Raw genomic sequence first — 115343 nt, 5'->3', positions numbered from 1 at the left:
ATATTGTGAAGTATTTCACATAAACTTGTGAAACGTTTCACATTCACTTGATGACTTTATTATAATCCACTCTTTTTAAAAATACAATACCATTTGTGAAGTTTTTCACAAAATAGTCTTAAAAGATGTGTGAACCCTCATGACAGCAGCTCACACCTACAGACTTTTTTATTTTTCTTCTTCTATAAATTCAATGACCACACCATCTACATGCTTGCGATTCATTAATTTCTTCTTTTTCCGCACATCTTTTGCATCAAAAACCTGATCCATGTCATATTGTTCGGGATATAATTCTTCTGCCTTGATAAAAGGTTTCACTCGTTTATGATTGATTGTCACTTTTTCTCCTTTTACAACCAGCGTCAGTTCTCCCATTGCATTCATTGTTTTTTCAACTATTCCCTTTGTTTGAAGGTGTTGAATCCAAACAGAGTCTCCTATTTGATAGGATTGAATTTGTTGTTTTTCTTTATGTGCAACCTTTTCATCTAATCTTTCTCTTTCTTTTGTAGCAGGAATTATCGTTAAATCTTCAATAGATTGGCGGCTGGATATTTCCTTTGCTCTTTGGATAATACCCATTGGCATTCCTAATTTTTGAGCAATTGAGAACGCTTGACTGTCCCCCCTTTTCCAATAATTAATTGATATAAAGGTTGCAGGGTTCCAATGTCAAACCCCATAGATCCGTTTTGGAAACCAGCTGCCTTTTCAGCAAAATCTTTTATTTCACTATAATGTGTTGTTGCAACAAGCATCGCCCCTGAATGATAAAGTGCTTCAAGGATTGAAATCGCTAATCCCATCCCTTCTCTCGGATCTGTCCCTGAACCAATTTCATCAAGAATCACAAGTGTGTCTTTTCGTGACTTATTTAATATCTCAATGACATTGGTAATATGTGATGAAAATGTGCTTAAGGAATGCTCAATGCTTTGCTGATCACCAATGTCTACATATATATCTTTTACGATACAAAAGTTGCTGTTAGGATCTGCTGGAATATGCAATCCTGATTGAACCATCATAGCAAGTATTCCTATCGTTTTAATCGTGACAGTTTTACCACCTGTATTAGGCCCTGTTATAACTAGGGCCATGTATTCTTTCCCTAATGTCACTGACAGCGGAACAGCGTTTACTCCAAGTAATGGGTGTCTGGCACTCAGAATGTTAAATCCTTCACCTGGCAGAATGTTTACCTCATGTCCGTTCATATGTTTACTCAGCTTTGCCTTGGCAAAAATGAAGTCATACGACACCATTCCTTCAATATTAACAAGCAATTCCTGTTTATAAGCAGCTGTCATATCTGTTAATTGTCCTATAATCTTTTGAATTTCTACTTCTTCTTCTACCTTTAAATACGCAAGCTCGTCTTGTAACTTATTTAAATCATGAGGTTCCATAAAAACGGTTTGCCCACTTGAGGATTGATCAACAATCACTCCTGAAAATTTTCGTTTATATTCACTTTTAACTGGTACAACATAACGTCCATTACGAATACTGATCACTTGCTCCTGAAGGAAAGAAGAAGAACCCTTCATGATTTGTGCAAGTTTAGTTTTAATTTTTTCCTCAATAGCTACAAGTTTGCTTCTAATTTTCGTTAATGCTCTGCTTGCATAATCATCGACTTGATTATTTCGAATGCACCTTGTTATTTCTTCTGCAAGATCGGTTAGTTCATAAAGAGAGTATGCATAAGAACTAACTGTTGGGGCGTGATATTCCTGTTTCATCATAAACCGCTTTATTTTCTTCACACTATCTAGGAAATCTCCTAAAAACTCAAATTGTTCAGGAGTAGGCAAGTAGCCTTTATCAACTAGTGTAACAATTTGTTCTACTCCATGTAACGAATGAACAGGGATACTTGAAGATTTCTCAATGATTTTACATGCCTCAGTTGTTTCGTTTAGCCATCTTTTGATTTTTCTTTCCTCATCAATTGGCAAAAGCTCTAAAGCTCTTTGTTTTGCCGCTTCACTCATAGCGTAATCACTTAGTAATGCTAATACTTTATCAAATTCTAGACTTTCAATTGTTTTCTTGTTCAATGGTTGAACCTCCAATGGTGTAATTTATGAAGTTATAATAAAAGACTGGTTTCCATACTTTGTTGTTTTTAAGCTGTATTAAAAGTGAAAACTAGTTCGTTTCATTGCGCTCCAGTCACTTCATGCGCCGGGGAGGAAGCCGAGCCTCCTCAGCTTCGCTTGCGGGGTCCAGACCTTTCCTCTTCGCCCACAGGGGTCGAGTGTCTTCCGCTCCTTTCCACTACAAGGCTTAAATACTATTTAAAAACAACAATTTTCACGAAAACAGCCAATAAAAAAGGTGATGAACAATGGTTGTTCATCACCTTTTTTGATCACGATTGCATAGGCTTGAAGTGTGCACAAATAGACAAATCTCCCTCTAAAAAGAGTTATCTGTTTCATTGTGAAAATACAAAAAATCCGTACTTAAACAAGCACGGATTTTTTCACGGGCACTATGCAAGAAGATCGCAAATTGTGTACGATAACCGTTTTTGTTCTTAACCGTCCACATGTACATGCGTAAATAAACCTTCGATAAGGAAAAGTTTTTTTGCATATTCATGTAGATGAAGTATTTACTTCGTTAGTTAAGAACAGAAACCCTCACAAAACACATCTCCTAAACTGTAATTACCTTTAAAATACCAGAGACTGGAATACAATGTCAAGATGGAAATGAATTGTTAAAGCCCATTTCGAACATCCATTACACTCTTCCCGCCAAGAAATGCATGACCTGTCTTCACATTTAAAACAGTATCAAATCCCGACTTTTGGTAAACCTTCTCCACTTGTTCATTAATTGGCAATACCCATAAGCGTTCAACTTCCTTTTTCAGCATATCGTTTTGGATATAATGAATAAGGTGACCTATTAACCCTTTCCCTCTAAATTTCTTAATTGTTGCTACACTTTCTAACCTTGCATCTCGTTCATAAAAAAATATACATGCAGTAGAGCAAGGAATTCCATTATATTTTAATAAATAATGGATATAACAATCTTGCGAAAATTCTTCTATAAAGGCCTGTTCACGTATTGAACCACCAAGCTCAGGAATTTGACACTCTATATGAATGGCATCCTGCATATTTTCAGGCGTTACCTTTTCAATCGTAATATGCGAATTGTGTTTTATGACTATTTCCCGTCTCCATAATTGAACAGGACTATCAAATTCTTCAAATCCAAAACCTTTATTCTTTAACATTTCAATAAACTCAGCTTGTCCTTCGTAGTTTGAAAGATAAAAACGCGGAATAAGATTTTTCTCTTGATAAAATGTAATCACTTCATTTATGATCTCTTCAAAATGACCATTGTATGTAGAGATGTGTGCATGATTTGCATCATAGTAATTTGGTTGATTTTCATTATAAAAAGAAATCCCCAACTTCTTTCTACTTTTGTAGCAAAGGATGAAACATAGGCAATATCTAAAGCATCAATATAGTTCTCAATCATGATCGTTTTCCCCGCGTTCATATAAAGTGAAGTGCGACTTCCATCAGTGAGGTTTTTCTTCGACCCACACTGATGGTTAGCGAATCTTATCGGATCTTTACAGGCAGTTATCCCCCAAATATAATATTTTCATTGTCTCTCTCAAACCTTTAGTGGAAGTTTTACTGCCCGTTAAGATGGGTTATTTTAATTTCTATCTCATCATACAGGGTTCCAGCCTTGGAATCTACTGAAATATAAGACTTATTTTGTGATAGTTCCTCTTTTGAATCTTTCTATTTTTTCACTTACACATTGTATAGTGATTAATCAATGAACCAAACATTGTATCAACTCCGCCTTACAACATAGCACATAACACACTATTTTCCACACAATCGGAAAGAGTATTAAAAATAGTTTTACCAGGATGGGATAAAGTATGGCGTCCTAAAAGCACAAGCAAATGAAAAACATAAGTTAAAAGGGCCATCCAATGGAAAGTCCCTTTTTTGTATTTACAAGCATGTCTCTCTCTTCAGCTGCTTATACATAAAGTACGACCAAATTTATAGGAGAGTGAAAGAATGCGAACTTTTATACCTTGTTTTTCTTTTTTGTTCTTTTTATTCGTTTTAATGGGTTGTGCCGGCTCTGGAGGTCTTAAAAACACTGTAGAAGCAAAAGAGGATTTTTTAAAGGCGGACGCCATTTATATTGGATTAATAGATTCGCATTCGATAGAAGTCATCATTGACCAAACACCAACGGCACTACAAATATCTGAAGAACAATACAAAACATTGGAATCAATCCCGACAAACACATCCGTTACCATCTCATACACGTTTCAAAAAAACACCTCACAGAACATTTTAGAGGACATTGAAATATCGGAAGAACAAAAGCGCAAGCGTCTTGATTAACCTCTGGCAAATAAGCCACAAATGAATGTAAGACGTTCTTTGTCTTCAATTCATTTGTGACCAGACCCTAAAGGGGCTAGGCGCTGGAGGTGGATGTCGGGCACTTATCCACAGTTCAAAGAGTTTTATAGTTTCCTCCAATAAATAAGAGGGCCCGTTTCCATACTCTAAAGAAACGGCCCTCTTTTCACTTTACCTCTTTGTTTTCAATTGTTTGTCCAGATAAAAGGTTCCAAATGGAATAAATGCTAAAAACACCGCCCATATCGCCCAAAGAAAGGAATAACGTCGCCTAAGAAAGACAAAGGCAACCATTATCACGTAAGCAACAAAAAGAAATCCATGCATTGCACCAGTCAAGGTAACAGCTGAAGGAAAATCCAAAAAATACTTTAATGGCATCGCAATCAGTAATAAAACTAAATATGAAATCCCTTCTAAGTTTCCTGTGAATCGTAGTATTCCAACCGATGTTTTGAACATCTTCTCACTCCATTTACAATATCAATACATCTATTATACTAGCTGTTCCTCTCCGTTGAAAACGATTTCTATCAACATCATGTTACTTTTTGGATAAGTGAATGAATTATTTTCCATACTATAAACGGAGGTGTGTTCTCTATGGAATTTTTACATAAATATGGCGTTGAACGTCAAAAAGATGGAGTCATTCTTACTCTATATGTATCTGATTTTGATACTGAATTTGCCAACGAATTAGGAACAGAAATAACATCTACTCATCAAGATTCTGTCTGTGAATATGCTGCTAAGAGATTTCCACATTTAAAGATTAAAGCGGTACAAATTGTATCCGGAGGTATTTCCATGGGAATATGCAAATCAAAAAAGGGGCGATAAAACGCCCCTTTCATAACAAATTAATACCAGCCATATCCAGAACCATAACCATAACCAGTTCCATAACCACCTGAGAAAGCACCTGCTCCTACAATAATTAATAGGATAAATAATACGACTATTAGAGCAAAGCCGCTACCGTACCCTGCACCACCGCAATTTTCACTCATTACTTTCACCTCCAAGATCAACTACCTTATTACTGTATGTAAACCTTGAGAAAGTGATATAGGCCATTTATTTAATACATGGTTTATTCCTTTATTTTAAATTTATTTATTGTCTTCTCTAATTCAATAATTGTTTGTGAAAGAGAAGAAGCCAAGTCACCAAGCTCTTCAGCTGCTGCTGCTTGCTCCTCTGTTGTCGCCGTTACTTCCTGAGTAGTAGCTGAAGACACTTCTGCGACATCCACCATCTCATTAATTGCATGTTCGACTTTTTCTTTATTTAGATTAATTTTACCAATTGAGGCTTCAATATAATCGATTTCATGAATAATTGAGTTTGTTCCTTCTAAGATATTTTCAAATGCTTGTTGAGTGTCGTGAATAGAGGATGATTGGTCTTTAAAAAGTGCGATCGTTGTTTTAACAAGCTCAACTGATTTTTTTGTTTGTGATAAGATGCTGGCAATGACCGTCTCAATTCTCAGTGATGAGCTCTTCGTTTGGTCAGCAAGCTTGCGTATTTCTTTTGCTACGACAGCAAAGCCTCTGCCTGCAGCTCCTGCTCTTGCTGCTTCAATGCTTGCATTTAGTGATAACAAATTCGTTTCTTCACTAACACCTTTTATTATATTTACGATATCTTTTATTTGCTCAATTTCTACATTTAATTGGTCCATTGTTGAATCAACTTGACCAATGTTTGTTCCCATCTCTTTGTTCTTTTCGGTTAATTCCTTGATTGTCTCGATGGATTGACTACTTAACTTTTTCGATGTCTCCGTTATAGTTGATACCTTGACCATATTACCTGCTACTTCATTAATTTCACTTGACAGCTCCTTCATTTCACGGTTCGTTCTTTCAGAATAATCAACCTGACTAACAGCACCTTTTGCCACCTCATCGATAGCGCTTGCAATTTGATCTGTTGCACTAGCGGATTCAGCCGATATTCTCTTAAGATCATTAGCGCTGTTCACGGCATATGTAGAAGCCTTCTTATTTTCACGAATCATCAAGGTCATATTATCGATCATATGATTAAAGCTGTTTCCCAGCTGCCCTACTTCATTCTTATAAAGATAATTAGCTCTGTGGGTCAAATCCCCTTTTTCTGCTTCTTTCATAATGGCGACAATTTTATTAATGGGTTTCGTCATACTTCTCGCCAAGAACATACTTACAACCACTGACAGCAAAACAAAGCCCAGAATAATTAAATAAACGAGGTAAATAACGTTTTGAATTTCCTTCATTAAATAGGACTTTGAGGTTGAAACAGCCACCTTCCATCCATTATCAGTTTCTTTTTCAGAAACAAGGTTATCTGCTGTATTTTTATGGTCTTCAAACTTTGACCCGACTAATTCTGATTTATTACTAGAAATGATGACTCCATCTTCATTGTAGATCGAAATTTCTCTTGCTGTATTGTCTTGTCCATTTTCATAAACTTCTTGAAAAACCTCTCCGTTAGCTACAAGAATAATGGTACCAATTCGGTCAAATTTCCGGAACAAATAGATATTTTCATAATTGTTTTCAATACCTGCCTTCCATGTGGTTACACTTTTTGTCTCTTCTACTTCCTTTGCATAAGGAGAAGAATTGAAATTCTCTAAGGAAAAATCCTCCAGATTCTGTTCCCCATATACAGTATCTTCCCTATTCACAAAAAACATCGCTTTTGCATTTTTATTTGAAAAGGTAATGCTAGAGAAGAATTCTGAAGCTGTTCGCTCCTTTGTTATCTTTTCAAATTCTGATAACCCCTCATTGGTTCGTAATGTATCCATCAGTTCCATATTTGAAAAAGGTACTAACGATAGATTATCAAGTTCTCTTAATGCATTGTTTACATTTTTTGTTACTTGAATATTAATATCTTCATTCATTGTTGATACTTTATTTTCAATTGTATTCTTTGACACAAAGTACACAACATTACCAATGATAATACTAGGAATAAGCGTAAATAATAGCAAAAAAGAATAATTTTTGACTTAAGCGTCATTGCTTCAATAAATCTTGGTACTTTTACCTTTACCTTTCTCCTTTTCTTTTGAGATTCCACAGTATTTGGAACTCTTTTTTTCCGTTCTTTCAAACGATTCTTCATGTCCCATCCCCCTCTTTAAAATAACAATAAGTTGTGTTCTTTATCTATCCCTACTTAGTTGTTTTATTTCTATAATGTATTCGCTTTCAATTATACTATATTTTCGACCAAATTCTTCATAATATTTTAATATTTTCAAAGAAACTAGGAAATTTCTCACTTATTTTCTTCATAAAATTACCAATGCTATTAGTTCATTAATCCTATGAATTTCATTAAACAATAATCGACTTTTGTCGATATTAATAGAAATATGATAGATACATGTTATTTTTGGAGGGATCTCTCGTTGTTAAATCATTTACGGTGGAAAAACACAAAGATTGGTGGTAAATATTTCTATGTCTTTCTCGTTGTGACCATTACATTTTTAGTTTCCGTTATTATTACGTATAGTTTACTCATGCAAACAAATCAGACAATTAAACACTCATTAGTAAAAAATGAAGTGGCGCTTTATAGTGCAGACTTAGTTTCCTTATATCATGAAAAGTATAATCAAATTCCTGAATACCTTTTATTGGCTGAAGATGAAAAACTTCTCGAGTATTTAGAAGATAGTCGTAAATTTATCGAAATTGCCAAAAATTTAAAAAGACAATTGGAAAACAAAGAACAAATCGAGATTTTCGATAGAATTATTGAAAACAACCATAAACTAGATGAGTATTTCTTCAGCACAATCGTTCCAAATGTTCAACAAATTAATACAGAAGAGTTCAAAAAATTACAAGAAGAAGCCAGTGGATTAAAGTTGGAAACAAGTCAATTAAGTGAAAAACTAAAATCAATGGCTACAGATTCAAATCGAGCAGCGTTATCAGAAGCACAAAATAATATTGGACAAACGATCAATCTACTTATTATTTCTGTGGTTGTTGCCCTTATTGTCTCAACGGTTCTTCTTGTTATAATCAGCAGAAGGATTTCCGCGAATTTAAACAAGCTTGTGTTAACAAGTGAGGAAATCGCAAATGGAAATCTTAATTTCGAAACTCTAAAAAGCAATGGAAATGATGAGATAGGACAATTATCAAAATCTATTAATCATATGGGAACTCGTTTACGAGAAATGATTGTTGAAGTTTCACATATTGCAACAGATGTTGACCAGCAAAGTTCTGCATTTGCAGTATCTGCATCAGAACTAAAACAAGGAAGCTCACAGGTCGCCAATACGATTGAAGAATTATCTTCAGGTGTGAATAGCCAGGCTGATGAAGTATCAGATATCTCTGAACATATCAAGGAATTTAGTCAAAAATTAATTGATGCAAATCAGGACGGTCAAAAATTAGTTCAATTTTCCGATGAAGTCCTTGCTGTATCTATAAATGGTGACAACCAAATGAAAAATTCTTTGGAACAGATGGACATGATCTATAAGATTGTTGAACTCTCTGTAGAAAAAGTGAAAATTCTTGAAACAAAAACACAATCAATTACTGAGCTTGTCACTGTTATTAAATCGATCGCAGAACAAACAAATCTCCTTGCATTAAATGCCTCCATAGAAGCGGCAAGAGCCGGGGAAAGCGGGAAAGGCTTTGCGGTTGTGGCATCAGAAGTAAAAAAACTTGCGAATGAAGTGACAGCTTCCATTGAAAACATTACAAATATTGTAACAAGCATCAAAGTGGAAACAAGCTCCATGTCACATGAGCTAAATAATGGCTTCCAAAAAGTAAATGAAGGAACAAAGCAGATCCAATTATCCGGTCAGTATTTTTCTGATATTAAAGATAAGGTAACAGATATGACAAACCGGGTAAAAAATATCTCAACTGCCTTCCAATATTTTGAACAAACAAGCCAGGAAATTAATCAATCAGTTGAGCAAATTGCTGCTATTTCAGAAGAATCAGCCGCTGGCTCTGAAGAAATTTCTGCTGCAGTATATGAGCAAACACAATCGATTGATTCCATTTCAACAAGTGCAAATACTCTTTCTCAAATGGTTGAGCGCATGAACGGAATGATCGGAAAATTTAAAGTGTAAGACATAAAGTTGGAGGGAAAAACTTGTGACTGTATTTTACAAAAAAGCGATGATAGGTTTATTGCTTTCTATAGTAGCTCTTGTTGGCACTGCTTGTTCCACGACAGAAACGAGCAGCAAACAAGCATCAGTAAAATTAATTCAAAATGAATCTGTTCCATACATTGGTTTTTTATTAGATACACTTGAAGAAGAAAGATGGTACAAAGACAAGCAACTGTTTGAAGATCATGTAAAATCGCTAGGCGGACAAGTCAAAACGTTAGCTGCAAACGGCTCTGATGCTGTTCAGCTCGTGCAAGCACAATTATTAATTGAAGAAGGTGTGGATGTCCTTGTTGTTGTTCCACATAATGCTGAAGAAGGAGCAAAGATTGTTGAATTAGCTCATAAACATAAGGTCAAAGTCATCTCCTATGACCGCCTTATCACAAAAAGTGATCTAGATTACTATATTTCATTTGATAACAAAAAGGTCGGTGTCCTGCAGGCAACTGAAATTGTTAAACACACACCTAAAGGAAACTTTGTTTATATTGGTGGAGCAGAAACGGATCATAATGCGGTACTATTTAGAGAAGGTGCATTAAGTGTTCTTCAACCACTGATTGACAAAGGTGACATTACCTTATTGGCAGATCAATATACAGAAGAATGGAATCCTAAGAACGCCGAAAATAATATGAAAGCCATTTTAACAAAGGCGAATAACAAAGTCGATGCAGTCGTTGCAGCCAATGATGGTACTGCAGGTGGAGTGATTAATGCCCTGTCTAACATTGGATTAGCTGGTAAAGTTCCTGTTTCCGGTCAAGACGCCGAGCTTAATGGTGTGAAAAGACTTGTCGCAGGAACCCAAACCATGACTGTCTATAAACCGATTCCTGTAATTGCCACACAAGCAGCAGAAATGGCTTACAAGGTAGCAAAAGACAAAACAATTACCACAGATACAACGATTAATAATCAAAAAACTGATGTACCTGCCATCCTTCTCGAACCTATGCCTGTCACAAAGGAAACGATTAAATCAACAATTGTGAAGGATGGGTATTTAACAGAGGAAGAAATTTATAGGAAATAACATTTAATCATGGGGAAACACACCTTGTCATTTCCATAAAAAGATGAACTCTAAACCATTTCAGAGTTCATCTTTTTTGTTTACCTATTAAGTCTGTTCTTTTAATTTTTTCATTTCTTCAACCCATTTATCTACTTTTTCTTTTATCTCATTTACTTTCGAATCAATTTCCTTCTTATTTCGTTCTTGTAACTCATCTTTAAGACGAGTTAATTCCTCTTCTCGAACAGCTGCTAATTCTTCGATTTTAGTTAATGTTTCCTCTGTTAAAATCCCTTGTTCTTCCCAAATCTTTAACCCTTCTTGAAATCGTTGACTTTCTCTTGCCATTGAGGCAGTCCATCCATTTGTTAAATCCGTGATCCTCTCAGTTTCGCGAAAAATCTCCCATCCATCTGGAACATAATTAACTGGAGCCCAAGTTAGCTCTAGCATGGAAGGGAGCCATTCATACTCGATGGTGGCTAATAACTCTTCTTCACCATTCGCCGCAAAATATTCTCCCTCTCCAGCATTCGCTACAGCTTTTAACTGGTTTTCCGCTTCTTTATCAACCTGAAATCCTATTATATTAACAGAAACATTGTCTTCACCTTTATCCATAACTAATTGCTCGGCTGCTTTAGTAGGATTTCCATCACATGTTTCCACACCATCGCTGACAATATAAATAGTGATTTGACCATTATGATCCTTACTGAATTCACTCGTCTTTTCAATTGCTGTTGCTAAAGGGGTCCACCCTTTAGCTTCAACCGTAGAAAGAGAGTGATTAAAACGCTCGGCATCAAAAACTCCCATCTTATAGACTTCTTCTATTTTCGAACATGACTCTCCCTTACCACTATCAGACTCATCACCTCGATGACCAAATGCTACAAGTGAAACCTGACTTGTATCACCTATAGCTTTTGCAAAGCTTTCAACAGCCTCTTTTGCAATATCCATGCGCAGCTTTCCTTCTGAGTCCAGTAACATACTTGAACTAGCATCAAGTAAAATATAAGAATAGTTTTCCTTTTTAGCACTTTCATTTTTCGAAACCTGTTCAGGACGAGGAAGTAGCGGCTCATTAAATCCCGGAGTAAACGAATCTAAGTCCCGGACAATTTCATCATAGCTCGGGCTCCCTGTATAAAACACTAATGCTTTCATAAGCTTTTCCGGATCGTCCGTATCCTCCGCTACTGGCTCCAATACTTCTTTCATGTTATTTATGTATTGAGGGTCAAGTTCTTCGAGTCCCCATAGGACTCGCTCTGTATCTTCTTCATATGTAATATCCTTAGTTAATTCTCCTGCTTGAAAGTTCATTAAAGACTCTACTGTTACAGAAGTGGAAAGCTCATTTATACCTGATAGCTCCTCTTTGTTCTTTTCTTCCTGGTTTGCTACGGATTTTTCGTCTTTCTTCTCATTTGATGATACTGCTAATTTTTCACCTTCATTCGTACAACCTGTACAAATAAGTAGAATGAAGAGAAAAGAGGCAAGCCAATATTTATTCATCATATTCATCACCCTTATTTTGTCTATTTATCATTGTTTTTCCATTCCTTTTACTCCCATACATATTACGGAAAGATAGAATAAAAGTTTCATCTTTTCCTTCTCTTATTATAATACCAAGGGTTATATGGTTTACGATAACTGATTCCTGTTAAATATATAAGAAACAAATAGGAAAGGACTTCAAAATATGTTAAATAATCATAGCCTAAAAGGGAAAGTAGCAGTTATCACTGGTGGCGGTTCCGGGTTAGGGCGTGCAACAGCCTTTCGCTTAGTAAGTGAAGGAGCAAAAGTATGTCTGTTAGATATTAACATTGAGCATGCAAATAACGTGAAGAAACAAATTGAACATGCTGGTGGCAAAGCCATTGCTAAGAAGTGTGATATCAACTCATCACAGGAAATATTAGAAGGAATAGAAGCTGCAATGGATGAGTGGAAAAGGATAGATATTTTATTTGCTAATGCCGGTATTGCTGGAGAAATGGCTCCGATTGAAACGATGAAAGAGGAAGATTGGGAGCGTACCATAAATACTAATTTAACAGGAACTTTTTTAACAGTTAAATATGCAATTCCTTTTATGAAAGATAACGGAGGCAGTATTATTATTACAAGCTCTGTTAGTGGTAACCGCATTTTCTCACAAACCGGTTTTACAGCTTATAGTACATCAAAAGCCGGCCAGATTGCATTTATGAAAATGGCTGCATTAGAACTTGCCCGATATAAAGTCCGTGTTAATGCAATTTGTCCTGGTGCCATTGAAACAAATATTCAAGAGTCAATTCATCAATCTTCTGACCTAAAAAAGATTGAAATCCCTATCGTTTTTCCTGAGGGAGACCAACCTCTCGATCATAAACCGGGGAAATCGGAACAGGTAGCTGATTTAGTTACATTTTTAGCTTCTGACTTATCTTCACATATAACTGGAACAGAAATCTTTGTTGATGGTGCGGAATCATTATTAAGATAAACAGAGGCTGCTTATATTGTCTCGCATTTTTTCAAAATTAATAGACGCCGAGTATACATCTACCCGGCGTTCTATTCTTAAATTATCTCTCTATCAACAGCCAGTGTCTTCTCTTGTTCTTCTGCTAATTTACGTTGCTTTTTTGACTTTCTAAAGTATAACAATTCATACACAACAGGAATCACAACAAGCGTTAATAATGTCGCAACACTTAACCCGCCAATGACAACAACTGCTAAGCTTGCAGAAACTAAGTTTCCTGCCTCCGCTTCTTTAAATAACAGAGGAAGCATAGCTGAGATGGTTGCAACAGCTGTCATAATGATTGGCCTCATTCGTATAGTTGCCGCTTCAACAATGGCATCACGTATGATCATGGTTTCTTCATTTTGTTTTACTCGATCTAATAACACAATGGCATTGGTCACGACAATTCCAATAAGCATAAGTGCTCCCAATAATGAGGTAATATCAACTGTTATTCCACTAATGATAATCCCAAGAATCGCTCCAATTGCAGCAAGTGGCAGTGAAAATAGAATAGCAATCGGTGCACGAATCGTTTTAAACGTAATGACCATGATGAGAAAGACAATCCCGATAGATGCTAACATCGTCATAAACAAATCATTAAAATCACTCGCTTGATCTGCACTTGCACCACCAACAAATACTTCAACATCGTCTGGCAAATCAATCCCCTCTAGGTCTTCACTTCCAAAAATTTCACTATTTATTTCTGTTGAAATGATTGATAGTTTTTCAGGATCAACATCCGCCGTCACTCTTACATATTGTTTTCCATCTTTATGGAATGAACTTGTTGGTTCTTCAGTCTCTGTTAACTCTGCTACCTTTGAAATAGGTGTCATTCCTGCCTGTGTCATAATTGGAACCTCTGAAAGGTCCTTTTTCGTTTCTGCTGAGTAAACAGGCTCCAGCATCACCATTGTTTGCTGGTCATTTACCTCTATTGAACCCAGTGGAGTTTGATTCAACATAACAGCTGCTTGTTGGGCAATTTGATCAGCTTTTGCCATACTTGGATCAACGACAAATGAATAAACTGTTTTTGTTTCTTCTTGGTTTGTTGTGACCTCTTCAACTCCGTCAATTTCCTTGACCCTTTGTTGGATATTCTCAGAAACAGCAACAAGGTCATTTAGACGATCACCCATTATATCAATTGTAATTGACGTACTTCCTCCACCCATCATGGAAGCTTCTGTTGCCTCTAAGGCAGCATCCTTATATTCATCTTTTTGATCAAGGACTTTTTCAATAAATTCGCTCATATCTGCATCTTCTTTTAAGATCGCCATAATCTGAGTTTCTGTTGGATTTCCAACTGCACCATATTTCGCTGCATCAGCAGAATTTCCAAGCTGAAGATACATATTTTCCAATTCTTTTTGTTCCAGTATATAGTTTTCAAGCTTAACAGACTCTTCTTTTACTTTTTCAATAGGTGTATCATTCGGATATGCCAATGATACAAAAACATAGTCAGCTTGAGTTTTATTCACAGAACCTTTAGGAAGAACAAAATATGCTCCTATTGATCCTGCCAAAAGGATGATCGCTGTTATAAAGACGACCCATTTATGATTTAAGGACCAAGTCAAAAATGCCGAAAAACGTACTGATGGCTTATGCTCTTTTATTTTGGCGTTTTTAAGTAATCCGGCACTCATAACAGGGACAATTGTTAACGCCACAATTAAAGATGCTAACAATGAGTACGTAATCGTTAATGCAAATGGTAAGAGAAAATCCTGCAGACCGCCATTAAGTAACCCCATTGGTAAGAAAACGGCAACTGTCGTTAATGTCGACGAAGTAATGGCAGAGCCTACTTCTTTTGTTGCCTCAATGACCATGTTAACTGAAAATTTCTCTGTTTGTGCTCTTCTAAAGATATTTTCAATGACAACAATACTATCATCAACAAGTCGGCCAACTGCCACAGCCACTCCACCAAGTGTTAAAATATTTAATGTCACACCGGATTGAGCTAATAAAAATAGAGTAAAGCCTAATGACAATGGAATGGAGACAATTGTAATCAATGTCGAACGTAAATTTCTTAAAAACAACATAATGACAATTGTTGCAAACAAAGCACCAAGTAATACTTCTTTGATCATACTGTGAACGGAAGATTCGACCATATCGGCAGATGCTAAAATGACGGTTGTTTCTAAATCATCGTAGTTCTCGTTTATTTCTTTTGATACTTTTTCCACTTCTTTACTAATCGTTACTGCATTTGATTGACTGTCCTTTGTGACAACAAATGTAAGAGCATCAGCACCATTTACTTTAGTTAAATTGCCTTCCTGCTTTTCCATTGAGATGGATGCTACTTCATGCAACGGCACATTTGGAGCCACTTCTGTATCTTCAAGATCTTCTATCGTTTTTACATTACCAATAACTTTTATGTTAGCCGATTTACCATCAACTGTCGTTTCCGAAACAGCCGCAGCGGTATTTTGTCCCTGAAGCATTGTCATAATATGTTCAATTGAAACATTTTTTTCAGCCATCTTTTTTTCATTAAGTTTGACAGAAACAAAAGAAGGAATAATACCGTTTGTTTGAATTTCTGCTACACCTTTAATATCTTGAAATTGCGGCAAAATTTCATCCTGTGCATACTGAACAGTTTCCGGACTGATTCCTTTATCAAAAGTAAGAGCGATATAAGAAACGGGAATCATTGAGGTATTTAACTGTACGATGTTTGGCTTCATAACATATTCCGGAAGTGTTACATTTGAGAGGGCCTCTTCAATCTCCCGTTTTGCTTCTTTCTTATCCACACTAGATTCAAGGTGAATATCAACAGAGGAGTATCCATCACCTGTAGTCGAAAACACATTTAGCTTTCCATTCATACTCTCAACTGCTTCTTCAATCGGGGTTGTCACCTGCTTTTCCATCGTGCTCGCATCAACCCCTGTCCCCATCGTCACAACCGAAATAAACGGCTGGTCTGCAGAGGGTAAAAACTCCATTGGAAGTCGGAAATAACTAAGAACCCCCATTACAAGAATAATCGCAGACATTAAGAAAACGGCTGCTTTGTTTTTAAATGACCATTTTGTAAACCATGACATTTGCTAATTTCTCCTTTCAAATCCATTTATTTTTAATAAAACATTGGGCTCCTTTCTTACCAGAGTCAAAAGAAGTATGATCAGTTCATTACTACAGACCTTATTTTAATAACAAAATGTGGAAACGATAATTGCCTTGAGGTGTAAAATCATCTAAGGCTTGAGACGTATATTCGCTTGGAAGATGGTGAAATACAGCAAATCTGTGGTGGGATGCGTTAAATATAGGAGTGGATATGTCATTATGTAAATGCGTTGTATCTTTTTGGCGTTATTGCACCATTTTAAGTGGAGGTTGCGTCAATTATCGATGTAAAAATGACAAAAAAAACAGACTCATTGTCTGCTTTCATTTCAATATTCATCGTTTTCGACGAATTAAAAAACCATTATCGATTGACGTAAAACCAATTTTCGGGTAATATTCCATCGCTTCCTGTGATGCAAGTAATAAGAGGGATACTTCTTCACCTATCTCTTCTTGAAGCAATCGAACAAGTTCTTTACCGATTCCTTGTTTTTGATGTTCGTTATCGATGGCTAAGTCTGATAAATAACAGCAATAGTTAAAATCAGTGATTGCACGGGCTACCCCTATGACTTTCCCGCCAAGTCTTGCAGTAATGGTAATATCTGCATGATCAAGCATACGCTGTAATCGAGGTAAATCATCTACTGGTCTTTTGATTCCTGATGCTTTAAACACTTGAGATAATTCTAATGCACTGATTTGATCATGGATTTTATATGTATATTCCATTTTTGGCCGTCTCCTCTTTCTACTTTTTCCCAGTATAAAGGAATAAACCCGATTTCTACAAGACATAAAAATCGGGCTTCACAAAAACTTATTTGTTTTCTAAGACTTTAATAAACTCTCTCATGTAATCAGGTAAATCTGGTGGGCGTCGACTTGAGACAAGATGTCCATCAACTACAACTGCTTCATCTAACCAGGTTGCACCCGCATTTTCCATATCGTCGCGGATTCCCGGTGTGCTCGTTACTTTTTTCCCTTGTAAAATCTTCGCTGATATTAACACCCAGCCTGCATGACAGATTTGTCCGATTGGCTTCTTCTGTTCCTCCATATGCTGTGTAATATCAATCACTTCCTTAAAGCGGCGAAGCTTGTCCGGAGCCCAGCCACCTGGGACTAACAATGCGTCATAGTGATCAGGATTGACTTGTTTAAAATCCATATCTGATGTTGCGGGTACACCATATTTACCTTTATAGGTGAAATTAGCATCTTCACCAGCAAGGTGAACAGTGGCTCCTTCCTCACGCAAGCGATGAATGGGATACCACAGCTCCAAATCTTCAAAATCTTCATGGACAAAGCTTAAGATCTTTTTACCAGATAATCTCATATCTTTCCCTCCTTATACTTGACGATAACGTAATTTTCAAGTGTAGACAACTATGATCCCATATCTGCTAAAATATTTGCCGTCTGTTGATCTGTGATCAATACATTTGCATACTTGCCTTTAAGTGCACCATATATAGCCTCTACCTTTTTTGGACCACCGGCAACTAATATCGATTTTTCCTTTTTGGCCAGTTCATTCAGCTCAATTCCAATCGTACGGTTATTTAAGCTCTCCACACAAATCTCCCCATTTTTATCAAAAAAGCGAGAACAAATTTCACCAGCTGCTTTGGATTGAATTAGATGCTGATCTTCTCTGGACAAATACTCAGCCTGTAATAATACTGAATCAACAACAGGTGTTCCTACACTAAAGATGGCAATATTCGCTTTTTTACCAAGGTCAAGGATTTTATGAATATGACGATCTGCTTCAATCGCTTGTTTTACAACAATATGATCTACGATAGCTGGCAGCGGTAACAAAAACGTTTGTGTGTGGAAGGCCTCACCAAATAAATGAATAATTTCAGATGCATAGGTTTTTGTTTCTGAATGACTTACACCGCCGTTTAGTTGAACGATGGTTGTATGACTTAATGGTCTTTGCTTTAATCTCATTGCTACTTCATAAACTGTCGTACCCCAGGATGTCGCAATGACATCATAATCCTTAACAATTTTATGAAGATAGTTTGCGGCTACTTCGCCAAGCTGTTGTTTGATATAACGATTATCATACTCTGATAAAGATACAACAACAACTTCCTTTAGTCCAAATTTTTCTTTTATACGCTCAGTTAATAATTCGTCTGCTTCTGTTGGATTATTGATTTTAATTTCAACAATTCCCAAGTCCTTTGCTTGTTTGAGCAATCTGGAAACAGTTGGTCTTGAAACATCCAATTTTTTCGCAATTTCCTGCTGACTATAATCTAATTGATAATAAAGTCTGGCCGCTTCAACAATTTTATTAAGTTTATCTTTTTCCATTTACAGCACCTAATTATCTTTTTTATAGGCTATTTCTTCAAACTTTGTTGCTTTGTAATAAGTGTTGAGAAGGTTAATTGGTGCTTCAGGATGCTCATCTTAAGTGGGGCGGGTGGTGAGTCTCCTCAATGCATAGCGCCTGCGGGGTCTCACCTGTCCGCTACTCCCTTGTCTTGTTCCAGCGCCTAGCCCTTCTTCGAGGTCATAAGCCAATTTAGAATTGAAGACAAAGAACGTCTTCTATTCTAAATCGTCTTATTTGCCCTAGGCTGATCAAGGCACTTCCACATTTCTTACAGGAGTCTCGCACCTTCCGCTCCAATTAACCAAATCAGTTTTTCATAACAGAACTTATAAAAAACAACAATCTTAAAGAAAAGAGCCTTTTCCTATGACAAACGAGAGGCTGACATTATATGTACGTCAGCCTCTGTTGTTTGCATCTATTATTCAGCGATTAATTTTTTCACACGAGCTACTACGTTTTCAACAGTGAAGCCATATTCAGCTAGAATACGATTTGCCGGAGCAGATGCACCGAATGTATTGATAGCTAGAATATCACCTTCATCTCCTGAATAACGATCCCAACCTAGTGGAGATCCCATTTCAATTGCAAGACGCTTTTTCACTTCTTTTGGAAGAACTGAGCGTTTGTATTCAACAGATTGCTTTTCAAAGCGATCCCATGCAGGCATACTTACAACTGCTGCTTCAATGCCTTCTTGAGCTAAAACTTGTTGTGCTTCTACAGCTAAACCTACTTCAGAACCTGATGCTAATAAAAGAACGTCTGCAGTTTCTTTTCCAGCTGGAGAGACAACATAAGCACCTTTTTGAACACCTTCATATGCAGTGTCTTTTGTTCCTTTGATTGTTGGTAAGTCTTGACGAGTTAACACTAATGCAGTTGGAGTTGATTTAGACTCGATTGCTGTTTTCCATGCTGCTGCAGTTTCATTACCGTCTGCTGGACGAACCACTGAAAGATTTGGCATTGCACGTAATGATGCAAGTTGTTCTACCGGCTCATGTGTTGGACCATCTTCACCAACAGCAATACTATCATGTGTGAATACATATGTTACCGGTAAATTCATAAGAGCTGCCAGACGGATTGCAGGGCGTAAGTAGTCAGAGAATACGAAGAATGTACCACCGAATACATGTAATCCGCCGTGAAGTGCCATACCGTTTAATGCTGCACCCATTGCAAATTCTCGTACACCAAACCAGATGTTACGGCCGCTGTAATCTTCACTTGTGAAGTCACCACTACCGCTAATGGTTGTTTTGTTAGAACCGGCTAAATCTGCTGAACCTCCAAAGAATGATGGAAGATTTTTCGCAATACCATTTAATACCGCTCCTGAAGAAGCACGTGATGCAAGGCTTGATCCCTCTTCGTAAACTGGAATATCTTTATCCCAACCTTCAGGAAGTTCACCATTGATCGCAACTTTAAATTGGTTTGCTAACTCCGGATACTCTTTTTCATATCCAGCTACTAATTCGTTCCACTCATTTTCTTTTGCACTTCCAGCTTCTTTCACTGTTTTGTTAAAGTGATCATATACTTCATCTGGTACATGGAAATCTTGTTCAAATGTCCAAGCATACGCTTCTTTTGTTAACTTAATTTCATCCGCACCCAGTGGAGAACCGTGTGAAGCTGATTTACCAGATTTGTTTGGTGAACCAAAACCAATTGTTGTTTTTACTTCAATTAGTGTAGGACGGTTTAAATCTTGCTTCGCTTGTTCAATCGCACTTGAAATTTCGTTCAAATCATTTCCGTCCTCAACACGGATGACTTGCCAGCCCTGTGCTGTGAAACGTTGTTCAACATTTTCAGAGAATGAACGATCAAGATCACCATCTAAAGAAATATCGTTTGAATCATACAGAACAACTAAACGTCCAAGTTTTAAATGTGCTGCTAATGACGCTGCCTCAGAAGAAATACCTTCCATTAGGTCTCCATCACCACAGATTGCATATGTGTAGTGATCAACTACATTGTATGATGGTTTGTTGTAAGTTTCAGCTAAATGACGCTCAGCCATAGCCATCCCTACTGCCATCGCAATTCCTTGTCCAAGTGGACCAGTTGTTGCATCAACACCTGGTGTATGTCCGAACTCAGGGTGACCTGGAGTTTTGCTTCCCCATTGTCTAAATGATTTTAAATCATCCATTGATACACCATAACCTGTAAGGTGAAGAAGGCTATATAAAAGCATAGAACCATGTCCAGCTGATAATACAAAACGATCTCTATTAAACCATTCAGGATTAGAAGGATTAACATTCATGAATTTTGTCCATAACGTATACGCCATAGGTGCTGCACCCATCGGCATACCTGGGTGACCTGAGTTTGCCTTTTCAATTGCATCAATTGATAATGTACGGATCGTTTCAATCGATAATTTTTCAACATTTGTTAATTCGCTCATTATATTCCCTCCGAATGTAATATTTCTTTTAATACTGCTTTTTTATCTTTTATGATTAATTGACCTGATGGCTGATCTGATGTAGACCATTCAACAATTGCTTTTTTCAATTGATTAGCGAGAAGTCGATCTAATGCAGTCGGATATGGACCACTGCATTGTGATTCATCGATCACAACGACTTTCCAATCAAGGTCAAATTCTCCAAAGTGTTCTTCTAATGCTACAGGATCAACATCTTGATCCATCATGAAAAAGGTGTATCCTTCATTGTTCAGTTCTTTTTGTTTAATATGTTGTCTTAAATGAGCAATGAGTGTTGAATCAACTCGCTCCACTACTTCAGCTTCAACTGCCAGTGCTGTGTCATGTACTAATTTCGAATTCTCTGCACCGGGAATTTGCACGTTAAAAACCCGTACCTTTCCATAAGATAAGGAACTAGCCGTATCTCTTACTCTTTCAATATTTTCTACAATTGAATTTAGTGCAGTATCAAAACCCAATGTAAGTTCTGAATCGTCAATGTTATTAAAGATACTAACAGGTACTTGCAGTAATTTCCCTGAATAACCGGTTACATTGACTTTCGTATCCCCTAATAAAATAACCTGATCAAGCTCTGTTAATTCACTAGCAAGTACGGATATTTGATCGTTCCATATAGTAAGTGGAAAAGCATTCAATACATGGGAAGTTACACCAAACGAACGATATGTATTCTCATTAAGCTCCTTACGATTTAACTGTTTTGTTGTATCGTCCCATTCAATCCCAATAACATTGTAACTTTGACTGGAAAGTTCTTCTACTAGGGTACGAACGATCTGTGCTGTACCTGCTGAAGCACAACCAAAATGAACTACACCTATTTTCATTATCGTAACCCCTTTATACGAAATTTCGTTCATTATTAAATGAACATTTGTTACGTTGTTTAGTATAACATGAAGTACTTATAAAGATAAATAGGCAAAAACTGAAATTTCGAGAAATTTCTTATTTCTATAAACCTAAAAAAGAAACCGATCTCAATAACGATTAAGGTCGGTTCATTCAGCTTTTTCAGGCAATCTAATCACAAAAGAGGTTTGATGCTGATCTGATTCGCAAAAAATGGTTCCATGATGTTTTTCTATAATTGATTTACAAACATATAATCCAATTCCCGTACCAAAGCTCTTGGTTGTGTAAAAAGGTTCAAAAATCGTTTCCCTTATTTCTTCGGGGATTTGAGGGCCATTATTTGTTATCTTAAAGGAGATAGTATGTTCAGTTTTTTCACAGGTAATCCATAGATTACGCTCCATAGAGTTTTTTTGTTTCAAAGCATCAATGGAATTTAAAATGATATTAACCAACACTTGTTTTATTTCATCCTTTGCTGCGATAATCTTGCAATTAGGATCAATAGAGGTTGATACATTTACATCTCCATCTACTATACTTGGGTATAAAAAAGAAATAATATCAGAAAAGAGGCTGTCTACTTGAATCTCTTTGTGCGTTTTTTCTCCGGAATCTAACCTGGAAGCATGTAAGAATTGAGTAATTCTAAACTTTAACTGATCCAACTCATGTTCAATCGTATCCATATATTTTAAATCGGGATGCTCATTTTTTAGCAACTTCATAAATCCCATCACAGATGTTAATGGATTTCTAAATTCATGGACAAAACTTGAAGACATTTGACCTAGTAGTGATAATCGATCTTTATGTGACTGATTCACAAAAAGCATTTTTTCATTTATCTCAATATCTTTTAACTCTGTATATCTTGTAACAGCATGAAAACAATATCTGTCGAAATGATCGTTTATTCTGTCAATGATTGGCTGAAGTTCCTGTATAGAAACACCTGACTTGTTGACATATTTAATAAGTGTGCTTCTTCCGATATTCATATTGAAAACAAACTCTCCGATATTGCTTTTACTTAGTACGCGTTCCTTTGCTACTCTATAAGCAAGCTCTTTCAGTTCATCATCATTTATTGTCTGCAGCAAAGATTTTTTGACCAATTGATACATTTCGTATCCATTATGCCCTACCCGATCTTTGAAGATATCATTTTCATTTACAATAACATTTTCTAGCCACATTCCTAAAAACTCACTCTGAACTTTCTCCAAAAACTTAATTACCTTCTCTTCAACCGAACAACCTGATCCAGATATCGAGTTCACTTTTTCACCACTTTCATTGTGTGAATGCCTTAATGATAATTAGACAAAAACTGATAAATATCCTTCTTTTTTATCACTTTATTCAAATTTCTATAAAATATGTTACATTTTGAAAAATAAACTCAGTAATTTGTATAAACTGTCATCACAATGATTTCTATCAGGTTAGGAAACTTGCTTTATTGCCAGGAACCTTATGGGAAGAGCCTTATTTTAATAATACCCAGAATAAAAACTTCTGAACATAAAAAAGACCGCCTTAAGTGACAGTCTTTTTCTTTCGTAACTAAATTTCTATTTTGTTTCACGATGTAACGTATATCGTTTTAATCGCGGGCAATATTTTTTCAATTCAATTCGATCTGGATTGTTTCGTTTATTTTTTGTTGTAATATAATTACGGTCTCCTGTTTCTGTGCATGCTAATGTAATATTTACTCTCATTATTTTCCCTCCTAATTTTAGTTTGTTACGTCAAATGCTGGAAGTGGATCATTAAACTGAGACCAGTTTTGCTGCATTTCAGCATCTGTTAATAAACATAGATTAAGACTTGTTTCAATTTCATCACGGTTCATATCAATTCCAATCATCACTAATTCCGTTATGCGATCACCATATCGTTTATCCCATTTTTCAAGCAACTCTGGTTCCTCTTTCAAAATGACCTCTTGTTCTTCCTCTGGATATGTTGCAATCCATTCACCTGCACCTTGAATTGTGATAGATGGACCTGCCTGAGAGAGAAGACCTGTTATCTCGTTTCTTGATGCGAGCCAAAAAAATCCTTTTGCCCTCACAACGTCAACTGGCCAGTTTTCTAACCAGTTCATAAATCTTTCTGGATGAAATGGACGCTTTTGTTTGTAAACAAATGACGAAATCCCATATTCTTCTGTTTCAGGTATATGTTCATTAACAAGCTCCTGAATCCATCCAGCCGCTTGACTTGCCTCTTCAAAATCAAATAACTCTGTATCTAAAATTTCAGCCAATGAAACCTTCGAAAAACTAGTTTCAATAATCTTGGCGTTAGGATTTAACTTATGGATCACTCCACTTAATTCCTTAGCATCCTCTTCATTTACCAAATCTGTTTTATTCAATAGTAGAATGTTAGCGAATTCGATTTGATCTATAAGTAAATCAACAACTTCTCTCGTATCAGACAGATCTGTCGCTTCTTTTCGATCAAGTAATGTTTCCCCTGAAGCAAAATCATGCCAAAACCTGTTTGCATCAACCACAGTAATCATCGCATCAAGAACACAACTATCAGTTAAATTAATTCCGAGCTCCTCATCTATATATGAAAAAGTTTGCGCCACAGGTATCGGCTCAGAAATACCGGTAGATTCAATAACTAAATAATCAATATCCCCTTGTTCCACAAGCTTTTTCACTTCAACATTAAGATCCTCTCGGAGTGTACAACAAATACATCCATTCTGAAGCTGCACTAGCTTTTCATTTGTCCTCGTAAAGCCTCCTTGTTTAATAAGTGAGGCATCAATATTGACTTCACTCATATCATTGACTATTACAGCAATTCTCCTATTTTCTTTGTTCATTAGAATATGATTTAATAATGTTGTTTTGCCCGCACCTAAATATCCACTCAACACTGTTACAGGAACTTTTCTTTTGACCATTCATCTTCTCCTTCTATAAACCAGCATCATTACGATTTATATTTTATAATTCCGGAATGAAATTAACTCCCATTAGCACAAAACGTAATTATTACGATTTATATTTTATTATATGGGCTGTTGAATTGCAAGCTTCTTTTTCATCATTTTTAATCAAAAAACATGTTTAGATATATTATAATCGGGAATTTATTTAGTACATAAGTTTTTTCAAAGCAAAAAGCTGACAACTATGTGCCAGCTTTAAAAGTATTACATGCTTACGCGTACTACACGTCCGTTAAATTTTTGAGCCCAATAACCGCTGGACATATCAGCTATAGCTACACCAGTTGAGCTTTGTGATCCGATAAATTTACCTCCACCTACATAGATGCCAACATGTCCATCAGTTTTGTAAGTGTTAAAGAATACTAAGTCTCCAGGTTGCATATTGCTTGTAGAAACCTGTTTACCTGCATATTTAAGTGAGTCAGTGCTTGCGCCTACGTTTACTCCTATTGTAGAGAATGCCCAATGCACAAATCCAGAACAATCAAAGCGACCATTTGCTACATCATAGGAATTTCTTCCGCCACCAAAGACATAAACTGAGTTTCCGATATACTTATACCCAGCACGAATTAAATCATTCACTGTTCCATTCGGATTTACAGGTGTTGATTCAACAGTTGTCGTTTTAGAAGAAGTTCCCTTTGCTAATTTTACTGAACTAGATGAATCACTAGAAGAATCATTTGATGAACTATTATCAACAGAATCATTTGATGAATTTGCTGAAGCTTGAGCCATTGCAGCTGCGGCAGCTTCTTGAGCAGCTAAATTAGCTTCTTTTTGTTTAAGGCTATTGACTGCAGCTAGTTTCGCTGTTTCTTCATCTTTTAGTTGTCCTATTAACGTATCATTTTCCTTTTTTTGAGAAAGTATTTGTTCCTGCATACCCTCTAACTCTGATTTCATGCCTTCTAAATCCGAAAGCGCTTCAACTTTTGAAACTTTCTTTTCATTTAATTCTTGTTCGTCAGCTTCTTGTTGTTGAATCATTGTACGGTCAGCTTCTACAATCTTACCAACTGCAACAGCACGATTGACGAAATCACTAAAACTGTTAGAACCTAGTAACACATCTATATACTCTACATTACCACCACTATGTTGGTAAGAAATTGCACGTTGTTTTAAAATATCTGTTCTCTCTTTAATTGCTTGTTCCAGCTTTGAAATCTCTGATTCCATTGTTGTAATTTCAGCTTGAGCTGTTTCTATTTTTGATTCAGTTTCTTCAATTTTCTTTGTGTTGTCATTAATTGCTGATTCAACACGTTCACTTTGCTTTTTTAATTCAGCCAACTCTTGTTGTATTTTCTCAACGTCTTGAGTTGCATCTTTTATATTTTCCTGAATTTCTGTACGTTCTGCCGTTTCAGCGTTAGCCGAAGGAATAGCAAATGAACTTCCTAATCCGATCATGACTGCTAAATTCATGATAACTAGTTTCTTTTTCGACATTCTCTTCCCTACTTTCGTTTCTCTCGTACAATCAGTATTTTTTCCTATGTATCTATTAAAAACATTACTTTATACTCAGATTTGCCACAATTAGTAGTATATCATCAAAAAATGACAAAACAATGTATATAATATTACAATTATATTTCAAATATAACAAAAGACCTTTTTATTCTACCAAAATGACACATGTTTCACTGTACCATAGATAGAGTTTCATCACCAGTATCAATCTAATAATAGAATTATTTGAGCCGCTTTCCTACTATTTTTCAGATTGATTGTCTTTTATAAGGTAGGTCCGATTCTTTGTATTACCTGTATATGGATAATGCAGTTTCTGTAAAACTCTTTTCGCAGTTGAACTGGATTTTATGTGCAGAAATGATCGAACTTCCCGATTACTTATACGCTCAGAAAAAAGAAGCATATAATCAGTCAGAGCATCAGTATGTGCGTTTTTGGATTTTTGGCCACATTTTTGGCATGTCCAATAGCCAAACGTTTTCGTCAAGGGAATGGTTTTACAAAATGGACAATGAACACCTGTTAATATCTCAGACTTTACTAGCTGATAGTGTTCTAAAATTAAACCATCATTCTCAACATGAGATTCCGCAATTTTGGCTGAAAGTCTATTTATATTTTGTTTCTTCAGCTTCATCGCTTTATATTTATTCTCGAGGGATGCAAATTTACTTGGAATAGTTGCAGCTTGGAGTATTTGTGGATTAGAAGATTTTAAAAATGTAGAAGGGTTACTGAGGACAATTAATCCTATACAGGGCAGATGGGGTATTTCTTGTTCTTTTAACCAATTACTAAAATGATCTTGCTGCCGCCTAACTTGTATCAATGGACTAAGAAATCCTTCCTCTTTTCCATCCAAAGTACGAATCATCTGATCAGTTTCCTCATTTATAAAAATTGATCCAGCTATATTCTTTACTTCTAAAATACAAGCAAATGAAGGAGTTAAAATTAGAGTATCCATTTGAAAAAAGTGCTTGCGATCAAGAAGTCTAACATTATGGAAAATAAGATACTCTTCTTTTAAGTAACTGAGAAAATAGTCAATAGATTTTTCCCCCTTGTACCCTGCAAGATTTTTTTGATAGTCTCGTTCGATTTTTGGATACAGTATATGGGATTTTGGAAGTCTCCGCAACAACGCTTCTTGTTTTCGGAGGTATAATGGCTTTAGCCGTTCTTTCATAATCAAAAACAATCATCTCCTTATTTTTTATTTGGGTTAATATTCGTTATCTTAATAGGTGATTCCTCTAATTATAATTTATATTCCCATATATAATCTAAACTTTTACTAGATTACTAAAAATCATGCAATAATTCAGCCACTCTCTGACATAATTCAACCACTTTCCCTCTTTTTTCAACCACTTCACTTTTCTCACTCCCCAATTTAGTCACCTTTCCTATTTAATCGCCCAATTCCATTATACTTTCAACCACTCTCCAACATAATTCAACCGCTTTTCCTCTTTTTTCAACCACATCACTCTTTCCACTCCCCAATTTTAGTCACCTTTCCCATTTATTCGACCACTTCTATGAATCTTTCAGCCACTCTCTGACATAATTCAACCACTTTTCCTCTTTTTTCAACCACATCACTTTTCTCACTCCCCAATTTAGTCACCTTTCCCATTTATTCGACCACTTCTATGAATCTTTCAACCACTCTCTGACATAATTCAACCACTTTTCCTCTTTTTTCAACCACATCACTTTTCTCACTCCCCAATTCAGTCACCTTTCCCATTTATTCGACCACTTCTATGAATCTTTCAGCCACTCTCTGACATAATTCAACCACTTTTCCTCTTTTTTCAACCACTTCACTCTTTCCACTCCCCAATTTTAGTCACCTTTCCTATTTATTCGTCCAATTCCATGATACTTTCAACCACTCTCTGACATAATTCAACCACTTTTCCTCTTTTTTCAACCACTTCACTCTTTCCACTCCCCAATTTCAGTCACCTTTCCCATTTATTCGACCACTTCTATGATTATTCCAACCACACCACTTTTCTCCTCACACAATCGAGTCAACTAGCCAATTCAACCAGCCCCTACCAAAAAACCTCCCACAAATGTGGGAGGTCATCAGTCAATTCGGCCCTATTACTTCAACTGCTCTTCTACTGCTTTTAGCCATGTTGTGGCCATCAGCATGTTGCCTGCAGAATTCATATGGACACCGTCTGTTGTTAAGTTGTAGCCGTTGTTTTGTTCTAGGTACTTTACAAATGCTTGATGGGTTGGGACGAGTGTTGTTTCGAATTGTTTTGACATATCATTTACAACTTTAACGTACATTTTTAAGATTTCATTTCCTTTAGATTGTAATTGTTCCTCAATTACAGTTGGTTCCATCAAAATAATGTGCGCATTTGTCTGTTCTTTCACTTGGGTTAATAGGTCTTTGTAAAGGTGTTCAAATTTCTCTATGTCTACTTGTTCCATTTCAGGGCGATCAAGTTGTCTCCACACATCATTGATTCCAATTGATATGGAGAGATAATCAGGGTTCTGTTCAATGACATCTTGTTGCCATCTTGAAGCAAGGTCTGTAATACGGTTGCCGCCGATCCCTTTATTTGTTATATCAAATCCTTGCTCTGGATAAGTTGTTAGTAAGTAATCGTGGATGATTCTCACGTAACTTATGCCGATTTGTTCCGGATCCTCGCGTTTTCCCCATTCTGTAATACTGTCACCAATAAATAGTATTTTCTTTTGTTTCATCTTTTCTCCTCCATCTACCCTTTTGTATGTAAGACAGTGCTTTTTTATAAAATCCACATATAGCTTTCGAGAAAGATTATTCATTTTCCTCTAATTCTTTTCATCCTTTATTAAAGATGGACGTCAAACGGTTTGGTTCCCTTTACTTCTCCGTTCACGATAATAGACAATACATGCCTACCAGGATAATGCTTCCTGGTTGTTAAGTCTTTAAAGGAGTGCTTTTTTTCATATTGCTTTTTTTCTCCCGGTTTTAGCGTTACTTCCGATAGCTGAAATTGTTTTGTTGATGGTTTTCCATTTGCTTTTATAAAATCGATTGAATACTCCACTCTTACTTTGCGTAATTCCGTGTCGGTTGAAGCTAGCTGAAATGAAAAGGAAATTGCATCTCCAATTTTCACATTTTTTGTCACATCTAAATCTGAAATTTTCATTGTATGTAATGGACCTATTCCAAACAATTCAAGAGCTTCTAAGTTCCCCTTTTTAAGCAGAGTTCGCAAGCCTTTTTTCAAAATCCAATTTGTTAATTCATTTTCTCCGTTCCATCTTTTTGCTAGTGAGAGAACGATATCCGGATGATCTCTCGAAATATCATTTATATTATTTGCTACACTTTTCCTTACATATAAAGAGGGATCTTCCTTTAAATTTTCTAAAATCGGTAAAATAGGTGAAGGATCATTTTTTAAGGCTTTTAATACCATACCCCATGGAAGCCTAGGACGGGAGCCTTCACTTGCAAGTCTTCTAATATGCTCATTTGAATGGCTGCTCCAGACAATAAATTGCTGAATCATTTTCTCTTGGTCTTTTACCACAAAGGGCCGGACTGCAAACTCGGATGTTGAATACTGGGTGAAGTATTCAAGGGCCGATATTGACACATTCCAATCGTTTAAACCGTATACCTCAATGTAATCGGGAAAAATAATTCCTGCCAAGCTGCCTTCAAAATGAGGTGCTACCTTTTTTAATACGTTAACCACTTCTGGAAATTCCAGGTTAATCGTTGCATGAAAACATTCAGAAATTCGCCGGACTCTTTCCTTTAAAGTAAGGTTGTCCCATTCACCCGTGAAAATATATGAAAGAAATATTTCTTCATCAAACGATGGATAAGCGTTCTTTAATTCCTTTGAAAGCTGATTCATAAAATCTTGATTAAAGATGTTGCGAAGTTCCTCAGCCATTTTTTCTCCCCTTAATTTAGTATTTATTGTCAACATTATAGCATTTTATATCTTAACTAAAAAAACAGCTGACGTAAGTATATACACTCAACAAGCCACCTGTTTTTTACAATACAATACTTATTTAATTAATCACACCGTCATGAGAATAAGGATGAAAGTCCTTTCCTGCAGCTTGGACTATCATTAGTCAATCATCAAACCTATTTCTAGTTTTTTACCACCTTGGAATGTCATCACAATTTCAATTGCTTCTTTAAAACCCGAGAGTGACATATTTCCTTCCATGATTGTTGGTGCTGTAATATCAATTGCCATTCCTTTTGAAAAGACATTTGTACACAGTCCACCTGAAATCATATTGCCAAGCTCACCAGCAAATGACTTTAACATATCCCCTTCAAGTGCCATGCCAAACATTAATTCACCTACAGAACTGAAAAAATCAACATCAGATTTATAGAGAACCTTACCATTTATTGAGCCTGTTATCCCAACCAGGACACCGAATTGGCATGTTAACTCAGAACGTAGCTCAGGCGCTGTTATATTTTCATGTGGGATCGGAAGAATCTGTTTTATGGACTCTATCGTTGACCCATGTAGATCTTCTAATGTGTTTGATACAGTCGTACTCATATAAACACCCCCTGCTCTATTAGAATATGTCACAGAATGACTGTTTCAACTCTGTTTCCACCCTTACTTATCTACCAATAGTATAACTAAGACTTTTTTCTTATTATATAGTAAATATTTCCTCATCTCATCAAAATTTAGACATATATTACTATTCTATAATCTTCATACTATTTATATCGACAAACTTCTTTCATTTGTTTAGAAAAAATGCTAGATTGTCAGGATGACAATCTAGCATTTTTGTTGGTCCTAATTTAATTTTTTTCAATCCACCTATATATATCCTCATATACAACTGCGCGATTTACTTCATTTAACATTTCATGTCGACCATTTTCATAAAATTTATATTCAATTTGGTTAATTCCATGTTTCCTTAACTGATTAATCAGCTTATTTACACCCTTGGTATAATTTCCAACAGGATCCATATCCCCGCTAAAAAGATAGAATGGTAGATTTCTGTCTATTTTTGATACTTCCTCATCTCTATGAATCATATCAAGTCCATAATATAAGTCTTGAAAAAATCCTGTTGTTCCTACTTTTCCGCAATACGGATCCTTTATATACGTTGATACTTGTTCCGAATCCCGTGTTAGCCACTCATAACCTGTATTGGCATTCGTAAATTTTTTATTATAGCTTCCGATTGTTAATTTTTGCAGAAATGGACTTTCAGCACGATTCCCCCATTTTTTGACCTGAGATTCAGCTAATTTTTTCGCAACTTTTAAGATAAAACCCGGATTCCCTCCAGTTCCTGATAAAATTACTCCAGATATATCCACATGAAAACGCTGTAGAAAACGTCGGGCTAAAAAGGAGCCCATACTGTGTCCCATGAGGAAGACGGGTAATTCCGGATATTGATTTTTTATGAAATTATACACTTCTTTCATATCGTCAACTGTTCTTTCAAAGCCGTTGCTATCGGCAAAAAAACCATATTCACCGCACTTTTCACCGGTCTGTCCATGACCTCGATGATCATGTCCTATTACGATAATTCCCTTGGCATTGAGGAACATTGCAAATGGTTCATAACGTTTTATATGTTCTGCCATTCCATGAGCAACCTGTACGACTGCCCTTGGCTTCACCGACTTCTCTTCCCATTGACAAACATATACTTGATGTTCATCAGACATAGATAACCAATTTTCGTTTTTCATACCCTTCCCCCTGTCTTTTATTCCGCTTACTACCACTTAAGTTAGAATTCCATTTTACTTTTCAAAATTCCAGAGTTCTTTTTTAGATGTTGTAATGGCATCAGCCCCAGCTTCCAACGCTTTTTCAACTTCTTCAACTGTACGAATTAACCCGCCTGCGAGTATTTTAGTTTGTGTACGTTCTTTTACTTCTTTGATCATCCAAGGCATCGCACCTGGTAATACTTCAATATAATCCGGTTTTGTTTTTTCCACTAAACGGTAGCTTCGTTCTAATGCATGAGAATCAATTAAAAACATCCTTTGGATTGCAATAACACCTTTTTGCTTTGCTTTTAAAATAACATTCGATTTTGTAGAAATAAGTCCATAAGGTCGATATTCCTGACAAAGATACTCTGCCGCAAAATCATCGCTTTTCAATCCATGGATTAAGTCAACATGATAGATGACTTTTTTATGATGTTGCTCAGCTAATTTATGTAGATTGGCCAATTGAGAAATATGTGTTTCCAAAAAAACACCAATCTCATAGTCGCTAACCAGGAACCGTTCGAATTGTTTAATAGATGAAAAAGCCGGTAAAATCTTTTGCATGTGTACTCCTCACTTTATCTTTATGTTGCCATTATTTATTTTTTCATCATAAAGCTTCCTTTTAAAAATGTCACCCTTTTACCAAAATCCTGAATATACTTTATTTTAAACACTTGGATAATTCACCCTAATTTGTTAACAATACGTGTTAGCACCCTTTTCTTGCTAGGAGGTTTAGATTGAAAACACGTGTTCCTAAACCATTGTCAAAATTAATAAAAGAAAAAAACAAAACAAAAACTTTGCTGAAAAATTATCTGCCATTCAAGAGATAAATAGCAGATCACAAGAGCAAAAGAAGATCGAACAAATCTCTTCCAACCTTCAATGGAACTTATCCTATATTAAAGAGGTAATAGGAAACAGCTCAGATATCGTTATTAGAGACTTCAAGGCCGGTCAAAGTGGATTAATTGATCTCGGGCTTATTTACACGGATGGGTTAGCTGACAAATCATTTGTACAAGACTTTGTTTTAGATACTCTTATGGTTCAAATTAGGAATGCAGATGTTGATCATACTGATATTCACACAGACTTGTTCGAATTCATTAAGACACAAACTCTGCCGATTGGGGAAATAAAGGAGATTGTTCAATTCGAAACTCTTTTTTTCACTTTTTGTCTGGTGATACTATTTTATTAATGGACGGATTCCCTAAATGCTTAGCGATTGGATCCAGGGGCTGGGCTGATCGCGGAGTGCAGGAACCTTCTTCACAAACAGTTGTTAGAGGACCAAAGGATGGTTTTTCTGAAACATTAAGAACGAATACGGCCTTAATAAGACGTCGCATTAAAGATCCAAACCTTTGGCTTGAGACGAAACAACTTGGCAAAAAAACGAAAACAGATGTTGCCATTATGTATCTAAAAGGTGTTGCTAACGAAAAGATGGTAAAAGAAGTTCATACCCGCTTAGATAAGATTAAAATAGATGCCATTCTTGAAAGTGGATATGTAGAAGAACTGATACAAGATAGTACATTTACTCCCTTTCCAACTATCTTTAATACAGAACGTCCAGATACAGTGGCGGCAGCCATATTAGAAGGAAGAGTTGCTATTCTTGTTGATGGAACTCCATTCGTTTTAGTCGTTCCTGCTCTGTTAATCAATTTTTTTCAAGCAAGTGAAGATTATTATCAGAGAGCCGACATCGCAACACTTATTCGGTTACTTCGATATCTGGCATTTTTTCTTGCATTACTTACACCTTCAGCTTATATTGCGGTGACTACCTTCCATCAGGAAATGCTGCCCACTCCATTACTAATCAGTCTTGCAGCACAGAGAGATGGCGTTCCATTTCCTGCGATTGTAGAGGCCATTTTTATGGAGATAACATTTGAAATATTACGAGAAGCCGGAGTTCGAATGCCTCGAGCTGTTGGGTCAGCGATCTCCATTGTCGGAGCGCTTGTAATTGGACAGGCAGCTGTTGAAGCTGGGATTGTCACCGCCACAATGGTTATTGTTGTTTCCTTAACAGCGATTAGCAGCTTTGTTTCTCCAACATTTAATATGGGTATTGCAGTGCGGATCCTACGATTTGGGTTTATGATTCTTGCTGGAACGTTCGGTTTATTTGGCATTATTTTAGGCTTAATTGCCATGGTCCTTCATCTTAGCAGTTTGAGATCTTTTGGGATTCCTTATTTATCACCAAATGCTCCATTTATTTTACAGGACCAAAAGGATAATTTTTTTCGACTTCCGCATTGGGCTTTATTTGCACGCCCACGTTTAATAAGTCAAAAGGATACAGATCGAGAGGATACACCTTCTCCAAAACCACCTACTACTAGTTAAGGAGTTTACCTTATGTACAAGAAGTTACTTATTATTATTTGTATGCTTCTTCTCACTACCGGTTGCTGGAGTAAAAAAGATTTAAACGAACTTGCCATCGTGACAGCGATTGGTATCGATAAAACAAAAGATGGATATTCTGTTTCGATACAAGTATTAAATCCGTCAGAGCTTGCCGGAAATACAAGCTCTGGTCGTACTGAAGTGGTGAGGTTTGTAAAATCTGGAGAAACCGTATTTGAAGCATTACGAAAGCTATCAACTGACACTCCAAGAAGTATTTATTTAGCACATCTTCGTGAAGTAGTCTTTGGGGAAGAACTGGCTAGAGAAGGAATAGGGAAAGCACTTGATTTTATTTCAAGAGATCATGAAATGAGAACTGACTTTTATATTACGGTCGCAAAAGGATCTACTGCCGCTGACATCTTAAATATTCAAACCGCAATTGAAAAAGTCCCGGCGAATAAACTTTTTAATGCACTTGAAAACTCTGAGAGTGTTTGGGCAGCAGCAAAAACAGTTAAATTAGATGAATTAATTAACAGTATTGTAAGCAAGGGAAAAGAACCTGTACTAACTGGTATCTATCATTATGGAGACGCCGAAGTTGGCGGCAGTATCGAAAACGTTCACAATGTCTCACCCGATACAGGGTTAAGAATTGATTATCTTGCTGTTTTTAAGAAAGACAAACTGATCGGTTGGTTGAATATGAATGAGAGCAAAGGTTTTAACTATATTACCGACAATATTAAAAATACAGTCGTAACCATTGAACAAGAAGATGGCAAAATCACCATTGAAACTTTACGTTCTAAAACTAAAGTAAAGGGAAAAATGGAAAAAGGGAAGCCGGTTATCGATATTTCCGTTACACCTGAAGGAAATATCGCTGATGTTGAAAGCAGTATTGATTTATCAAAACCTGAAAATATCGACAAATTAGAAAAGGGATATAGTGACAATATTAAAGAGAAAGTACAAACCTCTATTCAAAAGGTTCAAGAGGATTTTCAAAGTGATATTTTTGGTTTTGGAGAAGTCATTCATCGGGCAGATCCAAAAGCCTGGAAAGGACTAAAAGATAACTGGGATGAACATTTCACAAATTTAAACGTAAATGTTCATGTCAAAGCAGACATAAGAAGATTAGGGACAATTACAGACTCATTCCAAAAAGAAACAAAGGAGTAAACATGCATGTGGCCAATTGTTGGAATTCTCCTTATAGGTTTACTCGTTTGGATTATTGAGATTAAGACATTATTAAAAAGTAAAAGCTACCGGGAGATAATCATCTATAGTTTCTTACTGATTAGCGGACTATCATTTGCTGTTCTATTAGCACTTAATATAAGAATTCCGACTCCGCTTGGTTTCCTAAACCGTATATACAGTCCTATTATTTCATCTATAGAACGTTTTTTGTCATAGAGAGGTAGTTGATATGTAAACATGCTTGAAAAAGGGAAAATTAATACAGGTGAATTTGAAATTATTGTGATTATTTTTACTCTAGGTAGCTCCATACTAGTAGGGCCATCTTTACTCGCCTCTTATGCAAAACAAGATGCCTGGATTGCCTCTCTTCTCTCTTTAATGATTGGAATATGTTTTATTTTTTTATATAACAAGCTGACATCCTTTTATCCTGAAATGACCTTTATAGAAATGACGAAAAACATTTTAGGAAGTTGGATAGGAGGTTTAGTTTCCTTTCTTTTCATTATTTATTTTTTTATACTTTCCGCTGGTTTACTTAGAGAGATTGGGGATTTCTTAACAACTCAAATTCTCGTCGAAACACCTATTCAGACGATCTTGATTTCTTTCATCCTCATCAGTATGGCAGGAGTTAAATTAGGAATTGAGGTTATCAGCCGTACAGCCATCATTTTCTTCCCTTGGATGATTTTGATGCTTGCACTACTATTTTTATTTCTTATCCCTGAAGTAGAGATTTCAAATATCCGACCTATTTACGGAGAAGGATCTAAAGCCATAGTAAGAGCTACATACAGCAGTTTGGGACTCCCTTATTTAGAATTGTTTATTTTTTTAATGATTACCCCATATGTAACAAACAAACAGGGCTTGAAGAAATCCTTTTACAAAGGAACGATTATCGGGGGAGTTGTTTTATCGATCCTAATCATATTCAGTATCATAGTACTAGGAGCAGATTTTACTGCAAGGCATGCATACCCTTCCTATATATTAGGGAAAAAAATAAGCCTTGGAACGGTAATTGAAAGATTAGAAGTCATAGTTGCTATCATCTGGTTTTTTTCTATGTATTTTAAGCTTACGATTTGTTATTACGGAATCACTCTTGGCCTTGCACAACTATTCAAATTAAAGAGCTATAAAATTCTGGTTTTTCCATTAGCCTTTTTACTAGTCACCTTTTCTCTCATCCTATACCCGGATATCGTTAATTTTCAAGATTTCCTTGCACACACATGGACACCGTATTCCTTAACGATTTGTTTATTAATTCCATGCATGATTCTGTTTGCAGCTAAGGTTAAACAAATCAAAACGAACAAAGAAAGCGGATGGTAAGACAATATGGAGAATGCAAAGATATCTGCCATACAGTTGGTTACGATCATGTATATTTTTGTTGTAGGTACAACCGTTATTTTCCCATTAGCTGCCGATGCTGAACAAGCTGCCTGGATTTCAATTTTACTTGGTATGCTTTTAGGTTTTCCCTTGCTTTTGATTTATCACTATTTATATAAACTGTATCCTAACCTTGTCTTAACAGAGTACACAAAAAAGATCCTGGGTAAATACTTAGGTACCGCAGTCGGCATTTTCTATGTTTTGTTTTTTTGTACGGGGCTGCCCGTGATGTTCGAGATGCAATGGAACTGGCACCTCTTTTTTTGCACGGAACACCTATATCGGTCATCGGGATTATGTTTTTACTCCCAGTACTCTATGGGTTATTCTTAGGCATAGAAGTCCTGCTAAGAACAAGTGAAATATTTATCGTGTATCTTGTCCTAACAGGGATTTTAATGATTATCTTCATTTTTTTTCTGATATCTTTCAATATGAAAATTTATTACCAGTATTAGAGCCTGGTTGGAAGAAGATTATCGGTACAACATTGAAAGAGGCTTGGATTGCACCGTTTGGGGAAGTCGTTTGTTTTACAATGATTTTTGCCTATCTCAATAAACCAAAACTTCAATTAAAAGCTTCTTTTATGGGAGTGATATTAGGAGGGATGTCTTTAACATTTTTTCATTTTTTAACGATCGGGGTATTAGGTGCTGATAGTAGAAGTACTTCCATCTCTCCTTTACTGAAAATGGTTCAAAAAATTGAGGTAGCTGAGATAATTCAGAGACTTGATGCACTTTTTATGATTTGGCTGCTAGTTAATGATTTTTTTAAAGTCGCTATTTTTATGTATGCAGCAGTAATAGGTGGCGCAACATTATTTAATATATCTAAGAATGTGTTAATTTTACCTTTTGGAGCCATAGTATTTTTCACTTCCTATTATTTTACAGAAAACTACATTTCACATATGGCTCAAGGTGATTTTATGCTTGCCTATATTTATCCCATTTTCACCTTTGCTATTCCCCTTCTATTGTGTGTTGTGGCTTTTACTAAGAAAAAGTTTAAAAAGTGATGTCGGTTTCGAATTTCGTCTAATAGTAAATATAATTTAAAAATCGTAAATACAAACTGTTAATCGGTAAATATAATCCCAAAAAAGCAAATAAAATCAGAAAATCGAAAATAAATATTAAGTGTCCAAAAAAAGAACATGAAAAAGGAGGCTTACTTTCACCTTTTTCATGTTCTTATGAAATGGAATGGTGCTTTTCTTTTACAAGCTTATATTCACTTTCCAGTTCAGGTAAAGATAATTCATATAATTGGCGATTATCTGATGATTTAAAGCAGTTTAACTTTAACAGCTGTTGAATGATAAAGTCCTTCTGAAAGACAATGCCTTGTTTCATGTTTTTACTCATTTCTTTCACATCCTATGAAAACCTACATTAGTTGATTTTCCGTCATACTATTTAAATGTTTGTCTAACATAATTTTTAACTCATTGGACTTTTTCAAGCCATTTGTCGCTTCTAAGAATATATCCTCATCACCAAGCGCCAGAGACTGATCAACCTGAAATTTCAAGTGATTAATATGTAACTCCAAATCCATTAACGAATAAATATACCCTTTAATGAAATATTTTTCTAAGTCGTCTAATGCCATATAAATATACTTTTCAGAATTCAGGATAACCATGTTATACCATCCCTGATCATATACATATGTGCGTTCATTTGTTACTTCCAGTAATTCTCCACGCTTAATTGTAAGCATATCTTCGTGCTCCCCATCTGGACAAAAACACTCGACAAAATGTTGGAACTGTTGATTCACGATAAAATAGTGATGCATAGTCGAAACTCCTTTCTTAATGGACATTTTGACCTTTAAATTTTCCTTTGCATTGCTTTGTTAAAGGACATTCAAAGCATCCTTGATTGTTTTCATTAATAAGTTGCTTTATATACTCTAAATATTGAACTCCCTTTGGAATGGATAAAGGGCAGTTATTCTTCCATCTAATAAAGAAACAATCTCAATCTTTTCAGGTAGTATCCCCAAAGTCTCGTAAGAGAAAACCGAAACGAGTTGACTATATCTTTCCATCAACTGCTGATCTGCCTCTAAAAGAAATTTTTTTACTGAAAAAGATGTAACTGACCATTCTGCTAATTCGATTGTAATGGAGGCCTTATGTTTAGTTTTTCATATAAGAAAAGCGGCGGTTGCTTACTTTTCATTGAGAGAAACTGGAGCAAATGATCGGTTATTTTGGCTAAAACCATATAATACTCTTCCCCGGACTGAAAAAAATCAAACCTGACTTGGTGCCAATACTTATTTATTAACTTTTATGCAGATAGCTTTGTCTGATCGTCTAAACGAAGCTCATAATATCTATGGACAATTGAATTGATGACTGCTTGTATATTCTGTCTCCACATTCGCTCTTTTTCATGAAGGAGCTGAAAATAGTAAACTTGGTACGGACATTTTATAAAAGACTCTAAATGATCTTGCATCACATGTTTCTCTACTAAAAGTTTGTTTTCATTCATCATTTAGAGAACACTTCCCCCATCTGATGATAATGATTATCATTATCTTTTATAATTCTAATTGAAAAGTGTTCTCAATGTCAAGGATTCATCTCATGAAATATTTTAGAAAAACTTGACTTGTCGCCAAAGAACAAAAGCGCAAACGCCTGGACCTCGGGCAAATAAGAGCAAATGAATAGAAGACGCGTTTTTTGTCTTCCATTCATTTGTGGCTAGACCCTAGAGGGGCTAGCCGCTGGAGCTGGATGTCGAAGCGCTTATCCACAGTTTAAGAATTTTATATTTCCTAAACGATAAAAAAGGATCAGTTCCCATAACTGATCCTTTCGTTACTTCATCAATTTTTTCATCATCTTTAAACTATTTTTTGCATTTGGATACCTGAAACTAAAATCAAAACGATTAGTTTGTTTGAGTACACTTTTATAATGGGAAAACGTTTGAAAGCTCGCCTCGCCATGATATGTTCCCATTCCACTTTCACCAACACCTCCAAAAGGCAGGTATGGCGTGGCAATATGCATAAGTGTATCGTTAATACACCCTCCACCAAATGATGTAGATTCAGTGACTTGTTTTGCTACCTCATCATTCGTTGTAAAAACGTATAAAGCTAACGGCTTAGGACGGCTATTAATAAAATTAACTGCTTCTTGTATGTTATCGTACTCCAAGATGGGCAGTATGGGTCCAAAGATCTCATCTGTCATTAGAGGGGATGTAAGCTCTTTTGGTTTGATCAGTGTTGGATTTATCTTTAGTTGGCTTTCATCTGATTGGCCGCCGAACAGGATCGTTCCATCTGATAAGTAACTCTTTAACCGATGAAAATGACGGTCATTCACAATTTTTGTAAACTCTTCATTTTGAATTGCATTTTCACCATAAAAATCAATAATCACCTTTTTTAATTCTTCGATCAATGGCTCTTTAATTTTTTTATCGAGTAAGAGATAATCCGGTGCAATACAGGTTTGACCGGCATTAATTAGCTTTCCAAATACAATTCTCTTTGCAGCAAGCTCCAAGTTGGCTGATTGGTCTACAATGCAAGGGCTCTTCCCGCCAAGCTCTAACGTAACTGGTATTAATCTTTCGGCAGCAGCCTTCATCACAATTTTCCCCACAGGGACACTTCCAGTAAAAAAGATATAATCAAATGGTTGATCTAATAAAATACTTGTTGTCTCGACTCCACCTTCCATCACAGTCACATAGGCAGGGTCAAACGCTTCTTGAATTAACCTTACCAGTATTGAAGATGTATGTGGAGTTAATTCGGAAGGCTTTAGAATGGCTGTATTTCCCGCTGCAATAGCTCCAATAAGTGGGGCCAGTTGTAGCTGAAACGGATAGTTCCATGGTGCAATGATGAGCGTGACACCATAGGGCTCAGCTACTCTAATACCTTTTGATCCTATATGTGTCTTCGCTGTTTTTACTTTTTCAGGCTTCATCCATTTACCTAAATGCTTTAATGTAAATTTTATCTCCTCTAGCAAAAAGCCAATTTCAGTCATATATGCTTCTGTTTCAGATTTATTTAAATCAAGTTTAAGCGCCTGACAAATTTCTTTTTCATATTTCCGAACCTGATCAGCAAGGGTTTGAAGCATTCCTTTTCTGTAGTCCTTTGACTTTGTTTGACCCTTATGAAAAAAGTTTTTTTGAAGTTGAACAACTGTTGATACAGATTCAACAGTCTGTTCGCTCAATTGAACCATGACAATTCCTCCTAAAAGAGCTTATCACCTGTTAATATAGACCTCATAAGATGAAGATGTCAAAGTTTATCATTCCTTCTTACCTACATCGACTCTATTTTCTTTTTTGATAGAGGCGAATGTTGATATCCCCATGTCAGTGATAAGAACATTCCAATTATTCCTGCTGCGCCTGCGGTCAAAAACACGGGAAGAAATGTTCCTTCCTCAGAAAATAATCCTGAGATAAATGGCCCTAGAAAAATACCGATTGCATACACTGCTTGAAACAACCCCATCGCAGTGGCGCGTTTTCTATTCGGAATGGTTTGAATCGCCATTCCCATTAACAATGGTATGGTCATCCCTTGGGCAAAGCCATTAACTGCCTGGGTAAGATAAAGAACTTCCAGGTTATTTATAAACGGAATCATAACTGAAAACACACATGAACCACAAAATCCTACAACCAATATTTTCCACTTTCGGAAGTTTCCAGCTAAATATCTTCCAGTTATAATTGGCGCAATTGCATGAGGAACCATAAAGCTAAACACTAAATAAATAAGGCTATCTTTTGAGGCACCTATCTTTAGCGCATAATCTGGTGTAAATCCAAACATCGTAATAAATAGGACAGCATGAGCAAGTGCTGATAAGATTGCTGCTTTTAAGACAGTAGGCTCTCTTAGGACTTCATTTAGTTCACTCATTTTAATCTTCTTAGTCTCTGTTTTCTTCTTTGATTCTTTTATTCGAAGCGCTAACAAGATCCCAAGTATTCCAACAAATCCGCCTATCCAAAATGGAGATTTCCATCCCCATTGAGTCACGAGGTAGCCACTCAAACCCATGCTAATAAGTTGAGAAGCAACCGTAATAAACTGTACATTCCCCATAGCTCTTGTTGTGTCGTCTTGCTTAAAATAGCTCGCATATAGAACAGTAAATGCAACCCACATTGATGCTGTAATACCGGAAATAAACCTTGAAACCAAAGCAAACTCTATACTCTCTGTTAAAGCAAAACCGAGACAGCTAATCACTCCTGTCACTAGACCAGCTATTACAAACGGCTTCCGAATTTGCAGGCGATCTGAGACAACTCCAACGGGAAGTCGTAATAAAATTTGCATAATACCATAGCTTCCGACGATAAATCCAACGAACGTGTATGTACCACCTAAATAATCCAAATAAGAGACAAATACCGGTACATAAATATAAAGTGAAAACCAATAAATAAAGGTAATTAGAATAAACAATATATGATCATAGATTGAGAGCTTTTGAACTTCGATAGTACCAGTCAAAATAAACCTCCTTAAGTAGTTTTCTTTGTATCTTTATTAATCTTATCGGCTTTCATACATCTTTAAAATACTAAAAATAAAAAAAGAGAAGAAAATCAACATTATGTTAATCTCCATCTCTTTATAATATGCTTAGAAGTACAATACCCAAATCACGACGACCAGCACAATACGATAGATCGCAAATGGCATTAGTTTAATTTTATTAATCAATTTTAAGAAAAACCGGATGGATATTAACGCAAAAACAAACGCACTAATAAATCCTGCGATAAAAAACGGCATGGCATCAAGTGTGAAGTATTGCCAGTTTTTAAGAAGAGATAGAAAGCTTGCTCCCGCCATAATCGGTACAGCCATAATAAATGTAAAATCAGCTGCTGCACGGTGGCTCATTCCCAATAACACACCACCTGAAATCGTCGAGCCAGAGCGTGAAAACCCCGGCCATAATGAAAGACACTGAATAAGTCCCACTGATAATGCCTGCTTGTACGTAATTTGGTCAACAGTATCAATCTTCGGTACTTTTGGACCGAAAAGGTCAGCAGCAATCATTAAGAGCGCACCCACAACTAACCCGATTAACACGGTCTCAATGGAGAATAAATACTCATCGATATAATCTTCAAACAAAACGCCTAAAACACCTGCCGGAATTAACCCGACAATAACTTGTGACAGCTTTAGTCGATTCTGAGTAGTCCTTTTTTGTACTTTTTTGCTAAATCTGCTTAATCCCAGCATTTGAATAAATCTGTCTTTAAATACAACGACAACTGCTAGTATAGACCCTAGTTGAATAACAATTTTAAATGTATTTGCAACATATTTTGTTAAAAATTCTTCTGATTGTAACCACATATCATCAACAATAATCATATGACCTGTTGAAGAAACTGGTGCAAATTCTGTTAATCCTTCTACCAAGCCTAATATAACAGCTTTTAAGATTGTTATAAAATCCATCTTTATAAGCTCCTATCATTCTTTAATCGGTAAACCCACAAATGTAAGTATACCGTCAAAGCAGCTGAGATGGAACTTAATTTTTCCTTAAGATTATTCTTTTACAAATTCCTTTGTACTTCTTACTGTGTCAATCGGGCGAACCATTTTTTCAATTTGTACACGTTTTGGTTCCAGAAAAGGTGGCAATGAGAGTTTTTCACCTAATGTTTCATAAGGCTCATCCCCCATAAATCCCGGACCATCTGTTGCAAATTCAAATAAAATATGAGGGGCAACCCTAGCATATAATGATTCAAAGAAATGTCTGTTTACATATCCTGATGTGTGGAATCCTATGTTTTCCATTCTGGAAATCCACTCTTCTAACACATTTCGATCCTCTACACGGAAGGCTACGTGGTGAACTGTACCAAAGCCTTGAATTCCCTGTGGAAGCATGACATTATGCTCCACTATAACCTGCGCTCCATTTCCACCTTCACCTACTTCGAATAAATGGAATGATCCTTCCTGGGCAATTTCCTTAAACAAAAGAGCTTTTTCTAATACTTCTTTTAGTTGATCAAAATTGGAAATTCTGATAAAGATTGGCCCCAAGCCTGTAATAGCGTATTCTAATGGAATAGGTCCTTTCTGCCAAGGTGTACCTGAAGCAACTCCCTTATTACGCTCATCAGATATTAACTGGTAGTGTTGGTCATCAAAATCAACAAAAGACAGTGTTTTCTTGCTAAATTGTTCTTTAATTCCTGTGTGCTTAACTCCTAAACGGTCAAATCGTTTAACCCAATAATCCAGTGAAGCATCTGTTGGAACCCGGAAAGATGTTTTTGAAATTTCGTTCGTTCCATGAACCCCTTTCGGAATACCAGGAAAATCGAAGAATGTCATATCCGTTCCTGCGCTGCCTACATCATCGGCAAAAAATAAATGGTAAGTCTGAATATCATCCTGATTAACTGTTTTCTTCACTAAGCGCATCCCTAGTACATACGTGAAAAATTCATAATTTTTTTCTGCACTACTGGTAATAGCTGTTACATGGTGTATTCCTTTTAAATGGTTCATTTTCATTCCTCCGTTATGATGATTATACTGTTTATTATGATTTTTTTACGTTCATAAATACACTTAATTAAAATATCTCGATTTAAAGATAATATATCATGAAATTACCTTCATGGCAAGTCATTGAACTAAGGTAAAGTTATCCCTTGGATAAAATAAAAAACCAAGGATTTCTCCTTGGCTTTAGTTATCAATCATGAAAATTTGTACCATCTGTTGTTGCTTTAATAATACCTGCGCGGATTACGAAGTCACCAAAGTGCTCGTTTTCTTTACGTTCTTTTGCGTAGCGTGGAAGAATTGTACCAAGCTCTTTCAAAATTTCTTCTTCTCCGATATTTTCACGGTACATTTTGCTTAGACGTGTTCCGTCATGTGCTGCACCTAAGTACATATTGTATTTACCAGGGGCTTTACCGATAAATCCGATTTCGCCTAACGCATGGCGTGCACATCCGTTTGGACAGCCTGTCATACGGATCGTTATCTCTTTATCATTAAGACCGTTTTGATCAACAATTTCATCGATTTTATCGATAAGTGTTGGTAGATAACGTTCTGCTTCTGCCATTGCCAAACCACATGTTGGTAACGCCACACATGCAAGTGCGCTGCGGCGTAATGCAGAGTAATGCTTACCATCGGTTAGACCATATTTTTCAATAATCTCATCGATTTTCTTCTTTTTCTGTGTTGATACATTTCCGATGATTAGGTTTTGGTTCGCTGTTAAACGGAAATCGCCCTTGTGAATTTTCGCGATTTCTCTTATTCCAGTCATCAGTTTGTAGTTTTCATAGTCTGTTACGCGGCCACCTTCAATGAATAATGTGAAATTCCATTTTCCTTTCACACCTTTTACCCAACCATAGCGATCACCGTTATGGTCAAAGTTGAATGGTTTTGCTTCATCAAGACTCCAGCCAAGACGATTATGAAGTTCCTCTACAACATTTTCCAATCCTAATCGATCAACGGTATATTTGAAGCGGGCATTTTTACGAGATGAACGATTTCCGTAATCACGTTGAATGGTGATCACTTTTTCTGCAACATCATAGATTTGCTCCGGTTTACAGAAGCCGATTACTTTTGCAAGCTGTGGATATGTCGCTTTATCACCATGTGACATCCCCATTCCGCCACCAATCGCTACGTTAAAACCAACAAGCTTGTCGTTTTCAACAATTGCGATTAAGCCTAAGTCTTGAGAAAATACATCGACATCGTTTGACGGTGGTACAGCAATCCCGATTTTAAACTTACGTGGTAAATAAAGCGGGCCATACATTGGCTCAACTTCTTCAATATCAGGTGTACCTGCTACTCTTTCTTCATCAAGCCATATTTCATGGTAAGCTCTTGTACGAGGAAGTAAATCATCACTTAGCTTTTTAGACCATTGGTACACTTCTTCATGAACAGTTGACTGATAAGGGTTTGCGACGCACATTACATTACGGTTAACATCCCCACAAGCAGCAATCGTATCCATTAAGGATGCATGAATGCCTTGAATTGTTGGCTTCATATTCCATTTTAGAATACCATGCATTTGGAATGTCATACGAGTTGTAAGCTTGAGTGTTCCATTTCCGTATTTATTTGCAAGATCATCCATTACAAGCCATTGATCAGGTGTTGCTACACCACCAGGTAATCGGACACGAAGCATGAATTGATAAGCCGGCTCTAATTTTTGCTTCTGACGTTCATTACGAAGATCACGATCATCCTGCAAATAGCTTCCGTGGTGCTTCATTAGGCGGTTATCATCATCAGAGATACCGGCGCTTAGTCGCTCAAGCATGGATTCTTTTAGCGTACCGCGCAAGTAGTCACTTTCTTCTTTAATACGTTCAACATCACTTGGAGCGCCTTCTGGTGCTTTTAATATTTGGTTCGCCATGTTCTTTTAAAATCTCCTTTCAATCAAAGATCAATATACATCACGCTGATAGCGTTTCGTTTGCTGCATGTCGGCAAGGTAGCTTTCCGCTTTTTCACGGCTTAGCCCGCCTTCTTTTTCAATAATATCGATAAGGGTCTGATGCACATCATGTGCCATATGCTTTTCATCACCACAGATGTAAACAACCGCACCTTGTTCAAGCCATTCGAATAGTTCCTTGCTGTGCTCCTTCATACGATGTTGCACATAAACTTTTTCTTCTGTATCACGGGAGAACGCAACATCCATTTTCGTTAGGACGCCATCTTTTAACCATTTTTGCCATTCTGTCTGGTAAAGGAAATCTGTCACAAAATGCTGATCTCCAAAGAACATCCATGACTTTCCTTCCGCACCGACCTCTTCACGCTCCTGCATAAAGGAACGGAAAGGTGCCACACCTGTACCAGGTCCTACCATGATAATCGGTGTGTCCGGATTTTCCGGAAGCTTAAAGTTTTGGTTATGTTGAATATAGACCGGTAATGTATCACCAGGCTGCAGGCGTTCTGCAGTTAAAATGGATGCCACACCATTTCGTTTACGGCCATGAGTTTCATAACGAACTGCACCAATTGTTAAATGAACTTCTTCCGGGTTTGCTGCTAGACTGCTAGAAATAGAGTACAAACGGGAAGGCATTTTACGTAAAATCGCAACAAAATCCTGTGCCGAAACATTCCAAGGTCCAAAATCACGAAGTAAATCTATTAAATCACGTCCGTCGATATACGTTTTTAATTCATTGATTTTTTCCGGAGCAACAAGAGTTTTTAATTCTTCATTTGAAGAAAGCTGTGCTGCTTTTTCAATTAAAGGCTTTGTCAGAACAGTAATTTCGAGTTTTTTGCTTAATGCTTCCTTCAGCGTTATCTCTTCTTTATTAACAGTAACTGCTTGATTTCCATCCCATTTTGTTGTTTCTAACACTAGCTCAACAAGCGCAGGATCATTCTCCGGATACACACCAAGGCTGTCACCAGGCTCATAAGTTAGTCCGGAACCTTCAAGAGATAACTCTACATGACGTGTTTCTTTATTAGAACCACGCCCATTTAAATTAAGGTTTTCAAGAACTTCTGCTTTAAAGGGATTTGTACGGGAATACGCTGATTCAACAGCAGGTGCTACAGCAACAGCAGATGCTGATTCAACACTTGCAGACTGCACTTCACTTAATCCTGCATACACTCCTTCAATCCATTCTGCAGCAGGCTCATCAAAATCAAGATCACAGTCAATACGCGGGTATAAACGAGTGCCTCCAAGATCTTCTAAACGTTGATCAAATTCTTTTCCTGTTTGACAGAAAAACTCATATGAGCTATCACCAAGTGATAACACCGAGAAGCGAAGATCATCGAGCTTTGGAGCACGTTTTCCATGTAGGAACTCATGGAATGATAACGCATTATCCGGTGGATCTCCCTCTCCATGTGTACTGACCACAATAAGAAGATTCTCTACCTTTTTTAAATTATTCGGTTTGAAATCACTCATTGATGATACAGTCACTTTATAACCGCGCTCTTCGAGTGTCTTTCCTGACTTTTCAGCAAGACTCTGGGCATTACCTGTTTGTGAACCATAAAGAATTGTAACATCTTTTGATACCGGCTTTACATTAGCTTGAGCAACTGCTCCTGCTACCGGTGCCTCGGGAGCAGCCGGAACACTAGCAGAACCAGACTGAGTAGCAGCTAAATATCCGCTCAACCAGACTTTTTGCGAATCTGTCAAAGTTGGCAGAAGACGATTAAGGAGCTCAGCTTGCTCCTGATTAAACGGGCTGTTCATTACCTGAAGTTGCAACAAAATCCACCTCACAAAGAAATATACTTATACAAATTATTACATAATTCCTAGTTTCCATCATTTTTTGCTCACATACAAGTAAAAAATATAATTCATTTTAACACAACTCATTATTCCTATCAATAAAGTTGGAATTAATTGTGTAAAGAATTAAAAAGTTTTTGTCAAATTTAAAATTCCCTTATTTTGGTAAGATCATATTTCCGTCCTTTATTCTCTCCTACATAAGGTATATTCATTGATTTTAGTAATCTTTTTGCCGTGTCCGCAGATTGGAGATTCAAAAATTCCCGCAATTGACTATTAGTTATTGTTGAATTGAATAGCATTCTATATTCATTTATTGCTTGTAGATGAGCATGTTTACTTTTCATTTTGCAAACTGGACAACCCCAGTAACCGTGATACCTTTCCATGCCAATATATTTGCATGAAGAGCATATCACTCCTTTTTGAATATCATTTTTTGTTAATTGAAACTTCTCAAAAATGCTTTGATCTAGTTCAAGATGGTGTTTTAAGAGGGACCGTGATACTTTTTTCAATTCTTTCGGATTAAGTGTTATTGATGATTTTGACTTTTCAAGCTGAAGTAGCTTTTCAGGGAGTTCTTCCTTACGTATAACTTGTTGACTAATATGAAGGATTTTTTTTGAAGTACGGATAATTGATTGAGGATTGCTGACCACAACATAAGAGGTAATGGGCATTTGCTTGATACGGTGCTTTTCTAGCCATCTCTTTAACTGCTGTTCCTGTCTTCTTAACTGTGTTAAAGGATAAGAATAAGCACGCTCTTTTCCATTGTGGGTGGTTTGAATAAGTTGCTTAAAATCATGATCAAAATAAAGCGTACCTGAAATATTTTTAACCTCAAGGATAATAAAATGGCTTTTTGTTAGGAGCAGTGTATCAATTTGAAAGAAGGACGAATTGTCTTTCAGGCGCAAATCGTGAAAAATCAGGTAATTTTTTTCATCCAAAAAGCTTAAAGGATAATCTAATGAAGTTTCTCCCCTATATCCAGCCTCTCTTTTTTTAAGTTCTTCTTTTATCTTCGGGATTTCAGGATGATGAGGAGAAATTCTGTCTAATAATGCATGCAATTTAAGGATCATAAGAGGTTTCCTGCGTTCTTTGACAATCATAGCATCACTCCAATGGATGTTTTCACCTAATTAAGTTCTCTATTTTTATAAATATCCCTTTCTCTGGTTCGAATTTAATTTAAATAATTCTTAATCAGCGATTTCAGAGATATATCGGCGATCTGAAATTTATATCAGCGAAATTGAACATATATCGGCGAAAAGCCGAATATATCAGCGGCAAACAACCACCGCCAATTAAAAAGCCCTCTAATAGCAGCCAGGCTATTAGAGGACTCCAATTCATCCTTCTATGTCCCGTTTTCGATACCCGATAAATCCGATGATCATAAGAGCAACTGAGATACAAGTTAGTAAAGTAATAGAAACATAGTTTATTTCCTCTACAGGAACCTGCGGAACATGACCGAATGGTGAGAGATTTCCCATCCATTCCGGAAATTGAAGAAGTTCACCTAAATAAACAACGAAGAAGGAATAGCCTAAATACAACCATGCAAATCCGGAGAATCGGGGAATCACACCAATTACGAATACACCCAAACCTGTCATCATCCATATTGCTGGCAAATAAACGATCGCTGCTTTACATAATAAACTAAAAGAAATAGGATCTTGCATAACACTTGCCGCTGCGGCCCATAATCCAATTGTCGCAAAACATAACATGACAAATCCTAATACAATGGAAAGAAATAAGTAACTCCCTAGCAGTTTATACCGGGATACCGCGCTAGTTAATAAATGTTCAGCCCGATTTTGTTTTTCTTCCCCCTTTAATTTAAAGAGAACCATTAAAGCAGGTACTGTGCTAATCATCGAAATTACAGACATTAGCATGGAAACAAATTGTTCTGTCAACGATAAGCCTTCAACAGGTGTTAACATTTGACTCACCATCTCATTACCTGAAAAAAATGATTCTAAATCTCCAAATACTGAGCCATAAGAAACACCTAAAATCAACATTCCGATCGCCCATGTCATAATAGATGTCCGTTGAATTCTAAATGCTAGACCAAACGAACTTTGCAATAATCGTGATGCATGCTTTCGACCTGGCCTAGATGAAATAAATCCTGCGCCCACATCACGAATCGTATTTAAATAATATGCTAAGATCATAAGAATAATAGAAAACAAGATCGTTAGCCCGATTGGCCACCAATAATTGTTTACATATACTTCGGTTTTCAATCCCCAACCTAACGGTGAAAACCAAGAGATTGTTTCATTGCTCACATCACCGATTGCACGAATTAAATAAGATATACCTAATACCGTAAAGGACAGACCGATTGTTCCTCTAGCATTTGATGATACTTGTGCAAAAAACGCTGTAACAGCACTGAAGAAAATACCTATTGTCCCGAGAACTACTCCATATAATAGTGAGCCTTCAAGATCCATACTACCGATCCGCAAACTATATAATCCAACTCCAATGATAATTGCTAGTAAACTATTCATTACGATTAATACAATCATTGTTGCACTTAATGATGAAAGGCGCCCAACAGGCAGGGAGCGAATTAATTCTAATCGTCCTTCTTCTTCATCTGCCCGTGTATGTCTTGTCACAAGTAAAATGCTCATGATAGCGACAACTATTGCGGTAAATAGTAACATTTGATGAGCCATCATCGGTCCTTCTGTATAATGATCCAGCCCATACCCCGGTCCTACCATTGCGGTCATGGCCGGATTTTTCATCGTTTCTGCTATTGCCTGTCTTTCTTCATCTGATTTATAAAGACCTGTGAAGGCTGTTGCTGTGATAATTGTGATGAAAGAAAGTGCGATAAGCCAGATTGGAAAACGAATGCGGTCCCTTCTTATTAGGAAGCGGGTCATTGTTCCAGTTTCACTATAAAGCTGTTTCCACATGAAGATCTACCTCCCGCTCTCAAGTTTCATCATAATGACGCATAAACAAGTCTTCTAATGTTGGCGGAGTGCTTTCTAATTTATCGAGACCAAACCGGGAAATATAACGGATTACCTCATCAAGATCCTTTCCATCTACTTGAAAAGAAAATTCCCGATCATTTCCGGCTAGTTCATGAATGCCCTGAATTGTTTCAAGCCCTAAAATAGGCTGCTTTGTTTGAATAACTAAATTTGTTCTTGTAAGGTGACGAAGCTCATCTAATGTTCCAGTTTCGATAATCTCTCCTCGCCTAATGATCCCTACACGATCACAAAGTCTCTCCACCTCTGATAATATATGACTTGAAAGAAGCACACTTTTTCCATCTCTCTTTGCTTCTAATACACATTCTTGAAACACCTTTTCCATTAAAGGATCAAGACCAGATGTAGGTTCATCTAATATAAAGAGATCAGCATCAGTTGAAAAGGCAGCAATTAATGCTACTTTTTGACGGTTTCCTTTAGAATAGGTACGACACTTCTTCGTAGGATCTAAATTAAACCGCTGGATCAATTCATCTCTGCGATTTTTATCCACCGATACACCTCGTAAGCTCATGAACAGATCAATCACCTCACCACCCGTTAAGTTTGGCCAAAGATTTACATCACCAGGCACATAGGATAAATGCTTATGGATTTCAACCGCATCCTTCCACGCGTCCTTTCCAAAGATCTTCACTTCTCCGCCAGATGCTTTTAAAATCCCTAAAAAGATCCGTATTGTAGTCGATTTCCCTGCTCCATTTGGGCCAATAAACCCATATATTTCCCCTTGATTTACTTCAAAATCCACATGATTTAAGGCTGTAAATTTTCCGAATTTCTTTGATACATTAACTGCTTTAAGGATCGACATGATTCTCCCCCTTTTATAAGTTTTGAAATATTTTAACTTATATATTTCATAATATACAAATACTTAGTTGTTTTCAAGATATTTTGAACTCATTCATTTGTGATATTTCATATTTTTGATTAAACTAAGAATGAGGTGAATTAATTTGGACGGGTTTCAACGACGAAAAGAACAAAAGAAACAAAACATTTTAGAAGCAGCATTGCAATTATTTATGGACTTTGGGGTTCAAAAAGTAGCCATTTCAGATATTGCGAAAAAGGCAAATGTTTCGCAAGTAACGATATACAATTATTTTGAAAGCAAGCACAATCTTGTAAACGAAGTCTTTCTCTACTATGTCAATAAAGCAACCAATCAATTTGAACAGGTTATTCATAGCGACATACCATTCCCAGAAAAAATTAAAACCCTTATTTTTAACAAGAAAGAAGTTGCTAGTTCAATTAATGAGGAGTTTTATGAGTATTTAATGAAGGAATTCTCCACTGAAGGAAATTATATAGAGAAAATATATGCAGAAAAGGCTGTACCTTATCTTCAACTTTTACTTAAAGAAGGAAAAGAACAAGGATTTATTGATAAGAAGTTATCGGAAGAGGCTATGTTATTTTATATATACATGCTTAAGGACTATATACAGCGCAAAGATATTTATCAAAAAATCCTCCCCCTTACTGAGGATATTACAAATATTTTTTTCTATGGCATTATGGGAAAAGAGCGGGAATGATGGTTATTACAAAAAAATAGACGCCTGACTTAAATCCACGCGTCTAAAAATACGTATACACCTTATGTCAATTGCTTGCTACCTTCATTTCTATACGAAGTATCTGCAATTTTCTCAACCTGTAATTGACCATTTCCATAGCTTACAACTGAAACACTACAGTTTTCATGTACTTGGAATTCCTTGCTTTTTGTTACTTGGATGATGTAATTCCCGATCGTGACTCCGTGTGAAAAAATAAGAATATTTCCACCCTCTGATGCATGTTTTTCGACGATCTCTTTTACAGCTTCTTCCGTTCTAGTAAAAAGCTGTGCATAAGTTTCTCCTTCAGGGGCACATGCATTTACATCAAGACTAAATAATTTTTCAAGTGCATCACCATATAAGCTCGGAATTTCATCCTCAAGCAACGCTTCCAAAACACCAAAATTCATTTCCTTGAGTCTCTTGTCTATAATTAATGGTATGCTCCTTTCACCAATCGCATACTTTGCTGTGTCCTGAACACGTTGGCTATCACTTGAGTAAGCGGCAATAAACGGAATATCCTCTAATCCCTTACCAACAGATTTTGCCTGTGAAATCCCTTTTTCAGTTAGTGGTGAATCACAGAAACCCTGCATACGTCTTTCAACATTATATTGAGTTTCTCCATGGCGAACAAAATAAAGTGTTACTTTGTTTTCTCTAGTCACAATGAACACGTCCTTTTCTATATGTCTAATTGGCATTTTAGCATAACTTCAAAAATATTCTAACTAAAGCTTTCCAACTAAAAGCAAATTGATCGTATTAAAAAACAGCCTTCTGTCATAGCAAGGCTGTCTTAAAGACATCACATAGGGTGTTCTACTTTGACCCGTTTAATAAATATTGCAATAACTAGGCCAACAATCCCCATAATGATCGCAAATACAAATGCATCTTGAACACCTGCTGTGAAAGCTAGAAGCGGATTTAGCGGATTTGCTTTATCTTCCACTGTACTCATAAATCCTTCTGCTCCTGATGATAAAATCGAAATCGCAACAGCTGTTCCAATTGCACCAGCAACTTGTTGTAATGTGTTCATAATGGCTGTTCCGTCTGGGTATAATTCACGTGGTAATTGATTCAAACCATTTGTCTGCGCAGGCATCATGACCATTGAGACCCCAACCATTGTGATAATGTGAAGGGTGATAATGAAAGCCGAACTAGTCTCAATTGTAATTGTAGAGAAGCCAAACATCGCTCCAGTTACAACGACAATTCCAATTGTCACCAGCCACTTCGGACCAAATTTATCAAATAGTCCTCCCATTACCGGCGAAAGAATTCCATTGATAATTCCCCCTGGTAAAAGGAGAAGACCTGCAGCAAATGTACTTAAAGATAAAGATGTTTGCAAGTAGAGCGGCAGTAAAATCATAGAGGATAGAATAACCATCATACATACAACAACCAAAAGTAGTCCAATCGTAAACATCGGATATTTAAAAGCTCTTAAATTAAGAACCGGTTGCTCCATCTTTAATTGTCTTAGTGTGAAAAACAGTAAGGATACTGCTCCAATAATCATGGAGGCAATCACAGTTGCACTTCCCCAACCGCCACCTTCTCCTGCACTACTAAATCCAAATACGATTCCACCAAATCCAAGTGTAGATAACACGATTGAAAGGATATCAATTTTAGGTTTTGTTGGATTCGTTACATTTTGCATAAAGATCCATCCAAATATTAGGGCACCAATCAATAATGGTAAAGAAATCCAGAAAATCCAATGCCATGATAAGCTTTTAAGGATTAGTCCTGAAATTGTCGGTCCAACCGCAGGTGCAAACATGATAACAAGACCAATGATTCCCATAATTCTTCCACGTTTATGTGGTGGTACAATCATAAGAATCGTGTTAAACATCAATGGAAGCAGCAAAGCTGTTCCAATTGCCTGCACTACACGTGCGATCATTAGCACACTAAAGCTTGGGGCAATTGCAGCAATAAATGTCCCAATAATCGATGCTACAAGAGCTGTAATAAATAATTGTCTAGTTGTAAACCACTGCATAATCAACCCTGATACAGGAACTAAAATTCCAAGTGTAAGTAAATACCCAGTCGTTAACCACTGTGCAGTTGTTTCATGAATCCCGAAATTTTCAATTAAGTTTGTTAACGCCATATTAAGAGCTGTTTCACTAAACAAGCCGATAAATCCGGCAACAACAAATGAGATGATAATCGGTACAACACGCAAATCGCTTGCTGCCACATCCCCTGTTTTTACTTGTGTATTACCCATTTCCATTCTGTTTCCTCCTACATACATCTCTCTCTTTTAATTTTTTAACAGCCACGATACCTGCTTTGCAATCACTCGTAAAGGATCACCATTTTGATATGTGCTTGACATAATACATGCCCCTTCTATCATTGCCGCGATCGTTATCCCTAATTCTTCAGTTCTCTCTTTATCACATCCATACTTTTCGAGAATGTCAGCATATAATGATTGCCAATCCTTAAAAACCATTTCACACGCATGTCGAAGCTTCTCATGTGTTGAGGCTGTTTCTGAAGCAATTAATCCTATTGATAAGCCCTCTACACATTCTTTCTTATCAAAGACAGTAGCTATGTTATTTATATAAGATTGAAACGCTTCTGATGCAGAATTTCCACCATTTAAATCCTTCTCCGCTCCCCCCAACACAAGCTTTCTCATCTCAGAAATTGCTTCTAGCGCAATTTCTTCCTTTCCATTTGGAAAATGATAATAAATAGAACCTTTTGGAGCACCGCTTTCCTCAATAATTTGATTCAGCCCTGTTCCGTTATAACCTTGCCGTTGAAATAAGCGTGTTGCGCTTTGCAAAATTATGTCCTTTGTGTCCTGCTTTTTCTTCATCTGATGCTCACCTCAAAATTATAACAACCGGTCTAGAAAATAATATAGGAATTTAAGAAATTAGTCAATTGATATGATGACCTTTATCGAATAAAAAAATAAAAAACAAACATAGAATTTTTTTGAAAATGAAGATAAAGAAAAGGACAGGAATTCTCATCCTGTCCTCTTACCTTTCCAAATCATCTTTAATTGTCCTTAATTGTTTATTACTCTTTTTTAATCCAAACCGATACTTTTCTCCTTTTTCTATTTGTGTAACCTGTGAATCATGTACGGTAATTTGGACAGTTCCATACTCAATGTTCTCTAATAAACTAACAATCTTATCAATTATTTCTTGATCGACCTTACTATTCGAAGACAACTAAATCCTCTCCCTTCATTAAACTTACTCGTAGAAGCATGTCTTCCAAAGCCCTATTTCGTCCATGTATTTTTGAAGTGTCATATCGTTTATTTTCTTAATACCAAGTATACCTATATGATTTAATTACTTTATATCATATTATGTATCTCATACTAAAGCAATCACTTTTTTGCGAAATAATTCCACTTTTTTTAGAAACTATATTGAATGAAAAGACCAAACAGATTACTCATTACAAACCTGTTTGGTCTTATTTATTATTGCCTTAACGCTTCATCCACAAATTTATTTTCAATTACTTTTGATGTATCCAATTCCCGATCAATCCCACCAACTGAATAGAGGAAATCTGCCTTGCTCCTGATGTGCTTTAGCAAATTCTTCTGTTGTTGGAGACAAGATTGGCTCAGACTTTTCTAAGACCGTCCGAATAATTTCTACGTCAACCTTCTGCGCCTCTGCTATTTCCTTGGAAACTCCATCAATATCCTCAAGAAAATGCTGTAGAACTTCGTCATATGTTTTAAGGAATAACACGGTTAAATCTGGATGCTTCTCTGTAAACTCTGTTCTGGCAATTAAAAAGCTTGGAGCATTAATATTCAAATCTTGTCCCGTCACTAATTCTTTTGCATCTGTTTGAAATACAGCGGTAGTAGCATATGGCTCCCAAATTGACCAAGCGTCAATTGAACCGTTATCTAAAGCTGGTCTTGCTTCATCTGGTTGAAGTTGAATGATCTCAATATCACTATCCTTTAATCCTGCACGATCTATAGCCATATATAAGAAATTATATGCACTACTCCCTTTTGCTACAGCAATTTTCTTCCCCTTTAAATCTGTTAACTCCTTAATCGTGCTTCCTTTAGGTACAATGATCGAATTACCTTTCTTTCCATCGCTAGAAACAGCAATCGCCTTAAAATCAACATTTCCTGACTGCCCTGCAATAACTGGCGTACCTCCCACAGCCCCAAAATCCAACCTACCTGATGCAAGGGCCTCAAAATGTGGTGGACCACTCGCAAACTCATTCCAAGTTACTTTAACCCCTACTTTTTCAAATGCTTTTTCAAAATATTGTTTCTCCCTTGCATAAGGCAGGATTCCTGTCTTTCCCTGAACACCAATGTTAACGACAACATCCTGGCTTTCCTTAGCACTGAGCTACAGGTTCAGATGGTGTTTCTTTACTTGTTGTATTGCCACAAGCACTTAAAACGAGAATTATTGCTATTAATGTTAAGCCTATCATTGTTTTCATTTTCCTAATCATAGATATGACCCCTCTCCTATTTTACCTATATACTTAGTCGGATTTAAAACAACAAAAATACTCCACTTATCCCTGAAAATTATCCTGCCATTTTAAAAGCTTGCGTTCAAAAATCCGAACAAATGAATCTGATACTTTACCAAATACAGCAAAAATAATAATTCCCACAAAAACAATGGATGTTTGAGAAAACTGTCTGGCATCCATAATGAGATAGCCGATACCTTGACTTGATCCCATTAATTCCGCTGCTACTAAAGCCAACCAGGAAACACCTAATGATAACCTCAAGCCTAATAATATATTCGGTAATGCTGCAGGTAAAATTAACAAAGTAATTTGCTTCCATCTACTAAACTCCAATACTTTTGCTACCGAAAACAGTTTAGAATCTACACCACGTATTCCCAGAAACGTGTTCACATATAAAGGAAAAAATGCTCCTTTTGCAATGAGTAAGATCTTTGAAACCTCTCCAAATCCAAACCATAATATAAACAAAGGGATAACAGCCAAGGTTGGAATTGTTCTAAGCATTTGTAGAGTTGGATCAACCGTTTGTTCAATACTTTGATTAAACCCAACCGCTAATCCCAGCAATACTCCTAATGTCCCACCTAACAAAAAGCCTCCGATTGCCCTCCACAAGCTTATTTGAAAATGTGTAATAAGATCCCCTGTCATAACAAGATCCAGAAATGTCATAAATATGAAGGTTGGTCTTGGAAGTAATGTATCAGAAATAAGTCCGAATATCCCTGTTAACTCCCAAAGAACGATTATCGTTAGTGGTAAGATAAATCCCTTCAAGATGACACTTGCTTTTCCTAACTCTTTTTTCCTTTTTACTCTTTTATCATGCACTGTTTGTATTTTCCCCAAAGAAACTGTGGAATGATTTGCCACTTCCTATCCCCCCTTAAATACCTGCACTGTTTACTAACTCAAGCTCTTCCACCTTTTCAAATTCTCCTAATACAAGTTGACGGAACTCTTGGAAAACTCTTGATGACTTCCTCCTTGGAAATGGAAGATCGATTGAGATGACATTTTGTATAGTACCTGGTCTTGCACTCATAATGACAACTTTGTTCCCTAAATATATAGCTTCATCTATGTCATGTGTAACAAAGATCATTGATGTCTTTTCCTCCTTCCATATTTCCAGCAAAGCTTCCTGCATATGTGAACGAGTGAAAGCATCTAATGCACCAAATGGTTCATCTAATAGGAGCACCTTCGGCTTCCTAAGTAAAGCTCTTGCGATGGCAACACGCTGTGCCATTCCTCCCGACAGTTCTTTTGGATATGCTTTTTCAAATCCTTCTAACCTAACAAGCTCCATTAACTTCTTAACATTCTCTTTTACTTCCATCTTTTTTAATGGTAAATTTCCTGCAATATTCTTCTCCACCGTAAGCCATGGAAACAATCTCGGTTCCTGGAAAATAAATCCCTGGTTAATCCCAGCCCCTGTAATCTTATCCCCATCCAGCTTTATTTCACCTGAATACTCGGTATCTAAACCTGCAATAGCTTTAAGTAAGGTGCTCTTTCCGCATCCACTTGGTCCTATTACAGTGATGAATTCACCTTGTTTTACATGTAAGGTAATGTCTTTTAGAACGATCAATTCCTCTTTTCCTTTTTCAAAGGATTTAGTAAGCTGAGTTATTTCCAATAATGACATTTTTATCTACCTCCTGTTTATACATTTATTTGATTAAAATGATTTGAAGGTCTTTGTAACCCAAGATGATCTCGTAAAGTTAGACCCGTGTACTCTTCTCTAAAAAGCCCGCGGTTCTGTAATTCCGGAATAACTAAGTCAACAAAGTCATCTAAGCCTCCGGGTAAGTATGGTGGCATAATGTTAAATCCATCTGCAGCACCATGTTCAAACCACTCCTGCAGCTGATCAGCAATTTGGATAGGGGTTCCTTTTATTTCTCTATGTCCTCGCGCTCCTGCTACCCGCTGGTAAAGTTGACGTATTGTTAGGTTTTCTCTATCACCCAAATCTTTTACAAGCTGAAATCTTGTTTTAGCTCCATTGATATCTTTAATATCCGGTAAATCCGGAAGAGGCTCATCTACAGGGTAATTTGATAAATCATAGCTTATCAGCGCTGACAATAATCCTACGCCCACTTTTTGAGGTATCAATTCAACAAGATGCTGTTTCTTTTCATTTGCTTCCTTCTCGGTTCTTCCAATGACCGGAAAAACACCTGGCATGATTTTTAGCGATTCTGCTGACCTTCCATACTTTTTGAGTCTCCCCTTTACATCCCGATAAAAATTCTGAGCTTCACCTAACGTTTGCCAGGCAGTAAAAATGACCTCAGCTGTCTTTGCAGCCAATTCTTTTCCTGATTCCGATGATCCTGCTTGGATAATAACTGGATGACCTTGCACTGGTCTTGAAATGTTCAACGGTCCCTTTACAGAAAACCATTTCCCCTTATGATTCAATTGATGTACTTGAGCAGGATCAGCAAATCTTGCAGACTCTCTGTCTATTAACAATGCATTATCTTCCCAGCTATCCCACAGCTTCTTCACTACCTCTACAAACTCTTCTGCCCGTTCATACCTTACACTATGCTCAAGATGATGATCTTTACTAAAATTTAATGCTTCTGCTTCACTTGAGGATGTCACAACATTCCAAGCTGCTCGACCTCGACTTAGATGATCTATCGTTGCAAATTTTCTTGCTAAATGAAATGGTTCATTATAGGTAGTGGAAGCTGTTGCAGTTAGTCCTATATGGTTTGTCACAACAGATAAAGCAGAAAGTAACGTTAAAGGATCAGGACGAACATTGACCGATTGCTCAATACCAACACCATCCCGATCATGAACAGCATATCCATCAGCAAAAAAAATCATATCAAATTTCCCACGTTCTGCTGTTTGAGCCAGTTTCCGATATAGGTCAAAAGATAAAACATCATCTGTTTGACTCTCAGGATGTCTCCAAGCTGCAACATGATGACCCGGTATCATAAAAAATGCTCCTAAATTCATTTGACGTTTTTGAAGTGTCATTATAATCATCTCCCTTTTTTACAGAAAAGAGCAGCCTTCTTATCTGTTGAAAGGCTGCTCCAGTTTTCTGGTCACATAGTATTTATTTTTATATTGATTATCCAAACGACTCTATTTTGTTTCCTTCATATATTCATGTTCAATTTCTGATAGAGTCAATTCATAGAGGTGATGTTCTTCCTTCTTATATATTCCTAACGCTATTAACTGTACTATTAGTTTTTCTTTTCTCATATCTACTGCCTCTCGAAGCTTTGTCATTCAACTAAACCTCCTTACATTTTTAAAAAGACGTAGATTTAGATAAGCCTAAGAAACGCTTCAATACCTTGATTTAATCTTTGCTGAGCGTCTTCATTGATTATAAATTTATTCTCCCCTGTTCGTTCTATGTGCTGATCGATAGTATATACACCATTCGATATAGTAGTTGCCCCCAAGACTGAAAGAACTGGATTTAATGCATACTGTATAGTTAGCAAATGTCCAAATGACCCACCTAAAATTAGTGGCAGAATTACCTTATCTTTCAAACCCTTTTGTGGTAAAAGGTCAAGATATGTTTTCAATATCCCTGAATAAGATGCTTTGTATACCGGGCTTAATATAATTACACCTGTAGATTTTTTTATCACCTCATTTGCTTTGATAATGGCCCCACTATCAAAATTAGCTTTAATTAAATCTTCTGATGGTAGATGATGCACATTAATTGTTTCAAAATAGATTCCTTTTTCCTTTAACACACTTGTTACATAATCTAAAATACCGTTTAAACGTGAATATTCATTTGGTGCCCCAACAATTATAGAAACGTTTGTCATGTCAATTTCTCCTTACCTTTTTTATTGATATGGACGAGTTTGCCTTCGGGTTTCCGATCAGCAAAAAGGCCCCCGTCTAAGTGAAATATTCCTTAGTTTCGAGAGCCTCTAGTTTTCTAGTCAGCTAATGATTTTTCTTCTGCTTTATTCAAATTTTTGTATGCTCCTAGTTTAGAGATCGTATGGGAAATAGCGACTATCCAAATTAGGGCAATTCCAATATAAATATATGGATAGATAACATCATTCTCTATCCACGTGTGTACAATTGTTCTGGCATTCACTAAGATGATGAATCCACCAACAAGCACTCCCATCAACTGTGCAGGAACTTTTTGAACTAACCATGCTGCTATTGGAGCTGCAATAATTCCGCCTATCATTAATGCTCCAACCCACAACCAATTTACCTCTTCCCACCCCAATGAAATGAGAAACCCTATAGTAGCAGAAACCGCAATAGCAAACTCACTCGTATCAACCGTACCTACTACTTTTCGCGCACTCATTCCTTTTCGAGATAACAACACTGGTGTAGCGATAGGTCCCCAGCCACCGCCTCCTGTCGCATCAGCAAAGCCGGCAATTAATCCTAAAGGAATTGATTGCTTACGAGTCAATTCAATGCCTTTCTTCTCCTCGGATGTACGAAATTTAAATAAAAATCTTGTAAGAACATAGATACCTAAAAGTAATAAAAAGAGCGATATATAGGGTTTGACTAAATCTCCAGGTAGATTACTAAGGAATGTAGCACCTAAAAAAGCACCTATTGATCCTGGAATAATTAAACGAAAAACCGCTTGTTTATCCACATTCCCAAATTTTATATGTGATGCTCCAGATGCAGCAGTTGTGACTACCTCTGCCAAGTGAACAGATGCTGAGGCAACTGCAGGTGCTATTCCAAAGGTTAGTAAAAGTGTAGTGGATGTCACACCATACGCCATGCCTAATGCTCCATCTATTAATTGCGCAAGTAGACCGATAAAAGCAAAAATAAGTAACTTTTTCATTATAAACTTCCTTTCCTTTTTAAAATAAAAAAGGCATAACCCTCTATAAGAATATGGGTTATGCCTTCGGTCGTCCGATCGGCTTTTTATTTTATTTTTGATTAATCTGATTATAATCCCTACAATTCCTACCTGTCAACTGGTATTTAACAAAAAATTACTCTGTATTATGACCCTTTCATCGCTTCTGTTTGAACTCTTTGTAAAAACTCTTTTACTACATCATCATTACCTTTTTGACTGCTTAATTTCATCATAGCTCTTCCAATGAAGTTCACACCTTTATTATGTCCTGCATATATAAATTTAGTTGTTTCTTCATCTATTTTTAAAAGATTGAAAGTTAAAGATATTTCGAATGCTTTGCCTAGCAAAAACCGTATCTGTTTCTTCTTCTTGTCTTCTCTATCTTCATAAGCTAATGTTTCAACAATATACGTTTCAACTCTTTTTCCTTCACGGTATTTTTGCTGGTGCTTCGCACCTACTTCATGTTCCTTTTTTTCAATTAGTGTATGCTCTTCTACTTTGGGCATGATTTTTTTAATATTTTTATCTAAAAACAAACTCCATACATGTTCTATATTTTTATTGATAACGATTTTTTCTTTCCATTGAATCATTTACTTTCCTCCTCACCTGATAACAAAAACTCATCGATCGCTTTCATTTGGAGTTGCAGCTCTTCTATTTCGAGCATAATTTTTTTTCGTTTTTGGCGTAGTAATAAATCCAGATTTTGAAACGATTCATCTTCCATGACTGAGATCATTTCTTGAATCGTAAAGCCTAAGCTTCGTAATTTTACTAACAGTATAGCAAGGAAATAACTACCATCGTCATAGTATCGATAGTTATTTTTCGGGTCTATGTATGCTGGTTCAATCAATTTTACTTCTGCGTAATACCTGAGAGTTTCTTTGCTTAAACCAGTGAGCTTAGCAAATTCACTTATTTTATACATCTTGTCCTCCCAAAACGATCATAAACTATGTAGTGCACGACAGGGTCAATATTTTTTTAGATACAAAAAGCCACCTTTTTAAGGTGACTTCATTCTATATCTGTCCATATTAACTTATTATCATTTGTTCTTCATCTTCCCGTTCAACTATTTCTATCGCAACTTGTTTTGCTGACTTTAATCTGTAGGGATCTTTTATAAAGTCACTGCCTTCCCAGAAAGGTGTATTCATACCGCCCATGTATACAGCAGATACCTTTATGGAGGTATGTTCAAGTTCTTTTATCAGACTTTCAGTAAAACCTCTCACTGCAAATTTGCTTGCTACATAAGCAGTTTCTCTAACTTTCCCGCGCAAACCTGCCGTAGAGATGATATTCATAATCTTTCCTGATTGATGTTCCAAAAATATAGGTAGAACTTCTTTTGTCATGAAAATCGTTCCTTTTATATTTGTATCGATCATCTGACTTATTTCTTCTACAGAAAGATCCTGCAGGTTTCCAAAATAACCGATTCCTGCATTATTAATAAGCATATCTATCTTCTCTATTCTTACAAGGTGTTCTATCAACTTTTTAACTGCTTGTCCATCGCTAATATCACACATAGCGACGAGAGAAGAACCTTTCGTCATTTTAATCAATTCTTTTACTTTATTTAAAGATTCCTTTGTTCTTCCAACTAAAATGATTCGGTCTCCTCTTTTTGCATATGCAAGTGCGAGTTCTTTTCCCAGTCCGGTTCCAGCACCTGTAATTAAAATTGTTTTCATTTGTTCTCCTCTTCACTTTAAATAGAAACTACTTAAATAAAGATGCCAGCAATTGCTGCACTTAATAAGGAAGCTAACATCCCTGCTGCAACTGCACGAAGACCGAGTTTTGCAATATCAGGACGACGACTTGGAGCAAGTCCGCCTAACCCGCCTAAAAGAATGGCCATTGAACTTAAATTGGCAAAACCACAAAGGGCAAAGCTGACAACCATAACTGTTTTAGGTGTTAGTTGTTCGATCTGTGGTGCAAAAGAAGAGTAGGCAACAAATTCATTTAACACTAACTTTTGGCCGATAAAGCTTCCTGCCGTCACAGCTTCAGACCATGGAACACCGATCGCAAATGCTATAGGTGAGAATACAAACCCTAAAATTGATTCAAGTGATAGAGCATCATACCCAAAGATACCACCGATTCCACCTAATATTCCGTTGATTAATGCAATTAAAGCAATAAATGCAATTAACATTGCACCTACATTTAATGCAAGTGTTAATCCATCTCCAGCACCACGCGCAGCGGCGTCTATAACATTTACAGCTTCTTTATCTTTTTCCATTTCCAATGATTTTGCCGTTTCCGGTTGTTCTGTTTCTGGAATCATTAGTTTAGCCAGGACCAATCCTGCCGGAGCTGCCATAAAACTAGCTGCTAATAAATATTCGAGTGGAACTCCCAATAAAGCGTAACCGACAAGCACAGAACCAGCTACTGAAGCCAATCCGCCAGTCATAACTGCAAATAGCTCTGATTTTGTCATTTTATCTAAAAATGGACGAATCACAAGAGGTGCCTCAGTTTGTCCTACAAAAATATTTGCAGCTGCAGACATAGACTCAGCTTTACTCGTTCCTAACAGCTTTGATAATCCTCCACCAATTATTTTAATAAACCACTGCATGATTCCTAAATAATATAAAACTGAGATTAAAGAAGAAAAGAAGATAATAATACTCAAAACTTGAAACGCAAAGATAAATCCTAATGAGGATTCCGCATTTGCTAAGGGACCAAATACAAACGTAAGTCCTTCACTTGCATAATTGATAATATCTTGAACCCTCATCGTTAACCACTCTAAAGCCGTTCTCCCTGCTTCCCATTTTAAAACAATGAATGCGAATAAAATCTGTATCGCTAAACCTCCAAAAATCGTACGATAATTGATTGCCTTCTTTTGGCTTGATAGTAGAAATGCAATTCCTAAAACAACAACAATCCCAAAAATTCCCCATAATAAATTCATGTTTATCACCTCAAAAATTTGTAACTTTTTATATTGTTTGCAGAAACATATGAAATAATAAAAAAATTTTCTATTATCATTAATGACTTGTTGGACGTCGAACAACTATATGTAATTGAAAGCCCTTTCATTAAGTCCCACATACACATTATAAAGGTATGATGTCTAACAACTCAAGTGTTTTCCTACAAAAAGATGATTTTTTTGGTACAGAGGGACAGGTTCCCTGTCCCAAATAATGAAAAAGAACGAGGTTTCACCCTCGTCCCTACTTGACTGCTCCATCAGAAATTCCTTTAATAATATATTTCTGCAGAAACATATATACAACTATTATTGGAATAATACCGATAACTAATGCAGCTAAAGCCAAATGCCATTGTTTCGAATATTCTCCAAAGAAGTAGAACATTTTTAACGGAATTGTATATAATCCTTCCTTATTTATTACAAGTGATGGAAGCAAATAGTCATTCCAGAACCAAATTGCATTTAACACAATAACTGTGACAGTCGTTGGTTTTAACATTGGCAAAATAATATACCGGTAAACCTGGAATCGATTACACCCATCAATAATAGCTGCTTCATCTAGCGCTTTCGGTATACCCCTTAAAGCACCAAAGTATAAGAAAACAGCTAAGCTTGACCCTAACCCTAAATACATGATCATCAATCCTGCTCGATTTAACATATCGAATGAGCCAAAAATCGAAACTAACGGAATCATGATTGATTGGAATGGAATTAGCATACATATTGCAAAGATAAAATAAATGATTGAGCTTGTTTTTCCCTGTCTACGTGACAGGGCATAAGCAGCCATTGAGGTACATATGCAAATAAGAAAAATACTTACCACTGTAATGATGACTGAGTTTATAAAGCTTTGAATAAAATCTAAAGCAGTAAAGGCTTCAGGGTAGTTGGCCAAGGTCCCCTCTGAAGGAAAAGAAAGGGTATTAACAAAAATCTCAGCTTTTGTCTTAAACGAATTGACTATCACTAGATAGAACGGGTAAAACCAAATGATTGAAAGTAATAGTCCAAGCAAAATAAATCCGTACGTTTTTGCTTTATTTTGTGCAATCATAAGTCAGTCTCCCTCTTTCTAGTCATGTATAGTTGGATCACTGAAATTGCCGTTATAATAAGCAGGAAAATAATCGCTTTTGCTTGTGCATACCCCATTTCTTGAACCTTAAATGCAGTATCATATATATTCATCGTGGCCATCTGAGTGGAGCTGAATGGTCCTCCTGCTGTTAACGCCATATTTTGATCATATACTTTAAATGCGTTAGATAGTGATAGAAATAAACTAACCGTAAATGCCGGGGCTAGTAATGGGAATTTAATTCTCCAAAAACGTTGCCATACATTAGCACCATCAATTGTAGACGCTTCAATTAATTCATCCGGGATATTATTTAAAAACGAAATATAGATAATCATAATATAACCGCTCATTTGCCAGATAAATAGAATGACCAATCCCCAAAATCCTGTTTCTGTATCCGATAACCAGCCTTTAAAAAATTCCAAGCCTGTAAGCTCTGCTACTCCTTCAAAAGCTTTTAGGAAAATAAACTGCCAAATAAACCCTAAAATAATCCCGCCAATTAAGTTCGGCATAAAAAACACTGTTCGGAAAACTGTATTAAATTTCCCCATTTTTTGTGTAACAAACAATGCTAAAAGCAAGCCAATAACATTAATTCCAATAATAGAGGCAATCGAAAATCCTCCTGTAAAGATAAGACTATATAAAAATTGATCATCTTTAAAGAGATTGATGTAATTCTCAAAACCTACGAATTCTTTTACTTGAAACCCGTTGTATTCTGTAAAGGAATAGTAGACACCTTGGAAAAAGGGAATTATTAAAACAATAGCTAACGCAGCTATACATGGAGCCAGAAATAGCCAGTAGGTGAGGTTTTTCATTTTCATTATGCTCACACCCTTTATATAAAATAGCGAATGGAATAAGGAATCATCATTCCCCATTCCATTCAGATCCAAAAATTAACGCATTTCCGTAAATTTCTCACTAGCTGTTTTTTCAAGATCTTCCCAAGAAATATCCCCATTTAAATATTTTTGGTACTCCGGAAAGAATGATGTCTGAGAGAATCCGCTCGGATATTGATTATGAGCCCATACTCTTGATTTTCCGTCTAACAGCATTTGATAGACTTCTTTTGAGACTGGATCTGTTATACTGTCAATCTCATATCCTTCATGTGCTGGAATATATTTAAATTCTTCAACAATTTGTTGTTTTCCATAATCAGATGTATACATCCAATCAATAAAGTCCTTAGATGCCTCAACGACTTTCTCATCATGCTCTTTATTAATTCCCCAGAACCATGATGGACCCGCACTGATGTAACCGTCGGTGTCACTATCAACAAATAGTGGTAAAATACCTAATTTTTCTTTGGAAAATTCAGTGTCAATGCCGTCAAGTGATGGTACAATCCAGTTTCCTTGGTGGATGATCGCTACTTTATTGTTTGTGAAAAGTTCTTCAACAGATGTACTATAATCTAATGACAAAATTGGCTGTACATTATATTTGTTTAGTAAATCTGTATACTCTTTCATTCGATCTCCATATTTAAATGTAAGCTCAGTAGCTTCGTATGCAACTTGTAGATCATTATCAAATTCAGGTGCTGTAAAGTGATTAGAAAATTGACTCGTTACCCAATCTTCTTTCCCGCTGTATCCAAACACAGCTTCCAGTCCAAGCTCTTCTTTTTTACTATCGATTGTTTCAACTGCCTTCGCAAAATCATCATAGCTTGCAATCGATGCAGGATCTACTCCGGCAGCTTCAAAAATTTCTTTATTGATCATCCAGCCGAAGCCTTCAATATTTAATGGAATTCCATAAGGCGTCCCATCAACAGTTGAGCCTTGTAATGTTCCCTCAATAGCTGTTTTTGCTGATTCCATTTCAGAAACATCTAATAAATAGTTTTGATATTTTTCAACATCAGATAAACCGCCTAATAAAAAGATGGCCGGATCTTCATTTGATGAAAACTTTGCTTGTAAAGCTGAAGCTGCGTCTTGTCCGCCGCCAACAGTTGTTAAGCGAATATCCACATCTTCATGTTCACTTTCATATTTCTCAATCATTGCTTCCAACTGATCTTTTGTTTCTACTTTTATATTAAAAACGTCAACAACAGTACCGGCATCACCACCACTGCCTCCTGAAGAACAACCTGCCAACAATCCACCTACTAAAAGAGCTGTACCTAAACCTTTGATCATGTTCTTTTTCATAGTGTAATACCCCCTCTTATGATATGGAAGAGTGTGATAGTCACACTCTTTGACAACTTACAAAGTTATATCTAACTTCTGTGATCCATTAAGATTTACCCTAACTCCATCTCTGCTTGAATCAACTTCACCTGCTGAAACAGACGTAATGCTTTCATATCCTGCAAGAAGAATAGAGTACGTTAAACCTTCCATGGATGTTTCAATATGAATGCTGTTATTTTGTTTAACCGCTTTAATTTCTCCTTTAATGTTTCCATTTATATCTGTGACAAAAGCTGTTGCTTGTTGATTATCCTGTAACTGATAAAGTTCAAATGTAACATTATTAGCAAACTCATAATCCGGACGGTCGTCATCATGACCGACCGCTAAAATGCTATTTTCTTTTATAAATAATGGAAGACTTAGATAATCATAGTTTTCTGTTCTCCAAGTTCCGCCTTCAACAACTTCTTTTGTTAAATAGTGAGTCCATTTACCTTGTGGAAGGTAGTAAGAGCCTACTCCTTCTTCGTTCATAATAGGTGCAACCAACAGGCTGTTTCCGAGCATATACTGACGATCAAGCACATGTGTATTTGGATCTTCAGCAAATTCCAGTAGCATCGGTCTCATAACCGGGACACCTGTATGATGATTTTCAACAGATGCACTATACAAATACGGCATTAAACGGTTTTTCAATTTAGAGAAATGCTTTGTTACGTCTACCGCTTCTTCGTCAAACAGCCATGGAACACGGTATGATGAACTACCGTGAAGACGGCTGTGGCTGGACAATAGACCAAAAGCAAGCCAACGTTTAAAGAGATCAGGACTTGCTGTATTTTCAAATCCACCGATATCATGACTCCAATAACCAAAGCCTGATAATGATAGTGAAAGGCCTCCGCGTAAGCTTTCTGCCATTGATTCATATGTGGCATTACAATCCCCGCCCCAATGGACTGGAAATTGCTGACTACCTACAGCAGCTGATCTAGCGAAAACAACAGCTTCCTGTTTTCCTTTTTCTTCCTCAAGTAAGTCAAAAACTACTTTATTATAGAGATAAGCATAATAGTTATGCATACGCTGTGGATCAGAACCATCAAAATAAACAACATCAGTTGGAATTCTTTCACCAAAATCAGTCTTAAAGCTATCCACACCCATATCAAGCAATCCTTTTAATTTCAAGCAATACCACTCACTTGCTGCCGGGTTTGTAAAGTCAACAACTCCCATTCCAGCCTGCCATAAATCCCATTGCCATACATCACCGTTAGGCTTTTTCAACAGGTATCCGTTTTCTACTGCTTCATCAAAAAGCTTAGACTTTTCAGCAATATAAGGATTAATCCACACACAAATTTTTAAGCCTTTATCTTTTAATCTCTTTAACATTGCCTCTGGCTCAGGGAAAGCATCTTTATCCCATTCAAAATTACACCATTCAAATTCTTTCATCCAAAAGCAATCAAAGTGGAACACACTTAATGGGATGTTACGCTCTGCCATTCCATCGACAAAATGAGTAACTGTTTCCTCGTTATAGTCAGTTGTAAAAGAGGTGGTCAGCCATAACCCATATGACCATGCTGGCGGAAGTGCCGGTTTACCCGTTAACTCCGTATAGTTCGCTAATACTTCTTTAGGTGTATCTCCACCAATTAGGAAATACTCAATGCATTCACCCTCAACACTGAACTGTGTTTTTGAAACAGCTTCTGAAGCAATTTCAAAACTCACGTTTTCGGGATGGTTTACTAATACACCATAGCCCTTGTTACTTAAGAAAAATGGAATGTTTTTATAAGATTGCTCCGAACTAGTTCCACCATCTTCATTCCAAGTATCAACAATTTGTCCGTTTTTAACATATGGAGTGAAACGCTCACCAAGACCGTATAGGTATTCACCAACACCGATGTTTAACTGACCTCGCATATAACTTTCTTTCTCAGGGCCTTTAATCCATGCAACTCCTTTTGAATCAATTGAGGTTAGTACTTGATTACCTTGAGTAAATGTAATGTTAAAAGGCTTATGCTGAATGTTTACGCTTACATTCCCGCTATTTAAAATTGTTTGTTCTTCATTTTGCTCACACTCTAACGGAAGGAGCTCATTTTTAAAGTCAAATTCCGGTGTTTTCGTTCTTGTACCTTTATGATGCCAAGCCTTGACTTTAATGACATTTTTCATTGGAGATGACAACTGAATCGTTAAAGATGGTAAATTTAATGTGTCTCCTCTATGTTGAATATCTTTACATGGTGCGTAAAGTGTCACCGTATTTTCATTTATCACAACATCACGAACATTTCTTGGATGTTGAATATCATAGCCTTCTTTTGTCAGCCAAAAGCCATCAGTAAATTTCATAAAAACACTCCTTATCTATACATTCATTTGCTGTTATATTTATTTTTTATCTTACAATTGAAATTATAGTGATAAAAATGCAGCAATTCTTGCACAATTTCAACAATTAATTGTACAATTCTGATATATAGAGGAGATGATAGTATGAACAAGCATAATCTGCTTGAGGATCGTGTACATGGAGATTCTATGTTTCCTTTTCGTATTTACATGGTGGATTATCTCGATGGACAAGTGATCTTTAACATGCATTGGCATCCTGAGTTGGAGTTTATTTATGTGGAAAAAGGACCGATCAATGTACAAGTGGGGACAAAACAATATCGATTAGAAGAAGGAACCGGTTGCTTTATTCCAGGCGAACAATTACACGGTGCCTACCCTTGTGGTGACAAGCCTTTTAAGCTCCATGCTGTCGTTTTTTCGATCGATTTGTTACGAAGCTTTGGGTATGATTTAATAGAAAGTCATTATTTAGAGGCTATTAAGAAATTTTCTTTTATTCACTCTATGAAACTTACACCACAAACATCAGAAGAACGAATGATGTTAAAGACCATTGCCAGCATCATTGAGGCTTATTCTACAAAGGAAACAAGCTATGAACTCAAGGTAAAGGGATATCTTTTTCTTTTATTTGCAGATATTTTCAAGAAACAATCTTGGATTCATAATGAGGAAGTAACACAAAAGGACTTAACAAAAACAGAGCTATTAAAAAAAGTTCTTCAATATATTGATGGACATTACAAGGAAAAACTATCCGTGCTGGATCTTGCTTCACAGGTTCAAATGAGTGAAGGTCATTTTAGTCGATTTTTCAGATCACTTGTCCGGATGACACCGATGGAGTACATTAACACCATTCGAATTAATAAAGCATGTATATTACTACTAAAATCGGAACGAAAAATGCTGGATATTGCAATGGACGTGGGGTTTCAGAACCAAAGTTACTTTATTCGGTTGTTTAAAAGACAGAAGGGGTGTACACCGAAGGAGTATAGAGGTGGAGTGTAGGTCCCTTGTACCGTAAACGGGACAAGGGACCTGTACCATTAAGATGAAAATGTTTTTAATAATCCGTTTAGTTCTTCGGAAAGTGTTGCTAGTTGGTTTGCGCTTCCGGCAATTTCTTCCATTGAGGTGCTTGTCTGTTGTATGGATGCTGCTGTTTGTTCAATTCCTGCAGCAGATTCTTCAGAAATCGACGCAATGTCTTCGATTGAATTACTCATTTTTCCACAGTCCTGGTCGATTTCAACTAATCTTATCGCTACTCCTTGAATTTTATCAACAACCTCTGAAATCGCGTGGTGCATTTCATCAAACGTTTTTCCTGTTGTTTGAATATCCTCAGTCCCTTTTTCCACTTCACTATATCCCTCTTCAAGTGATGTCACAACATTTTCCGATTCCAATTGAATGTTGTGAACGATTCCGGTAATATCTGTGATGGAAAGAGATACTTGTTCCGCTAACTTACGGACTTCACTTGCTACAACAGCAAAACCCTTTCCATGCTCACCTGCTCTTGCCGCTTCGATTGCAGCGTTTAATGCAAGGAGGTTCGTTTGCTCAGCTATTGATTGAATAACCCCGACAAGCTTTGAAATTTCCTTTGATTGCTGATCTAAGTTTTTCACTTTTTCAACAGAACCTTTTACAATGTTATTGATTTTCTTCATCTGTTCAATTGACGAATTCATTAACTGTTGCCCTTCTTCTGTTAAGGATTGAACAGACACTGCTGAAAATACAATCGTTTCACCAAATGAGTTGGACTCTTTTATTTTTTCACCAAATGTACTCATTGTTTCAGCAAGCTCAGAAGAAGCATTCGCTTGTGACTCGGACCCAAGTGATAGTTCCTGCATAGTAGCTGCAACATGAATACCACTTTCTTTTACTTCATTAGATGACTGCATCAATTCTTCACTTTGCATAGACACTGTTTCAGAAACATTAGTAATCCGTTTCATCATGTCACGTAAATTCTGAAGCATGGTATTCATAGCAAAACTAAGCTTTCCAAGCTCATCTTTACTGTCATAGTTACTAGCTTCAACAGATAAATTACCATTGGATATTTCATTCGCCATATGAATAACATTGTTTAACGACTTTTGAATCATTCGATTGATCACAATGGCAATTGTAACTCCCAAGATTATGGCAATACCAATAGAAATAAATAAAACAAATATAGATCTGGTGATACTATCCTTTGTTTCCTTAAGTGCATCTTCGCGAGAATTATTAATCAACTCGCGTAATTCCCCTAGGTATCTTACCGCTTCATTACTTAATGACTGAGTGAAAACTCGATTCGTATTAATATTCTCCGTATTCCCAGCAGCCACATCTTTCACAATTTCCTCTAAAAATACGTCATTCATTTTACTATCAGTATTTTGGATATAGGTAAATAATTTTTCCTCATCCTTTGTATTGATAGAAGAGATGAGTTCTTCCTGAAGAGCATTGAACTCTTTACGCTTTTCTTCAAAAGCCGTTACAAACTTTTCTTCCGGTGAATTAATATAATCCGCTATCATAATATTTTTCTCTCTAAATATAGCCATCATTTCTGTTGTCTTAATCGCTCGATCTCCTCTTCTCTCAAGCGCTGACAACTGATCTTGGACATTTTGCATTTCGCTAAAAATAATAAACGAAGAAACAATAAAGAGAATAAAAGAAAAAACAAGTGCTAGACTATACTTCCAACCTAGCTTTAAATTCCTAAAAAGTTTCATAAAACTGCCCCCATACACTATAAATAATCCTACTATATTACTATCGGCATAAATTGTAAGCACTTAAATAGAATATCTAAAATTTCATCTAACATTTTCGTGGTACAGGGGGACAGGTACCTTGACCCAATAAAAAACAGGACAAATTACTGTCCTGTTAAACCGCCATAAGCTGCTTTATTAACTTTTTTGTTAGTGAGGCAGATCGTACACGTAAGTGTAAATCAGGTGAGATATAAATTGTGAAAGCATTGTCTTTAATTGCCCTTTTCACTTCATTTATTGTATTGTAGTGACCATTGAATTCATTTACGATCGAGCCGTATTGAAGGAATTGGTGAGTATCACTTCCTCCTACTATTGGCAACTCCAGTTCTTCAGCGAATCCATAAACATATTTTTGATTTTCTTCAATTCCGATTGAATGAAGATCTTTACCGTTTAAATCTAGGGCATCCAATCGTTTCAGCTGAAATGGCTTGTGCTGGGTAAGCGGTGTACTTGGTCGGAATGGATGTCCGCCTATTTTAATTGTTTCAAAGGATTCTGCAAGGTCCATTAGGTCTGAAAAAGGGATAAAATTCTCTTCGTCCAGATGATATTTTAATTCATGATAGATGGCTAAAATGGATTCACGGCGACTGATTAACAAAATGTGGCCAACTTCCTTTACATCGACTTCAATTCCAGGGAAAATCTTCAAACCACCTACATCATAGTAATCATTTGTATAGGGATAGTGAGCGTCTAAAAAGTCATATACATCAAGAAAATTCAACGTATTAAAATGCTCTGTTAAGGCAATTGCATCAAGACCGGCTTCTTTTGCCTCCCTTGTCATTTCCCGAAAGTATGCCGGATCAAAGTTCGATTTTTTTGATATTTTGATATGAGTATGAAAGTCCATCTTCATTGATAAACCCCTCCATTTTTATTTGTGAAAATTACCTGCTACCATGAGAACGATAATATAAAAAATACTTGTGGTGAGAAATAGAACATCCTTCCGGCCAATGCTCAGAGATTGAAGCTTTAATTTTTTCACTGCAGGATTAGTAAAAGCATTTTTACTGCCCTTTGTTTCAAGTGCTTCAACAGTTGTTCTTGCTCGTTTAGCTGTGCTTAAAAGCAACGGGTAGAAGGACATCACCGCTAATTTAATGAAGTAACTTGCTGTCTTCCAATAGAAAACACCTCTTTTCTCAGGTGCTTTCCCTCTTAATCTGTATGACATAAAGACATGGTTGTATTCTTCTAATAACAAAGGAAGCATTCGATAACCATATGAAATCGAAAAAGAAACTTGACCTGGTACACCGATACTTAATAAGCCCACACTTAATTTTTCAGGACTCATAGAGCAAAATACTGTTATACTGGCAAGCGAAATGACAGCCAGTTTTACCGTTAACATTAATAACGGCAATAGGACAGCCATATCTCCTCCAAAGAAAAGAGATGCAATGAGTAAATAACCGCCTTGCCCGAGTAACCCCAGAATTAAAATAAAGAGGATTAACCTGCTTACTTTTGTCAAAATTGTTGTTATTATCGTGAAAGTTAACAGCCCGAATAAAACAAGTTCATTATGAATAAACCAAGGGGCTATCCCAAAAAATCCGTACCACATGAATAATATTCGCGGATCCAATTTTGCAATAAATGTCTGATCGTTAGCATACGCTGTATTCATCAATTCGATTTTCACTTGTTCAACACTTAACTTATCAATCAAGCTTTTTGCATATTCCATCTTGTTTCCTCCTGGTATTGTTCCACAAATGAATCAATTGAATAAGCAGCAGGTGACAGCTGCAACCTATGGCTAAGTTCAACAATTTGCGGAGGGACAATGCCTGCCTTTCTCATTAAAAACAGATCTGAAAACAAGCCTTCCTTGTCACCATCATAGATCACTTGTCCATCATGCATGACAACAACACGTGTTGCCCACTCGCTAACCAATTGCATATCATGTGTGGCGATCATAACTAACTCCGTGTGATGGTCCAACATATGAATGAATTGAACAAGCTGTTTCCGTGTTGCAATATCAAGGTTTGCCGTTGGTTCATCTAATAGAATAATAGCTGGATCCATCGCTGCCCCAATCGCAAGCGAAGCACGCCGTTGTTGCCCACCACTCATGAGACGGCTGTCTTTATTCTGCAAATCCGATAAGTTAAAAAGCTCGAGAATATGATCAACTCTTTCTTTATATCCTTTTCGACTGCGAGCCTTTAAGAAAAACTCAACATCTTTACGAACAGAATCCTCAATAAACATTTGTTCAGGATTTTGGTATATATATGTCACGATATCCGCTAATTGCTCGGGTGAATGTTTTGACGTCAAATGCCCCATCACATTTACGGTTCCAGAAGCAAGGCTTACGAAATCCCGTTAAGAGCCGCATTAATGTTGACTTTCCGGCTCCATTATTCCCAACAAGAGCTACTTTTTCCCCTTTATAGAAGGTGACATTAATATTTTTTAAGATATGATGAAAAGATCGATCGACCGTCTTATATGAGAATTCAACATCATGAAATGACACTGCTTCTTCCCTTTGTCCTAATGAGATAGATGGTGAACATGTAGTATGATTAGAAACTAATTTATTTGTAAAATACTTTTCAGCTTCTGCCAATGTAATTGGCAGAACAGGAGATCCACCAAGTTCAATTGCTGCTTGTGTTACCTGCGGAGGATAAATATTGCGTTCCATTAACTCTTCCACAGCTGTAAGTGCTTCTTTAACAGGTCTCTTCCATACAGCTTGCCCTTTGTCTACCAACAAAACAGTTGAACAATAGTCAGCAATAAACTCTGTATGATGTTCGATAACAATAATCGTTTTACCATAATCTTCATGAAGCTTTTTTAAGATCTCGTACATTTTTTTTGCGTGATGCGGATCTAATTGTGCAATTGGTTCATCAAGAACTAGAATATCGGGACTAAGAGCTAGACAGCCGGCAAGTGCAAGTAAATGCTTTTGACCACCACTGAGTTGCCACACAAACTCCTGCTCACAATCCTCAAGTTCTACTAAGCGGAGAGCTTCCCGAGCACGTTCCTTATAGTCTGCATATCCAAAATTCAGTGGAGCAAACGCCGCATCTTCAAGCACTCTCGCCTGAACTAGCTGGTTTTCGAAATCCTGATACACATAGCCAACATGTGCTGAAAGGTCGGCAACATTACTTGTTGCTACATCCAACCCATTGATCGTCGCCTTGCCTTCAAAATCCCCTGTGTAATAATGAGGGATTAAACCGTTCAATAACTTGCATAATGTGGATTTTCCACTTCCATTTCCTCCGATAATGGCTAAAAACTCCCCTGGTTCTACCGTCACATCCATATTCCGTAATATGGCTTCTTCTTCACTTGGATATGTAAAGGTGACATTTTCAATGCTAATAACAGGTTTCATGCTGCATTTTTCCTTTCTTTTTTGGAACGGGAAATCGTCATATATATAATTAGTGCAGCAACAATCCCTGCTACTCCAATACTGATCCATGTTAATGTTGATTCAGAGTCTTCAGCAAACGAAGCTTCCCATTCAAAGACATTTAAGTCTGTTTCAGATAAAAATTCAAACCCAAATGCAGAAAACGCAAGAATGACTGAGAAAATAACAAGCTTTGGATGTAGAATTCCGCGAATGGAGTGTGCATTCTCACGAGTCCGCGGTTTCATACCGAGCAGTGGTTCAATCTTTCCGTATAAACGCGGGACAAGATACAAGGTAGGTAATAAAGCAAATAAAATTCCTGAAAACAAAACATCATTTAAAAAGGCAAAACCTTCTACAATGACAACACTCTCTGCAAGTCCCGGAAGCACTTCAAAGTCATCAACACCAATCCAAACCTTCCCTATATCAACCATCATGCTAATTAACTGATGAATAATGACTCCCGAAATCGCCGCAATACCAACCTGGCGCTTGTTTGTCGGATCACTTACCATAATCCCCGCAATATACATTGCCAAAGAAAAGGCAATAAATTTTTCAAGCTCTCCAAAACCGCCAAATTGACCGAGCATTAATTCACCAAAAATCACTTCACCTAATGCTGCACCTACAGCTGCGTACAATGGATGAAACAAGATACAAAGAGTTAGAGGAATAAAAGCAAAATACTCAATAGAAAATTCAACAGGACCTAGATAAACGGATGGGACAAGTTCTGTAATCATGTTTGATAAGCCGTAAAGAGACATGGATAAGATAAAGACCATCATTTTTTGAGACTGTGTTAATGTGTACTGTTTTTTCATAGTTTTCCCTCCTTAAGTTATTTCCTCTTTATTTTAAGAAGGGAATTTAAACCTGTGATAGTGTTCATGTAAAGCTTATGTAAAATTATTATCATTTTCTTTCATTTTGATATTTTTTTATCAAAAGATGCTAGCATAATAGAAAAAGGAGAATGATAATGTTTGAGTTACATGCCCTTTCACTAAGTCAACTAAAAATAGGACGTTGGATACTCCATAATGAATCCACTGTGATGATCGCAACTGAAAAAGATATTGCACAAGCAGTTGGAGTAAGTGTTGCATCTGTATCACGTTTGTGGAAAACCATCGGATATGAGAATTTAAAAGATTATAAACAAAAATTAAAGGAAAAGCGTGACATAACTCCGGCAAAAAAGATATTAAAAACCGTGATTGACTTGGAGTATACAGACGTTCAACGTCATCATTTAAATCGCAGTATTCATCATCTTCAATCAACATTGAACCATTTTCATAGAGATCAGTTTGAAAAAGCAATCAACATCATTCGTAAAGTAAAATGTCTGTTTATCTATGCTCCCGGCCCTTCTCTCAGTCTTGGAGAGCTTTTAACCTATCGGCTTAGACGCTACGGAATAGATGTAAAATTGATCAAATGGATGGGAAGCGAGATATTGGAGGAACTTATTCACATTAATAATCAAAGTGCAGTATTACTATTCAGCTTTAGCCGATTATTAAAAGAAGCCGAGGTTCTTTTAAAACATGCAAAAGATACAAGGTGTAGCACGATTGTAATAAGTGATGAATTCATGCTCGATACTCCCTATCCTGTTGATGTGTTTTTGTATGCAGAACGTGGAGAAAAAGATGAATTCCACTCTATGATTGCACCGCTTTTTTTAATAGAAAACTTAATAGTGGAAATAGGTAAAATAGAAGACTCCATGATTCATATGGAGTTACTTGATAAGATGCGAAAACTATACAAGGAGGATCTTCCGAGGTGAATAGAAGTTTTTGGAGAATGTCCTAAATTTCTCATCAAAAAAAGAGTGACCAAAAAGTCCTATATTCCAGACATTTTTAGTGTCACTCCTAATTTTTTATTACCGGCAGAATCACTTCTTTTTTCTAGTTTTCATAAAGAAAATAACAAAAGCAATCGCAAGTAAAGCCAAAATGACATACACGACATCAGAGTATATATCCATTTTTTCAACAATGGCTTCCCACGAGGAACCAACCGATGCACCCAGATACACTAAGACAATATTCCAAATAAGTGTTCCAAGTGTTGTTAAAAGAAAGAATAACCCCAGCTTCATATTTGACATCCCGGCTGGAATCGAAATCAGACTGCGAATTAATGGGACAAATCGACAAAAGAAAACCGTCCAAGGTCCATACTTATCGAACCAGGCATCAGCTTTGTGGATATCTTTCTTAGTCAAACGTAGAATATGGCCCCATTTTTCTACGATTTTATCTAGTCTTTCAACATCAAGCTGCAACCCGATAAAATATAGTACACCAGCCCCTATGACAGAACCGATTGTTGAGGCAATGACAACTCCCGTTATTGATAGATTCGTCGTAGTGGTCATGAAACCGCCAAAAGTTAAAATTACTTCTGAGGGAATGGGGGGAAAAATATTTTCTAAAGCAATAAGTAGCATAATCCCTACATAACCGTAATTCTCCATAACTGACATTAACCAATTTTCCATAATTTCTCCTTATCCTTTTAACAATTTTTTCATACTTTTCCTAGTTACTTAAACCAGCCTTTGCTTTTGAACCACAATAACATTAAGATTCCTATCACTACCATTAAGCCCAATGATAAAAAGTAGCCATATTTCCATGTTAACTCAGGCATATTCTCAAAATTCATACCGTAAATTCCTGCGATAAATGTTAACGGGGCAAAGATGGAGGTAATAATTGTAAGAACCTTCATGACATTATTTGTTTGATGTGAGTTTAATGAGAGATAACTGTCCCGTATGTCGGCTGTTACTTCTCTATTTGACATAACCATTTCTGATAGCTTCAAAAGATGGTCATAAATATCAGAAAAATACTCTCTTCTTTCTTTTATCCCATGTAAGTGATGAGAATTTAACATTCGGTATAGTAAATCACGCATTGGATGCACACTGTGTCTTAAGTTTAACAGCATATGTCTTGTATCAAATAACTCATTCATTAACACAGTCATCGATTTGTTTTGTGTATTGTCTTCAATTTTGTCCAGCCGGTCTTCTATTTTATAAATAAGAGGAAAATAATTATCCACAATCTTGTCTAAAATTTGATAGAACACATAGAAGCTATCCCATTTCTCCGTATTTTTTTGCTCCAATAATCTGTCCCAGACTTGTGCTACTTCTTTCGCCGGCATACGATGAAAGGTCACAATAAATTTTTCACCTACAAAAAAGTCAATTTCTTCTTTATAGATTTCATTGTCATGTTCTCTTACTATATGGGTGACATAGAAGCTATGATCATCATAATAATCCAGCTTTGGACGCTGAAGGACTTGAATACAATCTTCAATCGCAAGCGGATGGAAACGGAATGTGTAAGCAAGATGCTTGATCTCATCATCACTAGGTTCATGAAAATCTACCCAAAACCACTTATATTGATCTAAATCCGCGTCATGTATCGAGAGATTCTTTTCTATTAGATTGTCATATGTAATCCCAACTACATTTATCATAAAAAGCACCTGCTTCATACTTTTTCAAGAAACATATCCAGTTCTTTTCCGGCAAACAACTCTTCTAAAGAAAATATTGTAACAAAAATTCACCCTCAATGAAATGGTAGGTAGGAACGGTTTCTTATTCCTGTTTAATAATAGCACAGAAACGGGGGGACAGGTACCATGTCCCAGTGCTTCGCTGGGACGAGGTACCTGTCCCCCCGTTCCACACATTCACCTACTATCAAGTTTTAACATAAATTGGGTAGAATATTAAAAATGAGGAGGAAGAATGGTATGGCCTTAAATACACAAACAGCACAATTCACCTTTGATTTAAATAAGAGTCCACTTATGAAAAAAGATAAAAACAATTACATTAACATTTTAGGTGTCCACCAATTAAACACACTTAAAAATGTTTCATTACTTGATATTTTCCTTAGTGCTAATAATGTGGTTGAACCACACTATCATCAGAATGCGGCTGAACTTGTTTATTGTATTTCCGGTGCAGCGGTTGTCTCCATATTAAATCCAAATACGAAACAAATTGAGAACTTCCCAATTACACCTGGTCAAGTAGCGAATGTCCCAAAAGCATGGTGGCATTACGAAGTAGCTACGGTCGACAACACTCACTTGCTTGCTATTTTTGATGCAGATACTCCGGAAGTTATTCTCGGTTCAGATCTATTAAAATTAACGCCTTCAAATATAATGGCTCACACATACTGTATGGATGAGTCAAAATGGAAAGAGGCAATCAAACCTGTTACACCATCCACTTTCATCGGTCCTACCAAAGATTGTAAAAAGCAACAAAATCGTTCCCATAGATCTTCACAATATCAAAATCAACAAGATTGGAACTATTCACAGCAACAGTATTATTCGTACTTTCCATACCATTATTAGGGATAAGGATTAAAAAGGACGAGATCATCTCTCGTCCTTTTATGGTAAGTATTTCATTTTCTCCTGAATTGGTTTTCTGTCTTTTGGAGCATTGATTTCCTCCGGATATCCGACACCGAGTACTCCAACTACATCATATTCTTCTGAAACACCTAGTATTTCACGGTTTTTTTGAGCGTTTCCAACCGATGACCAGAATGTTCCCGCTCCTTCTTCCCATGCAGCTAAATTAAAATTTTGAACAAAACATGCTGTAGTGATCAAGTTTTCATATGTTTCAATTTCTGTTGCACCATGCTTAGATAATATGGCAAGAACAACAGGTGCACCAAAGAAGTCTGCTTTATGATTCAACTTAACTCTTGTTTCTTCTCCAATAACTAGCACTTCCCAAGGTTCTGTCATTTTATGATTGGGTGCCATAGTACCAGCTTGAAGCCATTTGTTTAATAGCTCTTTTTCAATAGAATCAGATTTAAAGTTTTTGATCGTACGACGGGAATGAATAGTTTCAAGTATTTTCAAGAAAAAGCCCTCCTATTTGGAAAATCATTTATTTTCCTTGTGATTAAGATTGTATGTCATTTTCTTTAAGATGTTCACGAGTATTTCTTGTTCCTCTGAAGTAAGCTGATTAAACGGACCTGCCAGCAACTCTATTTGAGCATCTTTCATTTTCATAATCGTTTCTTTTCCTGTATCTGTTAAGGTCACTACCTTTGTTCTAGCGTCTTGTTGGTTCGGTTCCCGAGAAACCATACCAGCTAACTCCAGGCGATCAATCATTTGGGACATGGAACTTGAACGAACTTCCAACTGCTCTGCAAGCTGGCCAATAGAACAACTACCGTGTTTCCAAAGGAAGCGAAGAATGATCCACTGTGTCTTCGTCATCTCTGTTGTTTTATGATTACTTCTCTGATTTCGCTTCATAGATCGGCCAATCGCTTGAAAACAATCCACGAACTGTTCCAGCTGCTGGTCACGTGATTTCATCAATCTTCACCTCACAATTAAATTATATAGCGATCCTAAATATTAGTCAATGCGAGTAAAGGATCTTTATAACAATTTATACGCAGTCTTTTTCATTCTTTATTTTTTATTTCCTCCAATAATGATATTACTTTTTCATTTTGTTCTATTAAAATATCGTTTTGCCTTCTCAGCCTTGTGAAATCAAATAAGAATACGATTAAAATAATAATGATCATGATCACCATAAATAATACAGCCCCTTATTGTTTAGATTAAATCCAATTTTATATACCTGCTTATAACTATAACAAGTTCCCCTTTTTATACAACCTGCCAGTTAAAAATACTTCTTATTCATAAACAAAAGTATAAAACGTCCATCATATCGTTTGACATATTATAAACATTTTAATATTATGTTTATATAAAATACAAACATAAATTCATTTTGTTTATACGTAAACACTGAGGAGTGTATGAATATGGAAACATCTAGTCTATTTTGGGAAGCGACCCTTGAAGAGCTGAAACAGGGATACATCGAAACTAAAGACTCTTATACTTGTTTGTTATGTGAGAAAAAAATCGAAAAAGGGATTGTTTATCCTTATGAAGATAGACTTTACGAGGCAGAAAGATTTATGAGGGTCCATATTGAAAGCACTCATCACAGTGTTTTTGATTATTTAATTGGAATGGATAAAAAACTAACAGGTCTAACCGAACATCAAAAGCGTCTTTTACAGCTTTTTTATCAAGGGAAAAGTGACAAAGACATTCAAAATGAACTAAACATTGGAAGCACCTCAACAATTCGTCAGCACCGATTTGCTTTAAAAGAAAAGGAACGACAAGCGAAGACATATTTAGCAATGATGGAGTTATTAAAAGAAAAGGATGAATTTGCTCCTGCTTTTCTACCCGTCCATAAAACAGCCACAATGGTAGATGACAGGTACAATATTACTCAAGATGAACAAGAAAAAATAATAAACAAATACTTTCCGGCAGGAACACGCAAGGCCTTGAGTAAATTCCCACCAAAAGAAAAACAAAGACTTGTTGTGCTTAGAGAAATTGCCGGAGCACTAAAATCAGAACATATCTACAATGAAAAAGAGCTCAATCAGACGTTAAAAGGCTTTTATGAAGATTATGCTCTGATCAGAAGATATTTAATTGAATACGGATTTATTGACCGTAAATCAGATGGAAGTCAGTATTGGCTAAGAAAATAAGGGGAACAAGGAGGAAAACATCATGGACCGTAAAAAAGAATTGAAACATCAATATAAAGAAATACCCATTGAAGCGGGTGTTTATCAAATTAAAAATGAAAAAAATAATAAAGTCTTTATTGGTAGCACCAGAAACTTAAAAAATTTAAATGGGAAGAAATTCATGTTAGAAACAAATGGATTCGTTCCTAACCAACAACTACAAAAAGAATGGAATGAATTTGGGAAAGATGCCTTCACATTTACTATTTTAGAAAAACTAAAAAAGAAAGACGATCCTTATTTTAATGAAAAGGAGGCTTTAGCCCTTCTTGAGGAAAAATGGCTGGAACAGACTCAGCCATATGGAGAGAAAGGTTATCATAAAAAATAAATGTTATTATAGTTGCATTAGGACTTGGCGAAAAACCAAGTCCTTACGTAATAAAATGACGATCTATTAATGTGCTCCTAACCCAACCAATCATTTACATAGGCTAATATTCCAAAGGTTGCACCTATTGCAGCACCAATAAAAGCAAACATACCTGTCTTTAATTTGTCTCTAGGATTATCGATAAATTCCACACTGCCTTTTTCAATTTTCCGCTAACTTTTTAATGACGTGCTTAGAGTTTTGAGCAAATTCCATTGAAGCATCATAATACATTTGTCCATTACTAAGTAGGGAAAAGTCACCAATCTCAATTTTGAGCAGGGTCTGGTTTCCCATTTCTTCTAATTGATACCGGTAAGCCACATCACCTTCGTTCGGTTGGATTTCCCATTTTGAAACAAATAACGAAATAATGAGCTCCTTCCCTACCTCTGCTTTAATGATGGTTGTAATGGATTTCCCTCCATCAGGCAGCTCCCAAACGACCCTGCTTCCTTCAGTCATATCATCATCAGGATAATCTTCTGGTAGCTCATCCCATTGTGCAACATATTTTGGTTTCGTAAGAATTTCCCAAACTTTTGAAGGTGTTGCGTCAATCAAAATTTCATCTTTCACGATTAATTGTTTTGTCATTGTGAGTGCCTCCTATCTTCATATTTTTATAACTTTTCTTGTAAGATTATAATTTGTAAAAACAGCCTTTTTATTTAATTTTTCTTTGTTTCATAACACCTATTATAATTGGAATTCCCGTACCTAAAAGAATTAAAGGCAAAAACCATTTGCTAAAGCCACTTCCCCAGCCTAAAGCTATAGACACTGATTCATATATTATAAGAGCAAAAAGGATTAAGCAAATATTTTTCAGTTGATTTACTAGTTTTCGACTAAGTAAATAAAACTTTTCTGCGTTCAATTCATTTAATCGAGCAGGATAATTATGCACTTCTGGATATTTTTCAATTAACTGCAGGAAGACTAGCAAAAATGCCCCGATAATAGGTAAAATCAAAAGTTCCCCTTTTGATCCCCAACGATCAACTTCACCAATAGCATTATAATGTGCGGGAACTTCATCAGGAAGCATGTTCCAAACAACCATTAAAAAGATTAGTGACCCTACATACAAAACATATCCAATAACATCCCAAGTCCATTCACTTTTTGTTTTCTTTATGTGAATTTTGGGCCGTTTCCAAGAAGTTGACACAGTCCTTCCTCCCCTATTGTGTTTATTACATATACGAACTTCCTCCTCAACAAGTTTCACTGAAAACATAATAGAAAATAACTTTATTGCTTTTAACTCATTTAATGTAAAATAGCGCTAATCCCTTTCCTTGGATAGCGCAACCTTGTCACGAACTTTTTAATGAACATCATTAACTAATTTCCAATTTCCTCTTATCTCTTTGTCAAATCATTTCGATTTTCTATCATTGGAGGTTCTTCCATCCAACCGTTTTTCAACATAATTTTTCCACCTTGCTTTGCAAAATCCAGAATATCTTTCGAAAGGAGGATCATTTTCGAAGGTAAATCCGTACGTAAACTAAAAGCTCCGCCCAATGCATTACTTCCGAGTCCGAATGTGGTTAACAGGCTGGTAATATACAGCATGATTTTATCTGAAAATGGGGCAACAGTTGAATCAGTAGCTTTTCCAGCATAAGTTGCAGGAGGTTCAATAAAATCTTGGCGCAAGAATTCGCCTAGTGATGTTTCAATTTTCTTGGAAAGCTCCATACCTTTTATAAAATGATCTCTTACCTGTTGATTATTTGCTACTTGAGCAAATCCAATCATTAATTGCATTCCAGTTAGGTTTGTCTCTATCGCATGATGAATAAGGGAAATTTCTATTGTATTTAACGATCTTTCATTAGTAAACCAATTTATTCCTGTCATATATTTTTTGTCATTTACATACTTCACTTCTTTTGGCATGGAAACATAAGGAGGCCGTGAAAGAACTCCAGCTTCTAAAAGGCTCTGTGTTGTTTGGTCATATGTTTCCTGTGCTTCAACGGTTAATCTTTTATAAAATTGTCTAATATCTTGACGATAAGACATCGTTGAATAAAGGGCATAAAGACTTGTTTCTATCTTGGCCATCATATGTAAATACATGAGGTCATACATAAAATTAAAAAGTTTTGGAACACCTTTATTCACATCTTCATCAGTAAAGCCATCTGGAATGACTGCGCCTTCCTCTTGAAAAATGGATGTGACAACCTCAACACTTTTGCCTGCACGTTCATAATGTTGTTGTAAAAGATTCTTAGTTTCCTCATTATCGGCGTGTTCAAGAAAGTATTCCAGAAATCTCATAATCATTGTTTTTTCTTGATATGTCATCCACAAGTTTCCTAATTCTGAAGATGTAATTGGTACTCGAGCTGAACTAGTCACCCAAAAAGCCCCCTGTCCCTATTTTTCTTTTAACTTTCCCAAATTAATGAAATTTATTAACTTATATTGCATGTTGGAAAAGGAAATTATTAATGTTCTTTTCTATGTAAAATCGGGTATTAGTCATTTATATCTGCGAGGAGGCATGAAAATGGAATTACATAATGGAAAATTATATTGGCCGGAGACGTTTCATAACATATCAAATTATCCAAAACTCAATGACGTGATTACTTGTGATGTTTTGATTGTGGGCGGAGGAATGTCAGGTGCTTTGTGCTCCCATACTTTATCAAAACTTCCTATCAAGACTGTATTAGTTGAAAAGGAAACCGTCGGTAGTGGAAGTTCAGCTGCTAACACTGGTTTACTGCAATATGCAAATGACAAAATGCTCCATGAATTCATTGAAAAACTAGGGGAAGAAAAGGCAGTTCGCTTTTATAAACTTTGTTTGAAAGCAGTAGACGAACTACAGAAAATAGCAAATGAACTCGCTGAGCCTGTTGATTTTGTACGCAGAGATAGCCTGTATTATGCTAGTTCTGAAGAAGATATCCCAAAGCTCCAAGAAGAATTTGATGCTCTCAAGAAGCATCAATTTGCCGTTGACTTTTTAGATAAAAATGAAATTAAAAAAGTCTACTCTTTTGAAAAACCCGCTGCTTTATTAACCAAAGGTGATGCAGAAGTAAACCCATTAAAATTTATTCACAGCATGTTAAAAAATGCCCATCAAAAAGGTGTTGAAATCTATGAGCAGACAGACTTAGAGGAAGCCGGATCAGATGAGGAATTTATGTATTTTCAATCAGAGAATGGAAAAATAGCTGCAAAAAAAGTCATTTATTCTACCGGCTATGAATCCATTCCGTTTGCTAAAAAATTAGGCGGGAAAGTAAACCGTACATATGCGATTGCTACAACACCCCTAGCTTCCTTTCCAAATTGGATGGAAAACTGCTTAATATGGGAAACAAAACGCCCTTATTTTTATATGCGGACAACAAAGGACGGTAGAATTATTGCAGGGGGACTAGATGAAAACAAGAATGAAGTTCCATCTAGTACCTACACAATAGAAAGATATGGTGAATTACTGCTTCAAAAAATAAAAGAGCACTTTCCTGAATATCAAATTGATGTTGCTTATTCATGGGGAGCCACATTTGGTGAGTCAGTTGATGGATTGCCGTTTATAGGGCAGCTTCCGGAAAACAAGAAGGTTTTTTACTGTCTTGGGTATGGAGGAAATGGGACGGTTTATAGCATGATCGGAGCCCAAATAATAAAAGACTTAATTTTATATCAATCAAATCCCGATGCGGAGATCGTGCGCCTTGACCGTTAAATCCAGAGACCAGGAAAGTACTGTATGTTGATCACATCAATAGTAAACCTTATTCCATTACTGATTAGCTGAAACTTCCATTGTTCTCATCCGTATATTAATATATAGACTAATATATCGGAGGTCTTCATTATGTACGAGTATAAATTTGTAAAAGTTGATCTTAGTAACTGGAATAGAAAGCCGAAAGAAGATTATCAAGATATCATCCGCAGCCACGCAGAAGATGGATGGAGGTTTGTTCAAATATTCGCTCCCGCTACGGCTGGATATGGTTCTGCTTCTTATTTTGAAATTATTTTCGAAAAATCCCTTAGTTAGGTTCTAAATATTTGTTTCAGGCATAGTAAATCTACCCATTAAAACTGTATGATAATAGTTCCCATCAGAGAGAATTTTGTCATTTTTTAAAATCCCCTCCACCGTGAACCCATATTTTTCATACAGTTTTATCGCCTTTTGATTGGTTTCGAGAACACTTAAATTTATTTTTTTAATACCGTTGGAATCAGCCCAGAAAATTGATTCTTTTAATAGATTTTGTCCGATACCATAGCCCCAGTAATCCTTTAATACACAGACACCAAATTCTACTTTATGTGAAGTTCTTTTTAATTTATTTCCCTCACATCTTGAGAACCCGACTATCTCTCCATTTATTTCTGCAATTAAAAAGAGATTTCTTTCAGATGCTGTATCCTCTTCAATGATTTGTATAAATCCAACTTCATCTATAAATGCCTCGCCTTTTTCTCTGTCCATATTTTCTGTTTCTCCATCAATCTTCACACGTACCTCAGACAGGCTTTTAGCATCTTTTTCTCCTGCAGATCTTATAATGTATTTGACATCAAGTCTAGAAAACTCTTTATCTTTTATTTTCATTCCGACACCTCTACTAGCTTTGATTTAACATACTTTCTAAACTCCTGTTCATCAGATAGTGCTTGTTTTGGTATAATATAGGAACTAACTGAGCTATTGTATAAATAAAAGTAATCATTATCCTCTTTAAACACTTCAATCCCTGACCACTTTACTTTTGTTTCGCCTTTTTGATTCAGATCTGATATGCCCTCTTCTGTTAGCATCATCGTATGTTCACCTAAAAGACCATTATTTTTACCTTCTTTTATCATTTTCTTGGATTGTCTGATGATTGTGTTATAAAAGTATTTTGGATAAAAAATGAGCCAAAGAATGGCCAGAATAAACATTGGGATGAACATGAATAAAAAGGGAGTTTCTGTAATATAGGAAAACAGAAAAGCAATGACGACAAACATAACCGGACTCAGAACCCTTTGAATCATAAGTGCTTTTCGACCTGTATTGGAATTTTTTATATGAAATAGATTAAAGTGTAAATAATCTTCTTCTGTTAAATGGTAGTTAATTTGCATATTTAACCTCCAGTAGGTAATTTATCGTATTCCCATTTCACATGTAAATCTTGTATCATTTGTACTCTTTTTACTATACCATAATCATCCAAGGGATTTTATCTTTCTTCCAATAACAGAACCTTTCCCTTTTCACTCATTAGAGGTAAAATAATATTGTTTTGTTGAAATAATTTAAAATCCAGGGTGAAAAGAAGGACGGGTATGAAATGAAAAACCTATCACCATCTGCAACAATCTTTGCATCCTTGCAATGGTTGTTTTTTATCTTTGCCAATACGATTGTTGTACCTATTTCGATCGGGACAGCATTTGATCTGCCTTATAGTGAAATCTCTATGATTCTTCGAAGCTCTCTTGTTTTCACAGGTATTGCTTGTTTATTACAAGGATTGATCGGACACCGATATCCACTAATGGAAGGTCACTCCGGTATTATGTGGGGCTTGATGCTTAATTTATGTGTGATTGCCTCTTCCACTGGAACAAGTCTTCAAACGATCGGTGGCGGGATCGCAAGTGGTTTGCTGCTTGCCGGTATTGTTGTCCTGATTTTAGGCTCATTAAAACTTATTTCTTATATTCAAAAAGTGTTTACACCAATGGTCATGAGTGTCTACTTGTTTTTATTAACCTTTCAATTAATTCTCATTTTCTTCAAAGGAATGCTAAAATTTACTCCTGACGGAAAATTGGATATTCCAGTCAGTCTATTTTCACTTGGTGTTGTTTTACTAGTATGTTTAATTAAAATCAAAGGCAAGGCCGTTATTAGTAATTTTGCTATATTGATCGGGATTGTTGTTGGCTGGATTTTTTATATGATTTTATTTCCAGCGGAGCAAAGCACGATCTCACAAACAACCGGCCTCGGGTTACACCTTTTTCCACTGGGCACACCAAATTTGAATATTGGGATTATCGCCATCACATTTTTGGCAAGCTTTATCAATTTAAGTAATACAATTGCATCAGTGTCAACGGCCTCAACCATGTTTAATGATACGTTTTCACAAAGTCGTTTGGATCGATCCTATTTACTTAATGGCGCATATTCAATTGTATCAGCATTATTTGGTTTAGTTCCCTATGCCCCATTTGCCTCTTCGATTGGGTTTTTAGAAAGCACCCGAATCTTTCAACTTCGCCCATATTTGATTGGCGGAGCATTAATGGTTTTATTAGGGAGTGTTCCATTCTTAGGAGGTTTGCTGGCTACATTACCCGTTACAGTAGGTAATGCCGTTCTGTTTGTCGCTTATTTTCAATTGTTCGGAACTTCATTAAGAAGCATTCATAATCAAACATTCAACTCGATTACGATTCACCGCCTTGCTATTCCTGTTTTAGTTGGGGTTTGCATAATGAATATGGACGCTGACACTTTCAATACATTACCAAGCTTAATCCAACCATTAGTTTCTAATGGATTTATCATGGGCGTAATATTGTCTATTCTTTTAGAAATGTTTGTGAAATGGGAAAACGGAAAGGTGCAAATGAATGAGGTAGAGGTTTAAATATAAAAGCAGGTACATTCTTGTACCTGCTCAGACTGTTGACAAACGCTCGCTTTCTTCGTTACTCACCTTGCTGCGGTGCTCATTACCAACACCGGTAACTCCGCTCCTCACAAGGCTTCGAGCTTTGATACGCAAGCGTTAGCAATCAGTCTGAAAGGCTAGCAAATTTTACTTTGTCTACAAACTGAGGAGGTACATTCTGGTACCTGCTTTTACTGTATAGTCGCTTCAACAGATGTGAGGCGTTCACTTAGCTAACGCTTCTCTTAATACAGTGGTTAAATATTCAGCATTCGTTATTTTTTTATTACATTCATTACTATCCGTACAAATCAGATTGCCGATGGACTTATAATAATCGGGATTTTTAGATTTTTTGGCTTTTGTTTTGGTAGAAAAATAGGTTACCTCACCTATAGATTGACAAATCGAACAATAATTAGCTTTACTTGTCGGAGTAACTTTACATTCAATACCAACCATTTTCCCATCCAGCTCATAAACAATAAATTTTTTATTTAATCCAAGATCGGTCCAGCTCAAATAAGTCAGTTTGCTATGATCGATTGTTGATAAATCGGGCAACTTTAATTTCTTATTCTTGGGAAACATCTTTTTCAATTGCTGTTCAGTGATTTCCGGAAAAGGTATCACAAAGCCCGATAGATGTTGGATATACTGCTCATATTCAACGTCAGTTCTTAAGGTGGATATATCCAGCATTTCAAGTTGTTCTTCTGTTGCATGTGGCATATTGTCTATAATTTTAGCATTAGCTAAGTCAATTTCAGCTAGCAAAACACTATTGGGTACATTTCTTTTGGAAATATCCTTTATCAATGCAATCTGTTTTTTTATAAAGTTCAATTGCTCATTTTTTATAAACTTTTCGTTCATCACGTAACACTCCTGTTCATTCGCTGACGTCTTTTTATCATTATTTTAAAGAATATAGTCAGCTTATAAAATGGAGAAAACGACTTAGTACCGTTTTATACCTAAAAAGCACTGATGAACATGAATTCTCACCAGTGCTTTTTTCTACCTTTTATGTGAATAGACAATTTTCTTGATCGTTTCGGTTGAAAGGTAATATTCATTCGCTAGTTGCTCAATACTCTTCCCACCAGCAAAGGAATTTTTTATGGCGGCATTACGACGATCAAGCATTTGTCTCCCGCCACTTAAGCTTCCCCATTTTCGATGCTCTGTTTCCTGCTTAGGAATATAAAGGGTTTCCCCTTGGATATATTTTTGGATCTCCACGATCAGTTTCTCTGGTAACACTTTGGTAGCATTAATATATTTCACTTTAGCCCGCTCCCTTATTTTAGTTTTCTTTCAAATAAGGTGCAAAGCCAAGTTATTAGAAAAGCTTGTTCAGCGATAAAAATAAATATTTCACCCCATGCAAAGTATCGCCTTTCCAATAATAGGCTTTGCATGAGTGGAAGAAGTTCCGGACAATCTTTCGTGATTCTCCATCTAGTAGCACCCCCTTTATAAGCAAATTATACCGGAATTTCATATTGGATATCAAAAGCATCAGAAAATTTTAATGTAAAATTAGCCCTTGAAAAATCACTTAAAATCTAGTAAACTCTTCAAAGTATGATCGAAATTAAATAATTGATACCTGTATAACCTCTGGAATATGGCTGGAGGGTCTCTACCAGGAACCTTAAAATCCTGATTACAGAAAATGAAAAATTCGTTTTCTGTAATCAGGATTTTTTTATTTCTGAAAAACAAATAGCAGAAGGGATGAAAAAATAATGAACATAAAAGTTTTTATTCTTGCCTTATCAACCATCGCAGTTGGACTCGTTGAATTAATCGTAGGAGGAATACTGCCTACGATTGCAAATGATTTTAGTATCTCATTAAGTACTGCTGGTCAACTTATATCTGTTTTTGCTCTTATCTATGCGGTTGCCGGACCTGTATTGCTTGTCTTAACCAGTAAAATGGAGCGGAAAAAATTATATATAGCATCTTTGTTTGTTTTCTTTTTTGGGAATATCATGACCTATTTTAGTCCTAATTTTACTTTTATGATGATTGCTAGAGTACTGACCGCCATGAGTACAGCACTTATTGTCGTTCTGTCGTTAACTATTGCTGCCAAGATTGTGGCTCCATCACATCGGGCAAAAGCTTTGGGACTCATCTATATGGGAATTAGTTCATCATTAGTAATGGGTGTGCCGCTTGGAATCCTTATTTCCAATACATTTGGCTGGCGTGTCATTTTCCTTGGGATTGCCCTATTATCCATTGGCTCCATCATCCTAATCTCCATTTTTCTAGAGCGTATTCCCGGAGAAAATGCGGTTCCCCTTTCACAGCAAATTAAAGCCGTTGCCAGCACGAAAATAGGCAGCGCCCACCTTGCAACAATGTTTATGCTAGCAGGACATTATACAATTTATGCCTATTTCACTCCATTTTTAGAATCGGAACTTCATCTCAATTCTAGTCTAATCAGTATTTGTTATTTACTATTTGGGATTGCTGCCGTAAGTGGAGGTGCATTTGGGGGAATTCTTTCGGATTCAATTGGTGCTCATAAAAGCATCATCGTTGTGATTAGTTCGTTTGCTTTCATTTTATTCTTACTTCCATTTACGACTTTTTCACTGATCATATTTATCCCAATCATGATGATCTGGGCAGCATTAAGCTGGAGTTTGGCACCACCTCAACAAAGCTATTTAATTCAAACAGATCCTGCTACATCCGACATTCAGCAAAGCTTTAATAATTCCGCCTTACAAATAGGTATTGCAGTCGGATCCGCATTTGGCGGTTTTGTATTAAGTGAAACCGGATCAGTTTCCAACACTGCATGGTTCGGAGGAGTCATCGTCATCATCTCATTGCTATGTGCCGTATATTCTATAACAAGAAAAACAAGTGTACGAGATAATGCGATTTCACTTTCAAAAAGAGATCATTCACATACTCAGGTTTAAAGGATAGATTTTGAGATTGGAATGTTCTTTCAGGTTGACGGTGAAAGACTTTCGTCATGCCATTCAAGAAGAAAATGTCTTTCATGTTAGTGATGAAAGACATTTTTGGCAAGATCTAAATTTCAATTGTCCGTCATCTACCTAACCAATGAAACAAACCGCCCATTGTGAGGTCTCATATGATTATAGATTAGAAAAACTAAGGATTGTCGCCGAGTCCTAATGGCGAAAGCCTTAGTTTTTCTTATACGATCATCCATAAAATTCATATGCTTTCTGGTAGTACAAAAAAGCTTACCCGCATGAGTAAGCTTAACCACTATAAACACCCTCACAAGTTCCAGCCTTCGGTTCATAGTAACAATGATTTTTAAATTGACCGGCAAAAGGTTGATCATACCATGTTGGAGGGCATGGTGCATATGGATTAAAATACCAAAGGGCATACTTACCTGGGTGTTCTCTCCAAAAGTCCAGATTCTGTTTTGCTAACCTTCTTTCAGATTCTCGGGATCTTTGATAAAACATATTACCTTTTTGAACAGCTTCAAAGGAATAATTTCCCCCTTGTACTTGATAAATGACTTGTGAAACTGTTCTCAGCCCTTCAAAGTCTGAACAGTTGGCTACTAAACGATTGACAATAACATTTCCAACATATAACATGCCTTGTTTTCCTTCACCTTCAGCTTCTGCCCTCATCATTCTAGCCATTAAATCAACGTCTGAACTTCGGTAACTTGCTCTTGCCATTTTAATCACCCCAAAAATATAGTATGAAAAAAAATGGGTGTTGATACCATAGTTATTAATTATGCAGACTTGAATATCTCAATAACTTATTTTTTATGAAAATTTCTCGGATTTCAATTTCCAAGGTTTTAATAGTGATTTAAAAGGGAAGTCTAACAGAATCTCCAATTTTTATTTTCAGTTATTTCACAATTCCTCCATTTCTGAATACTATACTTTGCCCAATTAAATTATACGGAGGAATTAACTTGAGAATTGAGAAAAAAGTTACGTATTATGGTTATGATCTGTTAATTAATTCTGTATTATATAAGCGGTGTATACATTGTAATGAATGGTATGAATTTAAACACGAGTTGGGCTATTGCCCTGACTGTATTTTTTCCTATGAAACACAATTGAAAAAATCGAAGGAAACGGAAATAAACGTTTGTAATCCTTTACAATAGGGTGAATAGTATAGATGTTCTGACTTTTTGTCCTGACTTTTGTTACTAACCGTTTTGGGCCTTTAAAGAGTGGAGATTTGATCTATCATTCTTATACTTAACGAGAATCTTTTTAAATGGTTTAACCCTGCAATGAGTCAATACAAATAACTCATAATCCTAGTTGTAACTCCCTCTTTTCCTATCTATATAGAGTGAGCCATCTTCTTGAACTTCAGCGTAAAAAACGTCCTTTATCGACTTAATTCCATTTTCCGCTAATTTTGTATTAAGCCAGTTTTCATCCAAATTGTATTCATTTAAATTTCCTTTAATAACGTTACCATCAGTAATGACACTCACTGGAAGTGGGATCATTTTATTAGGTATCGGCATATTGAAATCCTTTTTCGTTGGAAATTGACTTTCTGCCTGCTTCACTACTGACAACTCTCCATTAACTTCAAGTATTGCATATCGAACATCTGACATAGAGAAAATATTTTTTTGTCTTAGCAAAGAATTTAAAGAATCTATATCAAGTTTTGTCTTTCTCATAACATCTTCCATCATTTTTCCGTTCTTTATGACAATCTTTGGTTCTCCCTCAAGAACAACCCTGGCTTTTTTGGAATTTAAAACGATAAGGTCTGATAATAGCGTAATCGATCCCCAAAGGATAAGGGCCAATACTCCGTTACCCACACTAAGCTGTTTATTTACTGCAAGATTTGCTCCAATTGATCCTATAGCAATAGCAGATACAAAATTAAAAAAGGTCATTTGACTTATTTCTTTCCGGCCCATAATTCTTACCATTATGAACATGATTAGAAACGTTAGCAATACTCTAATGATTAATTCAATTCCTGGCATTGTCTTTACCCCACAATTCATTCTTATTGCATAATATTGTTACTATTTACAGTTTTATTTTTGTCATACATAGAAAATGAATAGATACGTATAACCAGCACATACTATTTTTTGTCTAGCAAGACATCAACCTTACTTAGGAGAATTTTTAATGGATTTTAAGAAAACAATAGGGAGTGTTTTTATGGGAATTTTAAGTGGTAATCCTCAAAACGAACCATTACACTATGGAGAAGTTTTTGGTGCTTGGTCTTTTCTGTTAGCTTCAAAGGGCATGGTAGCAGGATACCAGACTAAACTGAATCATGCAGGCGATGAGGATCTTCGCAAACTATTAGTCGAAGCCATAGAACAATGTCAACAAGAAATAAAACAAATTGAAAATCTACTAAAGGAAAATGGGGTCGGGCTACCTCCTACACCACCAGAACGCCCCAATGCTCGATTAGAAGATATTCCAGTAGGAGCAAAGTTTATGGATCAAGAAATCGCTGCTACTTTATCTGCTAATATTGCCGCCGGATTGGTTTCATGTAGTCAAATGATTGGCCAATCCATTAGAGAAGACATTGCTATGATGTTTGGACAACTACATACACAAAAGGCAACTCTTGGTGGCAAGGTCCTTCGACTCAACAAAGAAAAAGGATGGCTAGTGCCACCTCCCCTGCATTTAAATAAAGTAGATGATTGTTAAAAAGGATATAAATCAAATGGCCTTAGCTGTTTTTAACTAGCTAAGGCTTTTTGGTTTTATTTTAAAAGATATAAAACATATAATGTTTGTTATATAAATTAGTTAACTTTTATTTCACTCTTCTAGCCGCTTGCTGAATAGGATCCCATACACCATTATACGGCGGAGCATACGCAAGATCTAGATCAAGCAGTTCATCGGTTGTCATCGAATGGAATATCGCAGTTGCCAGTACGTCTATTCGTTTATCGACCCCATTTTCCCCAATAATTTGCCCGCCGAGAACTTTATATGTTTCTTTATGATAGACAAGCTTCAAGTTCATCTTTTTATCATCAGGATAGTATCCAGCGATATCCTTTGATGTAATGCTTATCGCGCTACATGGAATATGCAGCATGTTTGCCTCTGTTTCAGATATCCCTGTTCTTCCTAAAGTTAATCCGAAGAATTTTATGATTGACGTGCCTACTACACCTTTAAATGTTTTAGGTATATTGACGATGTTCAACCCTGCTATTTGCCCTTGTTTATTCGCATGTGTTCCTAATGGAATATGATCATTTTTTTCTTTTACCCGATGATATTGTGTTGCACAATCTCCTGCAGCATAAATATCTTCAATATTTGTCTGCATATAAGCATTTACTTGAATTGCTCCATTAATACTTGTTTGAATGCCAGTTCCTTCCAAAAATGCCGTATTAGGTTTCACACCCACAGCAACTAACACTAAATCTGTTTCATACATTTCTTTATCGGTTTTTACAAATTCAACATGTTCATTACCGCCGAACGCTTCGACCGATTCACCCAGTTTTAACTCAATATTTTGCTTCACTGCTTCTTCATGAATAAGTTCTGCCATTTCATTATCAAATATTTTAGCTAATTGTTCATTCCGTTCAATGATTGTTACCTTTTTCCCGAGCTCTGCAAAGCTTTCAGCCATTTCAAGGCCGATGTAGCCTCCGCCAATCACCGTTACATTCTTAATATCCTTCTTAAGATAATTCATAATGGCCTTTGCATCAGGAATTGTTTTTAAAGTGAAAACCCCTGGAAGTTTACTACCTTCCCAATTTGGGACAATAGTGCTGACACCAGTTGCAATAAGAAGACGGTCATATGGTAAACCAAATGTCTCACCACTTCTGTGATTGAACCCCTTTACCAATTTATTTTCAACATCTACCGATTCTACTTCATGAAAAACTCGGGCATCAATGCCGTATTTTTCTTTAAACGTAGACTGTGTCCTGGCGATTAACTTATCTGTTGACTCAACCTTTCCGCTAATGACATAAGGCAGGCCACATTGCCCGTACGAATACACTCCCCCTTTTCTAAAACCGTAATCTTAATTTCGGAGCTGTTTCGTACAATCTGCATGGCTGCGCTCATGCCCGCAGCATCCCCGCCAATAATCACTACTTTCATCGTCATCCCTCCTTTCTTTATTTTCCATATATAATGGATTTTTAAACATCATTTACTCTAGTAAATATGTCTCCCTTCTAAGAATTCGAGAAAAAACGCGATATGACGCCATTTTTCCCATTGTGGTGTTATATGTGGCATTTTTTCGGGGAAATATTCCATCTAGAAAATACAGTTATAGCTGTAAAACATAATAGTAATGAAGTAAGTAAGGCTTTGTTAATACCTGATTCAGAAAAACAAGTTTGGTCGCAAGGATCAGTTCCAACATCGTATCAAAATCATTCAGAGGTCCCAGCAGCAATGTTATTACCATCAAAAGGGTTATGGGCCTTAAATGCCTATGTTGATGATAATCTATTTGGACAAATTGTCGTAAACGTAAAGTAATTCATAAAATCTCACTTTTTTATGTAGCTGCCAGGCTTCTTTAGAAGTCAAAAACGTTGATAAATCAACGATGTATAAAATCATGCATAATCGATAAAGAACAAACAAGAGCCAAACCCTTGATATATAAGGATTTGGCTCTTTGGATTACATCGTATAGTTGGAATTATGTTAACTAGATTTGTATAGATTATTCAATCCTAAATACATTTAATGTTTTATTTATCTTTTTTTGGAGTCAAAATAATATTCTCTTCTGACTGACTATTCCACTCAATTGAAAAAGTTATTTTATCATTATCCGTAATTGTTACTTCTCTAAGTGGTTCCTTCTTAACTATTTTACCTTCAGTTAAGGATTCTTCACCACCTGTACTAAACCCATTACCGTTAAGAATCCACTTCACTCTTTCTGGAGCTTCTTCTTCATTAAGGTAGGATATCTCTGTGGTAAGAGAATATGTTTTATCACCTGTTTCAAGAATTTTTGCTGATACACTCCAATTTTCGGAATTACCTTCAAAATAATACTCTTCACTAATATAATCACTTTTGTAAATGGTGGTGACCACAATATAAATTGCAACTGCTACAATAATAGAAATTATCAAATAAACCAGAGATGATTTTTTCATAAATTCTCCCTTAATTTTATTTTATATATCTATAATATACTCCAACCAAAACCGGTAGTAGAAGACCTCATGATTAACCTTATAGTTCTGTTTCATTTTGTTATAAATTATATAAATCTCTATATTTTCATTAACGTTGTATATACACATTTTCCTGACCTTATTAAGGTTAATAAAGATATCGTCTTTATGGCTTGATGACAGGGTTCTTGTCCTAGACCGCAAAGTAAACACATGCGATAAATAAACACAGCATTATGGTAAAGGTATTTGGTAAGACTTTTGGTAATGTTTTATGATATCAACGAGACTGATAGTTACAAGGTACATTACAAAAACAAAAAATAGTACTTCTATTCTTAAAAATAATAATATATCTAAACAATCTAAAAACTAGTTTATTTCCACTTCAATTCAGCTAAACTTTGGTATTATCAAAAGTCTTTTAACTGGTTTGAATTCTAATGTTTCTTCGTACTTTTCTCCCTCTTCCTCCCAGTTTATGTATAATTGGTAAGTGCTTTTTTCTATAGGCTTTTGACCAAGGTAAGCAAATTCATGTTTGTCATTTTCCTTCATATTTACATGATCTTCAGTACTCATGGATGAAATTACTTTTCCATTCTCTATGAAACGAGCATCTAATAATTTACCTTGTCTTTTCTCCCAGCTAAGGTTTCCAGACCAAGTCTTTTTCAATGAATTATCAACTGTATATATAGCTTTCCATCCATTTTCTTTTGATTCTGCTTTAAGATTTGGAGGAAGAAGCATTGATATTACGACCCAAACTATAAGTAATCCTACTATAAAAATGGGAATGATACTTTTAGCTTTCAACTCATCACTTCCTAGTCTTTATTTAGTAGTAGTCAGTTGCTGATTTTAGACCTAGTAGGCAGTGTTACACTTTATTACTCTATAAGATTAATTCCCTGAAATTTCACTAAGAGGTTTATCTAAGGCATCATTAGTATGTCCAGATAAGTATATTTCACTACTTGTTTTCTTAGTAACAATCATACTATGGTACCATCTTCCCTCTGCATTTTTAAACTGAACAACATCACCTAGCTTAGCATTACTTCTAATTGTTGATTTACTAGTAGATGTTGTAGTATTTAATTATTTACTCCAATAAGTGTAAAAATCAACCACACCCATCCAGGAACTAGATTCTTTCCACCTATAAACATAGTAATTTGTTCTCCACTCATGATAGCGATCGCTGTACCAATAAGAGGTAGTAGATGTTATACCAGTTGGAACATTGCTCTGTTTTCTTTCAGCCTTCCCTCCTGCATGCACAGCACGAAGTTAGTACAATCTTTTGGGTGACCTATTAGTGAGTTCCTTTTTTTAGCCCACTCTCTTGCATAGGAAGCCGCTGTAGAAGGGCTGTATGACGCTAGTATCGTCATTTTCCCACTTTCGGATGTAAAATCTTGATTTTCTTATTCAACTAGCTGTTCTTCTAAAAGAGCTTCTTCTTTAATTTCACCGATTGTTTTTTCTGCAATATTATCTAGATTAAAATTCTCAATTGGTGATTGTTCTTCATACACTTCATTATTGATTTGTTCCGCCATAAACTTGTCTAGTTCATATAAATAACTACACTAGAAATCTTAAATAATTTCTAGCATAAAATCCACAAAAAATGTAGAATTAAGAGGTATTTCCTATAAATACCAATTTTAGCAATAGCATAAAAAGGAAAATAGGTTTATCAACTAAGGGTGAACAATTCACATAAAGATCCTTTTTTCAATACCGTTAATCCATCATTATGTTAACTTACTCAGAAGGTCATACGTTTTCACATAGATTAATATATATATGAGTTTAGGTGAAATAAAGAGGAATAGCATATGCCTTTGAATAAAATGAGGGTGAACAATCGATGAGTCTAGATGAAAAAGCATCCATACGAAGCATTTTAAAAGCTTTGGCCCAAGAAGGAGTAAAGACAGGAGATGTAGCGAAACAACTACCTGGCATAAGTGAGAAACCATTTAGAAACGCATTAAATGAAGCTGGATATGTATGAGCGTATCAAACAATTACCACAAAGCAACAAAACATGAAAGTAGATTGTTATTGACCTTGCTATTGGTAAACGTTTAGATATGTTTTGTAAAAAGAAAAGATTAATATATCTGATGTATTGCATTTAGCATTAGCTGATTTTCTAGATCAATATAAAAAATATTCTATATTTTTATTTTGGTCATCTCCTTTAACCTGACTCCGCCTAAAAACAAGTAGTAGAAGACCTCGATCATGCTGTACTTTGTATGATCGAGGTCTTCTACTGTTTATTAGGTTGCGGGAGGAGTCACAAGCCGTTCTGTGACAGGATATGTAACACTTTTAAAGCCATAAATGAAAGAAAAATTGACTGCCCTTTGAGTTTCGTTTCTATTAACTATAAATTGGTACACATAAAATTTTCATTTATACCTTATAACATATGTATTTCCTCCTGTTTCTTAATTGTAAATGATTTTTTTACAATATAAATAAACTCCCTTTACACAACGGTGATAAGTTGTTTTCGTATCAAAATAATATAAATTAGGAGGTTTTTGCATGAGAAGTGTAGAGAAATTTCGTTATCTTATTGTCATTGCTTTGGTTTTATTTACATCGCTTTTTTCATTTGATACTTTAAGAGCAGCTAGTACTTTAACTGTTTCACAAGCGATTCAGACACAGAATAATTCTGAACAGACAGTTGAAGGGTATGTGGTAGGAAAACCAATTTCTTCATCAACAGTGGTAAAAAGTAGCTTTCCTGATGATTATGCTTTAGCTATAGCAGATAGTAGCAGTGAAACAGATTCTTCAAAAATGCTATATGTTCAGATTCCTTCTCAATTTCGTTCACAATTCGGATTAAAAACAAACCCGGATCTAATGGGAGCGAAACTGAAAGTGACAGGCCAATTAACAGCCTATTACTCACATCCTGGTTTGAAAAACACATCACAAATGGCAATTGTGGGTACAGATGATACTTCTGAAGATGCACCTGAGGACTCATCAGGTGACTATTATGAAAATGCGCTAGGTAAATCAGGAACGAGTTTAAAAATAGCTTTACATAACATCATTGATGATCATACTGAAATTTCCTATTCAAATGTCTGGGAAGCACTAAGAAACACAGATGAAGATCCTGCTAATCAGAATAATGTTATTCTTTTATATACTGGCCGATCTCAAAGCAAAACATCTAATGGGTCATCCATTGACTCATGGAACCGTGAACATGTTTGGGCAAAATCACATGGTGACTTTGGAACGTCTATGGGAGCAGGAACAGATCTTCACCATTTGCGACCTACAGATGTCTCAGTTAATAGTTCAAGAGGCAATAAAGATTTCGATAACGGCGGCACTGCACAAAAAGAAGCACCTGATACGTATGCTGATAGTGATTCTTGGGAACCACGTGATGAAGTAAAAGGCGATGTCGCCAGGATGATTTTCTATATGGCTGTGCGCTATGAAGGAGACAATGGGGAGTTAGATCTGGAGGTAACGGAGAAAGTAAATAATGGCTCTGCTCCATTACATGGAAAGCTATCAACCTTGTTACAATGGCATCAGCAAGATCCTGTTGATGATTTTGAACGCAATCGTAATGAAGTTATTTATCAGGACTATCAGCATAACCGCAATCCTTTTATTGACCATCCAGAATGGGTTGAGGCGATTTGGTAATAAACATCTTAATAGTATTTAAATAAAAGGCCACAACTGTGGTCTTTTATCTTTTCTACAAAAAAACAAGTGAAGAAATACGAAATGTTTTCCCCACTTGTCTTTAATTGAAATCTTCCTAATGATGAATATTATACATGTGATACGATGAACTCAGCGTCACCTGAAAGTTTATATTCACTAATTCCGTATGGAAGAATAAAATGACTGCCTTTTTCCATTAAGAAATCTTTTTGATCAATTGTAATCGTACCTTTTCCTTCTGTCACACTGACCTGTAAAAAGTCTTGATCGAGTATCATGGATGCTTCTCCATTTAATTGCCAATGGTAAACGGTGAAATACTCTGATTCTGTTAATGTCTTTGTCGTTAAACCGCCCATCTTGGACTCATTTTGTTCTATTTTCACATCTTGATGTGGGACAGTTGTTACCTCTATCGAACGGTCTAAATGCAGCTCACGTTTTTGACCACTTGAATCAGTACGATCATAGTCATACACACGGTACGTAATGTCTGAACTTTGCTGTGTTTCCAGTATAACGATACCTTTTCCAATTGCATGAATCGTACCACTTGGAACATAAACAAAATCACCGGCTGTTACTTTTTTACGACGTAAAAACGTTTCCCATTCTTGATCAGAAAGCATTCTTTCAAGTTCTTCTCTTGATTTTGCATGGTGTCCAAGAACGAGCTCAGCATCTTCTTCTGCACTTAACACATACCAGCACTCTGTTTTTCCGTATGGAACACCTTCTACTTCACGTGCAAACGTATCATCCGGATGAACCTGTACGGAAAGATCAGTATTTGCATCTAATATTTTCACAAGTAATGGATATTCCTCATTATTAGATGCGCTTTTATTAAATAATTCTCCATGTTCCTGCCAAGCATCTGCAAGAGTTTTTCCTGTCAGGAGACCATTTTTAATCATACTTGGACCATGAGGGTGGGCAGAGATGACCCATGCTTCCCCGGTTTTTTCATAAGGTATCGTATACCCAAATTCAGTATGCAGCTTTTGTCCACCCCATATTCTCTCTTGAAAAACAGGCTCTAAAAATATCGGTTCTTTATACATTCGGCATCCCCCTATTTAAACTTAATGAACTTCCTCTAACACCGTCATTGCTTCTTGTTTAGAAGAAACATTTAATAGCTGATTTCTAAACTCTTCATCCATTAATTTACGAGACAGCATTTGTAAAATCTTCAAGTGCGCATCACCGGCATTTTCCTCCGGCACAGCGATCATGAATATAAGCTTTGCGTCTGTACCGTCTAGACTATTCCAATCAACACCATCACGATTTAGCCCAAAAGCGACAGCCGGTCTTTTTACAGCGTTTGACTTACCATGTGGAATAGCAATATTCATACCAAGTCCTGTTGAGCTTTGTTCTTCACGATTAAGGATTGCGTGTTTATACACATCCTTAGAAGTTAATATACCTTGCGAATCGAATTTTTCAATTAGTTCATCAATAACAGCATCACGTGTTGTTCCAGCTAGATTGATATTCATTAAATCCACGTTCATAATATCAACCAATTTTTCAATTTCCTGCTCTACTTCTTGTTCAGGAGCAATTGAATTACTTTCCTCTTGTATTTTATCATTAGATACAGTTTCTACATCTTTTTTTAGAAAATTTACCATAAATGCTGTAACAAGGACACCCGCTATTGCTGCGATAAAGAACATCACAACATGATCCACAGCACCTAATACAGCAACAATAGGACCGCCATGTGCTACTTTTCCCCCTACATTCCCAAGCATAGCGATAACAGATCCTACTACTGAACCAGCAACAATACTTGGAATAACACGAATTGGGTCTTGTGCTGCGAATGGAATGGCACCTTCTGTAATTCCGAAAAGACCCATTGTAAATGATGCTTTACCAGCTTCCCTTTCATTAGGAAGGTATTTTTTCTTATTCATTAATGTTGCAAGACCCATCCCAATCGGCGGAATACAGATAGCGACTGCAATTAGTCCCATAATTTCATAGTTCCCTTCAGCGATCATGGCAGAACCAAATAGGAAAGCTACTTTGTTAAACGGTCCTCCCATATCAACTGCGATCATGGCACCTAGGATCACTGCCAATAGAATAGAGCTTGCTCCTTGCATACCCGCAAGCATTGATGTTAACCCTTCAAAAATCTGTGCAACTGGAGCACCAATAACAAAGATAAATAAAAGCCCAACGATAACAGATGAAAAGATTGGGATAAAGATAATTGGCATAACAGGCAATACTGCTTTAGGAACTTTAATTTTCTTAATGCCCAAGGCAATATAACCTGCTAAGAAACCTGCTATAATTCCCCCAATAAAACCAGCACCTGCTTCACTTCCGTAAAAGCTTCCGTTTGCAGCAATATAACCACCAATCATACCTGGTACTAACCCCGGGCGATCAGCTATACTTACTGCAATAAAGCCAGCTAATATCGGAATCATAAACATGAAAGATGTAGCACCAAGAGTTTCAATTTGTTTCCAAAAAGAGCCCTCTGGAATAACAATACCACCTGGTGTTTGCTCACCACCAAGAGTTAATGCCAACGCGATTAATAATCCCCCTACCACGATGAACGGAACCATATATGATACACCGCTCATTAAGTGCTTATAGATTGGATTTTCCTTTTGCTTACTCTTCTGCTTCATTTCACCTACTGACTTCAACTCAGATCTGTAAAGTGGCACATCACCATTTTTTATTTTTTCAATCAATTCTTTCGGCTTACGAATACCATCTTGTACACCTGTAACAATTACTTTCTTCCCAACAAACCGATCCTTTGGTACTTCTTTATCTGCTGCGATGATAATGCCATCTGCTTCTGCAATATCTTGGTCTGTTAATGCATTTTCAATCCCAATTGACCCTTGTGTTTCTACTTTAATATCAACACCTAATTCCTCGCCTGCTTTTTGTAAATTTTCAGCAGCCATATATGTGTGAGCAATCCCGACTGGGCATGCTGTGACAGCTAATATCTTCATGAACCTTTCCTCCTTAAAACCTTGATGTAATTGCTTACATTCATTTTACTAGTCATTAGGTCATGAATTGATTTTTGTTTTTACCAGAACTTCCGGTAAAAATAAATTATTACCGGAAGTTCTGGTAATAAGGAGTCCTTTATTTTAGCTTCTCCAGAAACTCCTTTACGCTGCTTGATTTTATTAATGAATGAATAAATGACGGAGTTTCACTATAGGCTACAATCTGTCCAACAGCTTTACGATTTAGTTTTGGATCTTGAGTCGATATAGCCAGCATGAAAACGAGGGATACTTGCTCGTTCCCCCAATTTATTGGTTCCTTCAAAAGAGCAATGGCAACTGCGGATTGATTGACCATTGTTGGACTTCCATGTGGAATAGCGATTAATCCACCGATTGATGTAGATGATTTTCTTTCTCTTAAAAGTGCACTATGAATAAACTCTTTTGTCACGAAACCTTTTTCATATAATTTATTACCTAACATTTCGATCACTTGAAAAGGATGCTCTTTATCAACATGTATGTGAACTAAATCTCCTCTACTTAGTTGTGTCAGCACCTTCTTTTCATTACTTATTATCTGTTTCTTCTCCATTTCAGTTAAAAACTGATTCAGTTTTTCCTTATCCTTTGCTTCCAACAAAGGTGAAATCGTAAGATGAGGAATACTAACCTGTTTTAACTCTACTGTAGAGATGATAAAATCAACGGTACTTTTCTTCAAATATTCGCTTAATTCAGCTTGTCCAATACACCCAACAACTTGCATATCTTTGTAATGCTGTTCAATCTTAGCCTGTAATAAATGGGACATACCGACACCCATATGACAAACAATTAAGGTTCTTCGCTGTTTTTCTCTTTTTTCTTTTAACCGTTCAATTGATGCCTGGAAATGGAGAACTAAGTAAGCGGCCTCATCCTCGGGAACTTCCAGTTCGTGATTTTCCTTAACTTCATTCAACGCTAGTAACACCATATTAAACAAATATGGGTACATTTTTTTGATATTTGGTAAAAGTGGGTTTGTGATAGGAAAACCATATTTAATGCGGTTAATGACCGAGTGTACATGCACGATTAACCCGTTTTTTAAAATCAGATCATCTTTAAATGGAAATAATGTCATTGTACTAAGTTTTGTTATTAAGTCAGTAATGACATTTAACAAGTAATCATTCTTAATAAATGGCTCCTCAATTGCATCATTTTTTCTTTTTCCACTAATCAAATGCCAAGTAAAATAGATTCGCTCATCTTCAGAAAATTTAATTTGGAAAGCAGATTCAAGCTGTTCAAAAAAGGGAATAGCATATGAATATTCTTTGGAAGAATATGCTGCCTCCTTTTCTTTATCCGGAACCGTAACAGGCGATTTTTGACGCGTTCTTTTCATCATAATAAGTGAATGAACAAGTAAACTTTCTATTGCAGCATCTGTAAATGCAATTGAATTCTTTTGCTGTAATTCATTCAATGCTTTTTTTACGGCCGTTATTTCATAAGGCTGAAACAATTCAAGTACATAATTTTTAGTATCGGATACAGAAGAAAGAAGTTCTGATAAATGTGCCAATGCACTGCGTTTCCTTAGTTCTGATCCTTGAACAACGTTTCCTAATCTAGGTTTGGAAATCAACTCTAGTTGATAGGTTTCATACCATCTCGCAATGCTGTCAAGATCCTTTTTTATCGTAGCCTTTGGAACATAGTACTTCTTCGACAGTTCCTGCAAAGTAATGGCTTTATTACTTACTAATAAATGATAAGCAATTTCAATGAATCGATCTTCCGGAGTTTTCGGCTCAGTGGATAATAGCTTTTGAAACAATTCAGACCGACCGGTTTCTTCAATATCAAGTGTAATTCCAATCCCCGGTTGCCGACTTAAATAGGCTGTAGGATACTCTGCTAAAAGCTCCTCGATTACGTTCAAGTCATTACGAACTGTCTTTTCCGAACATCTCAGCTGTTCCGACAAATCCCCTATATGTAAAGTTTGTCCATTCTGAACTAATAACGTTCTTAATAATTCTTTTTGTCGATCGTTCATGGCTGCACCTCTCTCAGGTAGTCAAACAGTAGTGTAGCTTATTGCATTCATTAATTCAATCATCGGTAAGAGTTTAATATTTTATCCACTCTAGAATTGATTGGAAAATAGCAAAAAATGTTAAGAAGAAAGAGTTACATGCTGTTATAGTGTACCTAAGGCAGGTGAGGGATGATGGATTATGGTAAATGTATACAACGAACGCTTGATTACATTGAAGAAAACCTTGATAAACAATTGACACTAGAAACCTTGGCAGAACTTGCTTGCTTTTCTCCCTTTCATTATCATCGTGTCTTTCAAACATTGGTGGGGGAATCTGTGATGGATTATATTAGAAAAAGAAGGCTAACATATGCAGCAGAGCGTCTATTCTATACAGATGAAAAAGTGATTCATATTGCATTAGATGTTGGTTTTCAATACCAAGAATCCTTCAACAGAGCGTTCAAAAAGGTCTACGGTGTTTCACCGAAGCAGTATCGCCGTGCTAAGAGCATATCCGGACCCTTACGTGGAAAAGCGAGCCTTCATTCAATACCAATATCAGGAGGAGAGAAGATGGAACCAAAAATAGTGAATAAACCTGCGTTTAATGTAATTGGATATGAACTATTAACAAAGAATGATAACGGTCAGAACAATAAGGATATCCCTGAATTTTGGCAACAGTATATGACAAAGAATTTAGGGGCCAAAATTCCTAATCCCTTATACAAGCATGCGGAACTTGGTATTTGCACAGATTTCAACTCTGAAACAGGTGAGTTTGGTTATATCATTGGAATGGAGGTAGAAAAGGGATCCCAAGCACCTGAAGGTATGGTGTACAAAAGTTTTCCAGAACTAGAATATGCAGTGTTTACTACACCGAAATCAGATGAGGAATCATTTACAGCTTCGATTCAGTCCACTTGGAATTATATTTTTACAGACTGGTTTCCACGATCGGGTTATGAACATTATGGAGAAGTAGAATTTGAACTGTATGATGAAAGATGCTATGGTTCGGAGAATAAAGAAATTGATATCTACATTCCAGTAAGGAAGCAACGTGTGAAAATATAAGCAGCCTTATCTGCCCAGTAACAGAAATTAATAAGAAAAGCCCTCTCTCATGTTACAGTGAGAATGGGCTTTTTGTATCCTGACAACTTATTGCACACACTAAAATTCCTTGGAGGAAAAGGGCAAAAAGAATTTAACCCCCTCTTATTAAATGGTAAAACCCTCATATCAGCAATCAAATGACTGCCATAGCTAAGTAAGCATGTTAAAAACACGCCGTCCACTCTGATGGAGACTTGAAAATAATGAGCAATGAAGGCAAAAAATCCAATTCCTACTAGTGAATGGGTGTAGCTTCTGTGAGGAATAAAAGAAGCAATCATTATATAGGTCCCTAATAACATGAGCCATATTTCATGTAATGCAATTCCTCCCAAAAGAACTCCTAATCCGGTAATTGTTAACATATGCCTCTGTTTAATTTGAGAAGCAACTAAAATGATCGCAAGTCCAACTCCTATACCCAGCCATTTTTCTCTACCTATTCCTTCAAGAAGTGTGTAGACGATCATCATTAACCCGATTAATTGTGCCACAGACCGAATCAATGTATGTGAGAAAGTGATTCTGTTACTCAATTTCCCATCTATATCAATATCAGGAATCAGTCCTCCTATGCCACCAATCCCCACTAATAATAAGGTTGTTGTCGGGTCAGCTTGCACCGACTGGGCAACAATAAACCCTGTTCCGGCCCCTATTGTTCCATGTGCAGTTCCATTCAATTTATCCACCTGTTTCTATGTAAAAATTTCATCAGCATATTATTATACACCAAAAAAGGTGGGACAAAGGTTGTGTTTAACTTTAGAATACTTACTTTTTTATAAGAACGTAACCTGTATTTAAAGACAAGCACTTCGATAAAAGGTCAATACTCTTTTATAAGTTTCCGTACCCGCTAAACAACCAATGATTGAGATCCATTCATTATGAGACATAATTTTTAGTCCGTAATACATACCTGTACTGACTAAAAGGTCTGTCATTAGGAAGGATTTAATGGTAGAGCTGTGAATAACAAGAAAGAAAAACTGGTTCGACATCTTTTTGCCCATTCCTGTTCCCACCTTTTCATTTTTACCTATGAGTATGTTTTAGGGGCACTGTCCTATTCATATTGGAATTGCAACAAGTCTAAAGGATTCAAAACGAAGAATGAAATACTTTTTTGGATAGTAACCTTTTAAATCATCCATAATAAAACTGGTGTTCAATCACCCACTTACTTTCGATGTGGAGGGAAATGACATGAATATTCGCGAAGGCTTAATTCCGACTGCATTAGGTTCAGCTGTAACAGCTACTGGTTATGCATTAAAACAAAAACGCGGTTCAAATAAAATGATCGCAAACACAGTTTTTGGATTCGGTTTAGCCCATGTAGTATTAGGTGCCATTGACCTTGTACAACATCGTCGTTAGTGAGAGACGAGCATAATTTTTATGCTCGTCTTTTTTTGAAGACTAAAATCAATATGTAGACAATCAACATAGTATATAAGAGACATATGAGAGGAGAAAATGATGATGTTTGTCACTTTGTTATTGCCGGTTATCTTACCTTATGGATGTCCCGTGACTTTTTTTAATCCAGGTGCTACTTATAAAAGAGAAACAGAATTCTTTACCTGGGTAACATCTGTTAGAGAAGAAAGTCAACGGTATCAACATGTACCATTATTAGAAAATGGAGAATTTGAAAAGAATCAAGCTACTTTAATTGTAGGTGAGCAAGAAGCGCAAACGAGTTTTGTCCCTAGCAGGGGTCATAAAATGCTTTGATGACAGGACACTTTTGCACCTACTAAAAAGGATGCTCATTAAATGAACATCCTTAAATTCACGTGTTTATCAATAAGTTGTTGCTAATGTATTTTCTTCCTTAAACAAGTCTTTTCTAGCGACACCTGACTTATATGCCGCTTCAACGACTGCTTCTCTTACTTTCTCTACTACTTTTTGATTAAAGACACTTGGGACAATATAGGTTTCACTTAATTCCTCGTCAGAAACAACACTTGCTATAGCTTTAGCTGTCGCTATTTTCATTTCTTCATTAATTTCGGATGCACGGCAATCAAGAGCTCCCCGGAAAATTCCCGGAAAACATAAAACATTGTTAATTTGATTCGGATAATCTGATCGGCCTGTCGCTAAGACCCGAACAAACGGTTCGGCAATGTCTGGATCAATTTCCGGTACCGGGTTTGCTAGCGCAAAGACAATTGGGTCATTCGCCATTGTTTTTAAATGACTTTCAGTTAATACTCCTGGTGCAGATACACCGATGAAGACATCCGCTCCTTTAATTACATCACCTAGAGCACCCTTTTCATTATAGGGATTTGTCATATTCGCAAAGTCCGTCCAATTCTGATGATCATATACCTCATCACGGTGAAGAGCACCTGCACGATCTACACCAATAATATGCTGAACACCAGCTGCAATCAGCATTTTCGCACAAGCTGTTCCTGCAGCACCAACACCGTTTAGAACTACTTTAATCGATTCGATTTTTTTCCCAGTTAACTTAAGTGCATTATAAAGACCAGCCAACAATACAACAGCCGTTCCATGCTGATCATCATGAAAAACTGGGATATCTAATTCCTGTTTAAGTTTTGCCTCAATTTCAAAGCACCTTGGTGATGATATATCTTCAAGATTAATTCCGCCGAACGCTGGTGCAATTGATTTTACAATAGAAACGATTTCATCAGGATCTTTAGTATCCAGGCAAATAGGAAATGCATCAACACCTGCCATTTGTTTAAATAACATCGCCTTACCTTCCATAACAGGCATGGCTGCGAGTGGACCAATATCTCCTAATCCAAGAACAGCTGTACCATCTGAAACAACCGCAACTGTATTTCGTTTAATTGTTAAAGAATGTGCTTTAAGCGGTTCATCAGCAATCGCACGACACACTTGAGCAACTCCAGGCGTATAAACCCTTGATAAATCATCACGGTTTTTAATTGGATTTTTTGGTGTTACTTCAATCTTACCTCCAAGATGTAAAAGAAATGTTCTGTCTGAAACAGAGATGACCTTAACACCTTGTAAGTTTTGTATAGCATCCATTACACTTTGTCCATGTTGCTGATTTTTCACCGTGATGGTGATATCTCGTACAGTTTGGACTTTACTCGTCGAGATGACATCAATACCTATAACATCTCCGCCTGTTTCACCAATGACTTTCGCTATTTCACTAAAGGTAATAATGTTTTTCTGAAAATGTAAACGAATAATAATATTCATGCTTGCATTGCTTAATTGAGACATGTTTAACCTCCAAAAGCTTTACCTTTTCTGGGGATATTGAAAACAACCGTCTAATTTTTGTACGTAGCGAAGCGTGTAAGCTTGCTGAAACTAGATTGGTTTTTTGGAAGCGTTTTAATATTCTCATTACGATCGTAATACAAATCAAGAAGTTTGTAACCGTTTTCTTCATTTATTGTTTTTAATTTATTTCAGATATTTTGTTCATTTTGTTTATGAAGTTTCATTTTCAGCCGACATCTGTCTCTTCATGATGGTGTTCATTTTTACCGAAGTATCCTCTTAGAAAAATCGGAACAATAAATAAGATAAAAAACACCCGAAATAACTGATAGGCAGCTACTAATGACACATCTGCCTGGACAGTATGGGCGGTGACACCCATTTCAGGCAAACCGCCTGGGGCAATACATAGAAAAGCAGTAGCCATTGTCATTGGATAAAAAATATGTAACACATAAGAAAGGAAAAAGGCAAAGCCTACGATTGAAAGACCTGATAATAGTGTAATAGGTAATAACCTTTTCCAGTCTCCCAGCATATCAACCTTCATACTCAAGCCCAGGTAAATACCTAAACAAAGCTGGGCTATCAGGTTTACAGAAGTAGGTAATTCCGACGGTTCCATACCTGTTATTGATAAAATTGCTACTGATAGGAGTGGTCCAATAATCCATGGAGTTGGGCATTTATAGTGTACAGCTATTTTTGTCACTATAAATATGAGAGAGAGATAAAATAGAGTCCCCAAACCCACAATAGACTGCTGCTCTGCTCCTGAACTTTCTTCCATAGGTAAAACTACTTCTGCACTTGAGAACGTATGAATAGCCAAGGTTGGGACAATAAATATGACAGTAAGCATTCTAATCGTTTGCATGAACGTCACGATGGTAGGTTCTGCCCCTTTTATTTCTTCACTTAACACCACCATTTGAGATAAACCACCTGGGGTTGTCCCCATCACAGCACTTGGAAAAGAGGTAGTGGTGAATTTTGAAATGAGCGTTGCCATGACTAGCCCAAAACCGACCATAAGTGTCGTACTAAGCACCATTGATGGAAACTGATGCAGAATTTGTCTCGCACTTTCTGCTGTAAAAGATAAGCCCATGCTATATCCCAGAACGAACTGACCTCCATTTTTGAATTCAACCGGCCAATTCAACTCCCGTTTGGTAAAAATTCTCCATACTATCACAGCTGTTAGTGGACCTAACATCCACGCCAAAGGAAGCTGAAGAATATAAAATAAAAAGCCTCCGGCCATTCCGATGATGACTGTTTCTAAAAACATGAACAACTATATCTACCTCCGTACAAAAAACATTTCTAATCTTTTTAACTTACAAAAAAGCCGACTCCAAGAGATAAGTCTCCCTTTGAATGAAGGAGAATTCACAATCTCTTTAAAGAGTCAGCCTATGGCTCAATATTTAACTAGCTTCTTCTATAAACTGGTCATTGAAATAGATAACATGTGAGAGAATTTTACTGCCTTTTATCTTTTTGATTGATTCTTTTGCTTCTTTCTCATCATCAAATTCAAACATTTTAATACGATCATCAGCATAAACAGTTATAACCCACATTTACCATTTCTCCCTTTTTAAGAATCATTAAAAGTCTGTAAGGAAAGATAGCCCTTCAAAAACTTTCATCCATATCATAAGTCCTTCTTCTTCCAATGTAAATAATACAACTAATTATTTCATTTTGTTCATTTCGTTCATAAAGACGAATCTAACCTAATGAACGCCCATAAGCTGCTCATACATCATACTTTGCTCCTCAAGATACTTATATGTTTCTTCACTATCTTTATAAAAGTCTTCCCACATATAATGTTCCAGCGTTTTTTTCCACGCTTCTGTTTTAACCATTTCCCCAAATACATGGTCCCAAAATTTAATTTCTTCTTTTGACATATTAGGGGGACCCATAATGCCTCTCCAATGTTGAAAAACGATATCAATTCCTTCTTCTTTCCAAGTTGGGAGTTCGGGTAATTCCCTTAATCGTTTATCTGAAGAAATAACGAGCAGCTTTACTTGATCGCGGTCATAATATTTTTTCGCTTCGGAAATGGACATTGTCGCTACTTCTATTTCCTTGGATATGAGCGCCTTGACAACCTCGTCACTATTTTCATAGATTCGGAAATGTAAGTTTTTTGGTTGGATTCCATATTGGTTGCTAGCTAAAACAAAAGAGAGCTGATCATCATTCCCCAGTCGCGGAGAAATCCCTATTTTATACTGCTCAGGTGCTTGTTTTATTTCAGATAATAATGTTTTCGCACGATTAATACTGGAGTCTTTTGAAACGATGACGACTTCCCATTCTTTTGCTAAAATGGCAATTGGAGTAAAATCTTTAAACGTTAATTTGCTTTGACCTAATAAATGATTTGTAATAATTAAGCTTGAATTCATCGCCAGTACATTTTCTTGTTGGTGATAGGTATATTTCCAACCTAACTCTCCTCCGGCGCCAACCTTATTGATGACTTCTATATCAGCTACTATGTTTTCCTGTAGTAGAATTTTCTTAATGGCTCTTGCCGTCACATCCCAGCCACCCCCTGTAGAACTGGGAGCAATGATTGTGACCTCTTTATCAAATTCACGTTTTACACCTTCCTCATTTGCACAACCGATTAGGAGCAAGAAAATGAATG

112 protein-coding genes, 3 pseudogenes and 1 riboswitch (1 of these 116 running past the window's edge) are annotated in these 115343 nt (G+C 36.3%); of the genes and pseudogenes, 27 read left to right on the top strand and 88 right to left on the bottom strand.

What is annotated here, in order from left to right; all coding sequences use genetic code 11:
• Positions 1–168 precede the first annotated feature (168 nt).
• The 3 genes from AC0L8O_RS02095 to AC0L8O_RS02085 all read right to left on the bottom strand — a co-directional run bounded on the left by AC0L8O_RS02095 (position 169) and on the right by AC0L8O_RS02085 (position 3445).
• Positions 169–585: a hypothetical protein gene (locus tag AC0L8O_RS02095; RefSeq protein WP_473446409.1), complete on the bottom strand. Its 417-nt coding sequence runs from the start codon at positions 583–585 to the stop codon at positions 169–171.
• Between the two features lie 8 nt (positions 586–593).
• The gene (locus AC0L8O_RS02090; RefSeq protein WP_473446408.1) at positions 594–2066 is read right to left on the bottom strand and encodes an endonuclease MutS2; all 1473 of its coding nucleotides are present in this window, start codon (positions 2064–2066) and stop codon (positions 594–596) included.
• Positions 2067–2734: 668 nt separating this feature from the next.
• Complete coding sequence (locus tag AC0L8O_RS02085) at positions 2735–3445, bottom strand: GNAT family N-acetyltransferase (protein WP_473446407.1); 711 nt, start codon at positions 3443–3445, stop codon at positions 2735–2737.
• Between the two features lie 637 nt (positions 3446–4082).
• Here AC0L8O_RS02085 and AC0L8O_RS02080 point away from each other — a divergent pair.
• Complete coding sequence (locus tag AC0L8O_RS02080) at positions 4083–4421, top strand: hypothetical protein (protein WP_473446406.1); 339 nt, start codon at positions 4083–4085, stop codon at positions 4419–4421.
• Between the two features lie 192 nt (positions 4422–4613).
• On the opposite strand, the gene AC0L8O_RS02075 is transcribed toward AC0L8O_RS02080, so the two are convergent.
• Positions 4614–4904, bottom strand: a complete 291-nt coding sequence (locus AC0L8O_RS02075) for a DUF3817 domain-containing protein (protein WP_473446405.1) — start codon at positions 4902–4904, stop codon at positions 4614–4616.
• A gap of 141 nt (positions 4905–5045) precedes the next feature.
• Here AC0L8O_RS02075 and AC0L8O_RS02070 point away from each other — a divergent pair, with 141 nt between their 5' ends.
• A complete protein-coding gene (locus tag AC0L8O_RS02070; RefSeq protein ID WP_473446404.1) occupies positions 5046–5285 on the top strand; it encodes a hypothetical protein in 240 nt (79 codons plus the stop codon).
• A 20-nt stretch (positions 5286–5305) separates the two neighbouring features.
• Here AC0L8O_RS02070 and AC0L8O_RS02065 read toward each other — a convergent pair whose 3' ends face one another.
• Positions 5306–5455 (bottom strand): YjcZ family sporulation protein, encoded by a 150-nt coding sequence (locus AC0L8O_RS02065; RefSeq protein WP_473446403.1) that lies wholly within the window; start codon positions 5453–5455, stop codon positions 5306–5308.
• Positions 5456–5538: 83 nt separating this feature from the next.
• On the bottom strand, positions 5539–7386 hold the full coding sequence (locus AC0L8O_RS02060) for a methyl-accepting chemotaxis protein (protein WP_473446402.1): 1848 nt from the start codon (positions 7384–7386) through the stop codon (positions 5539–5541).
• 477 nt (positions 7387–7863) lie between these two features.
• Between AC0L8O_RS02060 and AC0L8O_RS02055 the strand changes: the two genes are divergently transcribed.
• On the top strand, positions 7864–9573 hold the full coding sequence (locus tag AC0L8O_RS02055) for a methyl-accepting chemotaxis protein (protein WP_473446401.1): 1710 nt from the start codon (positions 7864–7866) through the stop codon (positions 9571–9573).
• 49 nt (positions 9574–9622) lie between these two features.
• Positions 9623–10657: a sugar ABC transporter substrate-binding protein gene (locus AC0L8O_RS02050; RefSeq protein ID WP_473448594.1), complete on the top strand. Its 1035-nt coding sequence runs from the start codon at positions 9623–9625 to the stop codon at positions 10655–10657.
• Positions 10658–10744: 87 nt separating this feature from the next.
• On the opposite strand, the gene AC0L8O_RS02045 is transcribed toward AC0L8O_RS02050, so the two are convergent.
• Positions 10745–12169: a vWA domain-containing protein gene (locus tag AC0L8O_RS02045; protein ID WP_473446400.1), complete on the bottom strand. Its 1425-nt coding sequence runs from the start codon at positions 12167–12169 to the stop codon at positions 10745–10747.
• 187 nt (positions 12170–12356) lie between these two features.
• On the opposite strand from AC0L8O_RS02045, the gene AC0L8O_RS02040 reads away from it, so the two are divergent.
• Positions 12357–13148: an SDR family oxidoreductase gene (locus AC0L8O_RS02040; protein ID WP_473446399.1), complete on the top strand. Its 792-nt coding sequence runs from the start codon at positions 12357–12359 to the stop codon at positions 13146–13148.
• Between the two features lie 77 nt (positions 13149–13225).
• Here the strand turns inward: AC0L8O_RS02040 and AC0L8O_RS02035 are convergent, their stop codons facing one another.
• From AC0L8O_RS02035 to AC0L8O_RS01960, 16 genes are all read right to left on the bottom strand, one after another.
• Positions 13226–16270 (bottom strand): efflux RND transporter permease subunit, encoded by a 3045-nt coding sequence (locus AC0L8O_RS02035; RefSeq protein ID WP_473446398.1) that lies wholly within the window; start codon positions 16268–16270, stop codon positions 13226–13228.
• Positions 16271–16631: 361 nt separating this feature from the next.
• Positions 16632–17030, bottom strand: a complete 399-nt coding sequence (locus AC0L8O_RS02030; RefSeq protein WP_473446397.1) for a GNAT family N-acetyltransferase — start codon at positions 17028–17030, stop codon at positions 16632–16634.
• An 88-nt stretch (positions 17031–17118) separates the two neighbouring features.
• The gene (locus AC0L8O_RS02025; protein ID WP_473446396.1) at positions 17119–17643 is read right to left on the bottom strand and encodes a type 1 glutamine amidotransferase domain-containing protein; all 525 of its coding nucleotides are present in this window, start codon (positions 17641–17643) and stop codon (positions 17119–17121) included.
• A gap of 50 nt (positions 17644–17693) precedes the next feature.
• Entirely contained in the window at positions 17694–18638 is a 945-nt protein-coding gene (locus AC0L8O_RS02020) for a sugar-binding transcriptional regulator (protein ID WP_473446395.1), read from the bottom strand.
• Positions 18639–19084: 446 nt separating this feature from the next.
• The gene (tkt, locus tag AC0L8O_RS02015; RefSeq protein ID WP_026559104.1) at positions 19085–21097 is read right to left on the bottom strand and encodes a transketolase; all 2013 of its coding nucleotides are present in this window, start codon (positions 21095–21097) and stop codon (positions 19085–19087) included.
• Positions 21097–21975 carry a 6-phosphofructokinase gene (locus AC0L8O_RS02010; RefSeq protein WP_473446394.1) on the bottom strand — a complete coding sequence of 293 codons (879 nt, stop codon included), beginning with the start codon at positions 21973–21975 and terminating at the stop codon, positions 21097–21099. The genes tkt and AC0L8O_RS02010 overlap by 1 nt, the downstream gene beginning before the upstream one ends.
• 174 nt (positions 21976–22149) lie before the next feature.
• Entirely contained in the window at positions 22150–23286 is a 1137-nt protein-coding gene (locus tag AC0L8O_RS02005; protein WP_473446393.1) for a histidine kinase N-terminal domain-containing protein, read from the bottom strand.
• 294 nt (positions 23287–23580) lie between these two features.
• Positions 23581–23730, bottom strand: coding sequence for a 50S ribosomal protein L33 (gene rpmG, locus AC0L8O_RS02000; protein ID WP_026559107.1), 150 nt, complete (start codon positions 23728–23730; stop codon positions 23581–23583).
• A gap of 17 nt (positions 23731–23747) precedes the next feature.
• Positions 23748–24938 carry a GTP-binding protein gene (locus AC0L8O_RS01995; RefSeq protein ID WP_473446392.1) on the bottom strand — a complete coding sequence of 397 codons (1191 nt, stop codon included), beginning with the start codon at positions 24936–24938 and terminating at the stop codon, positions 23748–23750.
• Positions 24939–25190: 252 nt separating this feature from the next.
• Positions 25191–26447 carry a coiled-coil domain-containing protein gene (locus tag AC0L8O_RS01990; RefSeq protein WP_473446391.1) on the bottom strand — a complete coding sequence of 419 codons (1257 nt, stop codon included), beginning with the start codon at positions 26445–26447 and terminating at the stop codon, positions 25191–25193.
• A gap of 265 nt (positions 26448–26712) precedes the next feature.
• Positions 26713–27663: a nuclease-related domain-containing protein gene (locus tag AC0L8O_RS01985; protein ID WP_473448591.1), complete on the bottom strand. Its 951-nt coding sequence runs from the start codon at positions 27661–27663 to the stop codon at positions 26713–26715.
• Between the two features lie 932 nt (positions 27664–28595).
• Positions 28596–29219 carry an SGNH/GDSL hydrolase family protein gene (locus AC0L8O_RS01980; protein WP_473446390.1) on the bottom strand — a complete coding sequence of 208 codons (624 nt, stop codon included), beginning with the start codon at positions 29217–29219 and terminating at the stop codon, positions 28596–28598.
• A gap of 110 nt (positions 29220–29329) precedes the next feature.
• On the bottom strand, positions 29330–30415 hold the full coding sequence (locus tag AC0L8O_RS01975) for a DNA alkylation repair protein (protein ID WP_026559112.1): 1086 nt from the start codon (positions 30413–30415) through the stop codon (positions 29330–29332).
• A 186-nt stretch (positions 30416–30601) separates the two neighbouring features.
• Positions 30602–31054: a chemotaxis protein CheX gene (locus AC0L8O_RS01970; RefSeq protein ID WP_473446389.1), complete on the bottom strand. Its 453-nt coding sequence runs from the start codon at positions 31052–31054 to the stop codon at positions 30602–30604.
• A 257-nt stretch (positions 31055–31311) separates the two neighbouring features.
• The gene (locus AC0L8O_RS01965) at positions 31312–32232 is read right to left on the bottom strand and encodes a lysophospholipase (protein WP_473446388.1); all 921 of its coding nucleotides are present in this window, start codon (positions 32230–32232) and stop codon (positions 31312–31314) included.
• 54 nt (positions 32233–32286) lie between these two features.
• Positions 32287–32829, bottom strand: coding sequence for a glycerol-3-phosphate responsive antiterminator (locus tag AC0L8O_RS01960; RefSeq protein ID WP_473446387.1), 543 nt, complete (start codon positions 32827–32829; stop codon positions 32287–32289).
• Between the two features lie 262 nt (positions 32830–33091).
• Between AC0L8O_RS01960 and AC0L8O_RS01955 the strand changes: the two are divergent.
• The 5 genes and pseudogenes from AC0L8O_RS01955 (at position 33092) to AC0L8O_RS01935 (ending at position 38299) form a co-directional block, all read left to right on the top strand.
• Positions 33092–34641 (top strand): annotated as a pseudogene (locus AC0L8O_RS01955) (spore germination protein).
• 12 nt (positions 34642–34653) lie between these two features.
• Positions 34654–35838 (top strand): Ger(x)C family spore germination protein, encoded by a 1185-nt coding sequence (locus AC0L8O_RS01950; protein WP_473446386.1) that lies wholly within the window; start codon positions 34654–34656, stop codon positions 35836–35838.
• 6 nt (positions 35839–35844) lie between these two features.
• Positions 35845–36078, top strand: a complete 234-nt coding sequence (locus tag AC0L8O_RS01945) for a hypothetical protein (protein ID WP_473446385.1) — start codon at positions 35845–35847, stop codon at positions 36076–36078.
• 21 nt (positions 36079–36099) lie between these two features.
• Entirely contained in the window at positions 36100–37209 is a 1110-nt protein-coding gene (locus tag AC0L8O_RS01940; protein WP_473446383.1) for a GerAB/ArcD/ProY family transporter, read from the top strand.
• Positions 37210–37215: 6 nt separating this feature from the next.
• Positions 37216–38299, top strand: a pseudogene (locus AC0L8O_RS01935) (GerAB/ArcD/ProY family transporter).
• A 175-nt stretch (positions 38300–38474) separates the two neighbouring features.
• On the opposite strand, the gene AC0L8O_RS01930 reads toward AC0L8O_RS01935, so the two are convergent.
• From AC0L8O_RS01930 to AC0L8O_RS01875, 12 genes are all read right to left on the bottom strand, one after another.
• Positions 38475–38648: a Fur-regulated basic protein FbpA gene (locus tag AC0L8O_RS01930; protein ID WP_473446382.1), complete on the bottom strand. Its 174-nt coding sequence runs from the start codon at positions 38646–38648 to the stop codon at positions 38475–38477.
• Positions 38649–38670: 22 nt separating this feature from the next.
• Positions 38671–39084, bottom strand: a complete 414-nt coding sequence (locus tag AC0L8O_RS01925) for a hypothetical protein (RefSeq protein ID WP_473446381.1) — start codon at positions 39082–39084, stop codon at positions 38671–38673.
• Between the two features lie 500 nt (positions 39085–39584).
• On the bottom strand, positions 39585–39794 hold the full coding sequence (locus tag AC0L8O_RS01920; RefSeq protein ID WP_473446380.1) for a hypothetical protein: 210 nt from the start codon (positions 39792–39794) through the stop codon (positions 39585–39587).
• A gap of 329 nt (positions 39795–40123) precedes the next feature.
• Positions 40124–41518: an aldehyde dehydrogenase gene (locus AC0L8O_RS01915; RefSeq protein ID WP_473446379.1), complete on the bottom strand. Its 1395-nt coding sequence runs from the start codon at positions 41516–41518 to the stop codon at positions 40124–40126.
• Positions 41519–41601: 83 nt separating this feature from the next.
• Positions 41602–42810, bottom strand: coding sequence for an MFS transporter (locus AC0L8O_RS01910; protein WP_473446378.1), 1209 nt, complete (start codon positions 42808–42810; stop codon positions 41602–41604).
• Positions 42811–42942: 132 nt separating this feature from the next.
• A complete protein-coding gene (locus AC0L8O_RS01905; protein ID WP_473446377.1) occupies positions 42943–43779 on the bottom strand; it encodes an undecaprenyl-diphosphate phosphatase in 837 nt (278 codons plus the stop codon).
• Positions 43780–43872: 93 nt separating this feature from the next.
• Positions 43873–44850 carry a ring-cleaving dioxygenase gene (locus tag AC0L8O_RS01900; RefSeq protein ID WP_473446376.1) on the bottom strand — a complete coding sequence of 326 codons (978 nt, stop codon included), beginning with the start codon at positions 44848–44850 and terminating at the stop codon, positions 43873–43875.
• Between the two features lie 190 nt (positions 44851–45040).
• Positions 45041–46759 (bottom strand): assimilatory sulfite reductase (NADPH) hemoprotein subunit, encoded by a 1719-nt coding sequence (gene cysI, locus AC0L8O_RS01895; RefSeq protein WP_226529429.1) that lies wholly within the window; start codon positions 46757–46759, stop codon positions 45041–45043.
• Between the two features lie 30 nt (positions 46760–46789).
• Positions 46790–48613 carry an assimilatory sulfite reductase (NADPH) flavoprotein subunit gene (locus AC0L8O_RS01890; protein ID WP_473446375.1) on the bottom strand — a complete coding sequence of 608 codons (1824 nt, stop codon included), beginning with the start codon at positions 48611–48613 and terminating at the stop codon, positions 46790–46792.
• A 173-nt stretch (positions 48614–48786) separates the two neighbouring features.
• A complete protein-coding gene (locus tag AC0L8O_RS01885; RefSeq protein WP_473446374.1) occupies positions 48787–49764 on the bottom strand; it encodes a nuclease-related domain-containing protein in 978 nt (325 codons plus the stop codon).
• Between the two features lie 243 nt (positions 49765–50007).
• Positions 50008–51612, bottom strand: a complete 1605-nt coding sequence (locus AC0L8O_RS01880; protein ID WP_473446373.1) for an ABC transporter permease — start codon at positions 51610–51612, stop codon at positions 50008–50010.
• Positions 51613–51631: 19 nt separating this feature from the next.
• The gene (locus tag AC0L8O_RS01875; protein WP_473446372.1) at positions 51632–52516 is read right to left on the bottom strand and encodes an ABC transporter ATP-binding protein; all 885 of its coding nucleotides are present in this window, start codon (positions 52514–52516) and stop codon (positions 51632–51634) included.
• Positions 52517–52661: 145 nt separating this feature from the next.
• Here AC0L8O_RS01875 and AC0L8O_RS01870 point away from each other — a divergent pair, with 145 nt between their 5' ends.
• Entirely contained in the window at positions 52662–53249 is a 588-nt protein-coding gene (locus tag AC0L8O_RS01870; protein ID WP_473446371.1) for a TetR/AcrR family transcriptional regulator, read from the top strand.
• A 62-nt stretch (positions 53250–53311) separates the two neighbouring features.
• Here AC0L8O_RS01870 and AC0L8O_RS01865 read toward each other — a convergent pair whose 3' ends face one another.
• From AC0L8O_RS01865 to yicI, 19 genes are all read right to left on the bottom strand, one after another.
• On the bottom strand, positions 53312–53947 hold the full coding sequence (locus tag AC0L8O_RS01865; RefSeq protein WP_473446370.1) for a histidine phosphatase family protein: 636 nt from the start codon (positions 53945–53947) through the stop codon (positions 53312–53314).
• Between the two features lie 140 nt (positions 53948–54087).
• Positions 54088–55539: a DHA2 family efflux MFS transporter permease subunit gene (locus AC0L8O_RS01860; protein WP_473448588.1), complete on the bottom strand. Its 1452-nt coding sequence runs from the start codon at positions 55537–55539 to the stop codon at positions 54088–54090.
• 36 nt (positions 55540–55575) lie between these two features.
• A complete protein-coding gene (locus AC0L8O_RS01855) occupies positions 55576–56145 on the bottom strand; it encodes a TetR/AcrR family transcriptional regulator (RefSeq protein WP_473446369.1) in 570 nt (189 codons plus the stop codon).
• 169 nt (positions 56146–56314) lie between these two features.
• On the bottom strand, positions 56315–56512 hold the full coding sequence (locus AC0L8O_RS01850; RefSeq protein ID WP_473446368.1) for a YezD family protein: 198 nt from the start codon (positions 56510–56512) through the stop codon (positions 56315–56317).
• Positions 56513–56836: 324 nt separating this feature from the next.
• Positions 56837–57622, bottom strand: a complete 786-nt coding sequence (locus AC0L8O_RS01845; RefSeq protein ID WP_473448585.1) for an aliphatic sulfonate ABC transporter substrate-binding protein — start codon at positions 57620–57622, stop codon at positions 56837–56839.
• 238 nt (positions 57623–57860) lie between these two features.
• Positions 57861–58700 carry an ABC transporter permease gene (locus tag AC0L8O_RS01840; protein WP_473446367.1) on the bottom strand — a complete coding sequence of 280 codons (840 nt, stop codon included), beginning with the start codon at positions 58698–58700 and terminating at the stop codon, positions 57861–57863.
• 13 nt (positions 58701–58713) lie between these two features.
• Positions 58714–59484 carry an ABC transporter ATP-binding protein gene (locus AC0L8O_RS01835; protein ID WP_473446366.1) on the bottom strand — a complete coding sequence of 257 codons (771 nt, stop codon included), beginning with the start codon at positions 59482–59484 and terminating at the stop codon, positions 58714–58716.
• Between the two features lie 17 nt (positions 59485–59501).
• Positions 59502–60848 carry an LLM class flavin-dependent oxidoreductase gene (locus tag AC0L8O_RS01830; RefSeq protein ID WP_473446365.1) on the bottom strand — a complete coding sequence of 449 codons (1347 nt, stop codon included), beginning with the start codon at positions 60846–60848 and terminating at the stop codon, positions 59502–59504.
• Positions 60849–60959: 111 nt separating this feature from the next.
• Complete coding sequence (locus AC0L8O_RS01825; protein ID WP_473446364.1) at positions 60960–61109, bottom strand: Fur-regulated basic protein FbpA; 150 nt, start codon at positions 61107–61109, stop codon at positions 60960–60962.
• Between the two features lie 38 nt (positions 61110–61147).
• Positions 61148–61672, bottom strand: a complete 525-nt coding sequence (gene ssuE, locus AC0L8O_RS01820) for an NADPH-dependent FMN reductase (RefSeq protein ID WP_473446363.1) — start codon at positions 61670–61672, stop codon at positions 61148–61150.
• A gap of 116 nt (positions 61673–61788) precedes the next feature.
• Positions 61789–62688: a sulfite exporter TauE/SafE family protein gene (locus AC0L8O_RS01815; RefSeq protein ID WP_473446362.1), complete on the bottom strand. Its 900-nt coding sequence runs from the start codon at positions 62686–62688 to the stop codon at positions 61789–61791.
• A 167-nt stretch (positions 62689–62855) separates the two neighbouring features.
• Complete coding sequence (locus tag AC0L8O_RS01810; RefSeq protein WP_473446361.1) at positions 62856–63311, bottom strand: SRPBCC family protein; 456 nt, start codon at positions 63309–63311, stop codon at positions 62856–62858.
• Entirely contained in the window at positions 63308–63652 is a 345-nt protein-coding gene (locus AC0L8O_RS01805; RefSeq protein WP_473446360.1) for a MerR family transcriptional regulator, read from the bottom strand. Before AC0L8O_RS01805 ends, AC0L8O_RS01810 begins: the two co-directional genes overlap by 4 nt.
• 109 nt (positions 63653–63761) lie before the next feature.
• Positions 63762–64427 carry an SDR family NAD(P)-dependent oxidoreductase gene (locus AC0L8O_RS01800; protein WP_473446359.1) on the bottom strand — a complete coding sequence of 222 codons (666 nt, stop codon included), beginning with the start codon at positions 64425–64427 and terminating at the stop codon, positions 63762–63764.
• A 32-nt stretch (positions 64428–64459) separates the two neighbouring features.
• A complete protein-coding gene (locus AC0L8O_RS01795) occupies positions 64460–65677 on the bottom strand; it encodes a NupC/NupG family nucleoside CNT transporter (RefSeq protein ID WP_473446358.1) in 1218 nt (405 codons plus the stop codon).
• Positions 65678–65945: 268 nt separating this feature from the next.
• Positions 65946–66770: a carbohydrate ABC transporter permease gene (locus AC0L8O_RS01790; protein ID WP_078431417.1), complete on the bottom strand. Its 825-nt coding sequence runs from the start codon at positions 66768–66770 to the stop codon at positions 65946–65948.
• Entirely contained in the window at positions 66767–67630 is an 864-nt protein-coding gene (locus AC0L8O_RS01785) for a carbohydrate ABC transporter permease (RefSeq protein ID WP_473446356.1), read from the bottom strand. The genes AC0L8O_RS01790 and AC0L8O_RS01785 overlap by 4 nt, the downstream gene beginning before the upstream one ends.
• A gap of 75 nt (positions 67631–67705) precedes the next feature.
• Entirely contained in the window at positions 67706–68980 is a 1275-nt protein-coding gene (locus tag AC0L8O_RS01780) for an ABC transporter substrate-binding protein (RefSeq protein ID WP_473446355.1), read from the bottom strand.
• Between the two features lie 57 nt (positions 68981–69037).
• Positions 69038–71350: an alpha-xylosidase gene (gene yicI / locus AC0L8O_RS01775; RefSeq protein WP_473446354.1), complete on the bottom strand. Its 2313-nt coding sequence runs from the start codon at positions 71348–71350 to the stop codon at positions 69038–69040.
• Between the two features lie 144 nt (positions 71351–71494).
• On the opposite strand from yicI, the gene AC0L8O_RS01770 reads away from it, so the two are divergent.
• Positions 71495–72370 carry an AraC family transcriptional regulator gene (locus AC0L8O_RS01770; protein WP_473446353.1) on the top strand — a complete coding sequence of 292 codons (876 nt, stop codon included), beginning with the start codon at positions 71495–71497 and terminating at the stop codon, positions 72368–72370.
• A gap of 38 nt (positions 72371–72408) precedes the next feature.
• Here AC0L8O_RS01770 and AC0L8O_RS01765 read toward each other — a convergent pair whose 3' ends face one another.
• The 6 genes from AC0L8O_RS01765 to AC0L8O_RS01740 all read right to left on the bottom strand — a co-directional run bounded on the left by AC0L8O_RS01765 (position 72409) and on the right by AC0L8O_RS01740 (position 78402).
• Positions 72409–74109: a methyl-accepting chemotaxis protein gene (locus tag AC0L8O_RS01765; protein ID WP_473446351.1), complete on the bottom strand. Its 1701-nt coding sequence runs from the start codon at positions 74107–74109 to the stop codon at positions 72409–72411.
• 157 nt (positions 74110–74266) lie between these two features.
• Positions 74267–75022, bottom strand: a complete 756-nt coding sequence (locus tag AC0L8O_RS01760; protein ID WP_473446349.1) for a PHP domain-containing protein — start codon at positions 75020–75022, stop codon at positions 74267–74269.
• An 18-nt stretch (positions 75023–75040) separates the two neighbouring features.
• Positions 75041–75862: an energy-coupling factor transporter transmembrane component T family protein gene (locus AC0L8O_RS01755; protein WP_473446348.1), complete on the bottom strand. Its 822-nt coding sequence runs from the start codon at positions 75860–75862 to the stop codon at positions 75041–75043.
• Positions 75841–76464: an energy-coupling factor ABC transporter ATP-binding protein gene (locus tag AC0L8O_RS01750; protein WP_473446347.1), complete on the bottom strand. Its 624-nt coding sequence runs from the start codon at positions 76462–76464 to the stop codon at positions 75841–75843. Before AC0L8O_RS01750 ends, AC0L8O_RS01755 begins: the two co-directional genes overlap by 22 nt.
• The gene (locus AC0L8O_RS01745; protein ID WP_473446346.1) at positions 76400–77548 is read right to left on the bottom strand and encodes an ABC transporter ATP-binding protein; all 1149 of its coding nucleotides are present in this window, start codon (positions 77546–77548) and stop codon (positions 76400–76402) included. Before AC0L8O_RS01745 ends, AC0L8O_RS01750 begins: the two co-directional genes overlap by 65 nt.
• On the bottom strand, positions 77545–78402 hold the full coding sequence (locus tag AC0L8O_RS01740) for a DUF8171 family membrane protein (protein ID WP_473446345.1): 858 nt from the start codon (positions 78400–78402) through the stop codon (positions 77545–77547). Before AC0L8O_RS01740 ends, AC0L8O_RS01745 begins: the two co-directional genes overlap by 4 nt.
• Before the next feature lie 158 nt (positions 78403–78560).
• On the opposite strand from AC0L8O_RS01740, the gene AC0L8O_RS01735 reads away from it, so the two are divergent.
• Positions 78561–79376 (top strand): MurR/RpiR family transcriptional regulator, encoded by an 816-nt coding sequence (locus tag AC0L8O_RS01735; protein WP_473446344.1) that lies wholly within the window; start codon positions 78561–78563, stop codon positions 79374–79376.
• Between the two features lie 111 nt (positions 79377–79487).
• Here AC0L8O_RS01735 and AC0L8O_RS01730 read toward each other — a convergent pair whose 3' ends face one another.
• Together AC0L8O_RS01730 and corA are read right to left on the bottom strand one after the other, a co-directional pair.
• Positions 79488–80096 carry a DedA family protein gene (locus tag AC0L8O_RS01730; protein WP_473446343.1) on the bottom strand — a complete coding sequence of 203 codons (609 nt, stop codon included), beginning with the start codon at positions 80094–80096 and terminating at the stop codon, positions 79488–79490.
• A 44-nt stretch (positions 80097–80140) separates the two neighbouring features.
• Positions 80141–81097 (bottom strand): magnesium/cobalt transporter CorA, encoded by a 957-nt coding sequence (gene corA, locus AC0L8O_RS01725; RefSeq protein ID WP_473446342.1) that lies wholly within the window; start codon positions 81095–81097, stop codon positions 80141–80143.
• 282 nt (positions 81098–81379) lie between these two features.
• On the opposite strand from corA, the gene AC0L8O_RS01720 reads away from it, so the two are divergent.
• The gene (locus AC0L8O_RS01720; RefSeq protein WP_473446341.1) at positions 81380–82000 is read left to right on the top strand and encodes a cupin domain-containing protein; all 621 of its coding nucleotides are present in this window, start codon (positions 81380–81382) and stop codon (positions 81998–82000) included.
• A gap of 39 nt (positions 82001–82039) precedes the next feature.
• Here AC0L8O_RS01720 and AC0L8O_RS01715 read toward each other — a convergent pair whose 3' ends face one another.
• The 3 genes from AC0L8O_RS01715 to AC0L8O_RS01705 all read right to left on the bottom strand — a co-directional run bounded on the left by AC0L8O_RS01715 (position 82040) and on the right by AC0L8O_RS01705 (position 83223).
• Complete coding sequence (locus AC0L8O_RS01715; RefSeq protein WP_473446340.1) at positions 82040–82525, bottom strand: nitroreductase family protein; 486 nt, start codon at positions 82523–82525, stop codon at positions 82040–82042.
• A 24-nt stretch (positions 82526–82549) separates the two neighbouring features.
• Positions 82550–82996 (bottom strand): MarR family winged helix-turn-helix transcriptional regulator, encoded by a 447-nt coding sequence (locus AC0L8O_RS01710; RefSeq protein WP_473446339.1) that lies wholly within the window; start codon positions 82994–82996, stop codon positions 82550–82552.
• Positions 82997–83088: 92 nt separating this feature from the next.
• Positions 83089–83223, bottom strand: a complete 135-nt coding sequence (locus AC0L8O_RS01705; RefSeq protein WP_264144055.1) for a hypothetical protein — start codon at positions 83221–83223, stop codon at positions 83089–83091.
• 237 nt (positions 83224–83460) lie between these two features.
• Here AC0L8O_RS01705 and AC0L8O_RS01700 point away from each other — a divergent pair, with 237 nt between their 5' ends.
• Positions 83461–84216 carry a DUF2087 domain-containing protein gene (locus tag AC0L8O_RS01700; RefSeq protein ID WP_026559157.1) on the top strand — a complete coding sequence of 252 codons (756 nt, stop codon included), beginning with the start codon at positions 83461–83463 and terminating at the stop codon, positions 84214–84216.
• Between the two features lie 22 nt (positions 84217–84238).
• Positions 84239–84589 carry a GIY-YIG nuclease family protein gene (locus AC0L8O_RS01695; protein WP_473446338.1) on the top strand — a complete coding sequence of 117 codons (351 nt, stop codon included), beginning with the start codon at positions 84239–84241 and terminating at the stop codon, positions 84587–84589.
• Between the two features lie 204 nt (positions 84590–84793).
• Here AC0L8O_RS01695 and AC0L8O_RS01690 read toward each other — a convergent pair whose 3' ends face one another.
• The 3 genes from AC0L8O_RS01690 to AC0L8O_RS01680 all read right to left on the bottom strand — a co-directional run bounded on the left by AC0L8O_RS01690 (position 84794) and on the right by AC0L8O_RS01680 (position 87010).
• Positions 84794–85228: an SRPBCC family protein gene (locus AC0L8O_RS01690; RefSeq protein WP_473446337.1), complete on the bottom strand. Its 435-nt coding sequence runs from the start codon at positions 85226–85228 to the stop codon at positions 84794–84796.
• A 70-nt stretch (positions 85229–85298) separates the two neighbouring features.
• Positions 85299–85805, bottom strand: a complete 507-nt coding sequence (locus AC0L8O_RS01685) for a DUF1648 domain-containing protein (protein WP_473446336.1) — start codon at positions 85803–85805, stop codon at positions 85299–85301.
• Positions 85806–85999: 194 nt separating this feature from the next.
• Entirely contained in the window at positions 86000–87010 is a 1011-nt protein-coding gene (locus AC0L8O_RS01680) for a DUF3231 family protein (RefSeq protein WP_473446335.1), read from the bottom strand.
• A 151-nt stretch (positions 87011–87161) separates the two neighbouring features.
• On the opposite strand from AC0L8O_RS01680, the gene AC0L8O_RS01675 reads away from it, so the two are divergent.
• Together AC0L8O_RS01675 and AC0L8O_RS01670 are read left to right on the top strand one after the other, a co-directional pair.
• A complete protein-coding gene (locus tag AC0L8O_RS01675; RefSeq protein ID WP_473446334.1) occupies positions 87162–88361 on the top strand; it encodes an NAD(P)/FAD-dependent oxidoreductase in 1200 nt (399 codons plus the stop codon).
• 132 nt (positions 88362–88493) lie between these two features.
• The gene (locus tag AC0L8O_RS01670; protein WP_026559163.1) at positions 88494–88682 is read left to right on the top strand and encodes a DUF4177 domain-containing protein; all 189 of its coding nucleotides are present in this window, start codon (positions 88494–88496) and stop codon (positions 88680–88682) included.
• Positions 88683–88685: 3 nt separating this feature from the next.
• Here AC0L8O_RS01670 and AC0L8O_RS01665 read toward each other — a convergent pair whose 3' ends face one another.
• Together AC0L8O_RS01665 and AC0L8O_RS01660 are read right to left on the bottom strand one after the other, a co-directional pair.
• Entirely contained in the window at positions 88686–89246 is a 561-nt protein-coding gene (locus AC0L8O_RS01665; RefSeq protein WP_473446333.1) for a GNAT family N-acetyltransferase, read from the bottom strand.
• On the bottom strand, positions 89243–89764 hold the full coding sequence (locus AC0L8O_RS01660; RefSeq protein ID WP_473446332.1) for a YcxB family protein: 522 nt from the start codon (positions 89762–89764) through the stop codon (positions 89243–89245). The genes AC0L8O_RS01665 and AC0L8O_RS01660 overlap by 4 nt, the downstream gene beginning before the upstream one ends.
• Positions 89765–89973: 209 nt before the next feature.
• Between AC0L8O_RS01660 and AC0L8O_RS01655 the strand changes: the two genes are divergently transcribed.
• Positions 89974–91284, top strand: coding sequence for a uracil/xanthine transporter (locus tag AC0L8O_RS01655; protein ID WP_473446331.1), 1311 nt, complete (start codon positions 89974–89976; stop codon positions 91282–91284).
• Positions 91285–91533: 249 nt separating this feature from the next.
• On the opposite strand, the gene AC0L8O_RS01650 is transcribed toward AC0L8O_RS01655, so the two are convergent.
• Both AC0L8O_RS01650 and AC0L8O_RS01645 read right to left on the bottom strand, forming a co-directional pair.
• Positions 91534–92184 carry a FusB/FusC family EF-G-binding protein gene (locus tag AC0L8O_RS01650; protein ID WP_473446330.1) on the bottom strand — a complete coding sequence of 217 codons (651 nt, stop codon included), beginning with the start codon at positions 92182–92184 and terminating at the stop codon, positions 91534–91536.
• A gap of 144 nt (positions 92185–92328) precedes the next feature.
• Positions 92329–92598: a CD3324 family protein gene (locus AC0L8O_RS01645; RefSeq protein WP_226529378.1), complete on the bottom strand. Its 270-nt coding sequence runs from the start codon at positions 92596–92598 to the stop codon at positions 92329–92331.
• Positions 92599–92903: 305 nt separating this feature from the next.
• A riboswitch (purine riboswitch) is annotated at positions 92904–93003 on the top strand.
• Positions 93004–93062: 59 nt separating this feature from the next.
• Here AC0L8O_RS01645 and AC0L8O_RS01640 point away from each other — a divergent pair.
• Positions 93063–94262, top strand: a complete 1200-nt coding sequence (locus AC0L8O_RS01640; protein ID WP_473446329.1) for an MFS transporter — start codon at positions 93063–93065, stop codon at positions 94260–94262.
• Positions 94263–94574: 312 nt separating this feature from the next.
• Here AC0L8O_RS01640 and AC0L8O_RS01635 read toward each other — a convergent pair whose 3' ends face one another.
• Entirely contained in the window at positions 94575–95015 is a 441-nt protein-coding gene (locus AC0L8O_RS01635; protein ID WP_473446328.1) for a cell wall hydrolase, read from the bottom strand.
• Positions 95016–95623: 608 nt separating this feature from the next.
• Entirely contained in the window at positions 95624–96319 is a 696-nt protein-coding gene (locus AC0L8O_RS01630) for a DUF421 domain-containing protein (protein WP_473446327.1), read from the bottom strand.
• A 184-nt stretch (positions 96320–96503) separates the two neighbouring features.
• Here AC0L8O_RS01630 and AC0L8O_RS01625 point away from each other — a divergent pair, with 184 nt between their 5' ends.
• The gene (locus AC0L8O_RS01625) at positions 96504–97016 is read left to right on the top strand and encodes a DUF3231 family protein (protein WP_473448581.1); all 513 of its coding nucleotides are present in this window, start codon (positions 96504–96506) and stop codon (positions 97014–97016) included.
• Positions 97017–97125: 109 nt separating this feature from the next.
• Here the strand turns inward: AC0L8O_RS01625 and AC0L8O_RS01620 are convergent.
• Positions 97126–98456: pseudogene (locus tag AC0L8O_RS01620) on the bottom strand (CoA-disulfide reductase).
• A 132-nt stretch (positions 98457–98588) separates the two neighbouring features.
• Between AC0L8O_RS01620 and AC0L8O_RS01615 the strand changes: the two are divergent.
• Entirely contained in the window at positions 98589–98846 is a 258-nt protein-coding gene (locus tag AC0L8O_RS01615; protein WP_473446326.1) for a DUF4871 domain-containing protein, read from the top strand.
• Positions 98847–99064: 218 nt separating this feature from the next.
• Here the strand turns inward: AC0L8O_RS01615 and AC0L8O_RS01610 are convergent, their stop codons facing one another.
• The 4 genes from AC0L8O_RS01610 to AC0L8O_RS01595 all read right to left on the bottom strand — a co-directional run bounded on the left by AC0L8O_RS01610 (position 99065) and on the right by AC0L8O_RS01595 (position 101070).
• Positions 99065–99481 carry a hypothetical protein gene (locus tag AC0L8O_RS01610; RefSeq protein ID WP_473446325.1) on the bottom strand — a complete coding sequence of 139 codons (417 nt, stop codon included), beginning with the start codon at positions 99479–99481 and terminating at the stop codon, positions 99065–99067.
• Between the two features lie 414 nt (positions 99482–99895).
• On the bottom strand, positions 99896–100321 hold the full coding sequence (locus AC0L8O_RS01605) for a hypothetical protein (RefSeq protein WP_473446324.1): 426 nt from the start codon (positions 100319–100321) through the stop codon (positions 99896–99898).
• A gap of 87 nt (positions 100322–100408) precedes the next feature.
• Entirely contained in the window at positions 100409–100573 is a 165-nt protein-coding gene (locus tag AC0L8O_RS01600) for an amidase domain-containing protein (RefSeq protein ID WP_473448579.1), read from the bottom strand.
• A 362-nt stretch (positions 100574–100935) separates the two neighbouring features.
• A complete protein-coding gene (locus tag AC0L8O_RS01595; protein WP_473446323.1) occupies positions 100936–101070 on the bottom strand; it encodes a hypothetical protein in 135 nt (44 codons plus the stop codon).
• Between the two features lie 314 nt (positions 101071–101384).
• Between AC0L8O_RS01595 and AC0L8O_RS01590 the strand changes: the two genes are divergently transcribed.
• Together AC0L8O_RS01590 and AC0L8O_RS01585 are read left to right on the top strand one after the other, a co-directional pair.
• Positions 101385–101531: a hypothetical protein gene (locus tag AC0L8O_RS01590; protein WP_473446322.1), complete on the top strand. Its 147-nt coding sequence runs from the start codon at positions 101385–101387 to the stop codon at positions 101529–101531.
• Between the two features lie 542 nt (positions 101532–102073).
• Positions 102074–103210 (top strand): endonuclease, encoded by a 1137-nt coding sequence (locus tag AC0L8O_RS01585; protein WP_473446321.1) that lies wholly within the window; start codon positions 102074–102076, stop codon positions 103208–103210.
• Positions 103211–103341: 131 nt separating this feature from the next.
• Here the strand turns inward: AC0L8O_RS01585 and manA are convergent, their stop codons facing one another.
• From manA to AC0L8O_RS01570, 3 genes are all read right to left on the bottom strand, one after another.
• Positions 103342–104298, bottom strand: a complete 957-nt coding sequence (manA, locus tag AC0L8O_RS01580) for a mannose-6-phosphate isomerase, class I (RefSeq protein WP_473446320.1) — start codon at positions 104296–104298, stop codon at positions 103342–103344.
• Positions 104299–104319: 21 nt separating this feature from the next.
• Positions 104320–106239: a fructose-specific PTS transporter subunit EIIC gene (locus tag AC0L8O_RS01575; protein WP_473446319.1), complete on the bottom strand. Its 1920-nt coding sequence runs from the start codon at positions 106237–106239 to the stop codon at positions 104320–104322.
• 139 nt (positions 106240–106378) lie between these two features.
• Complete coding sequence (locus AC0L8O_RS01570; protein WP_473446318.1) at positions 106379–108298, bottom strand: BglG family transcription antiterminator; 1920 nt, start codon at positions 108296–108298, stop codon at positions 106379–106381.
• 171 nt (positions 108299–108469) lie between these two features.
• Here AC0L8O_RS01570 and AC0L8O_RS01565 point away from each other — a divergent pair, with 171 nt between their 5' ends.
• On the top strand, positions 108470–109366 hold the full coding sequence (locus AC0L8O_RS01565; RefSeq protein ID WP_473446317.1) for an AraC family transcriptional regulator: 897 nt from the start codon (positions 108470–108472) through the stop codon (positions 109364–109366).
• A gap of 47 nt (positions 109367–109413) precedes the next feature.
• Here AC0L8O_RS01565 and AC0L8O_RS01560 read toward each other — a convergent pair whose 3' ends face one another.
• Both AC0L8O_RS01560 and AC0L8O_RS01555 read right to left on the bottom strand, forming a co-directional pair.
• Entirely contained in the window at positions 109414–110091 is a 678-nt protein-coding gene (locus AC0L8O_RS01560; RefSeq protein ID WP_473446316.1) for a metal-dependent hydrolase, read from the bottom strand.
• 120 nt (positions 110092–110211) lie between these two features.
• Positions 110212–110424, bottom strand: a complete 213-nt coding sequence (locus AC0L8O_RS01555) for a hypothetical protein (RefSeq protein ID WP_473446315.1) — start codon at positions 110422–110424, stop codon at positions 110212–110214.
• Between the two features lie 193 nt (positions 110425–110617).
• Here AC0L8O_RS01555 and AC0L8O_RS01550 point away from each other — a divergent pair, with 193 nt between their 5' ends.
• Both AC0L8O_RS01550 and AC0L8O_RS01545 read left to right on the top strand, forming a co-directional pair.
• Entirely contained in the window at positions 110618–110791 is a 174-nt protein-coding gene (locus AC0L8O_RS01550) for a hypothetical protein (protein ID WP_026559180.1), read from the top strand.
• A gap of 99 nt (positions 110792–110890) precedes the next feature.
• Positions 110891–111151 carry a hypothetical protein gene (locus AC0L8O_RS01545; RefSeq protein ID WP_473446314.1) on the top strand — a complete coding sequence of 87 codons (261 nt, stop codon included), beginning with the start codon at positions 110891–110893 and terminating at the stop codon, positions 111149–111151.
• A 69-nt stretch (positions 111152–111220) separates the two neighbouring features.
• On the opposite strand, the gene AC0L8O_RS01540 is transcribed toward AC0L8O_RS01545, so the two are convergent.
• From AC0L8O_RS01540 to AC0L8O_RS01525, 4 genes are all read right to left on the bottom strand, one after another.
• Positions 111221–112663, bottom strand: coding sequence for an NAD-dependent malic enzyme (locus AC0L8O_RS01540; protein ID WP_473446313.1), 1443 nt, complete (start codon positions 112661–112663; stop codon positions 111221–111223).
• 229 nt (positions 112664–112892) lie between these two features.
• Positions 112893–113960 (bottom strand): AbrB family transcriptional regulator, encoded by a 1068-nt coding sequence (locus tag AC0L8O_RS01535; RefSeq protein WP_473448576.1) that lies wholly within the window; start codon positions 113958–113960, stop codon positions 112893–112895.
• A gap of 139 nt (positions 113961–114099) precedes the next feature.
• Complete coding sequence (locus AC0L8O_RS01530) at positions 114100–114255, bottom strand: hypothetical protein (RefSeq protein ID WP_473446312.1); 156 nt, start codon at positions 114253–114255, stop codon at positions 114100–114102.
• Between the two features lie 156 nt (positions 114256–114411).
• Positions 114412–115343 carry the 3' portion of a tripartite tricarboxylate transporter substrate binding protein gene (locus AC0L8O_RS01525; RefSeq protein WP_473446311.1) on the bottom strand. 28 nt of this gene lie beyond the right edge of the window, so only the last 932 of its 960 coding nucleotides appear in the window; the start codon falls outside the window, past its right edge — the gene reads right to left on this strand; its stop codon occupies positions 114412–114414.

The sequence above is a fragment of the Metabacillus sp. KJ11-3 genome (assembly GCF_055808295.1).
Note: the sequence above shows the minus strand (reverse complement) of the source record. Positions and strands in the feature narration are given on the sequence as shown.

Excerpts from the sequence above, each read along its gene's own strand:
- AC0L8O_RS01765 (WP_473446351.1), bottom strand. The coding sequence starts at position 74,109 with ATGAAACTTTTTAGGAATTTAAAGCTAGGTTGGAAGTATAGTCTAGCA.
- AC0L8O_RS01990 (WP_473446391.1), bottom strand. The coding sequence starts at position 26,447 with ATGTCGAAAAAGAAACTAGTTATCATGAATTTAGCAGTCATGATCGGA.
- AC0L8O_RS01745 (WP_473446346.1), bottom strand. The coding sequence starts at position 77,548 with ATGAAACCTGTTATTAGCATTGAAAATGTCACCTTTACATATCCAAGT.
- AC0L8O_RS01675 (WP_473446334.1), top strand. The coding sequence starts at position 87,162 with ATGGAATTACATAATGGAAAATTATATTGGCCGGAGACGTTTCATAAC.
- AC0L8O_RS01595 (WP_473446323.1), bottom strand. The coding sequence starts at position 101,070 with ATGGCGGAACAAATCAATAATGAAGTGTATGAAGAACAATCACCAATT.
- AC0L8O_RS01920 (WP_473446380.1), bottom strand. The coding sequence starts at position 39,794 with ATGATGAATGAAAACAAACTTTTAGTAGAGAAACATGTGATGCAAGAT.
- AC0L8O_RS01735 (WP_473446344.1), top strand. The coding sequence starts at position 78,561 with ATGTTTGAGTTACATGCCCTTTCACTAAGTCAACTAAAAATAGGACGT.
- AC0L8O_RS01760 (WP_473446349.1), bottom strand. The coding sequence starts at position 75,022 with ATGAAGATGGACTTTCATACTCATATCAAAATATCAAAAAAATCGAAC.
- AC0L8O_RS01900 (WP_473446376.1), bottom strand. The coding sequence starts at position 44,850 with ATGAACCATTTAAAAGGAATACACCATGTAACAGCTATTACCAGTAGT.
- AC0L8O_RS02045 (WP_473446400.1), bottom strand. The coding sequence starts at position 12,169 with ATGATGAATAAATATTGGCTTGCCTCTTTTCTCTTCATTCTACTTATT.
- AC0L8O_RS01555 (WP_473446315.1), bottom strand. The coding sequence starts at position 110,424 with ATGGGCAAAAAGATGTCGAACCAGTTTTTCTTTCTTGTTATTCACAGC.
- AC0L8O_RS01985 (WP_473448591.1), bottom strand. The coding sequence starts at position 27,663 with ATGAAAGAACGGCTAAAGCCATTATACCTCCGAAAACAAGAAGCGTTG.
- AC0L8O_RS02080 (WP_473446406.1), top strand. The coding sequence starts at position 4,083 with ATGCGAACTTTTATACCTTGTTTTTCTTTTTTGTTCTTTTTATTCGTT.
- AC0L8O_RS01790 (WP_078431417.1), bottom strand. The coding sequence starts at position 66,770 with ATGATTGCACAAAATAAAGCAAAAACGTACGGATTTATTTTGCTTGGA.
- AC0L8O_RS01630 (WP_473446327.1), bottom strand. The coding sequence starts at position 96,319 with ATGCCAGGAATTGAATTAATCATTAGAGTATTGCTAACGTTTCTAATC.
- AC0L8O_RS01835 (WP_473446366.1), bottom strand. The coding sequence starts at position 59,484 with ATGTCATTATTGGAAATAACTCAGCTTACTAAATCCTTTGAAAAAGGA.
- AC0L8O_RS01800 (WP_473446359.1), bottom strand. The coding sequence starts at position 64,427 with ATGAAAACAATTTTAATTACAGGTGCTGGAACCGGACTGGGAAAAGAA.
- AC0L8O_RS01640 (WP_473446329.1), top strand. The coding sequence starts at position 93,063 with ATGAACATAAAAGTTTTTATTCTTGCCTTATCAACCATCGCAGTTGGA.
- AC0L8O_RS02050 (WP_473448594.1), top strand. The coding sequence starts at position 9,623 with ATGATAGGTTTATTGCTTTCTATAGTAGCTCTTGTTGGCACTGCTTGT.
- cysI (WP_226529429.1), bottom strand. The coding sequence starts at position 46,759 with ATGGCGAACCAAATATTAAAAGCACCAGAAGGCGCTCCAAGTGATGTT.
- AC0L8O_RS01860 (WP_473448588.1), bottom strand. The coding sequence starts at position 55,539 with ATGGGTAATACACAAGTAAAAACAGGGGATGTGGCAGCAAGCGATTTG.
- AC0L8O_RS01970 (WP_473446389.1), bottom strand. The coding sequence starts at position 31,054 with ATGAGTACGACTGTATCAAACACATTAGAAGATCTACATGGGTCAACG.
- AC0L8O_RS01880 (WP_473446373.1), bottom strand. The coding sequence starts at position 51,612 with ATGTGGAAACAGCTTTATAGTGAAACTGGAACAATGACCCGCTTCCTA.
- AC0L8O_RS01905 (WP_473446377.1), bottom strand. The coding sequence starts at position 43,779 with ATGGATTTTATAACAATCTTAAAAGCTGTTATATTAGGCTTGGTAGAA.
- AC0L8O_RS01655 (WP_473446331.1), top strand. The coding sequence starts at position 89,974 with ATGAAAAACCTATCACCATCTGCAACAATCTTTGCATCCTTGCAATGG.
- AC0L8O_RS01570 (WP_473446318.1), bottom strand. The coding sequence starts at position 108,298 with ATGAACGATCGACAAAAAGAATTATTAAGAACGTTATTAGTTCAGAAT.
- AC0L8O_RS01965 (WP_473446388.1), bottom strand. The coding sequence starts at position 32,232 with ATGAAAAACGAAAATTGGTTATCTATGTCTGATGAACATCAAGTATAT.
- AC0L8O_RS01815 (WP_473446362.1), bottom strand. The coding sequence starts at position 62,688 with ATGAAAAAGTTACTTATTTTTGCTTTTATCGGTCTACTTGCGCAATTA.
- AC0L8O_RS01940 (WP_473446383.1), top strand. The coding sequence starts at position 36,100 with ATGCTTGAAAAAGGGAAAATTAATACAGGTGAATTTGAAATTATTGTG.
- yicI (WP_473446354.1), bottom strand. The coding sequence starts at position 71,350 with ATGAAATTTACTGATGGCTTTTGGCTGACAAAAGAAGGCTATGATATT.
- AC0L8O_RS01650 (WP_473446330.1), bottom strand. The coding sequence starts at position 92,184 with ATGAACGAAAAGTTTATAAAAAATGAGCAATTGAACTTTATAAAAAAA.
- AC0L8O_RS01805 (WP_473446360.1), bottom strand. The coding sequence starts at position 63,652 with ATGTATAAAATAAGTGAATTTGCTAAGCTCACTGGTTTAAGCAAAGAA.
- AC0L8O_RS01565 (WP_473446317.1), top strand. The coding sequence starts at position 108,470 with ATGATGGATTATGGTAAATGTATACAACGAACGCTTGATTACATTGAA.
- AC0L8O_RS01780 (WP_473446355.1), bottom strand. The coding sequence starts at position 68,980 with ATGAAAAAGAACATGATCAAAGGTTTAGGTACAGCTCTTTTAGTAGGT.
- AC0L8O_RS02020 (WP_473446395.1), bottom strand. The coding sequence starts at position 18,638 with ATGGAAAAAGATAAACTTAATAAAATTGTTGAAGCGGCCAGACTTTAT.
- AC0L8O_RS01695 (WP_473446338.1), top strand. The coding sequence starts at position 84,239 with ATGGACCGTAAAAAAGAATTGAAACATCAATATAAAGAAATACCCATT.
- AC0L8O_RS01615 (WP_473446326.1), top strand. The coding sequence starts at position 98,589 with ATGTGGCATTTTTTCGGGGAAATATTCCATCTAGAAAATACAGTTATA.
- AC0L8O_RS02030 (WP_473446397.1), bottom strand. The coding sequence starts at position 17,030 with ATGGAATATACATATAAAATCCATGATCAAATCAGTGCATTAGAATTA.
- AC0L8O_RS01755 (WP_473446348.1), bottom strand. The coding sequence starts at position 75,862 with ATGGAATATGCAAAAAGCTTGATTGATAAGTTAAGTGTTGAACAAGTG.
- AC0L8O_RS01960 (WP_473446387.1), bottom strand. The coding sequence starts at position 32,829 with ATGCAAAAGATTTTACCGGCTTTTTCATCTATTAAACAATTCGAACGG.
- AC0L8O_RS01810 (WP_473446361.1), bottom strand. The coding sequence starts at position 63,311 with ATGATTCAATGGAAAGAAAAAATCGTTATCAATAAAAATATAGAACAT.
- AC0L8O_RS01885 (WP_473446374.1), bottom strand. The coding sequence starts at position 49,764 with ATGATTGTCAAAGAACGCAGGAAACCTCTTATGATCCTTAAATTGCAT.
- AC0L8O_RS01625 (WP_473448581.1), top strand. The coding sequence starts at position 96,504 with ATGGGAATTTTAAGTGGTAATCCTCAAAACGAACCATTACACTATGGA.
- AC0L8O_RS01950 (WP_473446386.1), top strand. The coding sequence starts at position 34,654 with ATGTACAAGAAGTTACTTATTATTATTTGTATGCTTCTTCTCACTACC.
- AC0L8O_RS01925 (WP_473446381.1), bottom strand. The coding sequence starts at position 39,084 with ATGCATCACTATTTTATCGTGAATCAACAGTTCCAACATTTTGTCGAG.
- AC0L8O_RS01590 (WP_473446322.1), top strand. The coding sequence starts at position 101,385 with ATGAGTCTAGATGAAAAAGCATCCATACGAAGCATTTTAAAAGCTTTG.
- AC0L8O_RS01980 (WP_473446390.1), bottom strand. The coding sequence starts at position 29,219 with ATGAAACAAAAGAAAATACTATTTATTGGTGACAGTATTACAGAATGG.
- AC0L8O_RS01575 (WP_473446319.1), bottom strand. The coding sequence starts at position 106,239 with ATGAAGATATTAGCTGTCACAGCATGCCCAGTCGGGATTGCTCACACA.
- AC0L8O_RS01795 (WP_473446358.1), bottom strand. The coding sequence starts at position 65,677 with ATGAATTTATTATGGGGAATTTTTGGGATTGTTGTTGTTTTAGGAATT.
- AC0L8O_RS01610 (WP_473446325.1), bottom strand. The coding sequence starts at position 99,481 with ATGAAAAAATCATCTCTGGTTTATTTGATAATTTCTATTATTGTAGCA.
- AC0L8O_RS01770 (WP_473446353.1), top strand. The coding sequence starts at position 71,495 with ATGAACAAGCATAATCTGCTTGAGGATCGTGTACATGGAGATTCTATG.
- AC0L8O_RS01915 (WP_473446379.1), bottom strand. The coding sequence starts at position 41,518 with ATGGTTCAATTGAGCGAACAGACTGTTGAATCTGTATCAACAGTTGTT.
- AC0L8O_RS01705 (WP_264144055.1), bottom strand. The coding sequence starts at position 83,223 with ATGGTGATCATGATCATTATTATTTTAATCGTATTCTTATTTGATTTC.
- AC0L8O_RS01995 (WP_473446392.1), bottom strand. The coding sequence starts at position 24,938 with ATGGTCAAAAGAAAAGTTCCTGTAACAGTGTTGAGTGGATATTTAGGT.
- AC0L8O_RS01540 (WP_473446313.1), bottom strand. The coding sequence starts at position 112,663 with ATGTCTCAATTAAGCAATGCAAGCATGAATATTATTATTCGTTTACAT.
- AC0L8O_RS01535 (WP_473448576.1), bottom strand. The coding sequence starts at position 113,960 with ATGTTTTTAGAAACAGTCATCATCGGAATGGCCGGAGGCTTTTTATTT.
- AC0L8O_RS01945 (WP_473446385.1), top strand. The coding sequence starts at position 35,845 with ATGTGGCCAATTGTTGGAATTCTCCTTATAGGTTTACTCGTTTGGATT.
- AC0L8O_RS02040 (WP_473446399.1), top strand. The coding sequence starts at position 12,357 with ATGTTAAATAATCATAGCCTAAAAGGGAAAGTAGCAGTTATCACTGGT.
- AC0L8O_RS01710 (WP_473446339.1), bottom strand. The coding sequence starts at position 82,996 with ATGAAATCACGTGACCAGCAGCTGGAACAGTTCGTGGATTGTTTTCAA.
- AC0L8O_RS02010 (WP_473446394.1), bottom strand. The coding sequence starts at position 21,975 with ATGAAAATAGGTGTAGTTCATTTTGGTTGTGCTTCAGCAGGTACAGCA.
- AC0L8O_RS01825 (WP_473446364.1), bottom strand. The coding sequence starts at position 61,109 with ATGACAAAGCTTCGAGAGGCAGTAGATATGAGAAAAGAAAAACTAATA.
- AC0L8O_RS01635 (WP_473446328.1), bottom strand. The coding sequence starts at position 95,015 with ATGGCAAGAGCAAGTTACCGAAGTTCAGACGTTGATTTAATGGCTAGA.
- AC0L8O_RS02035 (WP_473446398.1), bottom strand. The coding sequence starts at position 16,270 with ATGTCATGGTTTACAAAATGGTCATTTAAAAACAAAGCAGCCGTTTTC.
- AC0L8O_RS01730 (WP_473446343.1), bottom strand. The coding sequence starts at position 80,096 with ATGGAAAATTGGTTAATGTCAGTTATGGAGAATTACGGTTATGTAGGG.
- ssuE (WP_473446363.1), bottom strand. The coding sequence starts at position 61,672 with ATGACAAACGTTTCTATAATTGTTGGGGCACCAAATGAATATTCACGT.
- AC0L8O_RS01545 (WP_473446314.1), top strand. The coding sequence starts at position 110,891 with ATGATGATGTTTGTCACTTTGTTATTGCCGGTTATCTTACCTTATGGA.
- AC0L8O_RS01785 (WP_473446356.1), bottom strand. The coding sequence starts at position 67,630 with ATGAAAATGAAAAACCTCACCTACTGGCTATTTCTGGCTCCATGTATA.
- AC0L8O_RS01665 (WP_473446333.1), bottom strand. The coding sequence starts at position 89,246 with ATGAAAATAAAAGATAAAGAGTTTTCTAGACTTGATGTCAAATACATT.
- AC0L8O_RS02075 (WP_473446405.1), bottom strand. The coding sequence starts at position 4,904 with ATGTTCAAAACATCGGTTGGAATACTACGATTCACAGGAAACTTAGAA.
- AC0L8O_RS02070 (WP_473446404.1), top strand. The coding sequence starts at position 5,046 with ATGGAATTTTTACATAAATATGGCGTTGAACGTCAAAAAGATGGAGTC.
- rpmG (WP_026559107.1), bottom strand. The coding sequence starts at position 23,730 with ATGAGAGTAAATATTACATTAGCATGCACAGAAACAGGAGACCGTAAT.
- AC0L8O_RS01700 (WP_026559157.1), top strand. The coding sequence starts at position 83,461 with ATGGAAACATCTAGTCTATTTTGGGAAGCGACCCTTGAAGAGCTGAAA.
- AC0L8O_RS01875 (WP_473446372.1), bottom strand. The coding sequence starts at position 52,516 with ATGTCGATCCTTAAAGCAGTTAATGTATCAAAGAAATTCGGAAAATTT.
- AC0L8O_RS02065 (WP_473446403.1), bottom strand. The coding sequence starts at position 5,455 with ATGAGTGAAAATTGCGGTGGTGCAGGGTACGGTAGCGGCTTTGCTCTA.
- AC0L8O_RS01740 (WP_473446345.1), bottom strand. The coding sequence starts at position 78,402 with ATGAAAAAACAGTACACATTAACACAGTCTCAAAAAATGATGGTCTTT.
- AC0L8O_RS01660 (WP_473446332.1), bottom strand. The coding sequence starts at position 89,764 with ATGCAAATTAACTACCATTTAACAGAAGAAGATTATTTACACTTTAAT.
- AC0L8O_RS01670 (WP_026559163.1), top strand. The coding sequence starts at position 88,494 with ATGTACGAGTATAAATTTGTAAAAGTTGATCTTAGTAACTGGAATAGA.
- manA (WP_473446320.1), bottom strand. The coding sequence starts at position 104,298 with ATGTATAAAGAACCGATATTTTTAGAGCCTGTTTTTCAAGAGAGAATA.
- AC0L8O_RS01530 (WP_473446312.1), bottom strand. The coding sequence starts at position 114,255 with ATGTGGGTTATAACTGTTTATGCTGATGATCGTATTAAAATGTTTGAA.
- AC0L8O_RS01720 (WP_473446341.1), top strand. The coding sequence starts at position 81,380 with ATGGCCTTAAATACACAAACAGCACAATTCACCTTTGATTTAAATAAG.
- tkt (WP_026559104.1), bottom strand. The coding sequence starts at position 21,097 with ATGAGCGAATTAACAAATGTTGAAAAATTATCGATTGAAACGATCCGT.
- AC0L8O_RS01830 (WP_473446365.1), bottom strand. The coding sequence starts at position 60,848 with ATGACACTTCAAAAACGTCAAATGAATTTAGGAGCATTTTTTATGATA.
- AC0L8O_RS01690 (WP_473446337.1), bottom strand. The coding sequence starts at position 85,228 with ATGACAAAACAATTAATCGTGAAAGATGAAATTTTGATTGACGCAACA.
- corA (WP_473446342.1), bottom strand. The coding sequence starts at position 81,097 with ATGATAAATGTAGTTGGGATTACATATGACAATCTAATAGAAAAGAAT.
- AC0L8O_RS01550 (WP_026559180.1), top strand. The coding sequence starts at position 110,618 with ATGAATATTCGCGAAGGCTTAATTCCGACTGCATTAGGTTCAGCTGTA.
- AC0L8O_RS02025 (WP_473446396.1), bottom strand. The coding sequence starts at position 17,643 with ATGAGATTATCTGGTAAAAAGATCTTAAGCTTTGTCCATGAAGATTTT.
- AC0L8O_RS01975 (WP_026559112.1), bottom strand. The coding sequence starts at position 30,415 with ATGGCTGAGGAACTTCGCAACATCTTTAATCAAGATTTTATGAATCAG.
- AC0L8O_RS01855 (WP_473446369.1), bottom strand. The coding sequence starts at position 56,145 with ATGAAGAAAAAGCAGGACACAAAGGACATAATTTTGCAAAGCGCAACA.
- AC0L8O_RS01930 (WP_473446382.1), bottom strand. The coding sequence starts at position 38,648 with ATGAGTAAAAACATGAAACAAGGCATTGTCTTTCAGAAGGACTTTATC.
- AC0L8O_RS02095 (WP_473446409.1), bottom strand. The coding sequence starts at position 585 with ATGGGTATTATCCAAAGAGCAAAGGAAATATCCAGCCGCCAATCTATT.
- AC0L8O_RS01585 (WP_473446321.1), top strand. The coding sequence starts at position 102,074 with ATGAGAAGTGTAGAGAAATTTCGTTATCTTATTGTCATTGCTTTGGTT.